Origin of the sequence: Streptomyces sp. NPDC002088, assembly GCF_040296605.1 — a bacterium.
GTDB lineage: Bacteria > Actinomycetota > Actinomycetes > Streptomycetales > Streptomycetaceae > Streptomyces.
The window spans coordinates 57,672-170,145 of sequence record NZ_JBEOXO010000008.1; the positions used below are offsets into that span (position 1 = coordinate 57,672).

Genomic DNA, 112,474 nt, shown 5'->3' on the forward strand with positions numbered 1-112,474 from the left:
TGCGCAGAAAGCCGACCGCATTCTGGAAAACGTCCGGCGGATTGCCGCCGGAAGCCTGGGTCTGGAACTTCTCCCAGAACGCCGCGTAGTCGGTGAATTCGGGCTTGATCTTGATCTTCGGGTACTTCTTCTCGAAGAGCGCGATCGTCTTCTTGATGGCGATGGCGCGCGGCTCGCCACCCCACCACGCGTAACGGAGTGTCACCGTCCCGTCGGACGACGTGCCGCTGTCGCCCCCGCAGCCCGTCGTGGCGGCCAGCCCCAGCGTGGCCGCCGAGGCCCCGGCCACCTTCAGGATCGTGCGCCTCTCAACATCCCTGGTTCCCACAGTCGGGCCCTCCCCGCAGCGTCGTTGCCGCCGTCATGAATCGTTTCAAGTAAGCGCTTGCTGGCACAAGTTACGGAGGGGTTGAGGGTGCGTCAATGATTCGGACAGGAATTTCTTGCGAGACGGCCGGGCCGCTCGACGGCGCGGGCCGCCGGGGGCCAGGCCCGCTTGGCCTAAAGTAGCAGGTCAGATGGGGTGAAGGTGAGGGGAGGGTGGGGCGGCGGGGGTGGTGGGCGTCCGGCTGAAAGTCGACGGCGAGCGAGGGCGCCGTACGGGCGCGGACGGATGGCATACGAGCTCGCACGGGTCGCAGAGGGGCCCGGAGAGGACCAGGGGCGATGCCCCCTGCGAGGGGCCGCCGCGGGGACTGGAGCCCCGGGAGCACGGCACTGGAGAGGATCGGCACCGACTCGAAGGCGAAGCGGTGACAGCAGGCCCACAGGCCCGCGCCGACATCACGCCGCACGCACAACGAACGGCGGCCCACCTGCACTGTCGCAGATGGGCCGCCGATTCCGGGTGGGCGATACTGGGTTCGAACCAGTGACCTCTTCGGTGTGAACGAAGCGCTCTCCCACTGAGCTAATCGCCCGGGCGCAGGAAGAACATTACCCCATGTCAGGGGGTGCCTGTGACCAGCGCCGGGCGACGCCTGGCCGGCATTCGCCCCGCATCCCGGGTCACTGATCCTTGATCTTCCAGGGCATGACGACGCCGAACTTCCAGACATAGATCCCGACGAGGACCGCCACGATCGCGAGGCCGATCACCGTCAACGTGATGTTGCGTCGCCGCACCTTGGGATCGAGCGCCTTTTGGGCCGCCTCGGTGACCTTGCGTTTGGTCCACCGAAGCACCAGCTGGGCCCACACGAACTCGGTCGCCCAGATCGCCATGCCGCCGAAGATCACGACCCAGCCCGGCCCGGGCAGCGGCAGCATGATGATGCCGGCGACCACGACCGCCAGCCCGAGCACGAAGACGCCCACCTGCCAGCTCAGATGCAGCATGCGGCGCGCCTTGATGAACTCCGGCGCCTTGGAGCCGAGCCCGTGCCCGTGCTCCCCCGCCTTCGCCTCGCCCGGCTTACCGCTCGACTTCGTCCCGTCCGATGCCACGGCACCCTCGCCCGGCTCGTTACTCCCCGTGTTCATACAACCAAACACTACCGGAGAGAAACCAGTCACCGGAATGGTCGTAGCTCGCGAACGGGTTCTCGGCCGGAAGAGTTACGTAAAGGCACGCAAAACACTCAGAGGGGTTTACAACGGCACCGTAGGTGGCATGTCGATTTCGCCGACGTGCGAATCCCCGAGCGCACACTGAGCGAAAGGCCCTGGCGCTTATGAACACCACGGTCAGCTGCGAGCTGCACCTGCGCCTCGTTGTGTCGAGCGAGTCCTCCCTGCCTGTCCCCGCAGGCCTGCGGTACGACACGGCCGACCCCTACGCCGTGCACGCCACCTTCCACACCGGAGCCGAGGAGACCGTCGAGTGGGTGTTCGCCCGCGACCTCCTCGCCGAGGGGCTTCACCGTCCCACGGGCACCGGCGACGTCCGCGTCTGGCCGTCGCGCAGTCACGGTCAGGGCGTCGTGTGCATCGCCCTGAGCTCTCCGGAGGGCGAGGCCCTGCTCGAGGCCCCGGCGCGGGCCTTGGAGTCGTTTCTGAAGCGGACTGATGCGGCGGTGCCGCCCGGCACCGAGCACAGGCACTTCGATCTGGATCAGGAACTCTCACACATCCTGGCGGAGAGCTAGGTCGAGGCCGTCACAGAGCCGCCCGGCGCCGTCCAACTCGGGGAGACGGCTCGGGCCACGACGCCCGCATCCCGTATGCGCCGACGCCGTCACCGTGGGTCCCCCCACGGTGACGGCGTCGGGGTGCGCGCGTCGCCGTGCGTGCGCAGGCCGTGACCGACGGTCTCCCTGGCGGCCGGCGCAGGCGGCCGGGAACACCGGCCAGGCCTGGGCCGTTCCATCGGCGAGCGCGTGCCGGGTGCGCGGCCGCCGCAGGGGGCGTGGGAGCCACTACCATCGGCCAGCATCGGCGGGCGCCCGCCCGACCCCCAGGCCAGGGAGCGAAACGTGCTGATCACCCACGACACCCGGTGTGCCCTCGATGCCGTGGTGGATCTGGTGAACACCGCACCGGAGGACGAGACGACCCCGGACGCGCTGGCGGACGTCCCGGCCCTCGCGGATTTCGTACGAAAGCACCAGATCAGCGATGTCGGGGTGCTGTCGGAGTTCGATCTGTCGGCGGTGCGCAGGATCCGCGGGCGGTTCGCCGGGATCTTCGCGGCCCCGGACGCGCGGACGGCTGCCGGAATGATCAACGAGCTGGTCGCGGCCGCGGGCACCACGCCCCGGCTCACGAACCACGACGGCTACGACTGGCACGTGCACTACTTCGCCCCTGGCGCCTCCGTCGCCGACCACCTGGCGGCCGACTGCGGGATGGCGCTGGCGTTCTTCGTGGTGGCCGGGGAGGAGGAGCGGCTTCGGCGCTGTGAGGCACCGGACTGCCGGCGTGCCTTCGTCGACCAGTCCCGCAACCGTTCCCGGCGGTACTGCGACAGCCGTACCTGTGGCAACCGACTGCATGTGGCCGCGTACCGGGCACGACGCAAGGAAGCGGCGGGCTGAGGTCCGTCGAGACGCCGCTCTGGAGGTGCGACGCGGTCCCCGGCGGGTGGCGCCGGGGAACGCGGGTACGGCTCACAGCATCAGCAGGTCGTGCAACGAAGCCATGAGCAGCAGACACCCGATCACCGCAAGGAAGATCATCAGCGGTGGCTGGGAAAGGGCGAAGAGGCATCCGCGCGGCTCTTCCTTCGGCGGCGCGGCATCGCTCTGTGTCGTGTCCAGCATCTCGCGGCGATGATGACGCAGCCGACCCCACTCACGCGATCAACACGCCCGTAAAGAGCGGGAGTTCGCCGGATTCCGTGAAGTCCGGTTCAGGGCATGATCATGCAGTGGGCAGAGCGTGATCGTTTTCGGACCGGCGCGGACCTTCTGTGTCGTTTCAGCCCGCGGGCGGCTCGTCACACGCCGTGCCTCTTCCGTGTCATATGCCGTGCTTCTTCAGGATGGCCTCGATGTCGCTGAAGTCGTCCGCGGAGCCCTTGCGGGGCGTCGTCACGGGCCGGGCGGCCGGGCGGGTGCCCGGTCCCAGTGAGGGCGCCGAGGCCGCCGGCGCCACCGCCTCGCGCTCTGCCGACTGGGCCTCCTTGCGCTGCTTGCGGCCGCCGCCGCGGCGGCGTTCCACGGCGCGCGTGGTCGCGAACAGCGCCCAGGCCGCGCCGAGCACACCGAAGCCCGCCCAGGCCGTGGGACTGAAGGCGGTGTCGGCGACCCAGCCGACGACACCCGTCATCACCAGGCCGAGGGGAATGAGGGAGTAGGCGGCGATACGGGCGGCAGCGAGGAATCGCTTGCGGTAGGCCGTGACCACCGCGATGCCCAGGCCTGCCGCGGAGACGGCGGAACAGACGGTCTCGGCAATCATCCGGTCCTCCAGGCAGAACTCGGTCGGGCAGGGGGCACTTCGTCCCCTCCATCCTGCACCTCCCGGGCCCCGCCGGGCCATGCTCCGGCCCGACATCAGGGACATCTCCGGGTCGGCTCCTGCGCAGGTACCGGTCGCGGCCGCGACCGGCCCCGGACAGTCCCGGACGGCCCGGACGGCCCGGACGGCCCGGACGGCCCCGACAGCCCGGACGGCCCCGACAGCCCGGATAGTCCCGACAGCCCGGACAGCCCGGACAGTCCCGGTTGGGGTGGCCGCCGCCGGACTGGGAGACTGAAGGCATGAGCGACTCCTCCCCCGAACGTCCCGCCGCCCCCGCTGCCGTACTCGACGTGTGGTGCGAACTGCAGTGCCCGGACTGCCACAGCGCACTCGACGACCTCCGCGCCCTTCGCGAGCGCTACGGCGACCGGCTGGAGCTGCGGCTGCGGCACTTCCCGCTGGAGAAGCACAAGCACGCCTTCGCCGCGGCACAGGCCGCCGAGGAGGCCGTGGAGCAAGGGCGGGGGTGGCCGTACGTGGAGGCGGTGCTGAGCCGGGTCGAGGAGCTGGACCGTAAGGGAGAACCCTTCCTGGTCGAGGTGGCCGGGGAACTCGGTCTGGACGCCGAGGAGTTCGACACCGCGCTCATCGACGGCCGCCACATCCTGATGGTCGACGCCGACCAGGCCGAGGGCAAGGCCATCGGCGTGACCGGCACTCCGACGTACGTCATCGGCGGTGAGCGCCTCGACGGCGGCAAGAGCCAGGCGGGGCTGCGCGAGCGCATCGAGGAGATCGCCGACCGGCTACTGGCCGAGCAGGGGGCCTGACCGGCTCCTAGAGCAGCGGCTTGTACAGGGAGTACCGCGTCGTCTCGTAGCCGAGTGACTCGTAGAGCCGCTCGGCCGGCGTGTTGCCCGCGAACACGTTGAGGCCGAGGACGCGTCTGCCGGCGGCGATCGCCCGGATCTCCGCCAGCAGCATGAGCGTACGGCCGTGTCCGTGTCCGCGATGGGCCGCGTCGGCCTCGACGTCGAACACGTAGGCGTTCTCCTCGCGCAGGGCCACCCACAAGGTGCCCACCCGTGTTCCCTCGTGCTCGAGCACGCTGAACAGCATGTTCTCGGTGGTGAGCCCCTGTGGCAGCAGCGTCTCGTGGTCGCGGCTCGACTTGGCGTACGCCTCGGCCTCCGGTACACCCTGCTCGATCCAGGTGCGCGCGTACACCTCCGACTCGTACCCGAGCCACGCCTCGAACTCGGCCTGGGTCATCAGGCGTCCCCGGCTGCCGGCCGGCAGGGCGGGCGGGGCGTCACCGAGCTGCTTCTGCATGCCGCGGCTGCGGAGTACGAAACCGAGCGCCTTGACGAGCCGCAGCGCGGCCTCGGCGTCGGCGGGCACGTCCGCCTCGATCTGGCGGCACCCCCAGCCGCGCGCCACCTCCTCCGCGGCGAGCGCGGCCACCGTGCCCCGGCCGCGCCGGCGGTCCGGTTCCTCGATGCGCAGGTCCAGGATGCGGGCCACCGAATCACCGAAGCTCGGGGAGGTGCCGAGGTGTATCGCGCCGACAGGACGGCTGTTCACGCACACCTGGAAGCGGCGCGAACGCGTCCCGTCGGCATTGCGCTGAAGCGGCTCGGTCGGCCGCAGGGTCGTGGTCATCAGGGGTGTTCTACCCGCCGTGGCGGACTCCGTCAGCCCATTTTCTCCGTGCTCCTACGGATCGAGGTCGTCCCCGGAGCGCTCGTCGAAGATCCGCATGGCCTTGGCGGTCACCGGGCCCGGCGCGCCGGGGAGTTCGCGCTCGTCGACGCGGTGCACGGCCTGCACGTCCCGCAACGTGGAGGTCAGGAAGACCTCCTCCGCCCGCTCCAGGACGTCCAGCGGCAGGTCGGTCTCCTTGGCGCCCGTCCACTCGACGGCCAACGCGCGCGTGATGCCCGCGAGGCAGCCCGAGGCGACCGGCGGGGTGTGGATCTCGCCGTCGAGGACGACGAAGACGTTGGATCCCGTGCCCTCGCAGAGCTGTCCGACCGTGTTGGGGAACAGCGCCTCGGACGCACCGTGCTGACGGGCGCGGGCCAGGGCGACGACGTTCTCGGCGTACGAGGTGGTCTTCAGACCGGTGAGCGCGCCGCGTTCGTTGCGGGTCCAGGGGACCGTGATCACGGCGGTGGAGTCGGCGCGACGGGCGGTCTCGCCGAGTGCGACGACGAGAGTCGGGCCGTGCTCGCCGCGGTCGGACCCCAGGGGGCCGTGGCCGCCGGTGTACGTGATGCGCAGCCGGCCGAGCGGCATCGGGTTGGCCTCGATGACGGCGGCGCAGGCGCGGCGGACCTCGTCGAGGTCGGGGTCGGGCAGGCCCAGGCCACGCGCGGAACGGGTCAGCCGGTCGAGGTGCCGGGTCAGCGCGAACGGCTTGCCGTCCACCGCCTTCACCGTCTCGAAGATTCCGTCGCCCACGGTCAGTCCGTGGTCGAAGACGGACACGCGGGCGGACTCGATGTCCTGCAGCCCGCCGTCGAGCCAGATCTTCACGTCAGTGCCTCTCCCTCTCCACTCACCTCGTACGCTCCCGACGCTACCGCGAGCAGCCGGGACGCCTTCAGTTCGGTCTCCCGCCACTCCCCCTCGGGGTCGGAACCCCAGGTGATGCCGGCGCCGGTGCCGAAGTGCAGGACGTCCTCGGCGCGGTCGATCCAGAAGGTGCGGATGCCGACGGCCAGCTCACCCTCGCCGCGGTCGGCGTCGACCCAGCCGATGCCGCCGCAGTACGGGCCGCGCGGCGCCGTCTCCAGGGCGGAGATGATCCGCAGGGCGCTGGCCTTGGGGGCGCCGGTGACCGAGCCGGGCGGGAAGGTGGCGGCGAGCAGCTCCGGCCAGCCGGTGCCGGAACGCAGCTCGCCGCGGACCGTGGACACGAGATGGACCAGACCGGGGTGTTTCTCGACGGCGCACAGGTCGGGGACGGTGACGCTGCCGGTGGCGCAGACGCGCCCGATGTCGTTGCGGACCAGGTCCACGATCATCACGTTCTCGGCGTAGTCCTTGTCCAGGAGGTCCGCCTCGGTGCGGCCGGTGCCCTTGATCGGGCCGGACTCGACCACGCGGCCGGCGCGGCGCAGGAACAGCTCGGGCGAGGCCGTGGCGATCTCCACGCCGTGCCGAGGCAGCCGAATCGTTCCTGCATACGGCGCCGGGTTGCCGCGGGCGAGCAACGCGGTGAGGGCGGCCACGTCGGCGTCCGGCGCGACACGCGCGGACAGCACGCGGCAGAGGTTCGCCTGGTACACCTCGCCGGCCGCGATGTGCTCGCGGATGCGGCGGACGGCGGCCGTGTACGCGGCGCGGTCGAGGGAGGATGTCCAGTCGGCGACCGCCGGTCCGTGCCACTCCCCCGGCACCGGGGCGGGCACCGGCTCCTCCCGCACGTCCGCGAAGCGGGCACAGGTCAGACGCCCCTCGAAGTCCGCGCAGACGGCCCAGAAACCGGTGGAGTCGAGAGCCGCGGGGTCGCTGGTGACATCGAGCAGCCCGGTGGCGACGCGGTCGCCGAAGCGGGCGAGGGGAGGGAAGTCGAGCACGTTGTCGAGTCTAGGTGGGTGGCCTGCGGGTGGCCCGGCCGTGCCCTCGCGGGGGGCCCGAGCAGGTCCACAGGCGGACGCAGGGCAGCACGCTGCACAAACGCGTTTTTGTGCTGGCCCGGGAATCCGCTAGAGTTCAACACGTCGCCGGGACGCGCAAGCGGACCGAAACGACAGGCGGACGTAGCTCAGTTGGTAGAGCGCAACCTTGCCAAGGTTGAGGTCGCGAGTTCGAGCCTCGTCGTCCGCTCGAAGGAACTAGGGGTCTTCCCGATCCCCTACACTCCTGGTGGAGTGGCCGAGAGGCGAGGCAACGGCCTGCAAAGCCGTCTACACGGGTTCAAATCCCGTCTCCACCTCCAAGGACGATTAGCTCAGCGGGAGAGCGCTTCCCTGACACGGAAGAGGTCACTGGTTCAATCCCAGTATCGTCCACTGGCCCGCAAGGGTCCTGGTCCGCAAGGATCCCCGCGCGATTAGCTCAGCGGGAGAGCGCTTCCCTGACACGGAAGAGGTCACTGGTTCAATCCCAGTATCGCGCACGCAGTGCCCATGATCGGCTCTCCGGAGTCATCGTGGTCCCGAGGACGATTAGCTCAGCGGGAGAGCGCTTCCCTGACACGGAAGAGGTCACTGGTTCAATCCCAGTATCGTCCACACACACCGAAGCCCCCGGCCGTCTCGTACGGCCGGGGGCTTCGTCGTCTCAGGACGAGAACAGCATGTGGCCGAAGCTCTTGTGGCGGTGGTGGCCGCCGTAGTGCCCACCGTGCTGGCCGCCGCCGTGCTGGGCACCCCAGGCGGGCGCCTGCGGCGCGGCGGGGTACGCCTGCGGAGCGGGCGGCGGCGGGGCGGGCTGGGTCCACTGGGACTCCAGGCGGGTCAGCGCCTCCAGCTCGCCGTAGTCGAGGAAGATCCCTCGGCAGCCACTGCACTGCTCTATCTGGACACCGTTGCGGTTGTACGTGTGCATCGGCGCATGGCACTTCGGACACTGCATGGTCGGCTCAACTCCTCGCCGGTCGATCCTGCTTCGCGTTTCGCCAGGACAGACTCTGTCCGGCTGCGGTCGGTTGCACCCTACTTCGCGAAGTCGCCGGCCAACTCCGGGGGGATCGGACGCATTCGGGCACATGCGTCGACAAGGGACAACTCCACCTCGTCCAGCGAGCGGTCCGCGGCGATCGCCTTGACGACGGCCCGGGCGGCGCTCTGCGCGGTGAGGGCGCGGGCCGCGACGTCCAGGGCGGGCCACGGATCGCCGGCCGCGGGGACGGCGGGGCCACCCGCCGCGCGGTAGGCGGTCAGGAAGCGGGTCCACTCGTCGGGCGGGAGCAGTCCGCAGGCGTACCAGGCCGCCGGGCGGGCCAGGTCCCAGGCCGGAACGCCCACACCGAGGTCGTCGACGTCGATCAGCTTCCAGGGGCCGTCCGGGACCGGGTGGCGTACGAGCTGGCCGAGGTGGAGGTCGCCGTGGCAGAGGGTGGTGCCGTCGGGCATGGGGGCCTCGGCGCGGGCCCAGGCGGGGAGGGTGGCCCAGGCGTGAAGGACCGGGGGTACGGCCGGGTGCGGGGTGCCCGCGGCACGGAGGAGGGCGATGGCGCGGGCCGCTTTGACGGGGCCGCGCATCGGGGGCAGCCCGGGCGGGGCGGGACTCCGGTGGAGGCGGGCGAGGAGGGTGGCGGCTGCTTCCCAGGGCGCGGCGTCGGGGTCGTCCGGGTCCACGGGGACGCCGTACGGCCAGAGAGTCACGAGCCGGCCGTCGACCGGCGTCGAGCTCGGGTCCAGGGGAGGCAGCAGGACGTCCGGCAGGCCGGCGGCGACGGTGAGGCGGAGGGCCAGTTCGGTGGGGGCGGTGTCCGGGGCGTGGGCCTTGGCGACGGTGTCGGCGTGGCGGACGACGGTGGCGTCGGGGCGGTCGGCGAGGGTCACTGGGGCGCCGCAGGCGCAGGGGGTGCCGTTTGGGTGGGCCGCTGTTCCGACCTTCGCGGTCAGGGTGGGTAGCAGCGGGTTCGTGGTCACGGAGCTCCCCTGGGGGCGGGCGGGTTTGGGCGTGAGCCTACGTGGGTGCGGTGGGCCGGGGGTGCTGGGTGCGCGGGGTTGGGGCCGGGGGTGAGTCGCGCAACCCGGCGCTTGCGGAGTGCCGCCCTTCTGCGGGACGGGCGCCGCCCCGAGCGGCACGACTGCCCGCAGCTCCCCGGTCGGCACGAAAGAAAAACAATGCCGGCGCAGCTCCCCAGCTGCGCCGGCATTTTTTGCCGTCCGCCGCACCCCCGTCCCCACGGGGTTTCATGGGTGGATGTCCCCACCCGGACCGCTCTTCCGGGCCTGGGGTCGCCGCTCAGCGCCCCAGCATCACTCCCACGGACGACGCCTGTGTGGCCACTGTCTCCCAGCCGTCGAAGACGAGGAGGAGAAGGGCCGCCAGGGGAAGGGCCATGAGTGTCGCCACCAGGGGGTGGCGGCGGCCCGTACGGCGGGGGCGCCTGGTGCGTCCCTGGGTGCGGGTCAGTGCCCGCGGTGCCGTGTAGGCCATGGTCCCTCTCCTGACCGTCTCAGTTGTCATTGGCAGCGGCGGGTGTCTGACCTCGGGGGACGAGTGCTGCACCCGCCGCTTGACTTCAAATCTAGGCGGACGGCGCCCGTCGGGCGTCATGCCCTCGTACCGATTGGCGGGCCTCCCCGAGGATGAGCCGTGACCTGCGGAGTACTCCCCTGGGTGGAGACGAGGTCCTAGGTCTCGGGGTCCTCCCGGAGGGGCCGTCCGGTGTGCCCCGGCTTTTCTGAGCTGTCCTCACGGGGTACCGGCTGTTCGACCAGAGCCAGGACCCGGTTCGCCATGAACCGGGCGGTGCGGACAACCGAGCCGTTGCGGGTGACCTCGCTCACTTCCACCACGCCCCGGCGCACCGCCGTCTCCACCCGGCGGCCCGCTCTGCTCGCCACCACCTCGTACGTCCGTGTCGTGTCGCCGGCGTCCACGACTATCTCCACGCGGTCACCCTTCACGGGCTCAATCCCCCTTCTGTGACGGGTGGTTGGGGGCACGGGCAGCACAAGGCCGTACTGTCGGCACGCTCCCTGACCACTCTTCAATTCTCCCACCCGGCACTGACAATCCATCGGGCCGAGAGGGCGCGGCCTCTGCGCGCGGGCGGCTGTGAAAACGTAAGCTGTGCCACGTCACACGGACCGGGCAGCGGGGATGAACATGGCGATGATGCGCCTGAGGCGCGAGGACCCGCGCGTCGTCGGCTCGTTCAGGCTTCACAGACGCCTCGGCGCGGGCGGGATGGGCGTTGTCTACCTGGGCTCCGACAAGAAGGGGCAGCGGGTCGCGCTCAAGGTGATCCGGCCGGATCTGGCGGAGGATCAGGAGTTTCGCTCACGGTTCGCGCGTGAGGTCTCGGCGGCGCGACGGATTCGCGGCGGGTGCACGGCGCGACTGGTCGCGGCGGACCTGGACGCGGATCGTCCCTGGTTCGCCACGCAGTACGTGCCCGGGCCCTCCCTGCACGACAAGGTCGCCGACGAGGGGCCGCTGGGTGCGGCCGAGGCCGCCGCGATCGGCGCCGCCCTGTCGGAGGGCCTGGTCGCCGTGCACGAGGCCGGGGTCGTGCACCGGGACCTGAAGCCGTCCAACATCCTGCTGTCCCCGAAGGGGCCGCGGATCATCGACTTCGGCATCGCCTGGGCGACCGGTGCCTCCACGCTCACACACGTCGGCACCGCGGTCGGCTCCCCCGGCTTCCTCGCCCCGGAGCAGGTGCGCGGAGCCGCCGTCACCCCGGCGACGGACGTGTTCTCGCTGGGTGCCACGCTCGCGTACGCCTCCACGGCCGACTCACCCTTCGGACACGGCAGTTCCGAGGTGATGTTGTACCGCGTGGTGCACGAGGAGGCGCATCTGCACGCCGTGCCCGATGCGCTGGCTCCGCTGGTGCGCGCGTGCCTCGCGAAGGACCCCGAGGATCGGCCCAGCACGCTCGAACTGTCGCTGCGACTCAAGGAGATCGCGGCCCGAGAGGCCCAGGGGATGGCCGACGGGCGCCCGCCCGCGCCGCGTTCGGCCGAGGCGGACCGGCCCACCGGGCGGCTCGCCGAGCCCAGTTACCCGGAACAGCAGCGCGCTGCCGGACGGCGACCGCCGAGGCAGCCGGGCGCGCAGGGGACTCCGCCGCCCCGGGGAGCCGCCCCCTCGCGCGGTCCGGCTCCGACCGTCAGGGGCGGCGGCACCCCGTCCCGCGGCGGCAGTGCCTCGCGGAGCGGCAGCACGTCGTCCCGGCCCGGAGCGCGGCCCACCCCGGCCTCGCGCAACACGCCCCGGTCCGGCAGCAGCAGCCGTACGGGGGGACGCAGCGGTGCGGGTCGTCCCGCCCCCAGGACCACCGGGACCGGCCGCCGGCCGGCCAATCCACGCCTGCTCCGTCAGCGGCTGTTCGTGTTCATCGTGGTGACGCTGCTCGTCGCGCTCGGCATCGGCGTGGTGCAGGGCTGCCAGGGATCGGCGCGCGGGCTCGGGGGCGGCGGTGACGTCGTACGGCGGTCGACGACGAAGCCACAGCCGCGGGAGCCGTTGGGCGGGCAACCGATGAAGCAGCGGTACGAGTCGACCCTCCGGGCGGACAGCCCGGAGTGACGCGGGCGGCCCCGGGGGGTCAGGACTGCGGGCGGCCCGTCGCCACCGCGTAGAACGCCACCGCGGCCGCCGCCCCCACATTGAGGGAGTCGACGCCGTGGGCCATGGGGATGCGGACCCATTCGTCGGCGGCGACCAGGGCCTGGGTGGACAGGCCGTCGCCCTCCGCGCCGAGCATCAGGGCCACCCGGTCCATCTTGTGCGGTGCGGCCTGGTCGAGGGATTTGGCCTTCTCGTCGGGGGTGAGCGCGAGGAGCGTGAAGCCCGCCTCGCGGACCGAGTCGAGGCCCTTGGGCCAGGTGTCGAGACGGGCGTACGGGACGGAGAAGACCGCGCCCATCGAGACCTTGACGGAGCGGCGGTAGAGGGGGTCGGCGCAGTCCGGGGAGAGCAGGACGGCGTCCATGCCGAGGGCGGCCGCCGAGCGGAAGATCGCGCCGATGTTGGTGTGGTCGTTGACTGCCTCCATGACCGCCACCCGGCGGGCGGACCGCAGGAGTTCGGCCGCCGTCGGCAGTGGTTTGCGCTGCATGGAGGCGAGCGCGCCGCGGTGCACGTGGTAGCCGGTGACCTGTTCGGCGAGCTCCGGGCTGACCGCGTAGACGGGGGCCGGGAGCTCGTCGATGACGTCGCGCATGACGTCGACCCACTTGGCGGACAGCAGCATCGAGCGCATCTCGTACCCGGCGTCCTTGGCCCGGCGGATGACCTTCTCGCCCTCGGCGATGAACAGGCCCTCGGCGGGCTCGCGCTTGCGGCGCAGCTCGACGTCGGTCAGGCCCGTGTAGTCGCGCAGGCGCGGGTCGGCGGGGTCCTCAACGGTGATGAGATCGGCCACAGGGTGATACTGCCTTGTCCTGGGTGTGGTGCCAACGGCTCGGAACGGGTTGTGTTACCCGGGGTTACGCGGATGTCCGCGGGCCTACGGCGACGACTTCGCCGATGACGATGACGGCCGGGGGCTTCACGTCCTCGGCGCGTGCGGTCTCGGCGACGGTCGCGAGGGTCGCGTCGACGCGCCGCTGGGCCGCCGTCGTACCCTCCTGGACCAGGGCGACGGGCGTGTCCGGCGACTTGCCGTGCGCGACGAGCGTCTCGGCGATCTTCCCGATCTTGTCGACGCCCATGAGGACGACGAGCGTGCCGGTCAGCTTCGCGAGCGACGGCCAGTCGGCCAGGGAGCGCTCGTCGTCAGGGGCGACATGGCCGCTGACCACCGTGAACTCGTGTGCGACACCGCGGTGGGTGACCGGGATGCCGGCCGCGCCCGGCACCGAGATGGAGCTGGAGATGCCCGGCACGACCGTGCACGTGATGCCGGCCTCGGCGAGCGCCTGGAGCTCCTCCATGCCACGCCCGAAGACGTACGGGTCGCCGCCCTTCAGCCGGACCACGGACTTGCCCTGCTTGGCGTGCTCGATCAGCGCGTTGTTGATGGCCTCCTGGGCCATGTAGCGCCCGTACGGGATCTTCGCCGCGTCGATCACCTCGACGTGCGGCGGGAGTTCGGCCAGCAGGTCGCGCGGGCCGAGGCGGTCGGCGATGACGACGTCCGCCTCGGCGAGCAGACGGCGGCCGCGGACCGTGATCAGGTCCGGGTCGCCGGGGCCGCCGCCGACGAGGGAGACGCCCGGGGTACGGGTGCGGTGGTGCGGGGCGACGAGGGTGCCGTCGCGCAGGCCCTCCACGACCGCGTCGCGGATGGCGGCGGTGTGCCGGGGGTCGCGGCCGCGCGCGTCCGTGGTGAGTACGGCCACCGTGACACCCTCGCTGTGGCCGGTGGCCGGGGTCCAGGCGGTCGCCGCGTCGGCGTCGTCGGAGCGGACGCACCAGACGCGGTGCGTCTCCGCCTCGGCGGAGGCCCGCGTGTTCGCCTCGGGGTCGCTGGTGGCGATCAGGGCGTACCAGGCGTCCGCGAGGTCGCCGTCGGCGTAGGGGCGCTTCTCCCAGGTGATCTCGCCCGCGTCCGCCATGGCCTCGACGGAGGGGGTCGCCTCGGGGGACACCAGGAGGATGTCCGCGCCCGCCGCGATCAGCGCCGGGAGGCGGCGCTGGGCGACCTGCCCGCCACCGAGGACGACCACTCGGCGACCGGTGAGACGGAGGCCTACGGGGTAGGCGGGGTGTTCGGCCATGAGGGGCGGCTCCTCGTCCTGGCGGTGCGATGGGCGCTACGGCTCTGGAGCGGCCCTGACGTGCGGATTTTAGACGTGGGTTCAGCGTACGGCGGGGGCGGGGGGCAGGCGACGGAACGCCTGGCCACCCCACCCCCGTCCTTGTTCTCGGCTACTTCTCGGTGACGCGTCCTTGGCTACTTCTCGGTGACGCCCGCCGAGTCGAACGTCGCCACCTCGTGCATCGCTCGCGCCGTGCTCTGCACCAGCGGGAGCGCCAGGAGGGCGCCCGTACCCTCGCCGAGGCGCAGGTCGAGGTCGACCAGGGGGCGCAGGCCCAGCTTGTTGAGGGCCGCCACATGACCCGGCTCGGCGCTGCGGTGGCCCGCGATGCAGGCCGCGAGGACCTCGGGGGCGATCGCCCGGGCGACCAGGGCGGCGGCGCCCGCGCTGACGCCGTCCAGGATCACCGGGGTGCGCAGGGAGGCGCCGCCCAGGAGAAGGCCGACCATCGCCGCGTGTTCGAAGCCGCCGACCGCCGCGAGGACGCCGATGGGGTCGGCCGGATCCGGCTGGTGGAGTTCCAGGGCGCGGCGGACGACCTCGGTCTTGCGGGCCAGGGTCTCGTCGTTGATGCCGGTGCCGCGGCCGGTGACCTCGGCGGGGTCGACGCCCGTGAAGACCGAGATGAGCGCGGCCGACGCCGTGGTGTTGGCGATGCCCATCTCACCCGTGAGCAGTGCCTTGTTGCCGGCCGCCACCAGGTCGCGGGCGGTCTCGATGCCCACCTCGATGGCCTGCTTGGCCTCCTCGCGGGTCATCGCGGGGCCGGTGGTCATGTCGGACGTGCCCGCGCGGACCTTGCGCGGCAGCAGGCCCGGCGTGGCCGGGAGGTCGGCGGCGACGCCCACGTCGACGATGCAGACCTCGGCGCCCACCTGGCCCGCGAAGGCGTTGCAGACCGCTCCGCCGCCCAGGAAGTTGGCCACCATCTGGGCCGTGACCTCCTGCGGCCAGGGGGTCACGCCCTGGGCGTGCACGCCGTGGTCGCCCGCGAAGATCGCGACGGCCGCGGGCTCCGGGATCGGCGGCGGGCACTGCCGGGACAGGCCGGACAGCTGCGCGGAAATGATCTCCAGCATGCCGAGCGCGCCCGCCGGCTTCGTCATGCGCTTCTGCCGCTCCCAGGCCTCGCCGAGCGCCTTGGCGTCCAGCGGGCGGATACCGGCGACGGTCTCGGCGAGCAGGTCGTGCGGGTCCTCGCCGGGCAGCGCGCGGCGGCCGTACGTCTCCTCGTGCACGACCCACGACAGCGGACGGCGCTTGGACCAGCCGGCCTGCATCAGCTCGGGCTCGTCCGGGAACTCGTCGACGTAGCCCACGCACAGGTAGGCGATGACCTCGAGGTGCTCGGGCAGGCCGAGGGCGCGGACCATCTCGCGCTCGTCGAAGAAGCTGACCCAGCCGACGCCGAGGCCCTCGGCGCGGGCGGCGAGCCAGAGGTTCTCCACCGCGAGCGCGGCGGAGTACGGGGCCATCTGCGGCTGGGTGTGCCGGCCGAGGGTGTGGCGGCCGCCGCGGGTGGGGTCGGCGGTGACGACGATGTTCACCGGCGTGTCGAGGATCGCCTCGATCTTCAGTTCCTTGAACTGCTTCGCCCGCCCCTTGGGCAGCGACTTGGCGTACGCCTCGCGCTGGCGCATGGCCAGTTCGTGCATCGTGCGGCGCGTCTCGGCCGAACGGATGACGACGAAGTCCCAGGGTTGCGAGTGACCCACGGACGGGGCCGTGTGGGCCGCCTCCAGGACGCGCAGCAGCACCTCGTGCGGGATCGGGTCGCTGCGGAAGCCGTTGCGGATGTCACGGCGCTCGCGCATCACCCTCAGAACGGCCTCGCGCTCGGCGTCGTCGTAGCCGGGGGCCGCCGGGCCGGTGGACTCTCGTGCTTCTTCCACTGCGGCCGCGCTCTCTTCTTCCTGGTCTTCCTGTTCGGCGGCCCTGGTGTCCAGGTCCTCCGCTTGTTGTACGACGTCGAGGCCGGGCTCCGGGTCCGGGGTGGCCGGGACGGGAGCGGGGTCGGCCTCTCGCGGGGCGGGGACCATCGCGACGGGTTCCGGTGCGTGCGCTTCCGGTGCGTGGGGTGCCTGCGGTTCCGGTGCCTGCGGTTCCGGTGCCGGCGCGGGGAGGACGATGGGGTGCGGCGGAGTCGGGGCGAGGTGCGGGGTGGTCGGCACCTGGCCCTCGACCGGCACGAACTCGCCCATGGGCCGGTCCGGCTGTGGCTCCAGGGGGATCGCGCCGGATACGTCCGCGGCCGGAGGCTGGACCTCGTCCTGGGCGTCGGCGGCCACGGGGACCGGCCGGGCCGGGGGCTGCGCCTCCTGCGGCGCCTCCTCCGGCCGCGTGGCCTGGTCGGCGTCCGCGGGCTCAGGCGACGGCTCGGCAGGGACGGCGACGTCCTCGGCGGGAGCCAGGGTGTCGTCCGCGGGCTGCGGAGGCTGCGCGGCGTCCAAGGCCGACGGCACGGGCGCGAACGCCATGGCCTCCGGCACGGGGGCGGGCTCGGCCGTTTCGGGAGCCTGAGCGGGCCAAGGCGCGGCGGCTTCGGGGGCGGCCGGTTCCTGGACCTGCGGGGCCTCGGGCCCTGCGTATTCGGGTGCTACGGCCTCGGCGACCTGGGCGCTCTGAGGGACAGCCACCGCTTCGGTGCCCTGCGGGTTCCCCGGCGTGACCTCGGCCGGTGCGGCGGGCGCGGGTTCGGCCTGCCCGGTCTCGGGCGCGTGCACCTGCGCCTGCGCCTGCGCCTGCGCCGACGGAGCGACAGCCTCCGGAGCCTGGTCGGCAACCGGTACGTCGGACGGCACGGGAGCCTGCACTGCGGCATGGAGAGCCTGCGCGGCGTCCGCCACTACGGCGGCACCGGTGGCCTGCTCATCCTCTACGGCCACTGCGGCACCGGGAGCCTGCCCCGCGTCTACGACCACTGCGGTACCGAGCACCTGCGCAGCGTCTACGGCGACCACGGCACCAGCGTCCTGCGCGGCGTCCGAGACGGGCTCGGGGCCTGGGACGAGGGCGGCATCCGCAGCGGGAACCGCCCCGGGGGCCTGGTCTGCGTCCGCGACCGGTTCGGGGCCGGGGACCTGGCCGGCCTCCGCGGCCGCTACCGGGCTGGGGACCTGACCGGTCTCCGTCACGGCTGCAGGACCGGGGACCTGACCGGTCTCCGTCACCGCACCAAGACCAGGGACCTGACCGGTCTCCGTCACCGCACCAGGACCGGGGACCTGACCGGCTTCCATCCACACTTCGGGCCCTTGAACCTGACCGGCCTCCACGACCGCTTCAGGCCCCTGAACCCGACCGGACCCGGACTCCCCAGCCGCCTCAGGGCCAGGAACCTGGCCGGCGCCCGCAGCCGCCGCTGCCGCCGCAGCGCCAAGAGCATGCCCCCCGTCCTCAGCGGAACCAGCCCCGGGGTCGTGCACGGCCGCGGGCACCTCCCCCGCACCCTCGCTGTACACCGCGCCCACGGGCTCCGCCACCTCTGCGGCGAACGCGGGCGCGGCGACCGGGCCGGACGGTGCGGGGGCGGCCGCATAGCCGCCCTCCTGCGCCTGCTGCGGCACCTGGGCCGTCGTGGCGACCGCCTCCGTGGCGATGCGGGCCATGACGGCCTGGGCGGCGCCGACCGGCTCGGGCTGCTGCTCCATGGCCGGAGCAACCGTTTCCGCAGGGGTCGCCCCGAGGCCCACCGGCGGCTGCGCCGCGGTCTGGGCGCCCCAGGGCGCGGCGCCCTGCGGAGGCGTCTCGCGCAGCTGCTGGACGTCGAGGTATTCGGGGCCGGTGGTCGGCGGGCCCGACTGCCGTACGGGCGCGCCCGCGGGGCCGCGGTCGGCGAGGGAGCGGACCGGGCTGGCGGAAGCGTCGGGGATCGGCGGGCCGAGGTGCAGGGGTCTGCGAGGCTGGGACGGCGTCGAAGGGGGCGTCGGGTTGGGCAGGCGGACGCCGCTGAGGTCGACCGAGCCGCTGTCGCGGCCGGCCAGCTCGTGCGGGCCCGGTTCGTGGACGGCCTCGACGACCGGTTCCGGCACCGGCGGAGCCACCTCGTTGCCCCAAGCGCTCTGGGCGCCCGGCAGCAGCAACAGGTCTTCGTCCTCGGCGGTGGTTTCGGAGAGGTAGGTGTACGCACCCGGCGCGGGAACGCCCGGCTGCTCCACCATGCCTGCGTTCTCCGGCAGCCCCTCGCCCGGGATCTGGCCGGTGTCGGTCATGCGTACCCCTCGCCCATCGGTTAGTGCCTCTACGACCAGCTCACCGGGAACGGCGCACCGACCGCCCCCGCAGTGAAGAACGAGCGTGCATGCCCAGCGGCACGAACGAGCCGACCGTAAAAGGCGACAAAGCCACTAGGTGGCATTGTCCCGGCCGTTCCGCCGTCGCGACAGGTTGATCCGCGACAGCCCGCTGTGGACTGCGCCACGTTGCGCGTCCTCCGGTTCTGCCGTACCACACTCGCCCCAAAACGGGCGGGTTTTCCGGACATTGACGAACGAAGTTCCGGGCCACCGGGTGAGGTACAACGATCGGCCAGCCTACCGCGCGCAGTACGACAACAGGATCACGGGGCGCGGTCAGGCAAAGCCCGCCCGTCGCCCGACCACCACCACTCAACGAGGCGCTTCGCGCCGCAGCAATTCCCCTGTGAGCAGGAACGCGACACTCCGCTCCGTCTCCGTCCAGGCCCGGGTGTCGAGTTCGACGGACTGGAGAAGGGCGCACTCGACGTGGTAGCCGTGCTCCGTCAGGTCCCGGCCGATGACTTCGGCCGCGTCGCGGTTCGCCGCGTGCGTGACGATGCGTTGCGGGCGGCGGTCGGCGACCGCGGAGACCACGGCCGCTCCCCCGCCGGCGACACGGACGACGTCCGGTTCGGGGAGGCGCTCCAGGACGTGCGGGGCGGTGCCGTGGACGATCTGGAGCTGGACGCCATGGCGGCGCGCGGCGGCGTCGGTGCGGCCGCAGGCCAGCAGGTCCCGGTCGACGGCGATCACGGCGGCGCCGGCCCGGGCGGCCTCGGTGGCGAAGGCGCCGCTGCCACAGCCGATGTCCCACACGAGGTCGCCGACCCGCGGGCCGAGCCGGGCGAGTTGGGTGGCCCGGAGCAGATCCGTCTCGCCCTCGCCGAGCGGCCCGTCGTAGGCCTCGGGGGGCAACGTCCAGCCGCGCGGTCCGGCGGCCGGGTCGCGGCCGGCGATCCAGCCGCCGCCGTGGCTCGCGCTCACGGGTCCGCCGAGGACGATGACGACGTTCGGGTCGCGCCAGGTGTGGTCGGCGGCCTTGTCGGAGGTGACGACGGAAACCTGTTCGCGTTCGGTGCCGAGCTCCTCGCAGATCACGAAGGTGCGGTGGACGCCCTCCAGGAGGAGGCCGAGTTCCGCGGGGCCGGCGCCGGGTGAGGTGAGGACCGCGACCTTGGTGTGGGCGCGGCACACATTCACCGCGCGTCGCAGGGTGCGGCGGTGTGCGACGACCACGTGGGCGTCGTCCCAGGGCATCCCCGCCCGGGCGAACGCTGCGGCCACGGAGGAGACGGCGGGGACGACCTCGACCTCGAGCCCGAAGTCGGGCGCGCGCAGGGTCCGTACGACACCGAAGAAACCGGGGTCGCCGTCGGCGAGCACGACCGCGGTGCCGCGGTGGCCGGCGATACGGCGGGCGGCGAGGTCGACGCTGCCCAGCCGGATGCGTTCGGCGGCGGGCGGGACCTCCGGCAGCGCCAGGTGGTGGGCGGCGCCGGCCACCAGTGTGGCGGCACCCAGGGCCGCGCGTGCCGCGGTGGTCAGCGGCGAGCCGTCCCAGCCGATCACCGTGACCCGGTCGGCCATCGTCGTCAGTCTCCAGAGGTCTCGCGCAGGTCGTCAGGGGGACAGCCCGCAGGGGGCTCCGTGAGGGTACCTGGTGGAGGGGGGCCGGTTCAGTTCCAGTCGGTGTAGGCGGTGTACGACGTGAAACTGCCGCTGTCGGACAGCTGCTCCCCCGCGCCCTCCAGGTCCTCGGGCAGCAGACTCCAGACGATGAAGTCGGTGCGCACGTCGACCCAGGTGCCGTCCTCGGCGCGGGTGCGCGCTATACAGGCGTTGCGCAGGACGCCCTCGCTGATGCAGCCGATCTTCTGGGCGACCTGCTGCGAGGCCGTGTTGTCGGCCGCCGTGCGCAGCTCGAGGCGCTCGAACTTCTGGTCCGTGAAGAGCCATTGGGCGGTGGCGAGCGCCGCCTCGGACGCGTAGCCCTCGCCACGTGCCCAGGAGGCGACGATGTACGACAGCTCGGTGGACCGGACGTGCCAGTTGGTCTTGCCCAGCTGGATGATGCCGACCAGGCGCTGGGTGAGGAACTCGGTGACGGCGAGGTCGAGGCCCCGTCCCGCGACGCGCTCGGTGGGGGCGTACTCGGTGATCCAGGTGCGGGCGCGCTCCTGCGTGAAGGGCTGGGACACGCTCGTCCAGGCCGCGATCTGCTCGTCGTTCATCATCTCGGCCAGGGCGGGGATGTCGTCCTCGTCGAGGGGACGCAGCACCAACCGCTCCGTGCTGATGGAGATGTTGGGGAAGGTGCTCGTCATGCGCCGCTCCGTAACCTTCGAGTCGTCAGGTCCTGCTGAACTGCCCAGCATGCAGCATGAAGGCACGGAACCGCACGACGGGGTCGACTCCTGTCGAGGAGCGGACCCCGTGGTGCGGCGACCCCGTTCTAGGACGAGGCGACGACCGAGCCGTCGTACTTGTCCTCGATGAACTTCTTGACCTCGGCGGAGGTGAGGAGCTTGGTGAGCTTCTGGACCCGCGGGTCCTTCTCGTTGCCCTTCTTGACAGCGAGGACGTTGACGTACGGGTTGTTCTTCGCGGACTCCAGGACGAGGGCTTCCTTGGCGGGCTTGAGACCGGCGGAGAGCGCGTAGTTGCCGTTGACGACCGCGGCGTCGACGTCGTCCAGGGAGCGGACGGTCTGGGCGGCCTCGACCTCGGTGAACTTCAGACCCTTGGAGTTCTTGGCGATGTCCTGCGGGGTCTCCTGGCCCTTGCCGCCGTCCTTGAAGGTGATGAGCCCGTTGGCGGCGAGGAGCTTGAGGGCGCGGGACTCGTTGTCGGCGTCGTTCGGGACGGCGATGGTCGCACCGTTCTTGAGGGCGTCGAAGCTCTTCACCTTGTGGGAGTAGAGGCCGAGCGGCTCGAGGTGGACGTCGGCGACGGAGACGAGGTGGGTGCCGCGCTTGGCGTTGAAGTCGTCGAGGTAGGGCTGGCTCTGGAAGTAGTTGGCGTCCACCGAGCCGTCCTCGGTCGCCGTGTTCGGCGTGATGTAGTCGGTGACCTCCTTGACCTGGAGGTCGAGTCCGGCCTTCTTCGCGAGGTTGTCCTTGATGTAGTCGAGGATCTCGGCGTGCGGGGTGGGGCTCGCGGCGACGACCAGCGGTCCGCTGTAGTCGGCGGAGGAGGAAGCGGAGCCCTTGTCCGAGCCGCACGCGGAGAGCCCGAGGGTGAGGGCTCCGGCGGCGAGGACGGCGGTGGTGATCTTGGCGGTGTTACGCACGAAAAGTGCCTTTCCTGATGGGTGGTGCGACCCCGTCATGGGTGACCGGGGAGTTCGGGTGTGGGGGGGTTCAGGCGACCTTGCCGACCTCGGCGGCCGCGGGCTCCTTGGCCTTGAGCAGGCGGAGCCGGGGCGCGGGGCCGGACTGGCCGCCACGCCGGTGCAGGGAGCGGGCCGCGTAGTCGCCGGCGAACTGGATGACCGCGATGACGACGGCGAGGATCGCCACGGTGATCCACATCAGCTCGGTCTCGAAGCGCTGGTAGCCGTAACGGATGGCGATGTCGCCGAGGCCGCCGGCGCCGACCGTGCCGGCCATCGCGGAGTAGCCGATGAGGGCGACGATCGTGGTCGTGGTGCTGGAGATCAGCGAGGGCAGCGACTCCGGTACGAGGACCTTGCGGACGACGGTCCAGGTGTTGCCGCCCATCGCCTGTACGGCCTCGACGAGGCCGCCGTCCACTTCGCGGACGGCCGTCTCGACCAGGCGCGCGAAGAACGGGATCGCGCCGATGGCGAGCGGCACGATGGCGGCCTCGCGGCCGAGGGTCGTCCCCGTGATCGTGCGCGTGAAGTTCATCAGCGCGACCATGAGGATGATGAACGGCATCGAGCGGGCGATGTTCACGACCTGCCCGATGACCTTGTTGGCGACGACGTTCTGGAGCAGTCCGCCCCGGTCCGTGAGGACGAGGAGGACGCCGAGCGGGAGGCCGCCGACGACGGCGATGAGCGTGGACCAGCCGACCATGTAGAGCGTGTCCCAACACGCCTGGGACAGCAGGGGCTGCATCTCGGACCAGGTCACTTGGCACCGTCCTTCACCAGGGCGGGCGCCTGGGCCCGGTTGTCGACCACGTCGATCTGGAGTCCCTGTTCGCGCAGGAAGCCGATGGGCACGACGTTGTCCTCGTAGCGGCCGGGCAGTTCGATGCGCATCCGGCCGACCTGGAGGCCGCCGACGGTGTCGATGGCCGCGCCGAGGATCGATATGTCGATGTTGTAGGTGCGCGAGAGCTGGGAGATGACCGGCTGAGTGGCGCTCTCGCCGTGGAAGGTGACGTCGACGACGGTGCGGTCGGCGCCGGTGGCCTCGCCGGCGACGGGGAAGAGGGCGGCGGCCAGTTCGGAGCCCGGGGTGGCCAGCAGCTCGCTGACCGTGCCGGACTCGACGATGCGGCCGTTCTCCATGAGGGCGGCCGAGTCGCAGACCGACTTCACGACGTCCATCTCGTGGGTGATGAGCAGGACGGTCAGGCCCAGCTGCTGGTTCAGGTCACGCAGCAGCTGGAGGATCGAGCGGGTGGTCTCCGGGTCGAGGGCGCTGGTGGCCTCGTCGGAGAGCAGCACCTTCGGGTCGCCGGCGAGGGCGCGGGCGATGCCGACGCGCTGCTTCTGACCACCGGAGAGCTGGGCCGGGTAGGCCTTGGCCTTGTCGGCGAGGCCGACGAGGTCGAGGAGTTCCAGCGCCTTGCGGGAGCGGTCCTTCCCCGACTTGCCGAGGATTTCCAGCGGCAGCTCGACGTTGTCCTGGACCGTCCGCGAGGACAGCAGGTTGAAGTGCTGGAAGACCATGCCGATGCGGCTGCGTGCCTGGCGGAGCTCCTTGCCGGCGCGGGGTCCGCGTCCGGCCAGGGCCGTGAGGTCCTGGCCGGCGACGGTGACCGTGCCCGCGGTGGGGCGCTCCAGCAGGTTCACGCAGCGGATGAGCGAGGACTTGCCGGCGCCGGACTGGCCGATGACGCCGTACACCTCACCCTCGCGGACGTGAAGATCGACGCCGTCGAGGGCGGTGACCTCGCGGCCGCGGGAGCGGTTAGCCCGATAGATCTTCGTCAGGCCCGATGTGGTGATCACTGGGGTTTCCGTCACTGTCGAGTGCGCGGGCGTGGATGTGCCCGGGCACGGGTGCATTCGTTCAGGGACGCGGCACGGTTCTCGCGGTGGCGATGGAACTGGGGAGAACATGTGCGCGGGGCGGCGTCAGTCACGTACGACACACGTCGTACGGACATGCCACGGCGTCTCGCTTCGGGGCGCGAGGCTCGAGGTGGTGCAGGGGCCCTCTAGAAAGCGCACATTCGACACATACAACGAGCACCGGGCGTCATGGTCGCCTCGGTCGCAAGGGTGCGGCTGCTCGTCGTGGTCATGCGACCAGTAAACCAGACGTACGGTCCTGACAGGCCGCCGCTGTCCGCATTCCGGACAGCGGCGGGCAGGTGTCAGCGGCGGACGGAGATCTCCACGCCCCCCTCGGTGACCAGCACCGACAGGGCCGAAAGGTCCTTCACCACCAGGTCCGCGTCGAGCTCGTGGGCCTGGTGGGTTGTGGCCAACGCCACGGTGGTCATTCCGGCGGCGCGGCCTGCCCGGAGGCCGGCGGGGGCGTCCTCGAAGACGACGCAGTGGGCCGGGTCGACACCCAGGCGGCGGGCGGCGAGCAGGTAGGGCTCGGGGTCGGGCTTGCCGCGCGTGATGTCGTCGGCGGCGATGAGTGTCTTCGGCAGGATGCCGACGGCACCGAGCCGGGCCTCGGCGAGCCGCAGGGTGGCGGAGGTCACGACGGCCCACCGGTCGGCGGGCAGGGAGTCGAGGAGGTCCCTGGTCCCGGGCAGCAGCTCCACACCACCGTCCGGCACGTCCTCCACCTCCAGCAGCTCGATCCGCGCGACGGCCTGCGCAACGACATCGGCGGGCAGCAGGTCGGCGGCTATCTCCACGGCGGGCCGCCCGTGCAGCGCGACCCCGGCGAAGTCCTCGGCGGTGATCCCGTACTCCCGGGCCCACTGAGTCCAGCAGCGCCGCACGGAGGCGAGGGAGGAGACGAGGGTGCCGTCGTTGTCGAACAGGAGGGCTTGCGCGTGGATCGTCATGGTCTAGACCCTACGGCGCCGTCGGAGGCTGTCGGACAAGAGGTCAGACCCCGGCCCGGGGGCCGGCGACGGGCCGCTTCGGACCGGATGACTGGTCGGGGGTGGCCTGTACGGGGCGACCTGGGAGCTGCCGCACCTGATGGAGACGGGGCCGGATCCGTGATTGCGGCCGGGGCCGGACGCGGCGGGCCTTTTGGGGCGTAATAGGGTCGCTCCATGCTTGATGCCCTGACGCTGGTGACCGGTGTCGCCGCGCTGCTGCTTGCCGCCTGGTGCGGGTGGGCGGCCTATCGTGACCAGCCGACGAAGGACTGGCACTTCATCGGGATGGCCGTGGTCTCGCTACTGGCCGTGGTTCAGCTGGTGGTCGGGATCGTGCAGTTGGCACGGGGCGAGAAGGCGGAGCAGGGTACGGCGATCTTCGTGGCGTATCTGCTGGGCGCGTTCGCGTGCATCCCGGCCGCGGGGTTCATGTCGCTGGCCGAGCGGACGCGCTGGGGTTCGGTGACGGTCGCGGCCGGCGGTGTCGTCCTCGCCGTCCTCGAAGTGCGGCTCTTTGACATCTGGGGAGGCTGAGATGACCGCGGTGAACGAGAAGCCGGCCCGGCTCATCAGCGGGCCGGGCATTCTGCTGGTCTGGCTGTACGGCGTGATGGTCGTCGGCGCGGTGTCGCGGTCCGTCTACCAGATCGCCACCGAGTTCGACCGGGCGCCGCTCGCCTACTCGCTGTCGGCGGTGGCGGGTGTGGTGTACGGCTTCATCACGTACTCGCTGGTGCGCGGCGGGGAGACGGCCCGCAGGGCGGCGCTGGTGTGCTGCGCCGCCGAGCTCGCGGGCGTCCTGATCGTCGGTACGTGGACCCTGGTCGATCCCTCGGCCTTCCCGGACGCGACGGTGTGGTCGAAGTACGGCATGGGGTACGTCTTCATCCCTGTGCTGCTGCCGCTGTCGGCGCTGTACTGGCTCCGCAAGGCGCGTATCCAGCGGTAGGCGTCCGGGACACGTCTAGGCCGTCGTCGCGTACGTTCCCGCCGGCTTCTCCAGGATGATCATCGGTACGCCGTCGTCGCCCTTGGACGTGCCCACTGTCTCGTAGCCCACGCGGCGGTACAGGCGCAGGTTGCCCTCGCTGCGGTGGCCGGTGAACAGGCGGAACTTCTTGGCGCCACGCTCCTCGGCGAGGGCCGACTCGGCCGCGCGGAGCAGGCGGGCGCCGATGCCGTGGCCCTGGAGGCGGGGGTGGACGCAGAGCTTGCCGATGGAGGCCGCGCCGTCCTCGGTGATCCGGCCGCGCACCGAGCCGATGACCTCGTCACCGAGGCGCGCCACGAAGACGCAGTCGGAGGCGACCTCCGCACGGACCGAGTCGAGGCTCTGGACGAGCGGGTCGATGCGGTAGTTGCCGTACAGCGCAGCCTCGCTCTGGAAGCACAGGTACTGCAGCCTGAAGATCTGCTCCACGTCCTGCTCGGTCGCCACCGAGATGGTCACGCTCATGCCCATGTGCGCACGCCTCCCGCTCACCTGATCGCCTGTTGTTCCTCACTCCTATCCCCGCGCTCCGCGGGCCGCAACCTCCGGCGCGAGCAAACGACGCAGACATCCCAGACATTTGGAACGTTCCGGTCCCAGACTGCCCTGTGAGATACCCAACTCCCCCGCGATCTCCCGGTATGTGAGGTCCTCCGGCGACAGCAGAGCCTCCATCAGACGGGGGCAGCGGCCGGGTAGCCGGCGCACCGCGTCGCGCAGGGCGCGGTGGCGGGCGGCACGGAGGGCCAGTTGTTCGGGGCCGCGGTCGTCATCGGCGACGGGCTCGGTGTCGTACGGCCGCTCAAGGCGGGTCGTGCGGCGGGTGCGGCGCGCCTCGGAGCGGACCGCCCTGCGCAGCCACCCCTGCGGGTCGTTCGGCGGTGCGTCGGCGGCGAGGCGTTCCAGGAGGCGGACCCAGACCGCCTGTTCCAGGTCCCCCGCCTCGGTCCCCAGGCCGTGCGCCTCGGCGGAGGCCTCGGCGGCGAGCAGCGGACGCAGGGCGGTGAGCATGTCGTGCTTCATGTGCGGCACGACGCGGCCGCCGGGGCGTCGGGTTGCCCGGGCGGCCGACTGTCACTCCAACGGGGAATCAGCCGTTGACGAAGTCCGCGCGGGCCAGCACGCCGGTGTCGGCGTTGTCGGTGAAGACGCCGTCTATGCCGGTCGCGAAGTAGGTCTTGAAGGCGCCGAAGGCGTCACCGTAGGCGTCGGCGCCGGTGCCCTTGCGGAAGTTCGCGGGCAGGAAGGGGTTCTCGTTGCGCATGGTGTAGGGGTGCAGGATCAGGCCCACCGCGTGGGCGTCCTTGACCAGGGTGGTCGGTGTGGTGAGGTTGCCGCTCGCGTCCTTGGGGACGACCAGGTCGAGGGTCGGTCCGATGCCCTGCGCGTAGCCGGCGATCTCCCTCAGGCCCGCGGGGGCGATGAGGTCGGCGACCGTGCGCGGGTCGCCCGTCTCGACGAAGTCCCAGGGGCGGCTGTTCGCCGTGGAGAGCAGGACGACGAGCGGGTTGTCGACGAGCGTGTTCAGGCGCTGGATGCTGGTCGGCTCGAAGGACTGCAGGATGACCGGCGAGTTCCACTTGTCCTTGCCGTACTTGCGCAGCAGTTTGGCGACCCGCTCCTCCAGGCCCAGGCCCAGCTTGCGGAAGTAGGTGGGGTGCTTGGTCTCCGGGTAGATCCAGACCTGCTTGCCGCGCTTACGGGTCTGCTCGTCCTGCCAGCGGAGCACCTCTTCGAAGGTGGGGATCTCCCAGCGTCCGTTGTAGAGGATGTTGTGCGGGCGGTTGGCCGGGATGCGCTCGACGGCGCGCAGGGTCTTCAGCTCGGCGAGCGTGAAGTCCTCGGTGAACCAGCCGGTGGTGGAGACGCCGTCGAGGACCTTGGTGGTCTTCCGGCCGGCGAACTCCGGGTGGTCGGCGACGTCGGTGGTGCCGCCGATCTCCGGCTCGTGGCGGCAGACGAGGTGGCCGTCCTTGGTGGGGACCAGGTCGCCGGCCTCGACGATGTCCGCGCCCAGGTCGAGGGCGAGCTGGTACGAGCCGAAGGTGTGCTCGGGCCGGTAGCCGCTGGCGCCGCGGTGCCCGATGATCGTCGGCACGGGCAGGCTCTTCAAGCCGCGCCCCCCTTGCCCCGCGTCGGCTCTCGCCGTACCGGCGATACCCAGGACCGCTCCGCCCGCGCCGAGGACCGCCGCGCCGAGCAGCGCCCGCCGTCCGGTCCCGACCGTTTCCTCGTTCGACCCCTGCGACTCCTGTGACCCCTGCGTGGCCATGAGCGCCCTCCTGCCGTCGGCTCGTCAGTGCGCGCCGATCGTAGGGGTGTGGACATGACGAAAGGGAGGCCTTGGGTCCAACGCTCGGATGACACCGGATGGCGTATCGGCAGCATGTTGTGACGGTACGTCGGCTTCGATGCGAGCGGCCAGGGTAGGCGAGCGGTACCCGCTCGGAGCAGTCGGGCGGTGCGACCCGCGCGATGTCCGTCACATCGTCCGCGACGTCGCGTGCGCGTTACGCGGCGGCGACGGGACGACACCGCAGGTAAACGTACGTCAACAGTGCGTAAGACCTCGGTGAACCCGACGCACCCGATGTGCGCCACCCCGGGGGCCGCGAGTATCGTCCTCACCTGCACAGACTCAGCACGCTTTGCTCGGCCATCTCTCGACTCCGGAGGGTCCGTTGTCCCGCTTCGCGCTCATCAAGGCAGTGCTCGGACCGGTCATGCGCCTGATGTTCCGCCCCCGGGTGGAGGGCGTGGAGCACATCCCGGGGGACGGTCCGGTCATCCTGGCCGGCAACCACCTCACGTTCATCGACTCGATGATCCTGCCGCTCGTGAGCAAGCGGCAGGTGTTCTTCATCGGCAAGGACGAGTACGTCACCGGGAAGGGCTTCAAGGGCCGGCTGATGGCCTGGTTCTTCACCGGCGTCGGCATGATCCCGGTGGACCGGGACGGCGCGAGCGGCGGGGTCGCCGCACTGATGACCGGCAAGCGGGTCCTGGACGAGGGCAGGATCTTCGGGATCTACCCGGAGGGCACCCGCTCCCCCGACGGCCGGCTCTACCGGGGCCGTACCGGCATCGCGCGGCTGACGCTCATGACCGGTGCGCCGGTGGTGCCGTTCGCGATGATCGGCACGGACAAGTTGCAGCCGGGCGGCGCGGGCATCCCGCGACCCGGCAAGGTCACCGTCCGGTTCGGCGAGGCCATGGAGTTCTCCCGGTACGAGGGGATGGACCGGGACCGCTACGTGCTGCGGGCCGTGACCGACTCGGTGATGGCCGAGGTGATGCGGTTGTCCGGGCAGGAGTACGTGGACATGTATGCGACCAAGGCGAAGGCGGCGTAGCGCCTCCGGCGGTCGGCCGGTCGGTTTTCGGGTGCGGGTGCGTTGTGGCTGCTCGCGCCCACGCGGCGGAGCCGCGTGATGTCACAGCCCCGCGCCCCTTACTGTCCGTTGTCCAGCCGTTGACCGCGGAGCAGGAACCATGCTGCTGCCGCGGTCGCGAGCAGCACCACGGCACCCGCTCCCGCCGCCAGGCTCAGGCCCTCCACGAATGCCTCGCGGGCCGAGGACAGCAGTTGCTGCGCGGTGTCCGGGGGCAGGTGTGATGCCGCCTCCACCGCCCCGCCCAGTGACTCATGGGCCCCGGCCGGCGTGCCCGCCGGGCCCGTGAAGTCGCGGTAGACGCTCGTCATGATGGAGCCGAGTACGGCGATGCCGAGGGCCGCGCCCAGTTCGTACGCCGTCTCGGACACCGCGGACGCGGCGCCCGCCTGTTCCTTGGGCACGCTGGAGAGGATCACGTCGGCGGTGACGGTGAAGGAGAAACCGGCGCCGACGCCGACGACCAGCAGGGCGGTGCCGAGCAGCGGGTAGCCCGTCGACTGGTCGAGCAGCGTGAGCGCGGCCAGCGCGAGGCCCACGGCGGCGAGGCCGCCGGAGACCACGGCCCGCACCGAGAAGCGCCGGGCCGCGCGGCCCGCGACCAGACCGGCCGCCACCGCACCGATCGCGGCGGGCAGTTCGGCCAGACCCGCCTCGAACGGGCGCCTGCCCTGGACGAGTTGCAGGTACTGGGAGAGGAAGAACACCAGGCCGGACAGGCCCAGCACGGTCAGCAGGTCGGCGAGGACGGCGCCGCTGAAGCCACGGTTGCGGAACAGCCGCATGTCCAGCAGCGGGGTCGGCAGGGTGAGCTGGCGCCGGATGAACCAGTACAGGGCGGCCGCGCCCAGCAGGCCCGCGGCGAGCGTCTCCGGGGTGAAGCCGTGGGTGGCGGCCTCCTTGACCGCGTACACGGCAGCGATCATGCCGACCAGGGACAGCACCACGCTGATGAGGTCCCAGGGGCCGGGGTTCGGGTTGCGGGACTCCGGGAGCAGCTTGATGCCGACGAGGACGAGGACGACCATCACGGGCAGGTTGATCAGGAAGACCGAGCCCCACCAGAAGTGCTCGAGGAGGAAGCCCCCGGTGATCGGCCCGATCGCCGTGCCCGCGGAGGCGGTGGCGCCCCAGATCCCGACGGCGAGGCTGCGCTCGCGCGGGTCGTGGAAGAGGTTGCGGATCAGGGCGAGCGTGGCCGGCATCAGGGTCGCGCCCGCGACGCCGAGCAGGGCACGGGCCAGGATCATCGTCTCCGGCGTGGTCGCGTAGGCGTTCAGGACGGATATCGCGCCGAACGCCGTGGCACCGCCGAGCAGGATCCGCTTGCGGCCGATGCGGTCGCCGAGGCTGCCCATGGAGACGAGCAGGCCCGCGATGACGAAGGAGTAGACGTCACCTATCCAGAGGAGCTGGGTGCCGGAGGGCTTCAGGTCCTCGCTGATGTAGGGGGTCGCGAGGCCGAGGACGGTCGCGTCGACGGCCACCAGCAGCACGGCGAGGACGAGGACACAGAGCGCGAGCCAGCGGCCCGGGCGCTTCACCGCCTCCGTCGTGAGCGCCGGCTGCAGGGTGCTGGTCATGATTCCTCTCTTCGTGGTTCGTCTCGTCGCAGTGCGCCGCCGAGGAGCAGCTCGACGATCATGTGGGTGAAGTCCTTGGCGGCGACGCGGCCTTCCGACACCGCCCAGGCGGCGGATGCCAGCAGGCCGTACAGCGCCTCGGTGAGCCAGGCCGGGGTGAGGTCGATGCGGAACTCTCCGGCTGCCTGGCCGCGCCGGAACAGGGCCGCGATGCGGTCGTCGATCCGGGTCCAGCCCGTGTTCTGCTCCTCGCCCTCGAACAGCTGGTTCTCGGTGTAGAGGAAGGCGAGCAGTCCGGCGGCGGGTTCGATCTCGCGCACCAGACGGTGTACGGCGTCGCGGGCCGGGCCCTCGTCCAGGCGGGCCGCGTCCAGCGCTGCGTCGCACTCGGCGATGCCGAGCGACTCCAGCGCCCGGACGAGCGCATCGCGCCCGGCGAACTGGCGGTGCAGCGTGGCCCGGCTGATTCCGGCGGCCTTGGCGACCTCGTCCATGGTCGCGGTGGATTTGCGGGTCAGCAGGGCGGCTGCGCTGCGCAGCACGTGATCACGATCGACGGCCATGAGACAAGAGTAGCCCACATGAGACACCCCTGTCTCACGGTGGGCGTGCGTGCCTCACCGCGGCAGGTTCGAGAGGGGTGCTTCTCAGTGCCAGGGCAGCTGCCCGCGCCGCTCCCAGTACGTGTGCGGCTCCTCCGCGAGCGTGGCCAGCCGGGCAAGCTGGTCCTCATCGAGGTCGACGACGGCCGCGTGCAGGTTGGAGGCGAGCTGGTTGACGGTCGCGGCACCGGAGAGGACGACCCCGGCCCAGGGCTGGCGCAGGACCAGGGCGAGGGCGACCGCGTCGCAGCCGAGAGATGTTTCCGCCGCCACGTCCTTCAACGCGTCCGGCGCGTAGGGGGCCACGAGCCGTCCGTTGGCCATGCCCTCCTTGACGATCACCGTGAGTCCGGCGTCGTGCGCCTCGGCGAGGGCCGGGGCGGCCGAGGTCTCCAGGACGTTGTAGGTCGACTGGACGGTACGGAAGAGGGGCTCGCCGTCGACGGTCACCGCGAGCGCGGCACGGATGGCGTCGGCCTGGGCCGGGCCGCTGGTGGAGAAGCCGATGGTGGTGCCCTGAGCAGCTGCCTCGGCGAGCTTCGCGTGGAGCTCCTTGTCGGTGAGGGCCGGGCTGTCCGGGGTCACCGAGTGGATCTGGTAGAGGTCGAGCCGGTCACCGAGCAGGGCGGCGGTCTCGGCGCGCTGCCGTTCGTACGACTGGACGCTGTGATCCTTGACCTCATGCCGCTCGGCGTCGGTGGACCAGCCTGCGGTGTATGTGTAGCCCCACTTGCTGCCGACGACGATGTCGTCGATGTCGGGGCGTGCGTTCAGCCACTCGGCGAGGAACTCCTCGGAACGGCCGTAGGAGCGGGCGACGTCGAAGTAACGGACGCCCTGGGCGTAGGCGGCGTCGAGGAGTTCGTGAGTGCGCTCGCGCAGGGCGTCGACACTGCGAACGGACGGCAGGTCCTGTTCCCGGCCGAGGTTGATGTAACCGGGACGGCCGACGGCGGCCAGGCCGAGTCCGATGTGGGCGGTGGGAGTCGTCGCTGCGCTCAGGCGGGCGAAGGGCATCGCGGGCTCCGTTTCGGTCGGCTCCTTGCGGCTCATGACCAACGTAACCGCGATGACCCCGCTTCACGCGCACCCTGGGGCACCACGCGCGGACCCGGGAGGGGGTGTGGCGCGGGGTGCGGCACGCGCGGCGGTGACTGAAAACGTCGCGTACGGGTGGAGGTCGAGACGCGTCGCGCGTGTCCGTCCCGTGGAAGCAACGCGCGCGTGGAGCCCTAAAAGGGGCTTCACGCGCGCGTGGGTGTGGCTTCCCGTCTGCTACTCCTTGTTCTTCGCCGTGGCCCACGCATGCTGCGCCGCCACGTCGGTCTTGACCTCGGCGAGCTGGACGGCGACCGCCTCCGGGGCCGTACCGCCGCGGCCGTTGCGGGACGCGAGTGCGCCGCGGACGTTGAGGACCGACCGCACCTCGGGGGTGAGGTGGGCGGAGATCTTCGCGAACTGTTCGTCCGTCAGGCCGTCCAGTTCCTTGCCCTCGGCCTCGGCGACCTTCACGCACTCGCCGGCGACCTCGTGCGCCACACGGAACGGCACGCCCTGCTTGACCAGCCACTCGGCGATGTCGGTCGCGAGGGAGAAGCCCGCCGGGGCCAGCTCCTCCATGCGCTCGCGGTGGACGGTGAGCGTGGCGATCATGCCGGTGAAGGCCGGGAGCAGGACCTCCAGCTGGTCGCAGGAGTCGAAGACCGGCTCCTTGTCCTCCTGGAGGTCGCGGTTGTACGCGAGCGGGAGGGCCTTGAGCGTGGCCATGAGGCCGGTCAGGTTGCCGATCAGGCGGCCCGACTTGCCGCGCGCCAGCTCGGCGATGTCGGGGTTCTTCTTCTGCGGCATGATCGACGAGCCCGTCGAGAACGCGTCGTGCAGGGTGACGAAGGAGAACTCCTTCGTGTTCCAGATGATGATCTCCTCGGCGATCCGGGAGAGGTTGACCCCGATCATCGCGGTGATGAAGACGAACTCGGCGACGAAGTCGCGGGAGGCCGTGCCGTCGATGGAGTTGCCGACGCTGCCGTGCTCGAAGCCGAGGTCCTTGGCCACCGCCTCCGGGTCCAGGCCGAGGCTGCTGCCCGCGAGCGCGCCCGCGCCGTACGGCGACACGGCGGTCCGCTCGTCCCACTGGCGCAGCCGTTCGGCGTCCCGGGACAGCGGCTGGACGTGGGCGAGCACGTGGTGGGCGAAGAGCACCGGCTGGGCGTGCTGAAGGTGGGTGCGGCCGGGCATCGCCACGTCCGGGTGGGCCTCCGCCAGGCCGATCAGCGCGTCCTGGAGCTCGGCGATGAGGCCGCCGATGATCCGGGCGTGGTCACGCAGGTACATACGGAAGAGGGTCGCGACCTGGTCGTTGCGGGACCGGCCCGCGCGCAGCTTGCCGCCGAGGTCGGGGCCGAGACGCTCCAGCAGACCCCGCTCCAGGGCGGTGTGCACGTCCTCGTCGGCGACCGTGCCGACGAAGGAGCCGTCCGCCACATCCGCCTCGAGCTGGTCGAGGCCTGCCAGCATCCGGGTCAGCTCGTCGTCCGTGAGGAGTCCCGCCTTGTGCAGCACGCGCGCGTGGGCACGCGAACCGGCGATGTCGTAGGGGGCCAGTCGCCAGTCGAAGTGGACGGACGCCGACAGCTTCGCCAGGGCCTCGGCGGGACCGTCGGCGAAACGGGCGCCCCAGAGCCGTACGTCACCGCTGTTGCTGCTCACTTGCGTTGCTCCTCGAAGGTGGTGATGTGCGACCGCCTCCCCACTCGCGGAAGTCTCGCGGGATGTGAGGAGGCGGCTGTCAGGGTAGTGCGTGCGAGGTGTCTCTCGGGCCTTGTGAACGGCCTTACGCGAGATCCCGCTTCGCGGCGATCTTCGACGACAGACTGTAGATGTCGATGAAGCCCTTGGCAGCTGCCTGGTCGAACGTGTCGCCCGTGTCGTAGGTGGCCAGGTTGAAGTCGTACAGGGACGACTGCGAGCGCCGGCCGGTGACGACCGCGCGGCCGCCGTGCAGGGTCATCCGGACGTCACCGTTGACGTGCTGGTTGGCCTCGTCGATGAAGCCGTCCAGGGCGCGCTTGAGCGGGGAGAACCACTGGCCGTCGTAGACCAGTTCGCCCCAGCGCTGCTCGACCTGCCGCTTGTAGCGGGCGAGTTCGCGCTCGACGGTGACGTTCTCCAGCTCCTGGTGGGCGGTGATCAGGGCGATCGCGCCGGGGGCCTCGTACACCTCGCGGGACTTGATGCCCACGAGCCGGTCCTCGACCATGTCGATCCGGCCGATGCCCTGGGCGCCGGCGCGCTCGTTGAGCTGCTGGATGGCCTGGAGCACGGTGACGGGCTTGCCGTCGACGGCGACCGGGACACCCTCCTTGAAGGTGACGATCACCTCGTCGGCGTCACGCTGGACGGCCGGGTTCTGGGTGTACTCGTAGATGTCCTCGATCGGCGCGTTCCAGATGTCCTCGAGGAAGCCGGTCTCGACGGCACGGCCGAAGACGTTCTGGTCGATGGAGTACGGGGACTTCTTGGTGGTCGCGATCGGGAGGTTCTTCGCCTCGCAGAACGCGATGGCCTTGTCGCGGGTCATCGCGTAGTCGCGGACCGGGGCGATGCACTTGAGGTGGGGGGCGAGGGCCACGATGCCGGCCTCGAAACGGACCTGGTCGTTGCCCTTGCCGGTGCAGCCGTGGGCGACCGTGGTGGCGCCGTGCTTCTGGGCGGCGGCGACGAGGTGCTTGACGATCGTCGGCCGGGAGAGGGCGGAGACCAGCGGGTAGCGGTCCATGTAGAGGGCGTTGGCCTTGATCGCCGGGAGGCAGTACTCGTCGGCGAACTCGTCCTTGGCGTCCGCGACCTCGGCCTCGACGGCACCGCACGCGAGGGCGCGCTTGCGGATGACGTCCAGGTCCTCGCCGCCCTGGCCGACGTCCACAGCGACCGCGATGACCTCGGCGCCCGTCTCCTCGGCGATCCAGCCGATGGCGACGGAGGTGTCCAGACCGCCGGAATAGGCGAGTACGACGCGCTCGGTCACGGGCTTCTCCTCACTGTGCATTCGCTCGACATGCATGAGTATGCGGGAGTCTGCATGATTCGTCAATCCAGAGTCGGGCCGGACCGGGCGGAGGCGGACCGCGGCGCAGGCGGACCGGTCGGCCGGGACTCGGGTCCGAGGAAGTTTTTGAAGGGGCTTTGAACAACTGAAACCGCTTACCCGTACTCACGGCTGAACGCCGGCGCCGCGTCTGTAAACCCACTCCTGACCCAAGTGAGGCATCCGCATGTCCAGGGCTCTTCCGAAGTACAACAAGCGTCGCGTGGCGGTCATCGGCGGCGCCGCCGCTCTGGCGCTGACCGGAGCAGTGGTCGTGAACTCCGCCCTCGCCGGGGAGACGTCCAAGAGCAGTGGCACGACCGCCAGGACCCTCGCCGATCCCGGCACGATCACCTGCCCGGACGTGGCCTCGCAACTGCCCGCGATCCCTGCCACCGCGAAAGCCGAGGTCGACCGTAACCTCGCCCTCCTCGACACCCAGATCCAGGAAGCCAACAAGCGCCTGGTCGACACCGTGGGCCAGGGCGGCCCCAACTTCGTCCAGAACGCCATCCTCGGCCCCCTCAAGGACAAGCGCGTGGCGACCGTCAACCGCATCGCGACGGCGATCGGACGTACGGCGGCCAAGCCGACGGGACTGGACGCGCTCGCGCCGTGCACCCTCAACGCGGGCGGCGTGACGAGCACCGCGACGGCCACGCCGAGCGCGACGGCGACCCAGCAGACCAGCGGGAACACGGGCAACGCAGGCAACACCGGGAACACGGGGAACGCGGGGAACACCAACGCCGCCGGCACGATCACCTGTCCGGACGTGGCCTCGCAACTGCCCGCGATCCCTGCCACCGCGAAGGCCGAGGTCGACCGCAACCTCGCCCTCCTCGACACCCAGATCCAGGAAGCCAACAAGCGCCTGGTCGACACCGTGGGCCAGGGCGGCCCCAACTTCGTCCAGAACGCCATCCTCGGCCCCCTCAAGGACAAGCGCGCCTCGACCATCGACCGGATCGCCATCTCCATCGGCCGTACCGCCGCCAGGCCGACGGGCCTGGACTCGCTGGCCGCCTGCACGCTCAACAAGTGAGGTGACAGGCAGCTGTGGCCGCCCCGAGTGAGCGCCGGCCGGGGCGGCCATGGCGGCCACGGCGGATCACGACAGCCCGCGGCGGACTGCGACGGACCGCGAGGGACTACAGCGGATCCCGCAATTCCTTAGACAGGCGAAAGGGTTCCGCCGATAATCGTTAGACATGGGAAAGACTTACGAGCGCATCGACGGCAGGCTCCGTACGTTCATCGAGGAGCAGCCCCTCTTCTTCACCGCGACCGCCCCGCTGTCGGGTGACGGCACGGTCAATCTCTCCCCCAAGGGCCTCAAGGGCTCGTTCGCCGTGCTCGACGAACACACCGTGGCCTACCTCGACTTCGCCGGATCCAACGCCGAGACCATCGCACACCTGCGCGAGAACGGCCGGATCACCCTGATGTGGTGCGCGTTCCAGGGCCCGCCCAACATCGTGCGCGTGCACGGCCACGGGGAGCCGGTGTTCCGTGACGACCCCCGCTTCAAGGAGTTCCTCGCCCATTTCCCGGACATCGACCCGACCCTGCACGGCCTGCGCGCGATCATCGTGGTGCAGGCCGAACTCGTGCGCGACACCTGCGGGTACGCGGTGCCCTTCATGACGTACGACGAGGACCGCGACCTGCACGCCAGGCGCTTCGCCCGCGAGGACGACACCTCGCTCGCCGAGTACTTCGCGAAGAAGGACCACATCGCCACCAGCCTGGACGGCCTGCCGGGCCTGCCGTTGCCCCTGCCGCCGAGCACCCTCTGACCGGTTTGTAGATCTCTGTACCACACAGGCAAGTTGGGGTTTTTGACGGAATTACACCCTCCGCGGTTGTGGGCGCCTACGCTCGGCAAGAAGCTGTCCCAACCAGGACCAACGGAACAGATGGGGGACCCATGTTCCGATCCGCACGCGAACCCCAGAGCAAACGCCATGTCCGCGGCTCGTTCTTCGTCGTCGGGGAGGGCATCCTCGGCGAGTCGGGAACCGACACGCCCGCGGAGCCCCAGGCAGCCTCGACCGTCGCGGCCCTTCGCAAGTTCCAGTTCTCCCGACTTGGCCCCAAGGCCAAGGAGGCCCAGCGACTCGACCGGGCCGACCGGGTGGAGCTCGCCCAAGCGATGACCGACCGGAGCCGCCCGCAGCCCGACTCGGACAACCCCAAGGTGCCGGCGGGCTTCACCTACCTCGGTCAGTTCGTGGACCACGACCTGACCCTGGACGCCACGGCGGTGCAGCTGGACGAGGACGTCACGGTCCAGCAGCTGCTCCAGGGCCGCTCACCCGCCCTGGACCTGGACAGCCTCTACGGTCTCGGCCCGGGGCACCGCTTCGACCGCCGGTTCTACGAGGACGACGGAATCCGGCTGAAGACCGGCACGACCCAGGGCGTGCCCGGCGGCGACGCCGTCACCGGCACTCCCCTGACCGGCTTCGACCTGCCCCGGGTGGGCGTGGGCTCGCTGAAGTCCGAGCGGCGCCGGCCGCTGATCCCCGATCCGCGCAACGACGAGAACCTCGCCGTCGCCCAGATCCACAGCGCCTTCATCCGCTTCCACAACCGCTTCGCCACCGAGCTGGCGACCAAGGGCGTGTCCAGCGCGGTCCTCTTCGAGTCGGCACGCGAAGCCGTCGTCAAGCACTACCAGTGGGTGTTGCGCAACGACTTCCTGCCGAGGATCGTCGACGAGGCCATCCTCAAGGAGGTCTTCACCAAGGGGCGCAGGTTCTTCGAGCCGGCGCCCGGGGAGCACGACTTCCCGACGATGCCGATCGAGTTCTCCGTGGCCGCCTACCGGCTCGGTCACAGCATGGTGCGCGGCGCCTACAACTGGAACAGGGTCTTCGACAACGGCGGAGGCACACTGCCGTTCCTGTTCCGCTTCACCGGTACCAGCGGCATCCTCTCCCCGCCGCCCGCCGACGTCACGAACCCCGAGGCGGGCGACTTCGAACGGCTTCCCACCAACTGGATCGTCGACTTCCGGCGCCTGTTCGACTTCCGCGCGGGCGGCCGCGACGATCTCGGGGTGACCGCCGCACAGTTCAACGTCACCAAGCGCATCGACACCCTGCTGGTCAACCCGCTGGCCGAGCTCCCGCTCGGATCCTTCGGCGGTCGCGGACAGCCGCCGAGCGACCCCAACGAGCTGAACCTGGCGTTCCGCAACCTCACCCGGGCCACCATGACGAGCCTCTCCACGGGCCAGCAGATGGCCAAGCGACTCGACGTGAAGCCGCTGCTCCCCTCGGACTTCGACAACCGCGACGGAGCCCAGCTCAGCGACGGGCTGCGGCGGAAGCTCGTCGACCACTGCCCACTGTGGTTCTACGTCCTGCGCGAGGCCGAGGTGAACGGCGGCGGCAGGCTCACCGGCGTCGGCGGACGCATCGTCGCCGAGGTGTTCCACCGCGCCATGGAGGGAAGCCGGTACTCCCTCGTCCGTGACCCCTTCTGGCGCCCCTTCCTCACCCCGGACCCGACAAGGAGGTCCAAGGAGATCTTCGAGATGACGGACCTCCTGCTGTACGCGTTCGAAGGAAAGGCCGAACTGCTCAACCCGCTGGGTCCGTGAGCCCGGACGGCCCACCCCGGCTGCCGTCACCGCCGTCGCCGCCTACCGTCTCAGCCATGCGCCCAGGTGTCGTCGCCGTCGGTCTCGTCTCCCTGTCCCTGCTGCTGCTCGGGGCCGCCGCGCCCGGGGACGCGCCACCCCTGCCCGCCCTGCTGGCGGACACCGGCGGCGGTACACAGCTGATCACCGCTCAGGCACCGCGCCCGGACTCGACGTCGGGCACGGTGACCTGGTGGGACCTGCGGAACGGGCAGTGGGTGAAGGCCGGTTCCACGCCGGCCCGGTTCGGGGCGAAGGGGCTGGTCGACGGCGCCTCGCGCAAGCAGAGGACGAACACGACGCCGGCCGGGCTGTACGACCTGCCGTTCGGGTTCGGGATCAAGAAGGCGCCGAGCGGAACCGCCGTCGCGTACCGGCCGGTTCGGGAGAACTCCTGGTGGTGCCAGGACAACGACTCCCGCGCCTACAACCGCTGGACCGAGCCCCGCCCGTCCGACTGCCGGGCCGCCGAGTCCGAGCACCTGATCTCGTACGAGACGCAGTACGCGTACGCGCTCGTCATCGGCTTCAACTACCACAAGCCGGTGCGCGGGCGCGGCGCCGGCATCTTTCTGCATGTCAACGGGCGTGGGGCTACCGCCGGTTGTGTGTCGGTACCGAGGGACGCGATGCGGCGGATTCTCCAGTGGGCCGAGCCCGGGAAGAAGCCGCACATCGCAGTCGGGACGGCGGGCGGGGCCACCGTGATCACTCGGTACTGAGTTTCACCGTGAACGTCGTGGCACCCGGCCGGCTCTCCAGGTCCACGCTCCCCGCATGGGCCTCCACCACCGCCGCCACGATCGACAGGCCCAGCCCCGCGCCGCCGCCGGAGGCCTCTGTGCGGCGGCGGTCGGCACGACTGAAGCGTTCGAAGACGCCCGGCTGGATGTCGTCGGGGATGCCGGGGCCGTCGTCGTGGACCTTGAGGGCGACCGTCGTGGCGTCGGTCTCCAGAGACACCGTCACCTTGGTGCCAACAGGTGTGTGCAAACGCGCGTTGGCCAACAGGTTGGCCAACACCTGGTGGAGGCGGTGCGTGTCGCCGGTCACCGTGACCGGGTCCTCCGGGAGCTCCAGGGTCCAGCGGTGGTCGGGGCCGGCCGCGCGGGCGTCCGTCACCGCGTCCAGGACCAGGCGGGTCAGGTCGACCGGGAGGTGTTCGAGGGGGCGGCCGGCGTCCAGGCGGGCCAGCAGGAGCAGGTCGTCGACCATCTCGCCCATGCGGGAGGACTCGGCGGCGATGCGCTCCAGGGCACGGGTGACCTGCGGCGGTACCGGGCCGGGGTGCAGCAGGGCGAGTTCGGCGTGGCCGCGCACCGAGGCGACCGGGGTGCGCAGTTCGTGGCTGGCGTCGGCCGCGAAGCTGCGCAGCCGCTCCTCGCTGGCGTGGCGCTTGGTCAGGGCGTCCTCGACATGGCCGAGCATGCGGTTGAAGGCGGCGGCCACCCGGCCCACCTCGCTGCGCGGGTCGGACTCGGGGGCGCGCGGCGGCAGGGCCACCTCTCCGCTGGCCAGCGACAACTCGCTGACCCGGGTAGCGGTGGCCGCGACCCTGCTCAGCGGGCGCAGCGACCAGCGAACCCAGAGGGCGCCGGCGACACCGGTGGCCGCCAGGGCCAGGGCGAAGACGATCCCGGCGACCAGCTCCAGCCGACGGACGGTGGCCTGCACCGGCTCCAGGGGCAACCCGGTGATCAGTACGTCTCCGTCGAGGCCCTGGGTCGCCATGACCCGGTAATCGTCCAGAGAGGAGAGCTCGACCGTGTGCCCCCTGCCGTCGATCGGAACCGCGGCGAGCTGCTTCTCGTCCCGGGGTGCCAGGGACACGTCCAGGCTCGTCTTGGCATTGCCGGAGGGGACGACGGCCGCGTTGGTGACCGTGCCGCCGACCAGGCGGGCGCCGAACGTACCCGTGGCCTGTCTGCGGGTGTCGCCGTGCTCGCCGCCGATGGGGGTCCCCCCGGCCGAGTCCTTTCGAGACTGGGGGAGGTCGTCCGAAAGCCGGCCCTGGTGCTCCAGGCTCGCCGGGAACCGGGTCCCGACCTCGCTGAGCTGCTCATCGAGGCGGCGGGTGAGGAAGCCGTTCAGCTCGACGACGGCGGCGACGCCGACCGCGGCGCAGCTGATCGCCAGCAGCACCACCAGGCCGACGGTGAGCCGGGCGCGCAGGGTGCGCGGCCGGGGCAGGCGCCGCAGTCGCAGCCGCACTGCCGGTCGCAGTCGTGGCCTCACTGCGCCACCGGCTTGAGTACGTAGCCGGCCCCGCGCACGGTGTGGATCATCGGCTCGCGGCCCGCGTCGACCTTCTTGCGCAGGTACGAGATGTACAGCTCGACGACGTGGGCGCGGCCGCCGAAGTCGTACGACCAGACGCGGTCGAGGATCTGCGCCTTGCTGAGCACGCGCCGCGGGTTGCGCATCAGGAAGCGCAGCAGCTCGAACTCGGTGGGCGACAGCTCGATCAGCTCGCCCGCGCGGGTCACCTCACGGGCCTCCTCGTCCATGACCAGGTCGCCCACGGTCAGCCGTGGCCCGTCCTCCTGCTGGCGGGCGATGCCCGCGCGGCGCAGCAGTCCACGCACCCGGGCGACGACCTCCTCCAGGCTGAAGGGCTTGGTGACGTAGTCGTCGCCGCCCGCCGTGATGCCCGCTATGCGGTCCTCCACGGCGTCCCGGGCGGTGAGGAAGAGCACGCAGACGTCGGGTTTCACCGTATGCAGGGTGCGCAGCACGGCGAAGCCGTCGGTGTCGGGGAGCATCACGTCGAGGACGACCGCGTCGGGCATCAGTTCCCGGGCCTCGGTGACGGCCGACGCGCCGTCGCCGGCGGTGCGCACCTGCCAGCCTTCGTAGCGCAGTGCGCCGGACAGCACCTCGGCGAGGTCCGGGTCGTCGTCGACGACGAGGACGCGCAGCGGTGTGCCGTCGGGGCGGGTCAGGGCGGGGCGGCCGGAGCGGGTGGTGTTCATGGCTCCTACCAGGATCACCCCTCGGACGGGCCCCGAGTGTCTGCGGAGGCTCTGAGTTTCCTCTGAGTCCGCCGTGCGGGCCGCCCGCTCAGAGCCGACTCAGAAGTTCGGCCTGCACAGTTGCGCCCAGGACAGGCGAAAGGACGCACACATGACCACCGTGTACGAGCAACGGGCGGCGACCGCCGTGCCGCCGGCTCCCCGGCGCTCCCCCGCGGGTGGGGTGCTCGCCCTCCTGTGGGCGGGGGCCGCCGCGGTGCTCGCGCTGTGGTGGTCGGACACCGGCTCCGTGATCGGTACGGCGGGCTGGCTCACCGGCGCCGGCCGGATCGCGGGGCTGCTGTGCGGGTACGCGTGCGCGGTGCTCGTGGGCCTGATGGCGCGCGTGCCGCTGCTCGAGCGGCGCATCGGCTCCGACCGGGTGGCACGCTGGCACGCGATGGCCGGCCGTTACACGATCTGCCTGCTGGTCGCGCACATCGTGCTGATCCTCGCGGGGTACGCCGCCCAGGACCGCCGGTCGATCGTGCACGAGACGCTGACCGTGGTCCTCGACTACCCGGAGATGCTGAAGGCCACCGCGGCCACGGTCATCCTCTTCGCGGTCGGCATCACCTCGGCCCGCGCAGTGCGCCGCCGGACCAGCTACGAGTTCTGGTACTACGTCCACCTGCTCACGTACGCCGCGCTGTTCCTCGCCTTCGGCCACCAGCTGGCGCTGGGCAACGACTTCAGCGGCAACGGCGTGGCCACGACCGCCTGGTACGCGCTGTACCTCGGCGTCACGGCCCTGGTGCTCTGGTTCCGGATCCTCGCGCCGGTCCGGCTCAACCTGCGCCACCGGCTGCGGGTCGAGGCCGTGCAGCGGGAGGCGCCGGGCGTGTACTCGGTCGTCGTGCGCGGCCGACGGCTGGACGAGATGGGTGCGCAGGCGGGGCAGTTCTTCCGGTGGCGGTTCTTCGGGGAGGGCATGGGCTGGACCTCGACGCCGTACTCCCTGTCGGCGCCGCCCCGCCCGGACCTGATGCGCATCACGGTCAAGGCGCTCGGCGGCCACAGCGCGGCCGTGTCCCTGCTGCGGCCGGGCACCCGGGTGTGGGCGGAGGGGCCGTACGGAGCACTGACCGCCGACCGGCGCACCGCGCCCAAGTCGCTGCTGATCGCGGGCGGGGTCGGCATCACCCCGCTGCGGGCCCTGTTCGAGACCCTGCCCGGCGACGTCACCCTGCTGTACCGGGCGCGCACCGCCGAGGACCTCGCCCTGGGCGGGGAGTTGGAGGCCGTGGCGCGGTGGCGGGGGGCGCGGGTGCTGTACGCGCTCAACGGCCCGCGCGGGGAGCGCCCCGACCTCACGGCCGGCGCCCTGCGCGCGACCGTCCCCGACCTGTCCGGACACGACGTGTACCTGTGCGGCCCGCACGGCTTCGCCCAGGATCTGTACGGGGCGCTGCGCGCCGCCGGTGTGCCGGATCGTCGTATCCACCACGAGTCGTTCGAGCTGTGAGAGTCGCGGGAGTTGCGAGAGTAGTGAGAGTAGTGATGAGGCCGTCGTGCACGCACTGAAGAAGAACCGTCCCCTGCGCCGCATCGTGCTGGCGAGCGCCGCAACCGTCTCCGGAGTGGTGCTGCTGCTGTCGCTGAAGCCGCATGCGAGTACGGCCGTCGCCGTCGGGGCGCCCGCCACCACGCCGTCCAGCGGCTCCGGTGCCTCCGCCGGGTCCGGTTCGAGCGGGTCCACCGGCTCCACCGGTACGAAGTCCGTCACCGGCGACTCGATCCAGACCCGCTGGGGCCCCGTCCAGGTCCGGATCACCCTGAAGGACGGCAAGCTGACCGAGGTCACCGCGGTCACCTATCCCCAGGAGAACCCCCGGGACCAGGAGATCAACAGTTACGCCATCCCGGAACTGAGGCGGGAGGCGCTGGCCGCGCAGAGTGCCGAGATCGACACCGTCTCGGGGGCGACGTACACGAGTGACGGTTACCGCCAGTCACTCCAGTCCGCACTCGACTCGGCAGGAGGCTGAACACTCGCGAGCCGCGGCGCGTATCTGTGGGCCAAGGGTCAAGTCCCCACGGAGGAACCGTGACCACCACGCTCGCGGGCGGCCGTGCCGCCCGACGCCAGACGATGCGCCGCATCCGTCCGCGCCGCTCCCCGGCCGTCCCCCTGCTGCTCGCCGTGTGGGCGGGCGCGGTGGGGGTGCTGTGGCTCTGGTGGCACAACACGCCGTCGATCGCGGACGACAACAGCAAGATCCTGAACGCGGGCCGGATCACCGGCCTGCTCGCCGGATACCTGATGGCGCTCGTCGTCCTGCAGATGGCCCGGGTGCCCGCGCTGGAGCGGCGGGTGGGCTCCGACCGGGTGGCGCGCTGGCACGCGATGAGCGGCCGCTACACGCTCTGCCTGGTCGTCGCGCACGTCTTCCTCACGATGTGGGGCTACGCGCTGCAGGCCGGCAAGTCGCTCGGCGACATCGTCCAGCAGACGATCGACTCCATCAACCAGCTGCCGGACATGGGCAAGGCCGCCATCGGCACGGGTCTGCTGTTCCTCATCGGGCTGGTGTCGGTCGGCGGGATCCGCAAGCTGATGCCGTACGACACCTGGTACCACATCCACCTGATGACGTACGCGTCGGTGTTCCTGACGTTCTGGCACCAGATCACCACCGGCAACGACTTCGCCGTCGAGCCCGTCGCGAAGACCGTCTGGTACGTGCTGTACGGCTCGGTCACCGCGCTGGTGGTCTGGTACCGCATCCTCACGCCGATCCGGCTGAACCTCAGACACCGGATGCGGGTCGAGGCGGTGATCGAGGAGGCGCCCGGGATCGTGTCGGTACTGATCAGCGGGACCAAGCTGCACCGGATGGGCGCGGAGGCCGGGCAGTTCTTCCGCTGGCGGTTCCTGGCCCCGGGCATGCGGTTCAGCTCGCACCCGTACTCGCTGTCGGCGGCGCCCCGGCCGGACATGCTGCGGATCACCGTGAAGGCGATCGGCGACCACAGCGCCCGGCTGCGCGAGCTCACGCCCGGCACCCGGGTGTGGGCCGAGGGTCCGTACGGGGCGATGACGGCGTCCCGGCGCAGCCGCGGCAAGGTGCTGCTGGTCGCGGGCGGTGTCGGCATCACCCCGATGCGGGCGCTGTTCGAGACGCTGCCCGGCGCGGCCGGCGACATCACGCTGCTCTACCGGGCCAACAGCACCCAGGACCTGGCGTTGTGGGACGAGTTGGCCAAGATCGCCGCTGAGCGCGGTGCGCGGCTGATGTACGCGGTCAACAGTCCCGACGGGGAACGCCCCGACATCTCGGCCGAGAGCCTCCAGCGCAAGATCGGGGACATCGACCGCCACGACGTCTTCATGTGCGGGCCGCCCGGCTTCGCCCAGCAGGTGTACGAAGCACTGCGCGGCGCGGGGGTTCCCGCCCGCCGCATCCATCACGAGTCGTTCGAGATGTGAGCGACGGGAGTCAGGAGCGATGAAGAAGAGCCACCCCATTCGGCGTGTCGTGCTCGCCACCGCCGCCACCGTGTCCGGGATCGTGCTGCTGCTGTCGCTGAAGCCGGCGTCCGACCCGGGTTCCGCGCAGGCGGCCGGCGGCGCGGACCCCCAGCAGACGGCCGCGGCACAGGAGTCGGCCCAGGGCGGCGCGGAGGCCGCCGGTGCCGGCACGGTCACCGGAAGCGTGGCCCAGACCCAGTACGGGCCCGTCCAGGTCCGTATCACCGTCAGCGGCGGAAAGATCACCAAGGCGGAGGCCGTCCAGGCACCCAGCGGCGGCACCAGCAGCCAGAAGACCGAGCTGGCCGTACCCAAGCTCAACCAGGAGGCGGTCGCCGCGCAGAGCGCGGACATCGACGCCGTCTCCGGTGCCACGTACACCAGCACCGGCTACAAGCAGTCCCTCCAGTCGGCGCTGGACCAGGCCAAGGCCGCCGGGAGCGGGTCCGCCTCCGGGAGCAGTGGCTCGTCCGCCCCTGCCGAGCAGGCCCGTACCGTCACCGGAAGCGTGGCCCAGACCCAGTACGGCCCCGTCCAGGTCCGTATCACCGTCAGCGGCGGAAAGATCACCAAAGCGGAGGCCGTCCAGGCACCCAGCGGCGGCACCAGCAGCCAGAAGACCGAGCTGGCCGTACCCAAGCTCAACCAGGAGGCCGTGGCGGCCGGCAGCGCCGACATCGACACGGTGTCCGGGGCGACCTACACCAGCACCGGCTACAAGCAGTCCCTCCAGTCGGCGCTGGACCAGGCCGGTGGCTGAGTCGGTGGCCGAGTCGGCGGAAGCTCCCGCCCCGGTACGTCATGCGGAGGAGGTCATGGGGACCGTCTTCTCCTTCGACGTCCGGGGCGGGGAACCCGTGGCCGTGCGGGCCGCGCTCGAGGAGGTCGTCGCCGGGCTGCACCGGGCCGACGAGGTGTTCAGCACCTACCGCGAGAACAGCCAGGTCTCCCGGCTGGCCCGCGGTGAGCTGTCCGTCGGGGAGTGCGCTCCCGAGGTGGCCGAGGTGCTGGAGCTGGGCGCCGAGGCGGAGCGGGTGAGCGGGGGCTGGTTCAGCACGTCGTACGAGGGGCGTCTCGACCCGACCGGGATCGTCAAAGGCTGGGCCGCCGAACGGGCGGCGCGGCGGCTGGCGGCCGCCGCCGGGGTGACCGGGGTGAGCGTGAACGGCGGCGGGGACGTCCAGCTGTTCGGCACTCCGGGGCCGCAGCGGCCGTGGCGGGTCGGGGTGTCGGATCCGCTTCGGCCGGGCGGGCTGGCGGCGGTGATCTCCGCGGCCGGGACGGACCGGCTGGCGGTGGCCACGTCCGGCACCGCCGAGCGGGGCGCGCACATCGTGGATCCGCGTACCGGGCGCTCCGCGGTGACCGACCTGGTGGCAGTGACCGTCGTGGGGCCCTCACTGACGTGGGTCGACTGCTGGGCGACGGCCGCCTTCGCGATGGGATCGCGGGAGGCACTGGGCTGGCTGGAGGGCCTCCCGGACGTGGAGGCGCTGCTGATCACGGCCGGTGACGAGGTGCGGTGCACCGGGGGGCTCGCGGCGCGGCTGGGCTGAACGGTGTAGGAGTTTTCGCCGATACACGACCATTTTCAACTTTTTGCCCCGGAACGCCATCCAACTTCCGCCCTGAGACGTATCCCAAGTGCAGCAAGTTTCAGGAGGAACGCAATGGCTATCTTCAGCAATCTGATTCCTGCCAACCGCCGGGATCGCGACAACGACACGTCGGGCCGCGACTTCTCCGGGCACGGGCACGGGCACGGCCACGGCCACGGCCACGGCCACGGCAACCGCCACGGGCACGGTCACGGTCACGGGCACGGTCACGGCAACGGCCACGGCAACGGCCACGGCGGCTACTGACCGCACACGGAGGCTGAGCGGACCGGAGGCCGGGGGCCCTGGTCCGCTCCGCCCGTCCGCTCCGTCCGTCCGTCCGTCCGTCCACGAGGAACCCATGCCATGGTGCATGTCCTGCGGCGTCTGCTGTCGGTGGGTGAGTCGTCCGACGTGGTGGCGGCCGCGCCTCCGGTGTCTCCACGCGAGGTGTTCCGGCGGTTCTGGCCCTACACCCGTGGCGGCCGGCGCTGGTTCGTTCCCATCGTCTTCTTCAGCCTGATCGGCCCCGCCCTCGACGGCGCGGAGATCTGGCTCTTCAAGATCGTGGTGGACGATGTGCTCGTTCCCCGCGACGTCGGACCGCTGCTGTGGATCGCACCGACCTATCTGGGGCTCATCATCGGCTCCGGCGTTCTCGGGTTCGCCGACGACGTGACGTCCACCTGGGTCAGCGAACGCTTCCTGCTGACTCTTCGCTCCGATGTGTTCCGGCACGTCCAGGGCCTGTCGCTCGGATTCTTCGAACGCCGGCGGCTCGGGGACGTGCTGTCACGTGTGACGGGCGATGTCGACGCGGTCGAGACGTTCCTGCTCTCGGGAGTGGCGGACGCCCTCTACTACGTGATCCGCCTGGGCGTCTTCCTCGGTCTGCTGTTCTATCTGCAGTGGGATCTGACCCTCCTCGCCCTCGTCATCGTGCCGCTGTTCTGGGGCGTCGCCCGGCACTTCTCGGGGCTGATCAAGGAGGCGTCCCGGGAGCGCAGGCGCCGGAGCGGCTCGATCAGCGCGATCGCCGAGGAGTCGCTGGGCAACGTGGCCCTGGTGCAGGCGTACAACCGGCAGGGGTGGGAGGAGCGCCGCTTCGAGCGTGAGAACGTCGGCAAGTTCCGGGCCGCGATGGCCTCGGCGCGGATCGGCGCCGTCTATGGAGCCGTTGTCGAGTTCGTAGAGGTTTCCGGTGTCATCGCGGTCATGAGCCTGGGCACCTGGAAGCTGGCCCAGGGACAGCTCACGCTGGGCGGACTGCTGGTCTTCCTGGCGTTGATCGGGAACCTCTACAGTCCGGTCCGCAGTCTGTCCCACCTCGGCACCACCTTCTACGCGGCGTCCGCCTCGGCCGAACGGATCATCGAGTTGCTGGACCAGCGGCCGCAGGTCGTCGATGCCGCCGACGCCCGCCGGATCGGCCGGGCGCGGGGCGACGTGGAGTTCGACGGCGTCGCCTTCCGCTACCCCGGTACGTCGTCCTGGGCCCTGTCGGACGTGTCGTTCCACGTGGCCCCCGGAGAGACACTGGCGCTGGTCGGGGCCAGCGGGGCCGGCAAGTCGACGGTCGCGAAGCTGCAGCTGCGCTTCTACGACCCCGGCCTCGGAGCGGTCCGCCTCGACGGGACGGATCTGCGAGACCTGCGCCTGTCCGACGTACGGGAGAACGTCGCGGTGGTCCTGCAGGAGACGCTCGTCTTCCACGGCACCGTGCGGGACAACATCGCCTACGGCCGGCCGGAGGCGACGGAGGCGGACATCGTCGCCGCGGCGCGCGCCGCGGACGCGCACGAGTTCATCGAACTGCTCCCGGAGGGCTACGACACGATGGTCGGCCAGCGCGGCCGGACACTCTCCGGCGGGCAGCGCCAGCGCCTGGCGATCGCCCGCGCGATGATCAGGGACGCGCCCGTACTCCTCCTCGACGAACCGACCACGGGGCTCGATGTGCGGTCCGGCCGGCGGATCATGGACCCGCTGCGTCGGCTCATGGCCGGGCGGACGACCGTCGTCATCTCCCACAACCTGCTGACCGTCCGAGACGCCACGCGCATCGTGGTTCTCGACCACGGCAGGGTCGTCGAGTGCGGTGCCCACGACGACCTGCTCGAGCGCGGCGGGACGTACGCCCGGCTGCACCGGCTGAACGCCATGGCCGGTGCCGCCCCAGCCGGGTCCTCGGCTCCGGGGACGGTGCTGTCGTGAGTGTCTCGGCGGTGCCGGACGCCGCCCCGCCCCTGGCACCGGGGACAAGACCGGTCCCGGGCTACGAGGTCCTGGCGCATCTGGCGCGCACCGGCTGGCTCGACGTCTACGACGTCTGGAGCGAGGAACGACACTGCCGCTGCGTGATCAAGATGGTGCGTCCCGACCTCCGGGGCGAGCCCCGGCTGGGCGAGCGGCTGCTGCGGGAGGGCCGCTGGCTGCGCGAATTCAGCCATCCGCACCTGGTACGCGCCTACGCGACCTTCGCGTCGCCCGAGCCGCTCGTGGTCCTGGAGACCCTGACCGGTGAGACGCTGTCCCACCTCGTCCACCGGTTGCGGCGCCGGCCGTCCGCCTCCGACGTGGCGCTTCTCGGGGTGCAGCTGTGTTCCGCGATCCACTACCTCCACGGTCAGGGTCTGCTGCACCTGGACCTCAAGCCGTCGAACGTGGTGGTGGACTGCGGTCACGCGAAGGTGCTGGACCTGAGCACCGCACGGCCGCCCGGGCCGGCGCCCGCCGGGGTGGGCACGTTCTGCTGTCTCTCCCCCGAGCAGGCCCGCGGCGGACCGCTCACGGCAGCCGCCGACGTGTGGGGCATCGGCATCACCCTGTACGAGGTCGCCTGCGGTGACCTGCCGTTCGACTGCGGCGAGACCGCGGCCGAGTCCTGCGCCGGGGAGGAGGCGGACGGCAGCGGGACCCACGGCCGGGACCACTGGTATCCGCAACTGGAGCAGCACGCCCCGCCGATCGCGTCCCGGCGGCGGCTGCCGCCCGCTCTGGCCGCAGCCGTCGACGGCTGCCTCCGGGCCGACGCGCCGTCGCGGCCCACGGTCACCGAACTGGCCACCGCCCTGGAGGCCGCGCTGCCGGGCCTTCGACATCCCGCGTCCCACGACTGAGCCCGGCCGGGCACCTGGTTCAGGACTCCCTGGTCACGACCTGCCCCGTCTGGAGGCGGGCCGAGGCGAGGACGGTGCCGTCGGCGGACACCAGGCGGGCGCCGGAGACCGCCGCGAGGTCGACGGCAGCCGACCCGCCCCACTGGCCCCGCCCATCGCGCAGGTCGAAGGCGCCGACGCGGACCGTCGTGCCGTCGGAGCGCTCGAGGAGACAGGTGGCCCTGCCGCTGTACGGGGTGCCGGGGCCGGTGAGTTCGACGTCCATGAAGACCCAACCGGGGTTGCCGGGGTGCGCGTAGACCTCACCGACGGGCTCCGTGCCGCCCCCGGTCGAGGTCAGGTCTCCGACCAGCACCGGCTCGCTCTCGACGGCAGCGGGCGGCGAGGCCGTGATCTCCTCGACGACGGTGCCGATCGCCCAGCCGGCGAACCCGCAGGCGACCGCGAAGGCGACCGCGACCGAGGCGATCCGCAGCCGGGCCCGGCGGGCGCGGTCACGCATCCCCTGTCGGGCGGAACCGGACGCGCGCTCGGCCGAGCGCCCCTCGTGCGTCGCCGCGTCCTGGGCCAGGCAGCGCGCCACGCGGGTCTCGAACCCGGGGGGCGGCTCGCGGTCCGGCAGCAGGCCGATCAGCCCGTCGCCGACGAGGGTCAGCTGCTCGACGTACTCCCGGCAGGCCGCGCACCGGTCGAGATGCGCGACCGCCTCCGCCCGCTCACGGCCGGGCAGCACGCCCAGTGCCAGCTCGGCACCGATATCCCGCAGCTTCTCGCAGGTCACGTCACTGGCCATGGTCCCCTCGATTCGGAGACGCGAGTGTGTTCCGCAGCTTTCCCATCGCTGTCCTGATCCGCGTCTTGGCGGTGCCCAGCGGGATCTTCTCCCAGTCGGCGATCTGCTGGGCCGTCATTCCGTAGATGCCCGCCATCACCAGGGCACGACCCTGTTCCCGCGGCAGCTGCGCCACGGCGGCCCGCAGCCGGGACGAGGCGTCGTCGGCCAGCGCCCACTGCTCGGGGGTCTCGGTCACGACGTCGAGGAGCGCGTCGAGGTCCTCGGGCGCCACCGGCTCCGACCGCCGCGCCCGGACGGCGTCGATGGCGAGGTTGTGCGCGATGGTCGTCAGCCAGGTCGCCACCGACCCGCGGCGCGAGTCGTAGATCTGCGCATGACGCCACGCACGCTCGAATGTCTGCTGGGCGATGTCCTCGGCGAGCTGCGGATCTCCGGTGACGGCGATGGCGACACCGAAGACCGTGCGCTGGAACCTCCGTACGAAGGTGACCGCGAGCTCCGGATCACCGGTGGCCAGCCCGGACAGCAGAGCCTCGTCCGGGAGACGGTCCACAGGGAACCGGTCACTCTGCACACCTCTATATACGGCCCGCCCCCGCCAGGGGATTGCCCGGCCGCTGCGGAAGATCACATTCCCATTCTGCGCCGGTTTCCCCGGCGGCACGACCTGCCGGCAGCGCGGTCAGTGACCGTTCTGCGCCAGCCGCAGCAAGTGATCCGCCAAGGACTGCCCCCCGGTCGGATCCCTGCTGATCAGCAGCAGTGTGTCGTCACCGGCGATCGTCCCCAGGATGTCGTGCAGCTCCGCCTGGTCGATCGCCGAGGCCAGGAACTGCGCCGCCCCCGGAGGGGTGCGCAGGACCACGAGGTTGGCGGAGGCCTCCGCGGAGATCAGCAGCTCCTGGGAGAGCCGCCGCATCCGCTCCTCCTTCGCCGACTCCCCGAGCGGAGCCCGCGGGGTGCGGAAGCCGCCCTCGCTGGGGACCGCATAGATGAGGTCGCCGTCCGTGTTGCGGATCTTCACCGCGTTCAGCTCGTCCAGGTCCCGGGAGAGCGTCGCCTGCGTGACGGTCAGCCCGTCGTCGGCGAGGAGCTTCGCCAGTTGGCTCTGGGAGCGCACCGGTTGCCGGTTGAGGATGTCCACGATCCGGCGGTGGCGGGCGGTGCGGGTCTGCGGCACGGCAGGCCCCGCGTTCTGCTCGTGCTCCTGCGCCTGGCTCATCGTCGTCTCATTCCCCGGATCATCCGTCCCCCTTGGCCACGTCCAGAATGCCGGGCAGCGCCCCGAGGAACGCGTCCACGTCGTCGTCGCCGAGGTTCAGCGCCGGCATCAGCCGTACGACATCGGGTGCGGGCGCGTTCACGAGGAAGCCGGCGTCCTGGGCCGCCTGCTGCGCCTTCTGCGCGAGCGGCTCGGTGAGCACGATACCCAGGAGGAGGCCCGCGCCCCGGACATGGTCGATCAACGGGTGCCCGAGGGACTCGATTCCGTCGCGCAGCTTCTCGCTCTGGTTCTTGACGTTCTCCAGGAGGCCGTCGTTCGCGATGGTGTCCAGGACGGCGAGTCCGGCCGCGCAGGCGACGGGGTTGCCGCCGAAGGTCGTCCCGTGCTGCCCGGGCTGGAGCAGCTCCGCGGCGCGCCCGAAGGCGACGGTCGCACCCAGCGGCAGCCCGCCGCCGAGGCCCTTGGCGAGGGTGACGACGTCCGGCAGGACGCCCTCGTGGGCCTGGTACTCGAACCAGTGCCCGGTACGGCCGATGCCGGTCTGCACCTCGTCGAGGACGAGCAGCGCCCCGGTCGCGGCGGTGATCGCCCGAGCGGCCTTCAGGTAGCCGGCGGGCGGGACGACGACGCCGTTCTCGCCCTGGATGGGCTCGATGATGACGAGCGCGGTCTCCTCGGTCACCGCGGCGGCCAGCGCCTGCGCGTCGCCGTACGGCACATGCGTGACGTCACCGGGCAGCGGCAGGAACGGGCCCTGCTTGCCGGGCTGGCCGGTGAGCGCGAGGGCGCCCATCGTGCGGCCGTGGAAGCCGCCCTGGGTGGCGACCATGTGGGTCCGCCCGGTCAGCCGGCCGATCTTGAAGGCGCCCTCGTTGGCCTCGGCGCCGGAGTTGCAGAAGTACACCTTGCCGTCCCGGCCGAAGTGCTGGAGCAGCCGTTCGGCGAGGGCGACGGGCGGTTCGGCGACGAAGAGGTTGGAGACATGGCCGAGGGAGGCGATCTGCGTGCTGACGGCCTCGACGACCGCCGGGTGGGCGTGGCCGAGCGCGTTGACCGCGATACCGCCGACGAAGTCGACGTACTCCTTGCCGTCGGCGTCCCAGAGTTTGGTGCCCGCACCGCGTACGAGGGGCAGCCGCGGGGTGCCGTAGTTGTTCATGAGCGCGCCCTGCCACCGCTGGGTCAGCTCTGCGTTGGTCGCGGTGCCGGTCATGCGTCCCCCTCCTCGTCCGGCACGACCATCGTGCCGATGCCTTCGTCGGTGAAGATCTCCAGCAGGATCGAGTGCTGGACCCGGCCGTCGATGACGCGGGCGGTGGTCACGCCGTTGCGTACGGCGTGCAGACAGCCCTCCATCTTCGGCACCATGCCGGACGACAGCTCCGGCAGGAGCTTCTCCAGCTGGGAAGCGGTGAGGCGGCTGATCACCTCGTCGCTGTTCGGCCAGTCCTCGTAGAGGCCCTCGACGTCCGTGAGGACCATGAGGGTTTCGGCCCCCAGTGCCGCAGCGAGTGCCGCAGCCGCCGTATCAGCATTGACGTTGTAGACATGTCCGTCGTCCTGGCTGCGGGCGATCGACGAGACGACCGGGATGCGGCCGTCGGCGAGCAGGGCCTCGATCGCGCCCGTGTCGATCGCGGTGATCTCGCCCACCCGCCCGATGTCGACCAGCTCGCCGTTGATCTCGGGCTGGTGCTTGGTGGCGGTGATGGTGTGCGCGTCCTCGCCGGTGAGGCCGACGGCGAGCGGGCCGTGCTGGTTGAGCAGCCCGACCAGCTCGCGCTGCACCTGCCCGGCGAGCACCATGCGGACGACGTCCATGGCGTCCTCGGTGGTGACCCTGAGGCCCGCCTTGAACTCGCTGACGATGCCGTGCTTGTCGAGTGCCGCGCTGATCTGCGGGCCGCCGCCGTGCACGACGACGGGCTTGAGCCCGGCGTGGTGCAGGAACACGATGTCCTGCGCGAACGCGGCCTTCAGCTGCTCGTCGATCATGGCGTTGCCGCCGAACTTCACGACGACCGTCTTGCCGTTGTGCCGGGTCAGCCAGGGCAGTGCCTCGATGAGGATCTGGGCCTTGGGCAGGGCGGTGTGCTTACGAGTAGTGCTCATGACGAGTACGCGCTGTTCTCGTGGACGTAGTCGGCGGTGAGGTCGTTCGTCCAGATGGTGGCGGTCTCGGAGCCGGCCGCGAGGTCGGCGACGATGTGCACCTCGCGGTAGCGCATGTCGACCTTGTCACGGTCCTCGCCGACGCCGCCGTTCTTGCAGACCCAGACGCCGTTGATGGCGACGTTGAGCTGGTCGGGCTCGAAGGCGGCGCCGGTGGTGCCGATGGCGGACAGCACGCGCCCCCAGTTGGGGTCCTCACCGTGGATCGCGCACTTGAGGAGGTTGTTGCGGGCGATGGAGCGGCCCACCTCGACGGCGTCCTCCTCGGTCGCGGCGTTGATCACCTCGACCTTGATGTCCTTGCTGGCGCCCTCGGCGTCCCGGATCAGCTGCTGCCCGAGGTCGTCGCACACGGCGCGCACGGCCTCGGCGAACTCCTCCTGGTCCGGGGTGACGTCGGATGCTCCGGAGGCCAGCAACAGCACGGTGTCGTTGGTGGACATGCAGCCGTCGGAGTCGACCCGGTCGAAGGTCGTACGGGTCGCGGCCCGCAGCGCCTTGTCCAGTACGTCGCTGTCGAGGTCGGCGTCGGTGGTGAGGACGACGAGCATGGTGGCCAGACCGGGGGCGAGCATGCCCGCGCCCTTGGCCATGCCGCCCACGGTCCAGCCGTCCTTGGTGACGACGGACGTCTTGTGGACGCTGTCGGTGGTCTTGATGGCGATGGCGGCCTTCTCGCCGCCGTGCTCGCTCAGGGCCGCGGCCGCGGTCTCCACCCCCGGGAGAAGCTTGTCCATGGGCAGGAGTACGCCGATGAGACCCGTCGAGGCGACGGCGACCTCGGCCGCGTTGTGGCCGAGCACGTCCGCGACCTTCTCGGCGGTGGCGTGGGTGTCCTGGAAGCCCTTCGGCCCGGTACAGGCGTTGGCGCCACCGGAGTTGAGGACGACCGCGGAGACCTGACCGCCCTTGAGGACCTGCTCGGACCACAGCACGGGGGCGGCCTTCACACGGTTGGAGGTGAAGACGCCGGCGGCGGCGCGGCGGGGTCCGTTGTTGACCACGAGGGCCAGGTCCGGGTTGCCGTTCTCCTTGATCCCGGCGGCGATGCCCGCCGCCGTGAATCCCTTGGCTGCCGTGACGCTCACGGTGCGACTCCGATCGTGGAAAGCCCGGTGCTCTCGTCGAGTCCGAGGGCGATGTTCATGCTCTGGACGGCACCGCCCGCGGTGCCCTTGGTCAGGTTGTCGATGGCACTGATCGCGATGATGCGGCCCGCGGCCTCGTCGTACGCGACCTGCACCTGAACGGCGTTGGAACCGTAGACGGACGCCGTGGCCGGCCACTGGCCCTCGGGGAGCAGGTGGACGAAGGGTTCGTCGGCGAAGGCCTTCTCGTAGGCGGCGCGCACGGACTCGGCGGTGACGCCGGGCTTCGCCTTGGCGCTGCACGTGGCGAGGATGCCGCGGGGCATCGGTGCGAGGGTCGGCGTGAAGGAGACGGTGACCGGCTCGCCGGCGGCCGCGCCGAGGTTCTGGATCATCTCGGGGGTGTGCCGGTGGCCGCCGCCGACGCCGTACGGCGACATGGACCCCATGACCTCGCTGCCGAGCAGGTGGGGCTTGGGCGCCTTGCCCGCGCCGGAGGTGCCGGAGGCGGCGACGATCACGGCCTCGTTCTCGGCCAGGCCCGCCGCGTACGCCGGGAAGAGGGCGAGCGTGGCGGCCGTCGGGTAGCAACCGGGCACCGCGATGCGCTTGGACCCCTCCAGCGCGGCGCGGCCGCCCGGCAGTTCGGGGAGGCCGTAGGGCCAGGTCCCGGCGTGCGCGGAGCCGTAGAACCTCTCCCAGTCGGCGGCGTCCTTCAGCCGGAAGTCGGCGCCCATGTCGACGACGAGGACGTCCGGGCCGAGCTGCTCGGCGACGGCGGCGGACTGCCCGTGGGGCAGGGCGAGGAAGACGACGTCATGTCCGGCGAGCACCTCGGGGGTGGTCTCCTGGAGCACCCGGTCGGCCAGCGGCAGCAGATGCGGCTGCAGCGCGCCCAGCTTCTGGCCGGCGTTGGAATTGCCGGTCAGGGCGCCGATCTCGACCTCGGGGTGCGCGAGAAGCAGGCGCAGGACCTCACCGCCCGCGTATCCGCTCGCTCCGGCCACCGCCACACGTACCGCCATGTCACCCTCCTCCTGGATGGCATGACTATACGTTTCGCTGCACGTTTATGCAATCCCGTTCACTGGATATACCGGACGGCTGCCGATCATGACGGTAGTAGCGTCCCGTGCTTGCGGGAGGGACTGACCGCGATCAACCGGGCGGGGCAGGAGCACAACTACGAAACGGCCGAGGACGTGGCCGCGCTGCCGTTTCTGGTGCGGCCCGGGGCGGATCCGGACGTGCCGTGCTGCCGCGCCGTGTTGGAGGTGGTCTCAGCGGGGTGGGGTGGACCGGCGCCGAGGCCCGCACGCCGCCGGAGGGCAAGCCGCCACGCGTGCACCCCGAGCCGGGCGGTCTGCTCGCCTGGGGGCGGAGCCGCGCCCGCGACCTGCTGTTCTGGGACACACCGTCCGCGACGGCTGGGCCCCCCTCCCCTCCCTCCCCGGTCGAACCGCGCCTCACCGAGGCAGAGCGCCGTGTCGCCCTGGCGACCTGGCTGGGGGCGAGGACCCGGACGCCTGCGGTTGGGACGAGGAGGACGACCCGGTCGAGTGCGCCCGCTTCGAATCCTCCGGGCACGACGACCGAGGTTCACCGCTCCTTCCGAGCGGCATATGCCCGCGCCGCCCGCACCCGGTTCCCGCACTTCGTCGTGCACCAGCGCCGGGCCCTGTGCGAACGCAGGAACCAGCGGGCGCAGCCCCGCGCGGCGCACTCGGTCGGCTGCCCCGCCTCGGCACCGGTGAGCAGGTCGGCCGCATCCTCGGCGAGGAGGGACAGCGCGGCAGCGGCCTCGTGCGCCGCCACCTCCGCCATGCCCAGCGCCCGCAGGACCGGCTCACCGCCCGTGCGCTGGAAATCCTCCAGGAGGTGCCCAGCGTACGCATCGTGGGCCCCCGCGACCTCACCGACCGCGGCTCGGCCGTCTCCTTCACGGTCGACGGCATCCACCCCCACGACGTCGGCCAGATCCTCGACGACCGCGGTGTCGCGGTCCACGTCGGCCACCACTGCGCCCGCCCGATCGTGAAGCGCTACGGCATTCCGGCGACGACCCGGGCGACCTTCTACGTGCACAACACCGAGGCCGGGGTGGACGCCCTCGTCGACGGCGTCCGCGCGGCCCGGGCGTACTTCGCCAAGTGATCGCAGGCGGGCCGCCCACCGAGCAACGGGGGGCTTGTCGCGCGCACCGGATCCAGCCGATAGTGGGCCCCATGTCTTGGCTCAGACGCCGACGCTACGCCGTCCCGGGCATCGCACCGCACGAGTCCGAGGGCGGCTGGGACGGCTACCTCGGCACCAGTCTCGCCGAACGCCCGGTGGTGGCCGCGGCCCTGATGCGCGCACCGCGGCGCTTCGCCGACCTGGTCTTCGCACCCGGCGACCGGGAACAGGACCTGTCACAGGGCGAGTTCCTCGCGGGCCTGCTGGTGTCGACCGCCGACGGGCAGCGGTGGCTTATGGCGTTCTCCGAGGAGCTCATGCGCATCGTCGACTCCGGCCCCGACCTGGTCGAGGAGGATCTGCTGCTGTCGGCTCTGGAGGCGCAGCCCGGCGTGGTCGAGGCGGACCACCAGGACCGGGAGCTGCTGAACTTCCGCGTCGCGACGCCGATCACCGCCGACGAGGCGCTCGCGCTCGCCGTGGACGCGATGGCGGCCGGGCACCGGGCGCTGGCGACGCGGCTGGGCGTCGAACTGCCCGAGTGACGGTCGGGCGGGCCGGGTGTCCTCGCGGAACCCCCGGCCCGCCCTCTCGACTGCTCAGCCCGTCATGCCGCGTTGGGCAGATGGACGGTGAACGGAATGCCTTCCATCCGCAGGCACTCCAGCAGGTAGTCGGGGATGCCGAGCGCGTTGTCCCGTGCGTACGGCAGGAAGTGCCATACGACCTCGGCGAACTGTCCCGCGCGCCGCAGCTCACCGTCCGCGTGGCATTGCTGCAACTGACTGTCCTTGTAAGCAGGCAGCCCGACCTTCACCTCGTGCGCGACCTGCCCGCCGCCGGCCACGTCTTCGACGTAGTCGGGGTACCTGCCGACGCCCGTCGGTGTGCGCACGAACGTCGCGGGTGCCCGGGTCCCGGTGCGCCCCTGCGTGGCGAGCAGATCGGCGAACCAGTTTTCGCCCTGCCTGCCGCTCCACAGCCACGGCGCACGCTCGCTGAGCGCTGCCGCCCGGTGCAGCGGATCGGAGAGAGCGTCGGCGAGTTTCGCCAGGCTGCTCCGCGACCCCTTGGCGATCCGGACGATGATGTCGTCGGTGAGTCCCGCGTCGGTGAGCTTGCCGTAGTTCCCGAGCAGGATCGCCTTGAACGCGACGGTCTTGACACTGTCGGCGATCTTGTCCCACTTGGCGACGAAGCGGACCACCCCGTCGAGCCGGTGGAGGTACTTGAGCGCGAACCGTGCGGCCTTGGCCGGGATCGCTGCCGCGTCGCCGCCGTAGGGGATGATGCCGAGGATGCTCAGCCCGGCGCCCACCCAGTCGGCGTGGATGGCCGAGGCGATGGCGTCGCGCAGGTCGGCGGCGCCGCCGATGATCCAGCCGACGACCGGGATGAAGCTGAGGCCGCCGGAGCACAGGTTTCCGGCGAGCCAGGCCATGGAGTCACGGGGCGTGAACTCGCCCGCGAACATCCCGAGCAGGAAGTCGCCGACGTACGTCCACTTGCTGATCTGCTCGTCGGGGACGGCCGGGTCGAGGCCCTGGTCCTCGGCGTGAGCCAGTTCGTAGTCGTCGCGCAGCCCGTCGCCGTCAGTGTCGGCGAGGGTCGGGTCGATGAGGTATGTGTCGACCTCTGCGCCGTCCGTCAGGCCGTCGGCATCGGTGTCCGGGTTGGCCTTGTCGGTGCCGTACTCGTCGTCTTCGAGGACGTCGAGCAGGCCGTCGCCGTCGGTGTCCGTGGCGGTCGGTACGGGCTCGGTGGGGTCGGGGTCGCCGTCGCCGGGTGTGGGCGGGGGCCTGGGCTGGTCGGGTACGAGCGGGTCGGTGCCGGCGGCCACCTCGGCCCCGTCCGACACGCCGTCGCCGTCGGTGTCGGGGTCGGTGGGCGAGGTGCCGAGCTCCTGCTCCTTGAGGTTCGTCAGGCCGTCGCCGTCGATGTCCTCGTCACCGTCACGGACCGCGTCGAGGTCACTGTCCGCCTTGTTCGGCCAGGTCCAGCCGGCCAGTTCGTAGATCTCGAACTTGTCGGTGAGGCCGTCACCGTCGGAGTCCGTGAGCAGCGGACTCGCGCCGAAGCGCAGCTCGACGACGTCCACGACGCCGTCACCGTCGTGATCCCCCTCGTAGGTGATGCCGAGGCGCTGCAGGACCGCGAAGCCGTTCTCCCAGGCCTTTGCGGCGGCCACGGCGGCCGGCTCGGGGTTGGCCTTGCGGAGCATCGTGTCGACCTGGGCGAGGTCCGCCTTGGCCGCGTCGAGCAGCGCGAACGCGTCGTCGAGCCCTTCGGGTTCGGGCGCAGGCAGCGGGTCCCGGCGGAACGGGCCGATGGTGGCCTCGGCGTCCTGCACCGCGGCGTCGGCCAGCAGCCGCACCCCGGTCAGTGTCTTCACCAGCGCCGTGACATGGGCCTGCTCGGCCTCGCCGTTCGGCGGACTGGCGCCGGTGAGCCGGCTCTTGAGGTACGACTCAAGGTGCTCGAGGTTGTCGTACGCGGCTGCGCCGTCCGCGGTGGAGTTGAGACGGGCGCCGTCGAAGTAGCGGCTCTCGACGTCGGCGGCGACCGGTTCGAGGCGGGCGGCGTCCAGGCCGTCGTCGTCGACGTAGGGACGCAGCCCGTCGGTGGCCTCGGTGACATACACCTTGGCGTCGCGGCTGTAGCGGGTGGAGGGGATCTCGGCCACTGCCGTCTGCCACAGCGGGGTGTCCGCGGCGGTGGCCGGCTGCCCTGCCACGAGGGACACCTGGGCCAGGACCGCGGTCGAGACAAGAAGCGTCACCGCTTGTCGGACGGACGCGAGTCTTCGCCTGGATCTGACTCTGAACATGGTGCGATGGACCACGCCAACTCCCTTGTGGCTCTCGCCAGTCGGTGGTCTTGCACACCCGCCGGCTGCGGGCAGAAGGAGTGTATTGGCAGGGCCATGACGGAATCGAGCGTTCCTTCCGACTGCCTCCGGACACGGCCGAGCGGCGCCACCGACCCCCTGGCCGGTGACGCCGCTCGGGTACGGGCCGCGTCAGCCCCGCTTGATCCTCAGGAACGTGATCGAGTTCGCCGGGAAGGTGTACATGAACTCGTCCGCGACTCCGTCGAACGTGGACCGTACCGGAACCACCGGCGTCTCGGTCTCCGAGTTCACCGCGCTCGGGTCGGCCGTCAGCGTGGTCACCCGGGCCTTGGACGCGACCTTCGCGCCACCCAGATCGATCGCCGTACGGGCCGCCGCGGACTGGGCGTTGACGACCTTGACGATCAGGTCACCGGTCTTGGCGTCCTTCGTCACGACCTGACGGAACGGCTCGGCCGGCTTGTCGTCGGTGAAGCTGCCCCACTCCTGACCGTCGAGGTAGAGGGTCACCTGACGGCCCCGCACCTTGATGTCGACGTCGTACGCGCGGCCGGTCTCGATGGTCCCCGCCTTGGAGATCAGCGTCGACTTGCCGCCGTCCACGGCCTGCTCGACCGCGGACTGGGTGTTGTTCCAGCCGCCCAGGTTCCACCAGTAGTAGTTGCCGGTGTCCTTGACGCCGAAGGCGACGAGGAAGCCCTCCTTGCCGGACTTCTTGGTGGCCTTCACATGCAGGTCGTAGTCGTGCCAGGCGGGGTCGCCCGCCGAGACCATGGTGTTCTCCGCGGCCGCGTCGGTCTGGACGTACTGCCCGTCCTGGAGGCTCCAGCTGCCGCCACCGGTGTGGGTCCACTGGGACGCGTCACCGCTGAAGTCGTCGCTGAGCAGCGTCGTCCCGTCCGCGCCGGTCACCTTCACGTCGTCGTACGCCGCCGTCGTGGCCCACGTCGACAGGCCGACGGCACCGGAGATCGGGCCGCTCAGGGCCGGGGTCGTGGTGGCGATGCTGGGCACCACGCGGTCGCCGACGTTGGTCATGAACAGCTTCTGGACCTCGTAGTCGGCCGAGTTCCAGGAGGCGTGGTTGTTGAACCACACCATGTCCGGGCGCCACTGCACGTAGTCCTCGTTGGCGAACAGCGGGGCGTAGGAGGCGAGCTTGACGACGTCCGCGTTGCGCTCCAGGCCGGTCATGTACGCGGCTTCGGCGAGCCCGTTCTTGAAGGTGTTGCCGCCGGAGGCGTACTCGCCGAGGAAGACCTTCGGGCCGCTGCGGTCGTAGGAGTCGTAGCGGTCGTTGTTCTGCAGGAACCACTGCGGGCTGTTGTAGTAGTGCTCGTCGACCATGTCGACGTCGGCGTCCTTGTTGAGCTGCCAGGCGGTGTCGAAGGTGGTGCCGGAGTCGTCCGGGCCTGCGTTCGAAATCACCGTGATGTTCGGGTACTTGGCCGCGATGGCCGCGCGGAACTGCTTGAAGCGGGCGAAGAACTCGGTGGGCAGGTTCTCCTCGTTGCCGACCTCGATGTGGGTGAGGTGGAAGGGCTTGGGGTGGCCCATCTCGGCTCGCTTCTTGCCCCACGTCGACGTCACGGGCCCGTTGGCGAACTCGATGAGGTCGAGGGTGTCCTGGATGTGCCGCTGGAGCAGGGCGTCGTCGTCGACGGCCTTGTTCTGGCCGCAGCCGGTCACCAGGGCGGGTACGACGGGCAGCGGCATCGCGCCGATGTCCTCGGCCAGGCGGAAGTACTCGTAGTAGCCGAGTCCGTAACTCTGGTTGTAACCCCAGAAGTTGGCGTTGGTGGCGCGCTGCTCGACCGGGCCGATGGTGTCCTTCCACTGGTACGAGCGCTTGCGCTGGTAGCCGGAGGCCTCGCTGTAGTCCTGCATGGAACCGGTGTTGACGAGGCAGCCACCGGGGAAGCGCACGAAGCCCGGATGCAGGGCGGCGATCTTCTCGGCGAGGTCCTTGCGCAGGCCGTTCGACTCGTGCTTGTAGGTGTCGCGCGGGAACAGCGACACCATGTCGAGCGCGGCCGCGTCGGAGGAGGCCACGGTGAGACGGCCGTCGGAGCTGGTGCGGGTGGCGGCGAAGGTCACCTCGTACTGCGCCCAGCCGCCCTTGCGCACGGCCACCTGCCGGGCGGTGCCCAGGGTGCCGTCGGCGTCCTGCAACGACACCGTCAGCCTGGTGCCGCTCTCGGCCCGGGCCCACACCGAGAAGTCGTACTTCTTGCCCTCATCGACGCTGATTCCGGTGTTGTAGCCGGCGTTCGTGACGGACGAACCGGCCCCCAGGGAGAGGTAGTTGCGGTTGTTCGCGTTGAGCCGGCCGTCATCGTTCACGACCTGGGCCGTGCCGCCGACCGTCCAGGCGGTGAGCGGGGTGTACGACTTGTTGTCGTCGGTGGAGTACTCGAAGGACCGGTTCTGCACGAGTTCGGCGTACAGGCCGCCGTCGGCGGCGCGGTTGATGTCCTCGAAGAAGACGCCGTACATCGTGTCGTCGATCTTCGCGCCCTTGGCGGTCGGGTCGACGGTGATCGCGTAGTCGGTGACGTCCTCGGCGTGCGCGGGGGCCGGGATCACGGCCGAGGCCACCAGGAAGGCGGTGGCGGTCAGGCCGAGTCTCCAGCGGGTGCGGGTGGTGCGTGACATGAATACTCCACGGCTCTGTAGGAGTTGTTCGAAATATCAAACAGCGGTCAGCACTTCGAACGGCACGATAAAGAGGGGGCAAGATCGCGTCAATGGGGCGTGCAACGACCCGTGGGGCGGGGGCCTGCCGGACACGGACGACCTGGACGTAAGGTCGACGGCATGGATGCGCTGCTTCCCTACCTGGTCCTGCTCGGTTACCTGGCAGCGGCACTGGGGTTCTTCACCTGGCTGGCACGGCTGATACGCCGGCGCGGCACCGCCGGCGCGGGCCTGGCGGCGGCCCTGGCCTCGTACGAGGAGGCCTTCCGCGTCACGAGCCATGAGTCGCACCACGAGATCCGGGCCCAGGCGGAGCGCAAGACCCCCGCCGACTCCCCGGACGGATGGCGCCGCCGGCCGAGGAAGGGATGACGATGGGCGACTTCTGGCCCGTGCCGGACGTGCTGGCCCATCTGGCCGGGCGCTGGCGTGTGGAGCGCACCGTGCGGGACCTCGCGGGCGGCGACGAGGGTCGCTTCGAGGGCGCCACCGTCTTCGACCCGCTGGACGGAGGCGGACTGCTGCACCAGGAGGCCGGCACGTTCGTCTGGCAGGGCGTTGCCCGCCCCGCCGAGCGGACCCTGCGGTTCCTGCCGGGCGTGGCGCCCGGCACGGCGGACGTGCGGTTCGCGGACGGGCGTCCCTTCCACGACCTGGACCTGACGTCCGGGCGGTACGTGGCCGACCACCCCTGCGCCGCCGACTTCTACCGGGGCGAGTTCACCGTCCGGGACGCGAACCACTGGCGGACGGTCTGGCGCGTCGGCGGCCCCGCGAAGGACCTCGTCCTCACCACCGACTACGTCCGTGAGGGCTGAGCGGACGCGGGATCGAAGCGAAGGTTCCAGCGTCCCGCCCGGCCGGTGACGGTGGTCGTCGACAGGGGTCGGACGTCGATGTTCCAGTACGTCGAGGGCGGTGCCTTCAGGGCGTAGACCAGGGCGGCGCGGATCACGGAGGGCTCGGCCACGGCGACGATGCGGCCGCCGTCCTCGACCGGGCGGGTGTCCAGCCAGCCGCCGACCCGGGAGACGAAGGCGAGCAGCGACTCACCGCCGTGCGGGGTGGAGCGCGGGTCGGCGAGCCACGCGTCGACGGACTGCGGCTCCCGGGCCATCGCCTCGCCCAGTGTCAGCCCGCGCCAGCGGCCCATGTCGCAGTCCCGCAGGGCGAGTTGCACGAGCGGGGCGTAGCCGAGGGCGTCCCCGGTGGCGCGGCTGCGCGGGGTCGGCGAGCAGTAGCGCAGCTCCGCGGCCGCCAGCGGCAGCAGTTCGCCGGCGACGCGCTGCATCTCCTCCCAGCCCGCCTGGTCCAGTGGCCGGTCGTCCTCGAAGCGCTCGGCCAGCAGCGGGGAGCTGCGCGCTGCGGCGACGAACGTGACCCGAAGTGGCATGCGGCGATCGTGAGCCGTGCAAGTGCGCAGGTCAAGGGGTGTTACCTGGGAGTTACCCAGGGTGCGCGAAACCTTACTCGAAGGTCAGGATCTGACGGACAAGTCCCACGAAAACCTCACTCGAAGACCAGGGCCATCCACTGGTCGGGCCGCTCCAGTGCCCTGAAGCCCAGCTTCTCGTAGACCCCGTGCGCGTCGTGCGTGGCGAGCAGGATGCGGCGCAGCCCGTACGGCCGCAGCTCTTCGCGCACGGCGCCCACCATGGCCGTGCCGATCCCCTTGCCCCGCACCGACGGGTCCACGTACACGTCGCACAGCCACGCGAAGGTCGCCCGGTCGGTGATGACCCGCGCATATGCCACCTGTTCGCCCGAAACCGTGTCGTACACCCCGAAGTTGAGTGATCCGGCGATCGCCCGGTCCTGCTTCTCGCGCGGCCGGCCGATCGCCCAGTACGCGTCGGTGGACAGCCAGCGGTGCACGCGCTCGGCGTCGATGCGGTCGGGGTCGGTGGAGATCTCGTAGCCCTCGGCAAGGCTCGGCGTGTCGGTCATGCCGGGATCCTCACAAGGTCAGGCCCCTCGTGTCGAGCGATTTCCGGGGCCCGGCAGCACCTCGTCGCAGGCCGTACGCAGCCGTCGTACGCCCTCCGTGATCTCGCCGGCGCCCGCGACCGCCGCGAAGCTCAACCGGACGTGTCCGGCCGGGGGTTCGGCGCTGAAGTAGGGGCGGCCGGGGGTCAGCGCGACGCCCGCGCGCAGGGCGGCCGCGGTCAGGGCCGTCTCGTCGGTGCCGTCGGGCAGGCGCAGCCACAGGTGGTACCCGCCGGACGGGATGTGCGGCAGGGCGAGTTCGGGGAGGGTCAGCCGCAGGGCGGCGGTCATCGTGTCGCGGCGACCCCTCAACTCCGCCGAGATCGCCCGCAGATGGCGCGGCCAGGCGGGCGAGCCGACGAGTTCCAGCGCGGCCTCCTGAAGAGGCCGGGGGACGAAGAAGGTGTCGACCACCTGGATGGCGCGCAGCCGTTCCAGAACCGGGCCACGCGCGGCGAGGGCGCTGACCCGGAAGCTGGGCGAGGTGGCCTTGGTGAGCGAGCCGACATGGACGACGACGCCGTCCGGGTCGTCCGCGGCGAGCGGACCCGGCAGCTCGCCCGCGTCCTCGTGCACGAGCCGCCGTACGAAGTCGTCCTCGACGACGAACGCGCCCGCCTCGCGGGCGATGCGCAGCACCTCGCCGCGGCGGTCCGCGGCGAGCACGGCACCGGTCGGGTTCTGGAACAGCGGCTGGCAGACGAAGACCCGGGCGCCCGTCGCCCGGAACGCGTCGGCGAGCAGCTCCGGCCGCACACCGTCCGCGTCCACCGGGACGGGGACCGGGCGCAGGCCCGCCGCGCGGGCGATGGCCAGCATGCCCGGGTAGGTGGGCGACTCCACGAGCACCGGGGCGCCGGGCGGTGCCAGGGCGCGCAGCGCGGTGGTCAGCGCGGACTGGCCGCCGGCGGTGACCAGTACCTCGGCGGCCGTGACGGACCCGCCGATGCTCCGCGCGAACCACTCACGCAGCTCCGGCAGCCCTTCCATCGGCGGCCGCCCCCAGGCACCGGGGCGGCGCCCGGCGCGCGACAGCGCCGCGGCCATCGCCCGCTCGGGCTGGAGCGAGGGATGCAGATAGCCACCGTTGAACTCGATCACGCCGGGCGGCGGCGCGGCGAGCGAGACCGTGACCCCGGAGGCGTCCACGGTGCGCGGTACGAGGTCGGCGGCGCCGTCCGCGCTGAGGGCGACCTCCTGCCAGGAGGTGTCGCCGGCGGGTGCCGCGGTGGCGCGCGGCCGCGCGCGGAACGCGCCCGCGCCGGGCCGGGTGACCACCAGCCCCTCCGCGGCCAGCTGCGCGAGGGCGCGCGAGACGGTCACCGGGCTCACCCGGAACCGTTCGACGAGGGTCCTGCTCGACGGGAGCTTTTCACCTGGAGAGTAGCGGTTGAGCTCTCTCCTCAGCCGATCCGCCAGCTCACCGACACTGCTACGCTCATGCATGAGAGTACAGAGTAGCGCTACTGCGCCGACCCGGATAGCGGTCGACACCGCCTCGCCCAAGACGTTCGCGGGCCTGGCGCAGGCCGCCCTCGGTGTCGTCGCCTTCTCCCTCACCTTCCCGGCCACCGCCTGGGGCCTGGAGGGTTTCGGGCCCTGGGCCCTGGTCTCCGTGCGCAGCGTCCTCGCGGCGGTGATCGCGGGCGGTTGTCTGCTCGCCCTGCGCGTCCCGCCGCCGGCCCGCCGGCACTGGCCGGGGCTCGCGGTCGTCGCCGCGGGCGTCGTCCTCGGGTTCCCGCTGCTCACCACCCTCGCCCTGGAGACATCGACGACCGCGCACGCGGCCGTCGTGGTCGGCCTGCTCCCGCTGACGACGGCGCTGCTGTCCGCCCTGCGCGTCGGCGCCCGGCCCTCACGCGGCTTCTGGGCGGCGGCGCTGGCCGGCGCCGCCGCCGTGGTCGCCTTCACCGTGCAGCAGAGCGGGGGCGCCCTGACCTCCGCCGACCTGTATCTCTTCGCGGCGCTGCTGGTGTGCGCGGCCGGCTACACCGAGGGCGGCCGACTGGCCCGGGTGCTGCCGGGCTGGCAGGTCGTCGGCTGGGCGCTGGTGCTGTGCCTGCCGCTGACCGTGCCCGTCGCCGCCGTGGCCCTCGCCCAGCAGCCGCCGCAGCTGACCGTGCACAGCGTCGCCGGGGTGCTGTGGGTCGCGGCCGGCTCGCAGTTCCTGGGCCTGGTCGTCTGGTACCGGGGCATGGCGGCCATCGGCATCCCCAAGGCCAGCCAGTTGCAGTTGGCGCAGCCGCTGCTCACACTGGTGTGGTCGGTGCTGCTGCTCGGCGAGCACCTCACGCCGGCCGCCCCGCTGACGGCCGCCGCCGTGCTCGTCTGCATCGCCGTCACCCAGCGGGCGCGCGGCTGAGCGCGCACTGGTGAGGAGGCCCTTAGATGCGCGCATCCAAAGGCGACCAGCTTGTCCAGCACGGCAGGGTGGTCGGCCAACACGATCAGGTCTCGGAAGTCGTCGAAGTGATGGGCACGGAGGGCAACCCGCCATACCGCGTCCGCTTCCCCGACGGCCACGAAGCAGTGATGTCCCCCGGACCCGACTGCGAGGTCCGGCACCAGCAGGACAAGAAGAGGTGAGTCAGCGCGGGGGCTTCGCCGGCTGCTGGTAGTGGTCGGCGACGACCCGCGCCATCGCCCCGATCGGGTCCGCCGCCACCTCCCGGGCGGCGAAGAAGACATGCCCGCGCACCTGCGGGTGACCGGCGGCGAGGGTGAGGTGCCGGGAGAGCTCGGCCGGGTCCTGCCAGGCCGCGGGCTGCGCCGGGTCGCCCGCCTTGTACAGCGCCTCGCCCAGGTACAGCTTCGTCTTCGTGCCCCGCGCGACCTCCGCCCACCAGGGCAGCAGCTTGGCGTAGTCGGCGGCGGCCAGGCCGATGTTCCAGTAGAGCTGCGGGACGAGGTAGTCGATCCAGTGCTCGCGCACCCACCTGCGCGTGTCCGCGTACAGGTCGTCGTACGTCTGCACGCCCGCCCGGGTGTCGGAGCCGAGCGGGTCCGTGGCGGCGTTGCGCCACACCCCGAAGGGGCTGATGCCGAACTCGGCGCCGGGCCGGACCTGCCTGACCCGGGCCGCCATCTCGCGGACCAGCCGGTCGATGTTGTCGCGGCGCCAGGCGGCCCGGTTCGGGAAGTCGCCGCCGTACGCGTCGTAGGCGGCGTCGTCGTCGAAGGTCTGGCCCGCCACCGGATACGGGTAGAAGTAGTCGTCGAAGTGCACGGCGTCGACCGGGTACCTGGCGACCGCGTCGAGCATCGCGTCCTGGACGAAGGCGCGCACCTGAGGCAGGCCCGGGTTGTAGTACAGCTTCCCGCCGTACGTCACCACCCAGTCCGGGTGCCGCCGGGCCGGGTGGGAGGCGAGAAGTCTCGACGGGTCGGCATGGATGGCGATCCGGTACGGGTTGAACCAGGCGTGCAGCTTCAGCCCCCGCGCATGGGCCTCCTCGACGGCCGTGCCGAGCGGGTCCCAGCCCGGGCTCTCCCCCTGGGTGCCCGTCAGGTACTGCGACCACGGCTCGTACGGTGAGGGCCACAGCGCGTCCGCCGTCGGCCGCACCTGGAAGATCACCGTGTTGAGGCGGTTACGCACCGCCGTGTCCAGGTGCGCGATCAGCTCGGTGCGCTGCTCGGCCGCCGTCAGCCCGGGGCGGGAGGGCCAGTCGCGGTTGGCCACCGTCGCCAGCCACACGCCCCGCATCTCCGCGGCCGCACGCCGGTGCCCCGGCTCCCGCGGCCCGGGCCGCGCCGCCGCTCCCGTCGTCGTCACAGCCGTCAGCGCCGTCAGTGCCGCCAGCGAGAACGCCCGCCGGGTCGGTCGCCCCATGCCGAACCACCCCCATACGCCACGGATCCGTACCGTCACGGACCGTCTCCGCGCCAAGGATGCCGTACCCCGGCGATCGATCATCGATACTTGGCGGTAACGTGCACGACTGGAGCAGGCGTCAACCACGGCAGACCTGCCACAGCCGTAGATCAGCGCAGCGAAAGGGACGATGTGACCGACATCGAACGCGTCGGAGTGGTGGGCTGCGGCCAGATGGGAGCGGGCATCGCCGAGGTCTGCGCCCGCTCCGGTCTGAACGTCAAGGTCGCCGAGACCACGGGCGAAGCCCTGGAGTTCGGCCGTACCCGGCTGTTCACCTCCCTGGCCAAGGCCGCCGAGCGCGGCAAGATCACCGAGGAGGAGCTGGCGGCGACCCAGGCGCGTCTCAGCTTCACCACCGACCTCGGTGAGTTCGCGGACCGCGACCTGGTGATCGAGGCCGTCGTCGAGAACGAGCAGGTCAAGACCGAGATCTTCCAGGTCCTGGACCAGGTCGTGACCCGCCCGGACGCCATCCTGGCGTCCAACACCTCCTCCATCCCGCTGGTGCGGCTCGCGGTCACCACCTCGCGGCCGGACCAGGTCATCGGCATCCACTTCTTCAACCCGGCCCCCGTGCAGCAGCTCGTCGAGCTGATCCCGGCGCTGACCACCTCCGAGGGCACGCTGAGCCGGGCGCAGCTGTTCACCGAGAAGGTGCTCGGCAAGCACGCCATCCGCGCCCAGGACCGCTCCGGCTTCGTGGTCAACGCGCTGCTGATCCCGTACCTGCTCTCGGCGATCCGGATGTTCGAGTCGGGCATCGCCAGCCGCGAGGACATCGACAACGGCATGGAGCTGGGCTGCGCCCACCCGATGGGCCCGCTGAAGCTGTCCGACCTGATCGGCCTGGACACGGTCGCCTCGGTGGCCTACTCCATGTACGAGGAGTACAAGGAGCCGCTGTACGCCGCTCCCCCGCTGCTCCAGCGCATGGTCGACGCCGGCCGGCTGGGCCGGAAGTCCGGCTCGGGCTTCTACACCTACGGCTGAACCCACGGCTGACTACAGCGACGACGCCCTACGGGCCCGGCACCGGAAACGGAGCCGGGCCCGCGGCATTCACACACCGTGTGCGCGCCGGGCACGCATATGCCGCTCGCACACTCTCCCCACGCGCCCACCAGGCGAGTTGACTCTTCATGCACATGCAAGGGATGTGAGACGACTACGGAAAGGAGCGGACACGTGACCGCCGATCCCGAGCATCCCGTCGTCCATGGAGAAGTCGCAGAGTTACGGCGCCGCCTCGACGTGGCGTACGCCCGCGTCGAGGGCGGACTGGCTCTGCTCACCCATCGCACCGAAGAGACCGTCAAGGAACTCGACGAGCTGAGCACCCGGCTCGGCTCGCTGGAGCACGCGCGCTGGCCGCTGCCCTCGATCGCGGCCGTCACGGCCGTAGGAGCACTGGTCGTGGCGGTCTGGCAGGCTCTCGGCCACTAGGGCCTGCCCTGGCTACCAGGACACCGTGGGGGGATTCAGGGCGTGGTGTCCTGTCCGAGCCTGAGGTGGTGCAGGAGCAGTAACGCGGCCGCCATGTTGGCGGCCGGGACCTCACCGCGGGCGACCATGTCGGGGACCAGCTTGAGGGGGACCCATTCCCGGCGCTCCGACTCGAAGTCGTCCACGGGGTGTCCGATGTACTCACCCTCGTCGGCCCAGTAGATGTGGTGCCGGGCGTCGGTGAGGCCGTTGGACGGCTCCACGCTCATGAGGTGGCGCAGAGGCCCCGGCCGCCAGCCGGTCTCCTCCTCGAGCTCCCTGGCGGCCGCGCTTGCGATGTCCTCGCCGTCCTCGACGACGCCCGCCGCGAGTTCCCACCCCCAGCTGTCGGTGATGAAACGGTGGCGCCACAGAAGGAGGACCTCATTGGCCTCGTTCACCACCGTGGCCACGGCGACGGGCCGCAGCCGTATGAGGAAGTGGTCGAGGTGCCGGCCGTCCGGCAGCTCGACATCTGCGAGATTGACGCTGAACCAGCGGTTTTCATACACAGTTTGTTCGTTCTGCTTCGTCCACTGCACGGTTCTGCCACCTTCCGCCGAGTAAGTGGCAATATCGCAGCACGAGCGGTCTGACAGCAGGCGCACAGCGAGCCGCTCCCGGCGCAGCGGTAGGCGCAGCGTTCCGTACCCGCGGGATTTTCGGGGAATCTACAGCGGTACGCGCAGTGCACCGTCGATGAGTTCGGCGGCCTCGGCCGTGCCGGCCACGCCGCTGCGCACCAGGTGCTCACGTACCGCGCGCAGTCTGTCGCGCAGGCGCTGGGACTCCATTCCGCGGGCCTGTTCGGTCATCTGCACCGCCGTGGCCACCGCCTTGTCGGCGTTGCCCTGGCGGAGTTCGATCGTGCTGAGCATCGCGAGCCGGTGCACCCGGCCCCGGTCGTGGGCGGGGTTGTCCACGGCGGCCGCCGCGTGCTCCCGGGCGGCGGCCAGCTCGCCGAGGCTGAGCAGGGCCTCCGCCACCTGGACGTTGACGAGACCCGGCTGGACATAGCCGGTTTCGTCGGGTTCGTATCCGCGCCGGATGCGTTCGGCGGCCGCCTCGGCACGCCGGATGCAGGACAGGGCGCTCGTACCGTCGCCCAGGTGTGCGTACGCCTTGGCCTGCATCGCGTACAGATCCGAGGCGAGCGCGGGGGTGATGTGCCGTCCGGCGGCGCGCAACGCGGCCTCGGCGAAGGCGACGGCCTGGCGGTACTCCCGCATGAACAGCGACTGGTTGACGAGCAGCGCGATGACATAGGCGCCAAGTCCCTGGTCCCCGCTGGCTTTCGCGAGTCTGAGGGCCTGGTGGAAGTAGCGCTGGGCCAAGCCGTGCGCGTCGGAGTCGTACGCGCAGATGCCGACGATCGCCACCAACCCGCCGGTTGCCCGGTGGAGTTGGCGGCCGGTGGCGTCGGTGTAGCTGCCGCGCAGCAGCGGGGCCGCCTCGGCGTTGAGGAAGCCGACGATGCGGCTGCGGGTCGCTATGCCGCCGGCCTTGCGGTACAGCTGCTCGTAGTGGGCGCGGGCGGCGCGCAGCATCTCGATGTCGCCCGGGGTGACCCGGTGTCTGCCGCCGCGGGAGACGTCCACGTCCTCGGGCGGGTTCTCCCACTCCCATACGGGCATCACGGCGGGCGTGCCGGTGACGGCGGGGGCGCCGAGGACGTGCGGGCGCTGCTGTTCGTCGGAGCGCCACAGGGCGGTGGCCCGCTCCACGAAGCCGGAGAGCGAGGTGCCGTGCGGGGCCGACGGCTCGCCGGGGACGCCGAGGCCGATGTCGTCGAGGGTGACCGGCCGGTGCAGCCGGCCGGCGAGCACCTCGCAGATCAGGTCGGGCACCTGGCCGCGCGGCCGCTGGCCCTTCAGCCACCGTGCCACGGCGGTGTGTTCGTACCGAAGTGCCAGGCCGCGGACCCGCCCCGCCTGGTTGACGTGCGCGGCCAGCCCGGCGTGCGAAATACCCGCCTCGTCCAGGATCGCGTCGAGCAGAGTGTTGGGCTGCATGGGTGCCCCCCGGTGGCTCGGTGCCGACAGAGTAGTGGGTCCCGCTTCACACGGGGTGTGAACGGAGTGCGCGAATCCGTGCTGTGCGCGCGCTGTTGCGGAGAGTCCCCGCCCGGTTGACTGAAATGCCTCGCAAGAGGCCGGCCGGGCCGCCGGCTCCCCCTCATACAGTGCGGCGGCCCGCTTCCGCGCCGTCCGCCCCGCTGCCTGCCCGACACTCCGTGGCGGGGCGGACGGCGAACGGCGCTGCGCTGTGCCTGTGCTGGTAACGCCGGGGACTACAGGTGGTTCGTCGGCTGCGGGCTCGTGGGGGCTGGTCGCGCCCGCGCGGCGGAGCCGCATGTGCCACTGTCCCGCGCCCCTTCAGGGGCACGTTCCCGCACGCGTTCGTTGCGCAGTACGAGTAAGGCCACGTCGTCGGCCGGCCGGCCGCCGGTGTGGCGGTGGAGGGCGGTGAAGACGGTGCGCAGGATGGTCTGGGGTGTGACCGGGTCGTCGCCGACCGCCGCGGCGATCGCCGTCGGCAGGGAGAAGAAGCGGCCGTGGCAGTCCCTCGCGTCCTCCGCCCCGTCCGTGTGCAGGACGAGTGACTCGCCCGGAAGCAGACGTCCTACGCGCACGGCGGGCAGTTCATGCGGGAGTGGGAACGGCCCGAGGGGAGGGAGGGGGTCGGCTCGGGCCAGGGGCTCGACCCTGGTGCCGCTCAGCAGGTACGGCCACGGATGACCGCAGTTGAGGGCGTGGACCTCGCCGTCTTGGCCGATCTCCAGCAGCAGGACGGTGACGAACTCCTCGGCGACCGGGGTGTCGGGCGGCGGGCCGGCCGAGGGGTGCTCGGCGCGGGCGCGTTCGCGCAGATGCCGGGCGAGCGCGCGCTCCAGGCGGTGCAGCACGTTGCCGAGTTCGGCCTCGTCGTGCACGGCCTCGCGGAAGCTGCCGAGGACGGCGGCGACGGTGCCGATCGCCGCGAGCCCGTGCCCGCGGACGTCGCCCATCACCACCCGTACGCCGTGTTCGGTGGCGATGGCCTCGTAGAGGTCGCCGCCGACCGAGGCGCCGCGGTCCGCGGAGAGCTGGGCGGCGGCGACGCCCAACCCGTCGATGCGCGGGGGCAACGGCCGCAGTAGCACGCTCTGGGCGGCGCCCGCGACCCGGCGGGCCTGTCTGAGCTCGCGCAGCAGTGTCGCCCGGAGGTGGAGGACCAGCCCCGTGCCGACGGCGAAGAAGACCGCGCTGCTGGCGACCCGCGCGCCGAACCCGGTCTGCTGGGCGAGCGGACAGGCCAGTTTGTACGTGATCGCCATGGCGCCCCACACCGTGGGCATCCCCAGGAAGAGGGCTCGGCGCAGCGGCCTGATGCGGATCATGTCGATGGCCCCCCCATCTCGGCCGTGACGGTACAGACCGGCCGGCCCCGAAAGGCCGGTCCGATTCTGTCGACCGCATGACGCGCGAGGCCAGGCCGCTGGAGGATCTCACCCGATTGAGTGAGGCGGCCGATGGGGGGACGCCCCTATAGGGGCGCGTGACCATGACATATGCGGCTCCGCCGCGCGGGCGCGACCAGCCACGGACGACCCGCAGCCGACGCACTTACCCGGCGGAACCAACTCAGCAGCGGAACTAACTGCGCAGCACCGCTCCCGTGCGCTCAGCGGCCAGCGCAACCGCCGCGTCGCGGGCGGCGGACGCCTCGTCGACCGTCAGCGTGCGGTCCCCGGCGCGGAACCGCAGCGCGTACGCGAGGGACTTCTTGCCCTCGCCGAGCTGCTCGTCGTTCTCGTAGACGTCGAACAGCCGGATGGCCTCCAGCAGTTCGCCGGCGCCGTCGCGCAGCGCGGCCTCGACGTCCGCGTGCGGGACCGACTTGCCGACGACCAGAGCGACGTCCTGCGTGGCGACCGGGAAGGTGGAGATCCTGGGCGCCTGCGGGGTGTCGTTGCCGACCGCCTCCAGAGCGTCCAGGTTCAGCTCCGCCGCGCTGGTGCGGGCGGGCAGACCCAGGGCCTTGACGACGCGCGGGTGCAGTTCGCCCGCGTGGCCGACGATCTTCTCCGCACCGTCCGCGGCGACGACGGCCAGCTCCGCGCAGCGGCCCGGGTGCCATGGCCCCTGCTTGCCGTTGCGGACGACCAGCACGGCGCCGACCTCACGGGCGACGGTCCGGGCGGCCTCGACCGCGTCGGCCCAGTCGGCCGGGCGGCCCTTGCCCCACCAGCCGGCCTGCTCGCGGGCGCCCGCGAGGACGACGGCGACATGGCGCGGCTGCTCGGGCAGCGCCGCGTCGAGCGTCGCGATCTCCTCGTCGGTGGGACGCCGGTCGACGGGCAGGGCGACGGCGACCCGCTGCTCCTCACGCGGGTGGAAGACCAGCCCGGTCTCGAAGAGTGCCAGGTCGTGCGAGCCGCGGCCGTCGTTGCGGCGCAGCGCGCCGAGCAGGCCCGGCAGCAGCGACGTACGCAGCGCGGGCTCCTCGTCGTTGAGCGGGTTGATCAGCTTCACGACCCGGCGGACCGGGTCGTCGGCGTCGAGACCGAACTGGTCGAAGACCTGCTCGCTGATGAACGGGTAGTTCGGCGCCTCGACGTAGCCCGCTCCGGCCAGCGCCCGGCCGACGCGGCGGTGCAGCCGCTGCCGGTCGGTCAGGCCACGGCCCGACGGGGGCTTGGGCAGCGTGGAGGGCAGGTTCTCGTAGCCCTCCAGGCGGATGACCTCTTCGGCCAGGTCGTTGGGCTCGGTCAGGTCGGGCCGCCAGGACGGCACGGTGACGATGAGTTCGTCCTGCCCGTACACGTCGCAGCCGATCTCCTGGAGACGGCGTACGACGGTCTCGCGGCCGTAGTCCACGCCCGCGACCTTGTCCGGGTGGCTGGCCGGGACGGAGATGGTGCGGGGCGCGGACGGCGCGATGACCTCGGTGACGCCCGCGTCGGCCGTACCACCGGCCAGCAGCACCAGCAGGTCCACCGTGCGCTGGGCGGCGGCGGACGCGGCCTGCGGGTCGACGCCGCGCTCGAAGCGCTTGGACGCCTCGGAGGACAGCTTGTGGCGGCGGGCCGTACGGGCGATCGCGACCTGGTCGAAGTGCGCGGCCTCGATGACCACGTCCGTCGACACGTTCTCGACGTCGTCGTGGTCGGCGATCTCCGTGTTCGCGCCACCCATGACGCCGGCGAGCCCGATCGGGCCACGGTCGTCCGTGATCACCAGGTCCTCGGCGTGCAGCTTTCGCTCGACGCCGTCGAGGGTGACGATCTTCTCGCCCTCCTCGGCCCGGCGCACGCCGATGGTGCCCTGGACGAGCGAGCGGTCGTACGCATGCAGCGGCTGGCCGAGCTCCATCATCACGTAGTTCGTGACGTCGACGGCGAGCGAGATCGGGCGCATGCCGACCTTCTGCAGGCGGCGCTGCAACCAGATCGGGGAGCGTGCCTCGGGGCTCAGGCCGGTGACGGTGCGCGCGGTGAAGCGGTCGCAGTTGACGGGGTCGGAGACCTTCACGGGGTAGCCGAACGCGTTCGGGCCCGGGACGTCGAGCAGCGCCGGGTCGCGCAGCGGCAGGCCGTAGGCGATGGCGGTCTCGCGGGCGACGCCGCGGATCGACAGGCAGTCGCCGCGGTTGGCGGTGACGGCGATGTCGAGGACCTCGTCGACCAGCTCGAGCAGCTCGATGGCGTCCTTGCCGACCTCGGTCTCCGGCGGCAGCACGATGATGCCGTGGCTGCCGTCGGCGCCCATGCCCAGCTCGTCGCCGGAGCAGATCATGCCGTGGGAGGTCTTGCCGTACGTCTTGCGCGCGGCGATCGCGAAGTTGCCCGGCAGCACGGCGCCCGGCAGCACCACGACGACCTTGTCGCCGACGGCGAAGTTGCGGGCGCCGCAGACGATCTCCTGGGGCTCGCCGGTGCCGTTGGCCTGGCCGACGTCGACCGTGCAGAAGCGGATCGGCTTCTTGAAGCCCTCCAGCTCCTCGATGGTCAGCACTTGGCCGACGACGAGCGGGCCCTTGAGGTCGGCGCCGAGGTGCTCGACGGTCTCGACCTCCAGACCGGCCGAAATCAGCTTGTCCTGGACGTCACGCCCGGTTTCGGTCGCCGGCAGGTCGACGTACTCCCGCAGCCAAGAAAGCGGGACCCGCATCAGATCTCCATCCCGAACGGCCGGGTGAACCGGACGTCACCCTCGACCATGTCTCGCATGTCTTCGACGTTGTGGCGGAACATCAGCATCCGTTCGATGCCGAACCCGAAGGCGAAGCCGCTGTACTTCTCCGGGTCGACGCCGCAGGCGGTCAGCACCTTGGGGTTGACCATGCCGCAGCCGCCGAGCTCGATCCAGCCCTCGGACGAGCAGGTGCGGCAGGGCCGGTCGGGGTTGCCGACGGACTCGCCGCGGCAGACGTAGCACACCATGTCCATCTCGGCGGACGGCTCGGTGAACGGGAAGAAGTTCGGCCGCAGCCGGGTCTTCATGCCCTCGCCGAACAGCGACTGGACCATGTGGTCCAGGGTGCCCTTGAGGTCGGCCATGGTCAGGCCCTCGTCGACGGCGAGCAGCTCGACCTGGTGGAAGACCGGGGTGTGGGTCGCGTCCAGCTCGTCCGTGCGGTACACACGGCCGGGGCAGATCACGTACACCGGCAGCTCGCGCTGCAGCAGGGAGCGGATCTGCACGGGCGAGGTGTGCGTGCGCAGCACCACGCCGGACTCGGTGCCGCCCTCGGGGCCCTGCACGAAGAACGTGTCGGCCTCGCCGCGGGCCGGGTGGTCCGGGCCGATGTTGAGCGCGTCGAAGTTGAACCACTCGGCCTCGACCTGCGGGCCCTCGGCGACCTCGTAGCCCATGGCCACGAAGACGTCCTCGATGCGCTCCGAGAGCGTGGTGAGCGGGTGCCGGGCGCCGGCCGGTACGCGGTCGTGGGGCAGCGTGACGTCCACGGCCTCCTCGACCAGCACCCGGGCGTCGCGCTCGGCCTCCAGCTCGACCTGGCGGGCGCCGAGGGCCTTGTTCACGGCGCCCCGGGCCTGGCCGACCAGTTTGCCGGCGGCGGCCTTGGCGTGCGGAGGCAGGGCGCCGATCTCGCGGTTGGCGAGGGCCAGCGCCGAGGTGCCCCCGGTGTGGGCGACCTTGGCCTCCTGGAGCGCGTCGAGGGAGCCCGCTGCGGCGAAGGCGGCGAGCGCCTCGTCCCGCATACGCTCGATCTCTTCCGGTTTCAACGCCTCGACCTCGACAGGGTCGTACGACTTATTCGGTGCCGACATCTCTTCCCGTGCTTCCGATTGGCTGGCTGAAGGTCCCCGTCATCGACTCAGAGGCCCGTCTGTGGGACACAAAGGTGCCAAAGGCCGAGTCTAACGGGGTGGAGGTGTACGAATGCGCCCGCGGGCTGCTCAGGCGAGATACGCCGGGGCGCCCACGGGCAACGTAAATCGGAATTCGGCGCCGCCGCCGGGGGCGCGGCCGACCGTGATGGTGCCGCCGTGGGCCTCGACGATGCCCTTGACGATGTACAGCCCGAGGCCCGTGCCGCCGCGCTTGCTGCCCCGCCAGAAGCGGGTGAAGACGCGGTTCATGGACTCCTCCGGGATGCCGAGCCCCTCGTCGCTCACCGTGACCGATGTGGCTGTGATCTCATCGGCCTCCCCTTCGCGGGGGGACGCCGAGGGCGTGACGTCAATGGTGACGGTTCCCTCGCCGTGACGCACTGCATTTTCCAGCAGGTTGCTGAGCACCTGGTCGACCTTGTCGGGGTCGGCCCACAGGGCGGGCAGCGGCTGCTCGATGCGCAGCAGGAAGCGGTCGGCGGGCTGGCCCGCGGCGACATAAGCCTGGATGTGCCGTCCGACGGCCGCGCCGATGTCGACGGGCTGGCGGCGCAGCTCCAGCCGCCCGGAGTCGATCCGCGAGATGTCGAGCAGCTCGGCGATGAGTCGGGTGACCCGGTCGGCGTCGGCGTCGACGGTTTCCAGCATCAGCCGCTTCTGGTCGTCGGTGAACCGCTCCCACTTGGCCAGCAGGGTGGCGGTGAAGCCCTTGACGGAGGTCAGCGGCGAGCGCAGCTCGTGGGCGACGGTCGCGATGAGTTCGGCGTGGCTGCGCTCGGTGCGGCGGCGGGCCTCTGTGTCACGGAGGGTGACGACGACGCGGCGGACGGGCCCGGTCGGTTCCGTGCGGACGTACCGCGCGGACACGAGCACTTCCCGTCCGCCGGGCAGCAGCAGATTGCGCTCGGGCTGGCGCACCCTGATGGACAGCCCGCCGTACGGGTCGGTCAGCTGCCACCAGCGTCGCCCTTCCAGGTCCTCCAAGGGCAGTGCTTTCTCGAGCCGCTGCCCGAGTGCGTCCGCGGCGGCGGTGGCGGTGATGCGCTGGGCGGCGGCGTTGAAGCAGATGACGTGCCCGTGTTCGTCGGCGATCACGAGGCCGTCGGGCAGTTCGTCGGGATCGATGCCGAGTTCGGCGAGGTCACCGCAGCGGGGCGCGGGTGTGCGTCGCGCCTGCCTCGCTCCCGGTGCGCTGCTCGTGCCGACACTCATCCCCGTACCCCACCTCTCAGACGGCAGTGGGTCCCCGAGCTGGTCACCCTACTAGCTCTCGGTGACGGAGCGGCACCCTCCGGAGGCGCGCTGTGCACGGGCCGACGCATAGAGACATACGGCGGCCGCGGTGGCGAGGTTCAGGCTCTCGGCCTTTCCGTGGATCGGGACGCGCACCACGGCGTCCGCGAGCGTGCGGGTCTCCTCCGGGAGCCCCCACGCCTCGTTCCCGAACACCCACGCGGTGGGCCCGCCCATGGTGCCCTTGTCGAGCTCGTCGTCCAGGTCGTCGGTACCGGCGCCGTCGGCGGCGAGGATACGGACGCCGGCGTCCTTGAGTCCCGCCACGGCCTGCTCCACGGGTACGCCGACGGCGACCGGGAGGTGGAACAGGGAGCCGACGGAGGCACGCACGGCCTTGGGGTTGTACAGGTCGACGGAGGCATCGGTCAGGACGACCGCCTCGGCGCCGGCGGCATCGGCGCAGCGAAGCACTGTCCCGGCGTTGCCGGGGTCACGGACGTTGGCGAGGACGGCGACGAGCCGGGGGCGGGCGCCGAGGATCTCCTCGAAGGGGGTGTCGAGGAACCGGCAGATCCCGACGAGTCCCTGCGGGGTGACGGTCGTCGAGATGTCCTCGATGACCTGCTCGTCGGCGAGGTGGATCCGGGCGCCGCCGGTACGGGCCTGGCCGACGATGTCGGCGTACCGCTCCGCGGCCTCGACGGTGGCGAACACCTCGACGAGCGTGGGCAGGCCACCGGCCTCGTGCCCCGCGGCCTCCCGCACTGCCTGCGGCCCCTCCGCGAGGAACAGCCGCTCCTTCCCCCGGAAGTTCCGCTTGGCGAGCCGCCGCGCGGCGGAGACGCGGGGTGAGCGGGGGGAGATCAGCTCGGGGGCGGCGGGAGGCATGGGGTTCACCTTCGGAAGTTCAGGGGTTCTTGTTCGCTCCGCTACAGCAGCCGCACAGACAGAGTCGGACCCGCAGGCTTCTTCAGCCTGCGGGTCCGATCACGTCACGTCCGGCTCAAGCCAGCGCAGCGTCACGCAGCCTTCGGCGCGTTCACGTCCGCCGGCAGCGCCTTCTGGGCGACCTCGACGAGCGCGGCGAACGCACCGGCGTCGTTGACGGCCAGCTCGGCCAGGATCTTGCGGTCGACCTCGACGTTCGCGGCCTTCAGACCCTGGATGAAGCGGTTGTACGTGATGCCGTTGGCGCGGGCAGCGGCGTTGATGCGCTGGATCCACAGCTGGCGGAAGTCACCCTTGCGCTTCTTGCGGTCGTTGTAGTTGTAGACCAGCGAGTGGGTGACCTGCTCCTTGGCCTTGCGGTACAGGCGCGAGCGCTGACCGCGGTAGCCGGAGGCCGCCTCGAGGATCGCCCGGCGCTTCTTGTGGGCGTTGACTGCCCGCTTGACGCGTGCCACTTTTTAACTCCTTGTAGCGGGGCCGTGGTTGGACTCACACGGCCCGGAATCGATTGGGTCCCGGTCCAGACGTACGACGCTCAGTGGCGCCCGTACGTCACTTGCCGAGAAGCTTCTTGATCTTCGCGGCGTCGCCCGGGGCCATCTCGGCGTTGCCGGTGAGGCGACGCGTCACACGGGACGACTTGTGCTCGAGCAGGTGGCGCTTGCCGGCGCGCTCACGGAGCACCTTGCCGGAGCCGGTGATCTTGAAGCGCTTGCTGGCACCGCTGTGCGACTTGTTCTTCGGCATAGCGCCGTTCTCTCCTCGTCGGTGGCGCTCCGGTGCCCGGTCGTTAAACCGGGCACGGTGGAGCGTCGCTTGTTTCGGTTACATCCTGGGACTCACGTCCCGGGGATCACGCCTCGGCGTGCTCCTCGGCGGGCGCCTCGGTCTCGACGTCGGCCTCGACATCGGTCTCGAGCTCGGCGTCGGTGTCAGCAGGGTTCTGCGAGCGACCGGGGTTGGCCTTCGCTTCCGCCTTGCGGGCTTCCTGCGCCTGCCGGGCCTCGGCCATCGCCTCGGTCTTCTTCTTGTGCGGACCGAGGACCATGATCATGTTGCGGCCGTCCTGCTTCGGGTTCGACTCGACGAACCCGAGGTCCTGGACATCCTCCGCGAGACGCTGCAGCAGTCGGTAGCCCAGCTCGGGGCGGGACTGCTCGCGACCACGGAACATGATCGTGATCTTGACCTTGTCGCCCTGCTTGAGGAACCGGACGACGTGACCCTTCTTGGTGTCATAGTCGTGCGGGTCGATCTTCGGCCGGAGCTTCATCTCCTTGATGACCGTGTGCGCCTGGTTCTTGCGCGCCTCACGGGCCTTCATGGCCGACTCGTACTTGAACTTCCCGTAGTCCATGAGCTTGCACACGGGCGGACGGGCGTTCGCCGCGACCTCGACCAGGTCCAGGTCGTACTCCTGCGCAAGCTCCAGTGCCTTGGCCAGCGGGACAATGCCCACCTGCTCGCCACTGGGACCGACAAGTCGCACCTCGGGAACGCGAATCCGGTCGTTGATGCGGGGCTCGGCGCTGATGGATCCTCCTCGGTAGCACCACACGGCGGTCTGGCGGACAGCCGCGTAACGTCTCTGTTCGTTAGACCTAACCGCGCCGAAGCACAAAAAATGCCCCGGACGATCACAGGCGGGGCTCCTCGAACTACCGGAACACCGCCGCGGTGAACGCGGGGCGCACTATCGGGCGGACCGCCGTCACAATGGATGGCGCCGCCTGACCGGTGACCCGCCGCCCCGGAGGACGGTCAGGTGGGAGTTCGAAGCCTCCACTTGTAGGTCGGGCCCGTCTGCCATAGGCATGCGTGTCCGACCGGTCGTTACACAAGGTTAGCAGCAACGGCCAGGAACGGCTAATTGAGGCCAAGTAGGGCCGCGTCCCGCCCGGCACCTATCGTGTGGGGCATGAGTGAGACCTCCCCCTCGGACACCCCCGAGACCCCCGGCACGACCGACTTCGACGCCATGACCCGCGACATCGCCGAGGTCCCCGCGGTCGAGGTGATCGTGACGGTCGCCGTCAACCTGATGAGCGCCGCCGCCGTGAAGCTCGGTCTGACCGAGGAGGGCGACAAGTACAAGGACCTGGACGAGGCCCGCAAGCTGGTGCACGCCCTCGGCGGTCTGCTGGACGCGAGCGCGACCGAGATCAGCTCGTTCCACGCGGCGCCGCTGCGCGACGGCCTGAAGTCGCTGCAGCTGGCGTTCCGCGAGGCGTCGATCGTCCCGGACGAGCCGGGGCAGGGCCCCGGCGAGAAGTACACCGGACCGATCTACGGCTAGTTCGGCTGCTTCGGCCGACAGCCGGGATACGGCAACTTCATCCACGTACGTACAGGGGCTCGCCCGGTGGCGTCGTCCCGGCCGGCAGCAGTGCCAGGTCGAGGCCGCGCACCAGGCGGGCCCTCAGTGTCTCGTCGGCGGCCAGCCGCCGGGCGACCGCCCGGGCGGCCTCGGCCGGGGGCGCGGCCGGGTCCAGTACGAGGGCGAGGGTGCCGTCGGCCGGCCCGGGCCCGAGGTGGGCGCGCAGTACGGCGGGCTCGGCGGCCACCACGGCGCGTACCGCCTCGACGACGGCCGGGTCGGCGATCGGGTCGGTCGTCGTACGGCCCTCGGCGAGCGCCAGCAGCGCCGGTCCCGTCAGCTCGTACGGCACCGGACCGGCCAGGTCCAGCACGACCGTGTCCGCCTTCTCGTGCGCCGCGGCCTGGAGGGCCTGGTGCAGGGGTACGGCCACGGGGCGGGCCTGGGGATCCCAGCGGGCCAGCGAGTCGGTGGACGTGAAGGCCGGGAGGGCGGTGCGGTGGCCCGCCTTCAGGGTCGGTACGGCCATGTCGCTGGTCTTCTCGCGGCGCAGCCCGTTCTCGTCCTCCTCCACCTCGCCGAGCACGGCGACGACGGGGACGAGCAGCCGGGCACCCTTGAGCGCCTCCAGGACGGGCGCCACGGCGGTGCGGTCCTCGGCCCAGGCGGCCAGCGCGGCGCTCAGCCGGGGGTCGGCGGAGCCGTCGTCGTCGGAGAAGCCAGGGTCGGGAATGTTCTTGTTCGCCACGGTCACCGACCCTATAGGGGGGATGCTGTTGCGCTTGTGCGGCCCCGGAAACCAGACGGACACAAGATTCACGGATTTCTCATATTTCCCTGACGAAGCTCTTACTTTCGTCTAACGGCCCGCACAGTCGCCGCCCCGAGCATCGCGGGCATGGAGTCCTCCAGAGCCCGCCAACGCCGCCGCGCTCGTCCGTCACGGCGCCGCCCCCTTCTTTACACCGCACTCGTCTCGGTCGCCATCGTCGGCGGTACGGCCGCGGGCACCGTGTACGTCAAGGCGAAGGCGCACTCGGGGACGAGCGCCGTATCGTCGTCGGCATCGCCGTCGGCCACGTCCTCGCCCTCGGCGGACGGGGAGGCATCGGTGGAACCCGTGGCGGAGCCGGCGGTGGACCGCGAACAGTTGCTGGCCGACGCGCTGGCGTCGGTGACCGTGCCGGACGGCGCGAAGGTGTCGGCGGCGGTGCTGGACCTGGAGTCCGGGGAGAGCGCCACGTACGGCGGCGCCGCCTTCGACACGGCAAGCATCGTCAAGGTCGACATCCTGGCGACACTGCTGCTCCAGGCGCAGGACGCGGGCCGGCATCTCACCACCGCGGAGAAGACGTACGCCACAGCGATGATCGAGAACAGCGACAACACCTCCGCGTCGGCGCTGTGGCGGATCATCGGCAAGGCGGCCGGGCTCGACGCCGCGAACGAGCGTTTCGGGCTGACGGACACCGCGGGCGGCGACGACATGCTGTGGGGGCTGACCCAGACCACGGCCGCCGACCAGCTCACGCTGCTCCAGCAGGTCTTCGGCGACGACTCGGAGCTGAGCGAGGCCTCGCAGACGTACATCCAGGGGCTGATGAAGCAGATAGAGGCCGACCAGCACTGGGGTGTGTCGGCCGCGGCCGACGGCTCCGAGTGGGCGCTGAAGAACGGCTGGTTGGCGCGCAGCACGACCGGGCTGTGGGACGTCAACAGCATCGGGCGTGTGACGGTCGACGGCCACGACTACCTGGTGACCGTCCTGTCCAACGGCAACGTGACACAGGCGAAGGGCATCTCGCTGGTCGAGGCGGCGGCGCGGGCGGCGCTCTCGGCGTTCACGGGCGGCGACGGTACGTCGGCCTCGGCGTCTGCCTCTGCCTCTGCCTCCGACTAGGACCCGTCCGGCCGGGCGGTCCGGCGCCTGAGCGCTCCGCTGGAAGCGCGGTGACGAACCCGCGGGCCGGTGGCGGCTGGTCGCGCCCACGCGGCGGAGCCGCACATCGACACAGCCCCGCGCCCCTCACGGGGCCCGCTACCGCACCGGACTTCGACAAGGCCGCTCAGAAGCCGTCGTGGTGCCGCGACTCGCGGCGGCCCCGCCACATCACGACCGCGACGACCAGCAGCACTCCCCCGGTACTGCCCGCCAGCGGGCCCGCCCAGCTCGACGCGTCGTCGTCCGCCCCGGCGGTGTCCGGTCCCGGGCCGAAGTACTTCTCGCCGTACGACGCGGCCCGCAGGCCCTCCGGATCGAGGCGGGCGGCGGCCTTGAGGGCGGCGGCCGGATCGATGAAACCGAAGCCGCGGGAGTCGTCGCGGCCGCTGCTGGGGGCGTCGCGGGCGGTGTCCTCGAGGAGTTTCTTGATCTGGGCCGGGGTCAGGCCCGGGTGGGCCGCCTTGATGAGGGCCACCGCGCCGGAGACGAAGGCGGAGGCGGCGCTCGTGCCCCAGCCCTGGTAGTACTTGTGGTCCGGGTCGGCGATGACGACGTCGACGCCGGGGGCGCTGACGGTGGCATACCAGCGGCGGGTGGAGAAGGACGCGCGGGTGCCGTAGCGGTCGACGGCGGTCGCGGCGATGACGCCCGGGTAGGCGGCCGGGTAGGAGATGTGGTCGCCCTTCTCGCCGCCGTTGCCGGCCGAGGCGACGACGACGGCGCCCTTCTTGAGGGCGTACTGGACGGCCTCGTCCTCGCTGGGCTCCGGGTGCGCGGAGGCGGAGTCGTCGCCGAGGGAGAGGTTGATGACGTCGGCGCCGTGGTCGGCGGCCCAGCGGATGCCCTCGGCGAGGGCGTTGCCCCGGGTGCTGCGGGCCTTGGCCCGGGAGGGGTCGCCGTCCTCGAGGATGACGCGGACGGGGAGGATCTTGGCCTCGGGGGCGATGCCCATGACGCCGTCGGCGTCGCCGGCGCCGTGTCCGTGGCCGGCGATGATCCCGGCCATCGCGGTGCCGTGCCGGGCCCAGGTGGGGTCGCCGGGCCCGGCCCCGAAGCCGACCAGGTCCTTGCCGGTCAGGACGTTGCCGGTGAGGTCGGGGTGGTCGTCCTCGACGCCGGTGTCGAGGACGGCGACGGTGATGCCCCTGCCCTTCGTGGTCTGCCAGGCCTGCTGGGTGTGCATGGCGTCCAGGGCCCACTGCTGGGCGCGGATGCCGTCGGCGTGCGCGGGGGTGGCCGGCACGAGGGCGAGGGAGGCGGCGAGGAGGCAGCTCACGAGCCCGGCGCGATGTGTCGTACGGCTGCTCATGAGGACGCCTTCGTGGCCGCGCCGGCGGTCTCGCGGAAGGCGCGTTCGATGCGGTCGGCGAGACCCTGGGCCTCGTTGCCGAGACCAGCCTGTGCGGGGGCCGTGGTGGCGCCGGACTGCATGGCGTCCGCCGCGGGCTGGGGCGCGTCGACGGTGCGGCCGTCGGCCCAGCCGGAGACGGCGAAGACGACGACGGGGGCGTCCGTGAGTACGGAGATGGTCCACGAGGCGCGCTGTTTGTCGCCGAAGGCGGCGGCCATGGTGTCCTTCGCGGCGTACGGGCGGGGCATGAGGTCGGTGCGGCGGTCGAGGCCCTCCTTCTGGAACCGGGTGTCCAGGGCGCTCATGGCGGCCGCGTCGGCCTTGGTGAAGAGCAGGCCGACGGTGGTGACGTAGCTCCGGGTCGCGTCCGTGTAGGTGGCGCGCAGCAGGCGCTGGCAGCCGGCGGGGGCGAGTGCCTTGCGCAGGAGCGGGTCGAAGGCGTTCTGGCAGCCGCTGTCCGGGGCGACGGCGATCCGCGTCCAGGTCCGGTCGGCGCCGCCCGGACCGGCTCCCGTCCCCAGCACGGTGGGCGGGAACAGTTGGTCGACGGGGATGCTGTGCCACAGGTCGGCGGCCGCCGTGAAGGTGTCCCGAGCCTTGTCGTCCCCGGAACCGCCGGTCAGCCAACTGCCCGTCACGGCACCACCGATGAGCCCGAGCCCGAGCACCAGACAGACGCCGACGGCGGCGGTACGGAGCCGCGGCCGCGCACCGATCGGCCGTGGCCGCACCCGCTCGTCGTACCCTTCCGGCTCCCCGAACGTCACGACGGGCCGATCCGCACCGAGCGTTCCACCCGGCGTCATGGCACTCCAGGAGAACGCCGGGTCCGGTACCAGGGGGGCGGGAGCAACGGGGGCACCTGCGGCGCGGGGCGGCGCGCTAGGCGACGGCACGGCGGAACCGGCGGGAGCGGGGGGCGTCCGCACGTCGCGCACGGCTCCGGCGGCACCGGCCCGGTCCCGCTCGGATCCACCCTGGGGGACGGCACCGGGCCGGGACGACAGGGGACCGGACTGCGGCGGTGACACGCCAGGGGGTACGGCTCCGGAACCGGGGCGGCTGAAGGCGTCGGCGAACGTGGGGCCGGGGCGGGTGTCCGGGCGGGGCGGGACGGCCCTGGAACCAGGGCCGCTGAAGCCGCCGGCAGAGGAGGCGCCGGGCCGACCGTCCGGACGCGGCGGGACGACCCCGGAAGCAGGCCGGTTGGAGGCATCGGCCGACGAGCCACCGGGCCGAGCGTCCGGACGTGGCGGCACAGCCACGGAATCAGGGCGCCGGAAGGGCTCCGCGGGCGTGGAGGTGCCAGGGCGAGCCTCCGGACGCGGCGGGACGGCGGTGGTGCCGGGACGGCTCGGCAGTGCTGTGGGTGTGGAACCCCGGTTGGTGTCCGGCTCGGGCTGGGGGGCCGGGGGAATCGGGCGGAGGCGGGCAGTCGTCTCCGACGGCGCCTCAAACGGTGCGCCGGTGCGCCTCGGCTGCGCCATGGGCCGGTGGCCGGGCCGCGGCGGCACACCGCCCGACGCGACGGCACCGGTGCCGTCGCGCTGCGGCTCACGGCCGGCACCCTGCGTCGTGGCCTCGTGCCAAGCCTCACGGCCGGCGCCCGGGCCCGTACCGTCGCGCCCTGCCTCACGGCCCGCGCTCACGGACGCGCTCCCGCGCCGAGCCGCAGGACCCGCACCCTCAGCCGTGCCGTCACGCCGCGCCTCACGGCCCGTGGCGGACGGGGCGTCCGGGAAACGGGCCGAGCCGGCCGGCGGGGTGTCCGGGAAACGGGCCGATGCTGCCGGTGGAGGCGAAGTCGTGGGGTCACCGAGTCGTGAGGGGGCGGACCGAAAGCTCGGGAAGCGCACCCCGGTCTGCGAGGAACCGGACACGGAAGGACCCGCCCCGGTCGCGTCGCCACCGTGTGTGCCCGGCGCCCCGGAGTCCGACCGCGCGGAAGCCGACGGGCCACGCATAGCGCCCGACGAAGCGCCGAAGCCCTCGGACGCATCGCCCGACGACGCCCCCGACCCCCTCCCAGGACCCTCTGACGCACTGCCCGGCAAAGCCCCCGACCGCGCCCCGGGACCCTCCGATGCGCCGGCTGACGAGGCGTTGCCCGGGGTCGTGTCGGGCTCGGGCGGTGTGCCCTCGTTCACCGGATCGCCGGAGGGGGGCGTCGTGGGGCGTGGGGGGATGGGAGCGCGGCGCGCTTCCGTGCTCATGCACCCCCCGTTTCCTCGTACCCGGGCCGTCGTTCTCGTGCGCGGGCCGCTTTCGTGCTCGCGCCCCGGTCTGCCCGGTACGGATTCGTTCGCCTCGGGCACGCATACCCGCACGGAGGGACCGCCATCCCGGCGCGGACCTGCGACCGGAGTCGATCCTCTGTGCGTGCGCGTCACTCTACGGCTTGTTCAGGGGCGAACGGGAACCAGTCCACGACGCCGGGGCATCTGCCCGGAACGTCCCCCTACCCTGCGGTAATCCTGTCTGGCAGGCTTCGTTCATGACTGCGCGCGCCGCCGACCGGGCCCGTTACGACCGGGCCACCGCCCATCTCGACGCCCCCCTCGCGATCGTGGACCTGGACGCCTTCGACGCCAACGCGGACGACCTCGTCCGCCGGGCCGGCGGCAAGCCGATTCGGGTCGCCAGCAAGTCCGTTCGCTGCCAGGCCCTGCTCGAACGCGTCCTCGCGAAGGACGGCTTCGCGGGCATCATGTCCTTCACCCTCGCCGAGTCCCTGTGGCTGGCGCGCTCCGGATTCGACGACATCCTGCTCGCCTACCCCTCCGCCGATCGCACCGCATTCGCCGAACTGACCGGCGATCCCAAGCTGGCCTCCGCCGTGACCGTGATGGTCGACGACCCCGCCCAGCTCGACCTGATCGACGCCGCGCGCTCCGGCGGGAGCGAAGTCGTGCGCGTCTGCCTGGAGTTGGACACCGCCCTGAAGCTGTTCGGCGGCCGGGTGCGGGTCGGGGCCCGCCGTTCCCCGCTGCACTCCCCCGCGCAGGTCGCCGACATGGCCCGCGCGGTGACCCGGCGGCCGGGGTTCAAGGTCGTCGGGATCATGGCGTACGAGGGTCACGTCGCCGGTGTCGGGGACGCGGTCGCCGGTCGGCCGCTGCGCTCCCGTGCCGTACGGCTGATGCAGGCGGCCGCCCGCCGGGAGCTGGCCGAGCGGCGCGCCGAGGTCGTGCGCGCGGTCCGGGCCGTCGTACCCGGCCTGGAGTACGTCAACGGCGGTGGCACCGGCAGCGTGCAGCACACGGCGGCCGAGGACGCGGTCACCGAGATCGCGGCCGGCTCCGGGCTGTACGTACCGCGGCTGTTCGACAACTACACGTCCTTCAGGGGGCGTCCGGCCGCCCTCTTCGCCCAGCCGGTGGTGCGGCGGCCGGGGGTCGGGGTCGTGACCGTCCTGGGCGGCGGCTACCCCGCCTCGGGCGCCGCGGGGCCGGACCGGCTGCCGGTGCCGTATCTGCCGGAGGGGCTGCGCTACGACCCCCAGGAGGGGCCCGGCGAGGTGCAGACCCCGCTGCTCGGCTCCCCCGCCGACGACCTGCTGGTCGGCGACAAGGTGTGGTTCCGGCACGCGAAGGCCGGTGAGCTGTGCGAGCGGTTCGACGTGCTGCATCTGATCGAGGGGGACGCGGTGACGGCGACCGCGCCGACATACCGCGGCGAGGGCCACACCTTCCTGTAGATCGGCTTCCCGCACGGATCAGTTGGCTCAGTACACGGTGTCCCGCTGGTCGGGGACGACCGAGCCGTCGTCCCGCAGGAGGGGCCGCCCGCTTCCGTCGGGTGCGGTGTAGGCGGTCGTCGAGCACGGGTACGGGTCCGGCCTGCGCGGGAGCGGGCCGAGGAACATCGGGGTGACCAGCCAGCGGCCGTCGGCGTCGTCGTACGCGCGGCACATCAGCTCGGGTTTGTTGCGGTTGACGACGAGGTGCGCGCCGGTCGCGTCGCCGACGAAGGTGACGTCGGTGTCGGCGTCGCCGCCCGCGATCGCCGGCCGCTGCGGCCACGGCTGCCTGCGCCAGGCGGCGGCGCCCTGGACGCCGTAGACCTCCTGGTTGAGCCGGCAGCGTTTGCCGTCGATGTACGGGATGGCCTCGCCGCGGGTGGCGGGGATGCCGCCGCAGCCCTCGTTTCGGGTGGTCATACGGCCGTGGCGGTCGAGGACCGAGCGGATCGCGAGGGTGTGCGCGGGGTCGACGCCGATGCCCCGGGACCAGACCTCGGTGATCGGTTCGGAGCCCGCCGAGACGATGTAGACGTCGAATCCGGCCCGTTGGAGCGTGCGGACGAGGTCACGCTGCTGGTCGTAGTAGCGGACGTAGGCCGGGACCGTGTGGGTGCCGAGGGTGCGGGTCGCGCCGACGGGGGCCGCGAGGGCCTCGCGGCGGGCGGCTCGGGCGTACGCGGAGAGTTGGGCGGGGGTGTGTCCGGCGAAGAGCTGGGGCACCCAGGCGTACTGCGGGACGGTGCGGCGGTGGTTCCAGGTGCCGGCGAAGGCCGGGGCGCCGGTCATGGTCGTACCGTGCTCGCGGATCTCGAGGATCTCGTCGGTGCAGCGGGGCTGGGCGGCGGTCGGCAGGGCTGCGCCCTCCGGGACGCCGGTGCCGCAGGCTTCGGTCAGGGCCCGGTCGGCGGCGGGTGTGAGCCACTGGCTGGTGTCCGTCCAGCGGGCCGGGCGCAGGATCCTGTCGTGACGCAGGGCCCAGGAGAGGGTGGCGTCGGTGACGTCGTTCTTGGTGATCGTGTTGTCCCAGTCGAAGGCGGCGACCGGGCGGGCGGGGACGTCTTCGGTGCTTCCTTCGGTACCGCCTTCGGGCCCGGCACAGGCGCCGCGTTCGTCGATCACCCGCTGGAGGCGGTCGCGGGCGTCGCCGTACCAGGGGGCGGTGAGACGGGGGCAGCGCGGGTGGGAGGTCGCCGCGCCGGGGGCGGTGGGTGCGGCCGCCAGGGTGGCGGCCGCGGCCAGGGTCCACGCGAGAAGGTGTCGCATACGCGTGGACCGTACCGTTTCGCCCCCTACAGGGGCGTGACGTACGCGCCCGAGATTCCGCCGTCCACCAGGAAGTCGCTGGCGTTCACGAAGGAGGAGTCGTCGCTGGCCAGGAAGGCGACGGCGGCGGCGATCTCCTCGGCCTCGGCGAACCGGCCGACCGGGATGTGCACGAGGCGGCGGGCGGCCCGCTCCGGGTCCTTGGCGAACAGCTCTTGGAGGAGCGGGGTGTTGACCGGCCCGGGGCAGAGGGCGTTGACGCGGATGCCCTCCCGCGCGAACTGCACGCCCAGTTCGCGGGACATGGCCAGGACGCCGCCCTTGGAGGCCGTGTACGAGATCTGGGAGGTGGCGGCGCCCATACGGGCCACGAAGGACGCCGTGTTGATGATGGAGCCCTTGCCCTGGCGCCGCATGTACGGGATCGCGGCCTTGCAGCACAGGTAGACGGAGGTGAGGTTGACCTCCTGGACGCGCTTCCACGCCTCCAGCCCGGTATCCAGGATGGAGTCGTCGTCCGGCGGGGAGATACCGGCGTTGTTGAAGGCGATGTCGACGCTGCCGTAGGTGTCGTAGGCCGTCTTGAACAAGGCCTCGACCTGCTCGGGGTCGGTGACGTCGACCTTCACGAAGATCCCGCCGACCTCCTCGGCGGCCGCCTTGCCGCGGGCGTCGTCGACATCACCGCAGACGACGTGGGCGCCCTCGGAGGCGAGCCGGCGGGCGGTGGCGAGGCCGATGCCGCTGCCGGCTCCGGTGATGACGGCGGTACGGCCGACCAGCCGACGGCAGCCTGGGGTCTGGGGGGAACCCCCAGAGGATGTAACAGTCTCCTGAGCCTGAGTCACAGTGCGGGGCCCTCCGTGCTGATGAAGACGTTCTTGGTTTCGGTGAAGGCGGTCAGGGCGTCGGGGCCGAGCTCGCGGCCGATGCCGGACTGCTTGAAGCCGCCGAAGGGGGTCCAGTAGCGGACGCTGGAGTGGGAGTTGACGGACAGGTTGCCGGCGCGGACGGCACCCGAGACGCGCAGGGCGCGGCCGACGTCCCGGGTCCAGATGGAGCCGGCCAGGCCGTAGTCGGTGGCGTTGGCCAGCGCCACGGCCTCCGCCTCGTCCTCGAAGGGCAGGACGACGGCGACCGGGCCGAAGACCTCCTCGACGGCCACGCGCGCGTGCGGGTCGACGCCGGTGAGGACGGTGGGCGGGAACCAGAAGCCGGGGCCCTCGGGGGCTTTGCCGCGAATGCCGGGCGCGGCCGCGTCGACGTACGAACGCACCCGCTCCAGCTGCACCTTGGAGATCAGCGGGCCCATCTGCGTGTTCTCGTCGGCCGGGTCGCCGACGAGGACGGACTCGACGGCGGGGGCGAGGAGGTCGAGGAAGCGGTCGTAGGCGCTGCGCTGGACGAGGATGCGGGTGCGGGCGCAGCAGTCCTGGCCGGAGTTGTCGAGGAAGGACATGGGGGCGGCGGCCGCGGCGGCTTCGAGGCCGGCGTCGGCGAAGACGATGTTCGGACTCTTGCCGCCGAGTTCGAGGGTGACGCGCTTGAGGAGGGCCGAGCCCTTCGCCAACACCTGTTTGCCTACGACCGTTGACCCAGTGAACACGATCTTCGCGACGCCGGGGTGCTCGACGAGCGCGTTACCGGCGACCGGGCCGCGCCCGGGCAGCACCTGGAAGAGACCCTCCGGCAGCCCGGCGGCCAGGGCGAGTTCGGCGAGGCGCAGGGCTGTCAGCGGCGTCGTCTCGGCGGGCTTGAGGATCACCGCGTTGCCCGCCGCGAGCGCCGGAGCCGTGCCCCAGGCCGCGATGGGCATGGGGAAGTTCCAGGGCGCGATGACGCCGACGACGCCGAGCGGTTCGAGGATCGTCACGTCGAGGCCGCCGGCCACCGGGATCTGCCGTCCCGTCAGCCGCTCCACTCCTCCGGCGGCGTAGTCGAGCAGGTCGCGGACGTTGCCCGCCTCCCAGCGGGCGTTGCCGACGGTGTGGCCGGCCTCCCGGACCTCCAGCTGCGCCAGTTCCTCGACATGTTCGTCGACGGTGGCCGCGAACCGGCGCAGCAGCCGGGCGCGGTCGCCGGGCGCGAGGGCGGCCCATCGCGCCTGTGCCCGGGCGGCGCGTACGACGGCCGCGTCCACGTCGGCCGCGGTGGCGGCCGGGACGGTTGCGACGACCTCCTCGGTGGCGGGATTCAGTACCCGAAGCTCGTGCTCGTGGGACTGCTCGTGGGACTGCTCGTAGGACACGAAGGGCCTCACATGCGTTCGAAGGAGCGGCGCAGCTCCCAGTCGGTGACCGCGGCGTCGAAGGCCTCCAGCTCGACGCGGGCCATGTTGCGGTAGTGCGCGACGACCTCGTCGCCGAAGGCGGCCTTGGCGATCGGGCTGTTCTCCCAGAGCTCGGCGGCCTCGCGCAGTGTGGTGGGAACGTGCTCGAACCCGGCGGTGTAGGCGTTGCCCGTACACGCCTCGGGCAGCTCCAGCTTCTGCTCGATGCCGTACAGCCCGGCCGCGACCAGCCCGGCGACGGCGAGATGCGGGTTGACGTCACCGCCGGGAAGCCGGTTCTCGAACCGCATCGAGCGGCCGTGGCCGACCACGCGCAGCGCGCAGGTGCGGTTGTCGTGGCCCCAGGCGACGGCGGTCGGCGCGAAGGAGCCCGGCTGGAAGCGCTTGTAGGAGTTGATGTTGGGGGCGTAGAGCAGCGAGAAGTCGCGGAGCGCGGCGAGCTGCCCGGCGAGGAAGTACCGCATGACGTCGGACATGCCGCCCGGCTCCTCGGCGGAGCCCGCCATGGCGTTCGCGCCGTCCGCGTCCGCGAGCGAGAGGTGGATGTGGCACGAGTTGCCCTCGCGCTCGTTGTACTTCGCCATGAAGGTCAGCGAGACGCCCTCCTGAGCGGCGATCTCCTTGGCGCCGGTCTTGTAGACGGCGTGCTGGTCGCAGGTGACCAGGGCCTCGTCGTAGCGGAACGCGATCTCGTGCTGGCCGGGATTGCACTCACCCTTGGCGGACTCCACGGTGAGGCCGGCACCGGCCATCTCGTTGCGGATGCGGCGCAGCAGGGGCTCGATACGGCCGGTGCCGAGCACCGAGTAGTCGATGTTGTACTGGTTGGCCGGGGTCAGCCCCCGGTAGTTGGCGTCCCAGGCCTGCTCATAGGTGTCCTTGAAGACGATGAACTCGAGTTCGGTGCCGACCTGGGCGGTGAACCCGTGCTCGGCGAGCCGTTCCAGCTGGCGGCGCAGGATCTGCCGGGGCGCGGCGACCACGGGGGACCGGTCGTCCCAGGCGAGGTCGGCGATCACCATGGCCGTACCGGCGTTCCAGGGCACGCGGCGGAGGGTGGACAGGTCCGGGTGCATGGCGAAGTCGCCGTAGCCACGTTCCCAGGAGGACATGGCGTAGCCGTCGACGGTGTTCATCTCGGTGTCGACGGCGAGGAGGTAGTTGCACCCCTCGGTGCCGTGCTCCAGCACCTCGTCGAGGAAGAACCGTGCGGCGAACCGCTTGCCCTGGAGGCGCCCTTGCATGTCGGGGAAGGCCAGGACGACAGTGTCGATCTCACCGCTCACGACGAGGGCGTGCAGCTCCTCGACACTCAGCGGCGGCGTGCGGTCTGCCACGGGGGGGCCTCCTTCGCCTTCTTCGGGCCGGGAGCCATAAGGTATTGCGGAGAACCATTGCTTGGGAAGGGAGTGCGGCCGGGTGTCGCAGGACATGGGCCCGGGCAGGCAGCCATCGGGCGGGCCGGCCGACGGTCTCACGCCGGTGCTGCGGCCGGTGCGGGCGGGCAACGGCTTCGAGGAGGCGCTGGAGCAGATCCTCCAGGTCGTACGGCTGGGCCTGGTGCCCGGCGGCGAGCGACTGCCGGCCGAGCGGGAGCTGGCGGAGCGGCTCGGGATAAGCCGGGTGACGCTGCGCGAAGTGCTGAAGGTGCTCCAGGACCAGGGCCTGGTGGAGTCCCGTAGGGGCCGGTACGGCGGAACGTTCGTGCTGCCGCGCACGGACGCCGGCGGCGAGGACGAGCTGCGGCGCCGGATCGCCGAGGTCGACATCGAGGACGTGCTGCGCTTCAGGGAGGTGCTGGAGGTGGGCGCGGCGGGGCTGTGCGCGGCGCACGGGCTGACGGACGAGCAGGCGGCCCGGCTGCGCGAGGCGCTGGCCCGCACGCACGACGCGCCGCTCGCGGACTACCGCCGCCTGGACACGCTGCTCCACCTCACGCTGGCCGAGCTGTGCGGCTCCCCGTCACTCACCGCCCAGTACGCGGCCGTCCGGGCGACGGTGAACGACCTGCTGGACTGCATCCCGCTCCTCGTGCGCAACCTGGAGCACTCGCAGCGCCAGCACATCGCGCTGGTCGAGGCGGTGCTGGACGGGGACACGGACGGGGCGCGGGAGATGATGCGGGAGCACTGCGCAGGGACGGCGGCGCTGCTGCGGGGGTTCCTCGCGTGAGGGCCGGCCGGCGGACGTCGGGCTCCCCCTTGCCTCGCACGGGCGGTCTCGGCAAAGGTATGAGGTCAATCCATTGCACGGTGTGGGAGGGCGCATGGCGCGCAGGCCGCTGATCGGCGTCAGTACGTATCTGGAGCCCGGGGCGCGCTGGGGCGCGTGGGAGCTGGAGGCGGCGCTGCTGCCGGCCGGGTACCCGCGGCTCGTGCAACAGGCCGGCGGCCTTGCCGCGATGCTGCCGCCGGACGCGCCGGAACACGCCGCGGCGACCGTGGCGCGCCTCGACGGGTTGGTGATCGCGGGCGGCCCGGACGTCGAACCGGTCCGCTACGGAGCCGAGCCCGACCCCCGCACCGGCCCGCCGGCCCGCGCCCGGGACGCCTGGGAGCTCGCCCTGATCGAGGGGGCGCTCGCCGCGCACGTCCCGCTGCTGGGCATCTGCCGGGGCATGCAACTGCTGAACGTCGCCCTCGGCGGCACGCTCGTCCAGCACGTCGACGGGCACGCGGACGTGGTCGGCGTCTTCGGCCGGCACCCGGTCAAGCCGGTCCCGGGCACGCTGTACGCCGGTGTCGTACCGGAGGAAACGGCCGTACCGACGTTTCACCACCAGGCCGTCGACCGCCTCGGCACCGGCCTGGCCCCGTCGGCCCACGCGGCGGACGGCACGGTCGAGGCGATCGAGCTGCCTGCCACGGCGGGGTGGGTACTGGGCGTGCAGTGGCACCCGGAGATGGGCGAGGACCTGCGGGTGATGCGGGCCCTGGTCACAGCCGCGTCCTGAGCCATTCCACGGCGGCCTCCCCCTGGGCCCGCTGAAAAGGGCGGAGGGTGGGCAGGCCGGGCGGCGGGGGCCGCAGCGCGTGTTCGAGGAAGTAGCCGGCGAGGCCGGCGAGGGCGGCGGTGACCGCGCCGGGGTCCGCGTCACGGCCCACCGGATGCGCGGTGAACACCTCCTGCGGATCCGGTCCGCCCTGCGCGCGCACGCACGGCAGCATCACGAGCAGGTCGAACCAGGGCGCGGCCCGCACGGCGTGCGGCCAGTCGACGAACACGACACCTCCGTCGGCGGTCAGCAGCATGTTGTCCGCCCGCAGGTCGGCGTGGGCGAGGGTGTCGCCGGAGACGGACTCGGGCCACGGGGCGGCGAGTTCGGCCAGGTCGGCCAGGTGGGCGACGCTCCAGTCGTCGAGTCGCCCGCGTACGTCGCCGGCCGCGCCGTCGCACAGTCGCCGCCAGCCGTCGAAGGCGTCACCGAGTTTCTCGGCAGCGGGCGGGGCGTCGAGGGGGGATGGGGTGAGGGTACGGCTGAGGTCCGCCACCGCGTCGAGCACGCGTCGCAACTCGGCCGGCCGCCACGGGACGTGGGGCTGGCGCCCCGCCACCTCCTCGAAGACCAGCGCGACCCAGGTGCCGTCGTCGTACGTGCCGAGGAGGCGGGGGGCGGGGACGGCGGGCGGGAGCGCGGCGGCGTTGCGCGCCTCCGTGCGGTGCAGGGCCGGGCTGTCGGGGTTGGTGTCCGCGCTGACCGCCTTGACGAAGGCACGGCGGCCGTCGGCGGTACGGAGGCGGGCGGCCGCGCCCGGGGAGAATCCGCCGGGCTCGGTGACGGCGTGGAGTACGGGCGCCCCGATGATGCGCGCGACGGCGTCGTGGACCCTCGCGGGGAGGGCTTCCCAGGGGGTGCGGGCGCCTGCGGCGGGCGGGGCGGTGGGGGGCATGCGGACCATGGTGGGGGCGGGTGGTTGCGGTTCGCCAAGGGTTTTCGTCCCCGCCGGTTTTCGCCCCCGCCGCCCCTACCCGTCCCATCCCGGGGCGCTGCCCCGGCCCCCGCTCCTCGAACGCCGGAGGGGCTGGATTCTCACCGACCGGAGCCCGAGAAAACCTAACCCCGCGTCAGCGAGAGCAACTCCCTCGCCGGGCCCACCGGCCGGTGTCCCGTGGGCCACACCGCCCGCAGGTCCCGTCGCAGTGAAACGCCCTCCACGGGGATGCTGACCAGGCGGCGCATCGCCAGTTCCTCCCCCACCGCCAGTTCGCTCAGCACAGCCGGGCCGGCGCCGCTGACCGCCGCCGCTTTCACCGCCGTGGTCGAGGACAGTTCGATCAGGGGGCGGGCCAGGCCCCCCAGGGCCACATCCAGGACCTGCCGGGTGCCCGAGCCCTCCTCCCGGAGGATCAGCGGCGTCGCGGCCAGCTCCTCGGCCGCCAGAGGGCGCCGGCGGCGGGCCCAGGGGTGGCGGGGAGCCGTCACCACGATCAGCCGGTCGTGGGCGATGACCGCGGAGTCCAGGCCGGTCGGCACCGACAGGCCCTCCACGAAGCCCAGGTCCGCCTCGTCCGAGAGCAGCCGTTCCGCCACCGCCGCCGAGTTCCCGGCCAGGAGCGACACCGCCGTGTCGGGGCGCTGGGCGCGCAGGGCGAGCAGCCAGCCCGGCAGCAGGTACTCGGCGATCGTCATGCTCGCCGCCACCCGCAGCCGGGAGTCACGGCGGTCGCGCAGCGCCTGCGCCCCCGCGTCGAAGGCCTCCGCCGCCTCGACCACGCGCCGCGCCCAGTCCGTCACCAGCGCCCCGGTGTCCGTGAGCCGGGAGCCGCGCGGTGAGCGGTCCACCAGGGCCACGCCCAGCTGGCGTTCCATCGAGCGGATCCGGCTGCTGGCGGCGGGCTGGGTGATGCCGAGTTCCCGCGCCGCCCCGCCGAGGCTGCCCAGCCGCGCCACGGCGAGCAGCAGCTCCAGCGCGCCGAGATCCGGGACCCGGTGCGCGATCGAACCGCCCGGCGCCCGCGTGCCGCCCTGCCCACTCGCGTCGCTCATAAGCCCACCTTATGCCCCCATAGAGACATAGTCCCTGGTCGCGGGCCTCGACCGGCGAAAAGGTGAGTCCATGGTCACCGCAGCCCAGCCCCTCCCCTATCCGGCGGTCCCCTCCCCGGAACTCCGCTGTCCGGCAGTCCGCCACCTCGGCCCCAACTGGTACGCCTCGGTCATGGGAACCGCCATCGTCGCCACGGCGGGAGCGGGGCTGCCCCTCCACCTCCCCGGCCTGCGCACCGCCTGCACGGCCGTCTGGGCCCTGTCCCTCGCCCTGCTGGTGACCCTGCTGACCGCCCGGGCCCTGCACTGGACCCACCACCGCGACCAGGCCCGCGCCCACCTCCTCGACCCGGCGGCGGCCCCGTTCTACGGCTGCCTGGCCATGGCGCTGTCGGCCGTCGGCGGCGGTGCCGTCACCGTCGGCCGGGACTCGATCGGGACCGGGCCGGCGGTCGCCCTCGACGCCATTCTCTTCACCGCCGGCACCACCGTCGGCCTGGCGGCAGCCATCGCCGTGCCGTACCTCATGGCCGTACGCCACCGGATCGAGCCGGGGCAGGCGACGCCCGTGTGGCTGCTGCCGGTCGTCGCGCCCATGGTGTCCGCCGCCCTCGGGCCGCTCCTGGTGCCGCATCTGCCGGCGGGGCAGCCTCGGGAGACGCTGCTCCTGGCGTGCTTCGCGTTGTTCGGGCTCAGCCTGCTCGCGACGCTGCTCATGCTGCCGCTGGTCTTCGCCCGGCTGCTCACCGGCGGCCCGCTGCCCCTCGCCCTCACCCCGACCCTGTTCCTGGTGCTGGGCCCGCTCGGCCAGTCCACGACCGCCGTGGCGAACGTCGCGGACGCCGCTCCGGGTGTCGTGCCCGCCCCGTACGAGCAGGGCTTCGCCACCCTCGCCGTCCTCTACGGCGTCCCCGTCATGGGCTTCGCGCTGCTCTGGCTCTGCTTCGCCACCGCCCACGTCTTTCGGGCCAGGAGGCACGGGATGGGCTTCGCGATGACCTGGTGGGCGTTCACCTTCCCGGTCGGCACCTGTGTCACGGGTGCCGAGGCGCTGGCCCGGCACACCGGGCTGGTCGCCTTCGACGGGCTCGCGGTGGGGCTGTACGCCGTGCTCCTCGGCGCCTGGGTCACCGTCGCCGCGCACACCGTCCGCGGTCTGGTCAGCGGTGAGCTGCTCGCAGCGCCGCGCCCAGTACCCGGGGCGCCTCGGCCAGCGAGGGGCCGTACCACGTCAGGTGCCGTCCGCTGACGAGCGCGCAGGGCAGGCCGGGGAAGGCCTCCGGGCCGTCGTCGGCGGTGAAGCGGTAGGGCTCGTCCGGGAGTACGACGACGTCCGGCTCCGCCGCGCGCAGCTCCTCCAGGGGGATGCGCGGGTAGCGCTCCGCATGGGACGCGTACACGTGGCCGACGCCCAGGCGGGCCAGCACGTCGCCGGCGAAGGTGTCGCGGCCCAGGACCATCCAGGGGCGGCGCCAGACCGGTACGACAGCGGTCCTACGGCTCTCCGGTAACGGCAGCGCCGCCCACGCCGCCTCCGCCTCGTCCAGCCACCGCGGCCGCCCCCGCGCCCCGCACGCCCGCAGCACCCGGTCCAGTTCCCGGAAGGCCTGCGGCACGTCCCGTACCTCGGTCACCAGCACCTCGACGCCCGCCGTACGCAGCGCCGCCAGATCGGGGGCGCGGTTCTCCTCCTCGTTGGCGACCACCAGGTCGGGAGCGAGCGCGAGAATGCGCTCGGCCTTCGGGTTCTTCGTACCGCCGACGCGGACCACGTCGAGGTCCGCCGGGTGGGTGCACCAGTCCGTGGCACCGACCAGGGCGCCGGGGACCGACACGGCCACCGCCTCCGTCAGGGACGGCACCAGCGAGACGACCCGCACCGTCTACCTCCGCCGGCCGCGGACCGCCTCGATGTGCTCCGCCACCGCGACCACGACCACGCGTGTGTCCGGGACGGTCGCCCGCCACCGGTGGCGCACCCCGCCGGTCAGGTACAGCGTGTCGCCGCGGCCGAGGCGGTACGCGCGCCCCTCCGCCTCGATCTCCACAGCGCCGTCGGCGACGTACATCAACTGGTCGTTGCGGTACTGGAACTCACGGCCCGCCTCATGGTCGCCGGTGAACTCCGAGGCGTGCATCTGATGGTGACCGCGCACCAGGGACCGGGCCCGGGGTTCGGTCCCCGGCTCGGTGTCCTCGGCGCGGACGACGTCGACGCTGCACGCCGGGTCGGCGGCGGCGAGGAGTTCGACGGCGGTGGTGCGCAGGGCGTCGGCGACCTTCTCCAGGGAGCTTCTGCTGGGCCGCGCCCGGTCGTTCTCGACCTGGCTCAGGAAGGGGACCGACAGGCCGCTGCGCTCCGCCACGACGGCAAGGGTGAGGTCCAGCGCGCGACGGCGGCGCCGCACGGCCGCGCCCACCCGCGGGGGCTGCTCTTTGTGGTCGCCCATCGCTCCGGCTCCCTCCTTCGCTCGTCGGTCGGCTGCCCGTGTGCCAGGGTCCGCACGCACTCCTTCTGATGAGTTCTCTGCACCCTACGCATGTTCGGCAAACCGTTTCAGGCACCCGTCAACATCGACGAAACACTGCGTCGGGTCGGACCTCACAGTTCTCGCCAGTGGGGCAGCTGCGGGGCCGGACGCCCTCGGGATCGGTGGCGAGCGTGTCCGAGGGGCCGAAGAAGGCCCGGCTGCCGCCGGGGGATGCGGACAGTCAGCAGGTCGGCACGTCCGGTCGCGGGCTCGTAGGCGTACGTCCGCAGGGTGCCGAGTCCTCGCGCACGGACTGACCCTCGATCAGCACGAGCGTGGTGCCGTTCAGTTGAACGCCTGAGCGGTTCCCGATGTTCCCGGCCGCCCCCAGGCCCGAACTGCCTGGTCGAGGCGGTGGTCGGGGCTCGCGTGGCGGGTCGGTGGCCTGGCGCTGTGTGGTTGTCCGGATCCTTTTCGTAGGAGGGAGCCGTCCGCCGCGCGCACATCGTGCCGAGCGTACGGACGCACCTCGGCCTGCGGACATGACCCGAGGGGTGGGCCTGACCACACGCTGTCAGGACGCGTGGTCAGGCCCACCCCTCGGGTGGCGGTCGGCGCAGCGACTACTGCTGCGGTGTCATGCGGTCGACGATGTCCGGGTGCTCCTTCAGCCAGGCCGCGACCGCTTCCTCCTCGTGGCCCTGGCCGCGTTCCTTGATCTCGCTCTCCAGGCTGCCGAGCTCGTCCTCGCTCATCTTGAAGTTCTTGATCCACTTCGTGAGCTGCGGGTACTGCTCCGGGAACTTCTCGTTGGAGATGGTACGGATCGTGTTGCCCTCGCCGAAGAGCTTCTTGTCGTCCTTCAGCTTGGTCAGGCCGTACTCGCTGTACGCCCAGTGCGGCGACCACAGGACGACCGCGACGGGCTCCTTCTTGGCGTAGGCGCGCTTGAGCTCGGCGAGCATCGCCGGTGTGGAGCCGTCGACGACCTTGTACTCCTTGTCCAGGCCGTAGCCCGGCAGGACCTTCGTCTTGAGCAGGTTCATCTCGCCGGTGCCCGGCTCGATGCCGATGATCTTCCCGTCGAAGGTCGACGCCTTGCCCTTGAGGTCCTCCAGGGACTTCACGTCCTTGACGTAGGAGGGCACAGCGATCTCCAGCGAGGTCGGCTGGTACCAGGTACCCAGGTCCTTGAGTCTGTCCTTGCTCTTGTCCCAGTAGTTCTTCTGGGCGTAGGGCAGCCAGGCGTCGAAGTTGAGGTCGAGGTCGCCGGAGGCGAGGCCGGTGTAGACCGGGCCGACGTCCATCTGCTTGAGGTTCAGCTGGTAGCCGCGCCGCTCCAGGACGTTCTTCCAGAGGTAGGTGACGGCGACGTCCTCGTCCCACGGGAACCAGGCGACGTCCACGGCGCGCTTGGCCTCGGCCGGGGTGGCGCCGGAGCCGCTCTGCACGGGAGCCAGCTTGTCGACGACTCCCGGGTTGTCCTTCAGCCAGGCGCGTACGGCGTCCTGCTGCTTGCCCTTGCCCGCCTTGTTGATCTCGGCCTCGAGGCTGGTGAGCTGCTTCTCGTTCAGCTTGAAGTTCTTCAGCCACTTGCCGACGACCGGGTTGTCGTCCGCGAAGCCCTTGCGGGCCAGCGTGTGCACGCCGTCGCCCTCGCCCCAGGCTCCCTTGGGGTCCTTCAGCTTCTTGAGGTCGTAGTCGTTGTACGCCCAGTGCGGCGACCAGAGCGTGACGACGATCGGTTCCTTCTTGCTGTAGGCGCGCTTGAGCTCGGCCAGCATCGCGGGCGTGGAGCTGTCGACGACCTTGTACTCCTTGTCCAGGCCGTACTCCTTGAGGACCTTGCTCTTGAGCAGGGCCATCTCGCCGGCGCTGGACTCGATGCCGGTGATCTTCCCGCCGAAGGTCGACGCCTTGCCCTTGAGGTCGTCCAGGGAGTCGACGTCCTTCATGTACGAGGGGACGCTCAGCTCCAGGGAGGTCTTGTCGTACCAGGCGCCGAGGTCGTCGAGCTGGTCGCCGTACTTCTTCCAGTACTGCGCGTGCGTGGTGGGCAGCCAGGAGTCGGTCTCGAAGTCGACGCTGCCCTGGGCGAGGGAGGTGTAGAGCGGCCCGGCGTCGTACTGCTTGGCGTCCACCTGGAAGCCGCGCTGTTCGAGGATCTCCTTCCACAGGTAGGTGGAGGCGACGCCCTCGTCCCAGGGGATGTAACCCATGGTGATCTTCTTGCCCTGGCCGACGTCCTTGCCGTCGGCGACGGCCGCGGAGCCGCCGTCGCCGCTGCCGAAGATCCCCATGCCGCCCGCCACCAGGCCGAGGATCACGACACCGACCACGGCGACCTGCGGGTGGGGCCGGTAGGACCAGATCTTCAGGCCCTGGGCCGCACGGGCCTTGGCGGCGGCGCGGCGGCCGAGCGGGGAGACCTGGGTGCCGAGGGCGCTGGTCATCCGGTCGAGGTAGATCGCGAGGATCACGATCGCGACGCCTGCTTCGGAGCCCAGGCCGACGTTGAGCTGGCCGATGGCCTCGTTGACGTCGCCGCCGAGACCGCCGGTGCCGACCATGCCGGCGATCGCGGCCATGGACAGGCCGAGCATGATCACCTGGTTGACGCCCGCCATCACCGTGGGCAATGCCAGCGGCAGCTGGACGCGCAGCAGGGTGTTGCGGGGCGTGGTGCCGAACGCCTCGGCGGCTTCGACCAACTCCTTGTCGACCTGCCGGATGCCCAGCTCGGTCATGCGCACACCCGGGGCGAGCGCGAAGATCAGGGTGGCGACGATGCCCGCGGAGGCGCCGGTGCCGAAGAAGAGGATCGCCGGGATGAGGTAGATCATCGCGGGCAGCGTCTGCATGAAGTCCAGGACCGGCCGGACCAGCCCGCTGACCCGGTTGGAGCGTGCTGCCCAGATGCCCACCGGCACCGAGATCACCAGCGCGATGATCGTGGCGACGAGGACGAGCGACAGCGTGACCATCGCGTCGTCCCACAGCTCGAGGGAGTCGATGAAGGCGAACCCCACGAAGGTGAGGACACCAGCGAGGGTGCCGCGCAGCCAGAAGGCCAGCACGGCGAGGATGCCGGCGAGCAGCAGCGGCTGCGGGGCCTGCAGGACGGCGTCGATGCCGTCGTAGGTGCCGGTGAAGACGGTCTTGAGGAAGTCGAAGAGCCAGGACACATGGCCGAGCAGCCAGTCGACCGCGTCGTTGACCCAGTCGCCGAGCGGGATCCTAGGCACGGGCCACCACCTTCTCGCCGCCCTTGTCGCCCTTGTCGCGCGGGGAGTCGCAGGTGCCGGGGGCGGCGGCCGGCTCGTCGCCGAGGAAACCGATGAGGCGCTGTCGTGGGACGACCCCGACGAGTGCGCGTTTCGCGTCGAGCACCGCGACCGGGTGCGACACCCGTGCGCTGATCGCGCACAGATCGGTGAACGGCGTCTCGGGCGTGGCGGTCTCGCAGTCGCAGTCGGCCTCGTCGCCGCGCACGTCACGGTCCATGACCGCGCCGGCCGTCAGCACCCGGGAGCGGTCGACATCCTGGGTGAAGGAGGCGACATAGTCGTTGGCGGGACGCATCAGGATGTCCTGCGCGGTGCCGATCTGCACGATCCGGCCGTCGCGCATCATCGCGACACGGTCGCCCAGGCGCATGGCCTCGTTGAGGTCGTGGGTGATGAAGACGATCGTCTTCTTCAGGGTCTTCTGCAGCTCGAGCAGCTGGTCCTGCATGTCGCGGCGGATCAGCGGGTCGAGGGCGCTGAAGGACTCGTCCATGAGCAGCAGGTCGGCGTCGGTGGCGAGCGCGCGGGCAAGGCCGACGCGCTGCTGCATGCCGCCCGACAGCTCGTCGGGCCAGGACTTCTCCCAGCCGGCCAGGCCACACAGGGCGAGCGCCTCGTCGGCGCGGCGTACGCGCTCGGCGCGGGGCACGCCCTGCACTTCCAGACCGTAGGCGGCGTTGTCGCGGACGCTGCGGTGCGGGAAGAGCGCGAAGTGCTGGAAGACCATGCTGATCTTCTTCGAGCGGACCTCGCGCAGTCCGCGGTCCCCGAGTGCGGTCAGGTCCTGGCCGCCGAAGCGGACATGCCCGGCCGTCGGCTCCAGCAGGCCGTTGAGCATGCGCAGCAACGTGGACTTTCCGGACCCGGACAGGCCCATGACGACGAAGATCTCGCCCGGCTCCACGGTGAAGGAGGCGTCGATCACGGCGGCTGTGGTGCCGTCGGCGCGCAGCTCCTCCCGGTCGGCTCCCTGGCGCAGTCTCTCGACTGCCTGGTCCGGTCGTCTGCCGAACACCTTGTAGAGGTTTTCGGCCTCAAGCCTGGCTGACACGCATGCCTCTTCTTCTCGGGGACAGGGAAAGGGGCGGTGGCCGACCGCAAACATTGAATGTGCAACCGGCGTCGCTCCGAAGCCGCGCCTGCCCCCGAACAAACCGGCCAAACGCATCAGTGGCCCAGTTCACAGCTCGTTTACACCCGCTCACATCCGCCACGCGCACGATCCTTGTCGCCCTGACGAGTGGCTGTCGGTGCCGTACGGCATGATGCGAGCGTGACCGGACGACTGATGCTCCTCGACACCGCCTCGCTGTACTTCCGCGCCTACTTCGGCGTGCCGGACTCCGTGCGGGCACCGGACGGCACGCCGGTGAACGCCGTGCGCGGGTTGCTGGAGTTCATCGACCGGCTGGCCAAGGACCACCACCCGGAGCACCTGGTGGCCTGCATGGACGCGGACTGGCGGCCGCGGTGGCGGGTCGACCTGATCCCGTCGTACAAGGCGCACCGTGTCGCCGAGGAGCACGAGGCCGGCCCGGACGAGGAGGAGGTGCCGGACACCCTGTCGCCCCAGGTGCCGGTCATCGAGGAGGTCCTGGACGCACTCGGCATCGCCCGCGTGGGCGTCGCGGGGTACGAGGCGGACGACGTGATCGGCACGTTCACCGCGCGCGCGAAGGGCCCGGTCGACATCGTCACCGGCGACCGCGACCTGTACCAGCTCGTGGACGACGCGCGCGGGGTGCGCGTGCTGTACCCCCTCAAGGGCGTGGGCACGCTGCAGCTGACCGACGAGGCGTGGCTGCGCGAGAAGTATGGGGTGGACGGGCCGGGGTACGCGGATCTGGCGCTGCTGCGCGGCGACCCGAGCGACGGCCTGCCGGGCGTGCCCGGTATCGGCGAGAAGACGGCGGCCAAGCTGCTGGCCGAGTTCGGCGACCTGACCGGGATCATGGCGGCCGTGGACGACCCGAAGGCGAAGCTCACGCCGTCGCAGCGCAAGCGGCTCGACGAGGCGCGGCCGTACGTGGCGGTCGCGCCGAAGGTCGTCCGGGTCGCCGACGACGTCCCGCTGCCCGACGTCGACACGGCACTGCCGCGTCACCCGCGCGACGCGGCGGCACTGGAGGAGCTGGCGGTGCGCTGGGGACTGGGAGGGTCACTGCAGCGGCTGCTCACCACACTGGGCGCGTAATCATTGTTCTCGTTTCAGGAAATGACATCTCTACCGGCGGAAAGCCATGCTCTGCGCGAGGGGTTCATGAACCTCTCATCAAGGGGGAGTTAACTGAGGCAAGAGATGCTAACTTAGGTAAACCTAAGCTTGGGAACACTGGGAGGCCGTCATGGCAGAACGTCCGGCACGGAAACCGCGGAAGCCCCACTCCGCGCAGGTCGTCCGCACCGAACGGCTGACCCCGCACATGCAGCGCGTGGTACTCGGCGGCGAGGGTCTGGCCGCCTTCACCGCGGGAACCTGCACCGACCACTATGTGAAGCTGCTGTTCCCGGCCGAGGGCGCGACCTACCCGGAACCCTTCGACATGGAGCGGATCCGGGCCGAGTTCCCGCGCGAGCAGTGGCCGGTGACCCGGACCTACACCGTGCGCGCCTGGGACCCCGAGAACCACGAGCTGACCCTGGACTTCGTCATCCACGGCGACGAGGGCCTCGCCGGGCCGTGGGCGATGCGCGTCCAGCCGGGCGAGACCGTCCGCTTCATGGGCCCCGGCGGCGCCTACGCCCCCGACGCCGGCGCCGACTGGCACCTGCTGGCCGGTGACGAGAGCGCGCTGCCCGCGATCGCGGCCGCACTGGAGGCGCTGCCCGAGGGCGCGGTGGCCCACGCCTTCGTGGAGGTCGCGGGACCCGAGGAGGAGCAGAAGGTCGACTCCGATGTGGAGGTCGTCTGGCTGCACCGCGGTGACCGGCCCATCGGCGAGAAGCTTCTCGAGGCGGTCCGGGGCCTGGACTTCCCCGAGGGCCGCGTCCACGCCTTCGTGCACGGCGAGGCCGGCTTCGTGAAGGAGCTGCGCCGGCTGCTGCGGGTGGAGCGGGAATTCCCGCGCGAGGACCTGTCGATCTCCGGCTACTGGCGGCTCGGCCACAACGAGGACGGCTGGCAGGCCTCCAAGCGGGAGTGGAACGCACGCGTGGAGGCGGAGCAGGAGGGCGCGGCGCCGACTGCGTGACACGTGCGCGGGGGCGGCACTTCGTCGAGGTGCCGCCCCCGCGTGACTTCACGGTGTGCTCACACCGACCGCTGGTACGACCGGAACGTCCGGATCGACAGCCACACCGCCGCCACCGCGAGCGCCAGCAGCGCACCGCCGCGGCTCAGCACGTCACCCCAGTCGGGGTTCTCGGACAGTGCCGAACGGCCCGCGACCATCGCCCAGTCGAGCGGGTTGAAATCGGCGATGTGCCGCATCCAGGAGGGCATCTGGGACGGCGCCATGAAGGCACTCGAGAGGAACGTCAGCGGCAGCAGCAGGAAGGTGTTGATGCCGATGATCGACTCCCGTTCGCGCACCAGCATGCCCAGCGCGTTGGACAGCGCCCCGAAGACCGTGCCGAGCAGCACGGCGGCGAGGACCAGGATCATGATGCCGCCGATGCCACCCGGGTAGTCGGCACCGCCCAGCCGGCCGAGCAGCACGATGACGACCGACTGGAACGCGGTGACCAGCCCGTTGTTGACGACGTTCCCGTTCATCAGCGCGGCCCGGCTGACCGGCGTGGTCAGGAACCGGTTGAGGGTGCCCCGCTGGATCTCGTCGAGGGTCGTCATCCCCGCCCACATGTTGGAGCTGAGGGCGCTCATGACGACCACGCCGGGGACGAGGTAGTCGAGGTACGAGGTGGTACCGAAGCCGCCCAGCTCGACGACCTTCTTGAAGAGGCTGCCGAACAGGAACAGCCAGATCACCGGCTGGATCAGGGTGATGATCGCGTACGCCGGCTGGCGGGCGAACACCATGAGTTGGCGCTGGGTCATGTACCAGGTCTGGGAGACGGCCGTGCTCATCGCGCACCTCCGGCGAGGACGAGGTTCTCGGTGGCTTCGGCGTCGGCCTCGGAGTATCGGCGGCCCGCGTAGCGGAGGTAGACGTCGTCGAGGGAGGGCCGGGCGACGGTCGCGGCCGCTACACCGACCCCGGCGCGTTCGAGAGCCCCGAGCAGTGCGGGTACGGCGGCTGCTCCGTCGTCGGCGCGGACGCTGACGCGGCGCCCGTCGACCAGCACCTCGTGCATGCCGGGCAGTCCGCCGAGGGCGCCCTCGAGGAGGGTACGGCCGGCCTCACCGACCGCTTCCCGCAGCTCCAGGTGGACGGCGTCGCCGCGCAGTTCGCCCTTGAGGGAGTCCGGCGTGCCCTCGACGACGACCCGGCCGCGGTCGACGATGGCGATGCGCTCGGCGAGCCGGTCGGCCTCCTCGAGGTAGTGCGTGGTGAGCAGGATGGTCAGACCCTCCTCACCGGCGAGCCGGTCGATCTCGTCCCACATCGCCGTGCGGGCCTCGGGATCCAGGCCGGTGGTGGGCTCGTCGAGGAAAAGCACTTCGGGCCGGTGCACCAGGCCGAGGGCGACGTCGAGACGGCGCCGCATACCGCCGGAGTAGCCCTTGACCTGGCGCCGGGCGGCGTCGGCGAGGCTGAAGCGGTCGAGCAGCTCGTCCACGCGCGCACTGAGTGCGGCGCCCTTCAACCCGTAGAGCCTGCCCTGGAGTTGGAGGTTCTCGCGGCCCGTGGCGACCGGGTCGGCGCCGGAGCTCTGGGCGACCACGCCGATCGCGCGGCGCACCCGGTCCGGGTGGCGCAGCACGTCGTGCCCGGCGACGGTCGCCGAGCCCGAGTCGGGGCGGGCCAGGGTGGTGAGGATCTTGACGGTGGTGGACTTGCCGGCGCCGTTGGGCCCGAGGAGCCCGAAGACGGTGCCCGGTTCGACGGTGACGTCCATGCCGCGCAGGGCGGTGACATCACCGGCGTAGGTCTTGATCAGCTGGCGCGCCTCCACTGCGGGCGCACGGGTACTACTCATGACGACAGCTCCCCATGAATAAGCGGATGTACAGCGATACGTCTGATCCGCATGAAGAGCACCGGGCTATCCTGGGTGTGCCGCACCTCGATCGCCTGGAGCTGCCTCACGGCGGATTCAGTTCGGGGTTCGAGACCCCGGCGGAGCTGCTGCAACAGCTCGGTCGGGGTCTTTCTCTCAGGTGAATTCCGGTGGCAGCTCCCCCGTTTCATGGAAGTGGCGCCACCCGTCGACGCCCGGCAGCGAGCCCTTCTCGATCTCCTCCAGGAGACCGCGGACCCAGTCCGCCTGCGCCTCGACCATGTGCAACTGGTACTCGAGCTCGACGAGGAAGAGCCGCGGGAGCGACTCACAGAGCTTCTCCAGCGCCGCGCGCCCACTGGCCGCCTGCACGTCCAGGTTCTGCACCCGTTCCTTCAGCAGCCGCACCACCTCGTCCGGATGCAGCGCACCGCACAGCGACAGCGCGGTCTCGAAGATCGGGAACTCCTTGACCGGAACGGCCAGCAGATCGGAGAGCCAACCGGTCATCTCCTCGCGCCCGGCCTCGGTGAGGCCGTAGACCGTGCGCTCGGGGCGGTTGCCCTGGCGCTCGACCTCGGTGACCTCCACGAAGCCGTGCTTCTCGAGGTTCTGCACCACCGTGTACAGCGAGCCGTAGTTGATCTTCATGCTGACGTCCTTGCCCTGGCGGCGCAGGGTCTGGGCGATCTCGTACGGATGCATCGGCTTCTGCCAAAGGGTCACCATCACGGCGAGCGCCAGCGGGTTGCCGAGCTTGCGGCGCTTTGCCATCCCGACCACCTCGCCTCCGAATATCCGCGGCCGAACATATCGCGACTGAACATATCGCGATTGAGCGGCGAGCGTCAATAGACACGATGTATCGCGTTTCTGTGCGCGCGGCAAGGGCGTGAGGACTTGGGCCCGTCGCGGACATGCCGGCGTGACGCGCGCGAAACAGCCCGTCCCTAATTTCTGTCGCCTGACAGGAATTCCGCACCACTCTCCGCTCCCCGCGCCGAAGGCAGGTGCCGCCGTGACGACAACCGCCCCCTCCGACGTTCGCCCCGACCCACCCCACTCCCCCGACGACCACTCCCTCGCCGAGTTCGGCTACCGCCAGGAACTGCACCGCAGCCTCGGCCGGTACGCGTCGTTCGCGGCCGGGTTCTCCTTCATCTCCGTCCTGACGACCGTCTTCCAGTTCTTCGCCTTCGGGTACGCGTTCGGCGGCCCCGTCTTCTTCTGGGCCTGGCCGGCGGTGCTGGTCGGACAGCTGCTGGTGGCCGCCTGCTTCGCCGAACTGGCCGCCCGCTACCCGATCTCGGGCGCCATCTATCAGTGGTCCTCACGCCTGGCGAACGCCTCCTTCGGCTGGTTCGCCGGCTGGATCATGGTGATCGGGCAGATCGTGGTGGTCGCGGCGGCGGCGCTGGCCCTCCAGATGGTGCTGCCGGCGATCTGGTCCGGCTTCCAGCTGATCGGCGACGACCCGGCACCGACCTCCGCGGACGGCGCGGCCAACGCAGCGCTGCTCGGCGTGGTCCTCCTGGCCCTGACGACCCTGGTGAACGTCCTGGACAACCGCGTGATGTCCGTGGTCAACCGCGTCGGTGTGACCGCCGAGATCATCGGCGCGGTCCTCATCGTCGTCCTTCTGCTCACCCACTCCGAGCGCTCCCCCGGCATCACCTTCCACACCGAAGGCGCCGCCCAGGACGGCCTGTTCGGCGCGCTGCTCGTGGGCTCGTTCACGGCGGCGTACGTGATGATCGGCTTCGACAGTGCGGGCGAGATGAGCGAGGAGACGCACAACCCCCGGCGCACCGCACCCCGTACGATCCTCACCGCACTCGGCGCGGCCGGCCTGCTGGGCGGGCTGATCGTGCTGGGCGGCCTGCTCGCGGCGCCCAGCCTCACCGACGGACACCTGGCGGTGGACGGCCTCAGCTACGTCCTCACCAGCAGCCTGGGCGACGGGGTCGGCAAGCTCCTGCTGGCCGACGTGGTGGTGGCGATCGCGGTGGCGACCCTGGCGATCCAGACCGCGGCCTGCCGCATGCTGTTCTCGATGGCCCGCGACGGCCAACTGCCCTTCTCCCGCCGCCTGGCGAAGGTCAACCCGCGCACCGGCATGCCCAGCGCCCCCGCCCTGGTCGTCGGCGTCCTCGCCGCGGCCCTGCTGCTGCTGAACTTCGCCTCCCCGGAGGCGTTCCTGGCCATCGGCACCACCTGCATCGTGATGCTCTACCTGGCCTACGCGATGGTCACCGGCCCGCTGCTGGTACGGCGCCTGCGCGGCGAGTTCACCACCGAAGGCACCGACGAGACGGGCACCCCGCTGTTCTCCCTGGGCCGCTGGGGCGTCCCCGTCAACGCGCTCGCCCTCCTGTACGGCCTGCTCATGACGGTCAACCTCGCCTGGCCGCGGGCGGCGGTGTACGACCCGGCGGGCGGACACTGGTACTTCCAGTGGTTCACGGTGCTGTTCCTGGCGGTGGCACTCGCGGCGGGCGTGGCCTACCGGACGTACCGCAAACGGGCGGCGGCCGGGGCCGTGGTACCGGAGACAGCGGTCGCCTGAGTCAGTCGCCCTGTACGCGTGCGTGCAGGTGCATGTCGTGCCAGCCGTCTCGGTGGAGGCCCGCGCTGCGTTTGGTGCCCTCCAGGGCGAAGCCGGTCTTGGCGGCGACTCGGCAGGACGCCTCGTTGGCGGTGGCGTGGGTGAGTTCCAGACGGTGGAAACCGATCCCGTCGAGGGCCCAGGCGGCCAGGGTCGCCGTGGCCCGCGCGGCCACCCCCTGGCCCCGGGCCGCCGGCACGGTCCAGTAGGCGACCTCGGCCACGCCGTCGGCGAGCACGATGTCGCGCAGCGCCACCCGGCCGAGCAGCCGGCCGGTGGTCTCGTCGGCGACGGCCCACTGGGCGTCACGCTCCCCCGTCCAGGCCTGCCGCCACTCCTCGATCCAGCCGCCGACCTCGTCCTCGGAGTCGGCGGCGCGGACGTGCCACTGATGCATGGCCGGGTCCTGGAAGGCACGGTGGACCGCGGGCGCGTCCTCGGTGCACCAGGGCCGCAGGACCAGGCCGTCGCCGGTGAGGAGGCTGGGCTGAGGTGCGCGGGAGAGGGTGCCTGCGGGCAGGACGTCGGTCGTCAGGAAGGGCATGGTCCGTATCGTGCCCAGCGGACCGCGGGCGGGCCCAGTACTTTTCCGGCGCCGCGCGCCGCGCCGATGCCGTGTGCCGCGCCAGCGCCCTGTGCCGCGCCGGTGCCCCAGCGGGCCGCGGGCGGGCCCAGTACTTTTCCGGCGCCGCGCGCCGCGCCGGTGCCCTGCGCCGCCTCGTAGGCTGGGCGGCGATGAGACGCCGAACCCCGCCACCGCCCTCCCCGCTGCCCCAGCGCCACGGGGTGGACCCGGTGCGGGTGCGGCTGCCCGCCGAGGGGGCGTGGGACACGGTGCGCGCGTACCTGGTGGAGCGGATGTCGGGGGCGGCGGCGGGCGTGGTCGCCGGGATGTTCGACGCGGGACTGATCGTCGGGGCGGACGGGCGGGCCGTGCCACCGGAGGCGGCGTACGCGCCGGGGACCTACGTGTGGTTCCACCGGGAGCTGCCCGCCGAGGTGCCGGTGCCCTTCCCGTTGGAGGTCGTGTACCGCGACGCGCACATCGTCGTCGCCGACAAACCACACTTCCTGGCCACGACACCGCGCGGCAGCCA

General features: G+C 71.5%; 108 protein-coding genes and 6 tRNA genes (2 of these 114 only partly in view). 42 read left to right on the forward strand and 72 right to left on the reverse strand.

The genetic code is table 11. From position 1 onward, the window contains the following. The 3 genes from ABT114_RS18755 to ABT114_RS18765 form a co-directional block, all read right to left on the reverse strand. Positions 1-328 carry the 5' portion of an ABC transporter substrate-binding protein gene (locus ABT114_RS18755; protein ID WP_351143864.1) on the reverse strand. 959 nt of this gene lie to the left of the window's left edge, so the window shows 328 of its 1,287 coding nt (coding positions 1-328); it begins with the start codon at positions 326-328; its stop codon lies beyond the left edge, outside the window. 520 nt (positions 329-848) lie between these two features. Further along, positions 849-920 (reverse strand) — tRNA-Val (locus tag ABT114_RS18760). A gap of 88 nt (positions 921-1,008) precedes the next feature. Next, the gene (locus ABT114_RS18765; RefSeq protein WP_351143866.1) at positions 1,009-1,482 is read right to left on the reverse strand and encodes a TIGR02611 family protein; all 474 of its coding nucleotides are present in this window, start codon (positions 1,480-1,482) and stop codon (positions 1,009-1,011) included. A gap of 191 nt (positions 1,483-1,673) precedes the next feature. Here ABT114_RS18765 and ABT114_RS18770 point away from each other — a divergent pair, with 191 nt between their 5' ends. Together ABT114_RS18770 and ABT114_RS18775 are read left to right on the forward strand one after the other, a co-directional pair. After that, positions 1,674-2,087, forward strand: coding sequence for an SsgA family sporulation/cell division regulator (locus tag ABT114_RS18770; protein ID WP_004002642.1), 414 nt, complete (start codon positions 1,674-1,676; stop codon positions 2,085-2,087). A gap of 327 nt (positions 2,088-2,414) precedes the next feature. After that, entirely contained in the window at positions 2,415-2,975 is a 561-nt protein-coding gene (locus ABT114_RS18775; protein ID WP_351143868.1) for a CGNR zinc finger domain-containing protein, read from the forward strand. A 72-nt stretch (positions 2,976-3,047) separates the two neighbouring features. Here ABT114_RS18775 and ABT114_RS18780 read toward each other — a convergent pair whose 3' ends face one another. Both ABT114_RS18780 and ABT114_RS18785 read right to left on the reverse strand, forming a co-directional pair. Beyond that, on the reverse strand, positions 3,048-3,200 hold the full coding sequence (locus tag ABT114_RS18780) for a hypothetical protein (protein WP_351143870.1): 153 nt from the start codon (positions 3,198-3,200) through the stop codon (positions 3,048-3,050). A 199-nt stretch (positions 3,201-3,399) separates the two neighbouring features. Next, positions 3,400-3,840: a hypothetical protein gene (locus tag ABT114_RS18785; RefSeq protein WP_351143873.1), complete on the reverse strand. Its 441-nt coding sequence runs from the start codon at positions 3,838-3,840 to the stop codon at positions 3,400-3,402. A 302-nt stretch (positions 3,841-4,142) separates the two neighbouring features. Between ABT114_RS18785 and ABT114_RS18790 the strand changes: the two genes are divergently transcribed. Next, positions 4,143-4,673 (forward strand): DsbA family protein, encoded by a 531-nt coding sequence (locus tag ABT114_RS18790; RefSeq protein WP_351143875.1) that lies wholly within the window; start codon positions 4,143-4,145, stop codon positions 4,671-4,673. Between the two features lie 7 nt (positions 4,674-4,680). On the opposite strand, the gene ABT114_RS18795 is transcribed toward ABT114_RS18790, so the two are convergent. The 3 genes from ABT114_RS18795 to ABT114_RS18805 are packed head-to-tail and all read right to left on the reverse strand — an operon-like array spanning position 4,681 to position 7,427. Next, positions 4,681-5,505, reverse strand: coding sequence for a GNAT family N-acetyltransferase (locus tag ABT114_RS18795; RefSeq protein WP_351143877.1), 825 nt, complete (start codon positions 5,503-5,505; stop codon positions 4,681-4,683). Between the two features lie 54 nt (positions 5,506-5,559). Next, positions 5,560-6,381 (reverse strand): aminotransferase class IV, encoded by an 822-nt coding sequence (locus ABT114_RS18800; protein WP_351143879.1) that lies wholly within the window; start codon positions 6,379-6,381, stop codon positions 5,560-5,562. Beyond that, positions 6,378-7,427: a chorismate-binding protein gene (locus ABT114_RS18805; protein ID WP_351143881.1), complete on the reverse strand. Its 1,050-nt coding sequence runs from the start codon at positions 7,425-7,427 to the stop codon at positions 6,378-6,380. Before ABT114_RS18805 ends, ABT114_RS18800 begins: the two co-directional genes overlap by 4 nt. A 177-nt stretch (positions 7,428-7,604) precedes the next feature. On the opposite strand from ABT114_RS18805, the gene ABT114_RS18810 reads away from it, so the two are divergent. From ABT114_RS18810 to ABT114_RS18830, 5 genes are all read left to right on the forward strand, one after another. Continuing rightward, positions 7,605-7,677 (forward strand) — tRNA-Gly (locus ABT114_RS18810). 38 nt (positions 7,678-7,715) lie between these two features. Beyond that, a tRNA-Cys gene (locus ABT114_RS18815) sits at positions 7,716-7,789 on the forward strand. A 1-nt stretch (position 7,790) separates the two neighbouring features. Further along, positions 7,791-7,862 (forward strand) — tRNA-Val (locus ABT114_RS18820). 35 nt (positions 7,863-7,897) lie between these two features. Beyond that, positions 7,898-7,969: transfer RNA gene (locus tag ABT114_RS18825), tRNA-Val, on the forward strand. Between the two features lie 43 nt (positions 7,970-8,012). Continuing rightward, positions 8,013-8,084: transfer RNA gene (locus ABT114_RS18830), tRNA-Val, on the forward strand. Positions 8,085-8,133: 49 nt separating this feature from the next. Here the strand turns inward: ABT114_RS18830 and ABT114_RS18835 are convergent. The 4 genes from ABT114_RS18835 to ABT114_RS18850 form a co-directional block, all read right to left on the reverse strand. After that, positions 8,134-8,427, reverse strand: a complete 294-nt coding sequence (locus ABT114_RS18835) for a TFIIB-type zinc ribbon-containing protein (RefSeq protein WP_351143883.1) — start codon at positions 8,425-8,427, stop codon at positions 8,134-8,136. Between the two features lie 80 nt (positions 8,428-8,507). Continuing rightward, positions 8,508-9,449 carry a phosphotransferase family protein gene (locus ABT114_RS18840; protein WP_351143885.1) on the reverse strand — a complete coding sequence of 314 codons (942 nt, stop codon included), beginning with the start codon at positions 9,447-9,449 and terminating at the stop codon, positions 8,508-8,510. Positions 9,450-9,768: 319 nt separating this feature from the next. After that, positions 9,769-9,963, reverse strand: a complete 195-nt coding sequence (locus tag ABT114_RS18845; protein ID WP_351143887.1) for a hypothetical protein — start codon at positions 9,961-9,963, stop codon at positions 9,769-9,771. A 197-nt stretch (positions 9,964-10,160) separates the two neighbouring features. Then, positions 10,161-10,436, reverse strand: coding sequence for a DUF8836 family protein (locus ABT114_RS18850; protein WP_189309651.1), 276 nt, complete (start codon positions 10,434-10,436; stop codon positions 10,161-10,163). A gap of 196 nt (positions 10,437-10,632) precedes the next feature. On the opposite strand from ABT114_RS18850, the gene ABT114_RS18855 reads away from it, so the two are divergent. Further along, the gene (locus tag ABT114_RS18855; protein ID WP_351144219.1) at positions 10,633-12,066 is read left to right on the forward strand and encodes a serine/threonine-protein kinase; all 1,434 of its coding nucleotides are present in this window, start codon (positions 10,633-10,635) and stop codon (positions 12,064-12,066) included. Between the two features lie 19 nt (positions 12,067-12,085). On the opposite strand, the gene ABT114_RS18860 is transcribed toward ABT114_RS18855, so the two are convergent. The 9 genes from ABT114_RS18860 to ABT114_RS18900 form a co-directional block, all read right to left on the reverse strand. Continuing rightward, positions 12,086-12,904 (reverse strand): TrmH family RNA methyltransferase, encoded by an 819-nt coding sequence (locus ABT114_RS18860; protein WP_351143889.1) that lies wholly within the window; start codon positions 12,902-12,904, stop codon positions 12,086-12,088. Between the two features lie 64 nt (positions 12,905-12,968). Further along, the gene (gene cobA, locus ABT114_RS18865; protein ID WP_351143891.1) at positions 12,969-14,201 is read right to left on the reverse strand and encodes a uroporphyrinogen-III C-methyltransferase; all 1,233 of its coding nucleotides are present in this window, start codon (positions 14,199-14,201) and stop codon (positions 12,969-12,971) included. 176 nt (positions 14,202-14,377) lie between these two features. Next, a complete protein-coding gene (gene cobT, locus ABT114_RS18870) occupies positions 14,378-18,454 on the reverse strand; it encodes a nicotinate-nucleotide--dimethylbenzimidazole phosphoribosyltransferase (protein ID WP_351143893.1) in 4,077 nt (1,358 codons plus the stop codon). 396 nt (positions 18,455-18,850) lie between these two features. Continuing rightward, entirely contained in the window at positions 18,851-20,068 is a 1,218-nt protein-coding gene (cbiE, locus tag ABT114_RS18875; RefSeq protein WP_351143895.1) for a precorrin-6y C5,15-methyltransferase (decarboxylating) subunit CbiE, read from the reverse strand. Positions 20,069-20,157: 89 nt separating this feature from the next. Then, complete coding sequence (locus tag ABT114_RS18880) at positions 20,158-20,805, reverse strand: GNAT family N-acetyltransferase (protein ID WP_351143897.1); 648 nt, start codon at positions 20,803-20,805, stop codon at positions 20,158-20,160. A 128-nt stretch (positions 20,806-20,933) separates the two neighbouring features. Then, complete coding sequence (locus ABT114_RS18885) at positions 20,934-21,770, reverse strand: MetQ/NlpA family ABC transporter substrate-binding protein (RefSeq protein ID WP_351143899.1); 837 nt, start codon at positions 21,768-21,770, stop codon at positions 20,934-20,936. Positions 21,771-21,840: 70 nt separating this feature from the next. Further along, on the reverse strand, positions 21,841-22,578 hold the full coding sequence (locus ABT114_RS18890) for a methionine ABC transporter permease (RefSeq protein ID WP_351143901.1): 738 nt from the start codon (positions 22,576-22,578) through the stop codon (positions 21,841-21,843). Beyond that, on the reverse strand, positions 22,575-23,627 hold the full coding sequence (locus ABT114_RS18895; RefSeq protein WP_351143903.1) for a methionine ABC transporter ATP-binding protein: 1,053 nt from the start codon (positions 23,625-23,627) through the stop codon (positions 22,575-22,577). The genes ABT114_RS18890 and ABT114_RS18895 overlap by 4 nt, the downstream gene beginning before the upstream one ends. A gap of 368 nt (positions 23,628-23,995) precedes the next feature. Continuing rightward, positions 23,996-24,646 (reverse strand): HAD family hydrolase, encoded by a 651-nt coding sequence (locus ABT114_RS18900; protein ID WP_351143905.1) that lies wholly within the window; start codon positions 24,644-24,646, stop codon positions 23,996-23,998. 216 nt (positions 24,647-24,862) lie between these two features. Here ABT114_RS18900 and ABT114_RS18905 point away from each other — a divergent pair, with 216 nt between their 5' ends. Together ABT114_RS18905 and ABT114_RS18910 are read left to right on the forward strand one after the other, a co-directional pair. Next, the gene (locus ABT114_RS18905) at positions 24,863-25,222 is read left to right on the forward strand and encodes a hypothetical protein (protein ID WP_351143907.1); all 360 of its coding nucleotides are present in this window, start codon (positions 24,863-24,865) and stop codon (positions 25,220-25,222) included. A gap of 1 nt (position 25,223) precedes the next feature. Then, positions 25,224-25,637, forward strand: coding sequence for a hypothetical protein (locus tag ABT114_RS18910; protein WP_351143909.1), 414 nt, complete (start codon positions 25,224-25,226; stop codon positions 25,635-25,637). A gap of 15 nt (positions 25,638-25,652) precedes the next feature. On the opposite strand, the gene ABT114_RS18915 is transcribed toward ABT114_RS18910, so the two are convergent. The 3 genes from ABT114_RS18915 to ABT114_RS18925 form a co-directional block, all read right to left on the reverse strand. Further along, positions 25,653-26,150 (reverse strand): GNAT family N-acetyltransferase, encoded by a 498-nt coding sequence (locus tag ABT114_RS18915; RefSeq protein WP_351143911.1) that lies wholly within the window; start codon positions 26,148-26,150, stop codon positions 25,653-25,655. Positions 26,151-26,195: 45 nt separating this feature from the next. Beyond that, on the reverse strand, positions 26,196-26,702 hold the full coding sequence (locus ABT114_RS18920; RefSeq protein ID WP_351143913.1) for an RNA polymerase sigma factor: 507 nt from the start codon (positions 26,700-26,702) through the stop codon (positions 26,196-26,198). A 67-nt stretch (positions 26,703-26,769) separates the two neighbouring features. Beyond that, complete coding sequence (locus tag ABT114_RS18925) at positions 26,770-27,951, reverse strand: glycerophosphodiester phosphodiesterase (protein ID WP_351143915.1); 1,182 nt, start codon at positions 27,949-27,951, stop codon at positions 26,770-26,772. 409 nt (positions 27,952-28,360) lie between these two features. Here ABT114_RS18925 and ABT114_RS18930 point away from each other — a divergent pair, with 409 nt between their 5' ends. After that, positions 28,361-29,032, forward strand: coding sequence for a lysophospholipid acyltransferase family protein (locus ABT114_RS18930; RefSeq protein ID WP_351143917.1), 672 nt, complete (start codon positions 28,361-28,363; stop codon positions 29,030-29,032). A 98-nt stretch (positions 29,033-29,130) separates the two neighbouring features. Here ABT114_RS18930 and ABT114_RS18935 read toward each other — a convergent pair whose 3' ends face one another. The 5 genes from ABT114_RS18935 to ABT114_RS18955 form a co-directional block, all read right to left on the reverse strand. Further along, the gene (locus ABT114_RS18935) at positions 29,131-30,654 is read right to left on the reverse strand and encodes an MFS transporter (protein ID WP_351143920.1); all 1,524 of its coding nucleotides are present in this window, start codon (positions 30,652-30,654) and stop codon (positions 29,131-29,133) included. Continuing rightward, positions 30,651-31,217, reverse strand: a complete 567-nt coding sequence (locus ABT114_RS18940) for a TetR/AcrR family transcriptional regulator (protein WP_351143922.1) — start codon at positions 31,215-31,217, stop codon at positions 30,651-30,653. Before ABT114_RS18940 ends, ABT114_RS18935 begins: the two co-directional genes overlap by 4 nt. A gap of 84 nt (positions 31,218-31,301) precedes the next feature. Continuing rightward, positions 31,302-32,273 (reverse strand): aldo/keto reductase, encoded by a 972-nt coding sequence (locus ABT114_RS18945; RefSeq protein ID WP_351144220.1) that lies wholly within the window; start codon positions 32,271-32,273, stop codon positions 31,302-31,304. Positions 32,274-32,531: 258 nt separating this feature from the next. Beyond that, positions 32,532-33,965 (reverse strand): argininosuccinate lyase, encoded by a 1,434-nt coding sequence (gene argH / locus ABT114_RS18950; protein WP_351143924.1) that lies wholly within the window; start codon positions 33,963-33,965, stop codon positions 32,532-32,534. A gap of 124 nt (positions 33,966-34,089) precedes the next feature. After that, the gene (locus ABT114_RS18955) at positions 34,090-35,283 is read right to left on the reverse strand and encodes an argininosuccinate synthase (RefSeq protein WP_351143926.1); all 1,194 of its coding nucleotides are present in this window, start codon (positions 35,281-35,283) and stop codon (positions 34,090-34,092) included. Positions 35,284-35,530: 247 nt separating this feature from the next. Between ABT114_RS18955 and ABT114_RS18960 the strand changes: the two genes are divergently transcribed. From ABT114_RS18960 to ABT114_RS18975, 4 genes are all read left to right on the forward strand, one after another. Beyond that, entirely contained in the window at positions 35,531-36,388 is an 858-nt protein-coding gene (locus tag ABT114_RS18960) for a hypothetical protein (protein WP_351143928.1), read from the forward strand. A gap of 166 nt (positions 36,389-36,554) precedes the next feature. Further along, the gene (locus ABT114_RS18965) at positions 36,555-37,142 is read left to right on the forward strand and encodes a pyridoxamine 5'-phosphate oxidase family protein (RefSeq protein ID WP_351143930.1); all 588 of its coding nucleotides are present in this window, start codon (positions 36,555-36,557) and stop codon (positions 37,140-37,142) included. Between the two features lie 131 nt (positions 37,143-37,273). After that, entirely contained in the window at positions 37,274-38,953 is a 1,680-nt protein-coding gene (locus tag ABT114_RS18970) for a peroxidase family protein (protein ID WP_351143932.1), read from the forward strand. A 56-nt stretch (positions 38,954-39,009) separates the two neighbouring features. Next, complete coding sequence (locus tag ABT114_RS18975; protein WP_351143934.1) at positions 39,010-39,714, forward strand: L,D-transpeptidase family protein; 705 nt, start codon at positions 39,010-39,012, stop codon at positions 39,712-39,714. Here the strand turns inward: ABT114_RS18975 and ABT114_RS18980 are convergent. Then, positions 39,701-41,203: a sensor histidine kinase gene (locus tag ABT114_RS18980; RefSeq protein WP_351143936.1), complete on the reverse strand. Its 1,503-nt coding sequence runs from the start codon at positions 41,201-41,203 to the stop codon at positions 39,701-39,703. The two genes, ABT114_RS18975 and ABT114_RS18980, sit on opposite strands and share 14 nt — an antisense overlap. 20 nt (positions 41,204-41,223) lie before the next feature. Beyond that, positions 41,224-41,964, reverse strand: coding sequence for a response regulator transcription factor (locus tag ABT114_RS18985; RefSeq protein WP_351143938.1), 741 nt, complete (start codon positions 41,962-41,964; stop codon positions 41,224-41,226). A gap of 151 nt (positions 41,965-42,115) precedes the next feature. Here ABT114_RS18985 and ABT114_RS18990 point away from each other — a divergent pair, with 151 nt between their 5' ends. The 8 genes from ABT114_RS18990 to ABT114_RS19025 all read left to right on the forward strand — a co-directional run bounded on the left by ABT114_RS18990 (position 42,116) and on the right by ABT114_RS19025 (position 50,192). Next, the gene (locus tag ABT114_RS18990) at positions 42,116-43,468 is read left to right on the forward strand and encodes a ferredoxin reductase family protein (RefSeq protein ID WP_351143941.1); all 1,353 of its coding nucleotides are present in this window, start codon (positions 42,116-42,118) and stop codon (positions 43,466-43,468) included. A 46-nt stretch (positions 43,469-43,514) separates the two neighbouring features. Then, complete coding sequence (locus ABT114_RS18995) at positions 43,515-43,991, forward strand: FMN-binding protein (protein WP_351143944.1); 477 nt, start codon at positions 43,515-43,517, stop codon at positions 43,989-43,991. Between the two features lie 59 nt (positions 43,992-44,050). After that, positions 44,051-45,433 carry a ferredoxin reductase family protein gene (locus tag ABT114_RS19000; protein ID WP_351143946.1) on the forward strand — a complete coding sequence of 461 codons (1,383 nt, stop codon included), beginning with the start codon at positions 44,051-44,053 and terminating at the stop codon, positions 45,431-45,433. A 19-nt stretch (positions 45,434-45,452) separates the two neighbouring features. After that, positions 45,453-46,235, forward strand: a complete 783-nt coding sequence (locus ABT114_RS19005) for an FMN-binding protein (RefSeq protein WP_351143948.1) — start codon at positions 45,453-45,455, stop codon at positions 46,233-46,235. Beyond that, positions 46,228-47,031 (forward strand): FAD:protein FMN transferase, encoded by an 804-nt coding sequence (locus tag ABT114_RS19010; protein WP_351143950.1) that lies wholly within the window; start codon positions 46,228-46,230, stop codon positions 47,029-47,031. Before ABT114_RS19005 ends, ABT114_RS19010 begins: the two co-directional genes overlap by 8 nt. A 114-nt stretch (positions 47,032-47,145) precedes the next feature. After that, positions 47,146-47,340 carry a hypothetical protein gene (locus ABT114_RS19015; protein WP_351143952.1) on the forward strand — a complete coding sequence of 65 codons (195 nt, stop codon included), beginning with the start codon at positions 47,146-47,148 and terminating at the stop codon, positions 47,338-47,340. Positions 47,341-47,439: 99 nt separating this feature from the next. Then, complete coding sequence (locus ABT114_RS19020; RefSeq protein WP_351143954.1) at positions 47,440-49,287, forward strand: ABC transporter ATP-binding protein; 1,848 nt, start codon at positions 47,440-47,442, stop codon at positions 49,285-49,287. Next, positions 49,284-50,192 (forward strand): serine/threonine-protein kinase, encoded by a 909-nt coding sequence (locus tag ABT114_RS19025; RefSeq protein ID WP_351143955.1) that lies wholly within the window; start codon positions 49,284-49,286, stop codon positions 50,190-50,192. Before ABT114_RS19020 ends, ABT114_RS19025 begins: the two co-directional genes overlap by 4 nt. Before the next feature lie 19 nt (positions 50,193-50,211). Here the strand turns inward: ABT114_RS19025 and ABT114_RS19030 are convergent, their stop codons facing one another. The 8 genes from ABT114_RS19030 to ABT114_RS19065 form a co-directional block, all read right to left on the reverse strand. Continuing rightward, positions 50,212-50,985 (reverse strand): zf-HC2 domain-containing protein, encoded by a 774-nt coding sequence (locus tag ABT114_RS19030; RefSeq protein ID WP_351143956.1) that lies wholly within the window; start codon positions 50,983-50,985, stop codon positions 50,212-50,214. Beyond that, a complete protein-coding gene (locus ABT114_RS19035; protein WP_351143957.1) occupies positions 50,975-51,562 on the reverse strand; it encodes an RNA polymerase sigma factor in 588 nt (195 codons plus the stop codon). Before ABT114_RS19035 ends, ABT114_RS19030 begins: the two co-directional genes overlap by 11 nt. A 108-nt stretch (positions 51,563-51,670) precedes the next feature. Next, on the reverse strand, positions 51,671-52,210 hold the full coding sequence (locus ABT114_RS19040) for an arginine repressor (RefSeq protein ID WP_351143958.1): 540 nt from the start codon (positions 52,208-52,210) through the stop codon (positions 51,671-51,673). Between the two features lie 19 nt (positions 52,211-52,229). Further along, complete coding sequence (locus ABT114_RS19045) at positions 52,230-53,426, reverse strand: acetylornithine transaminase (RefSeq protein ID WP_351143959.1); 1,197 nt, start codon at positions 53,424-53,426, stop codon at positions 52,230-52,232. After that, the gene (gene argB / locus ABT114_RS19050) at positions 53,423-54,325 is read right to left on the reverse strand and encodes an acetylglutamate kinase (protein ID WP_351143960.1); all 903 of its coding nucleotides are present in this window, start codon (positions 54,323-54,325) and stop codon (positions 53,423-53,425) included. Before argB ends, ABT114_RS19045 begins: the two co-directional genes overlap by 4 nt. Beyond that, positions 54,322-55,473, reverse strand: coding sequence for a bifunctional glutamate N-acetyltransferase/amino-acid acetyltransferase ArgJ (gene argJ, locus ABT114_RS19055; protein ID WP_351143961.1), 1,152 nt, complete (start codon positions 55,471-55,473; stop codon positions 54,322-54,324). Before argJ ends, argB begins: the two co-directional genes overlap by 4 nt. After that, complete coding sequence (gene argC, locus ABT114_RS19060; RefSeq protein ID WP_351143962.1) at positions 55,470-56,498, reverse strand: N-acetyl-gamma-glutamyl-phosphate reductase; 1,029 nt, start codon at positions 56,496-56,498, stop codon at positions 55,470-55,472. Before argC ends, argJ begins: the two co-directional genes overlap by 4 nt. A 574-nt stretch (positions 56,499-57,072) precedes the next feature. Further along, positions 57,073-57,297 carry a CGNR zinc finger domain-containing protein gene (locus ABT114_RS19065; RefSeq protein WP_351143963.1) on the reverse strand — a complete coding sequence of 75 codons (225 nt, stop codon included), beginning with the start codon at positions 57,295-57,297 and terminating at the stop codon, positions 57,073-57,075. Between ABT114_RS19065 and ABT114_RS19070 the strand changes: the two genes are divergently transcribed. Together ABT114_RS19070 and ABT114_RS19075 are read left to right on the forward strand one after the other, a co-directional pair. Then, positions 57,241-57,627 (forward strand): aminotransferase class V-fold PLP-dependent enzyme, encoded by a 387-nt coding sequence (locus ABT114_RS19070; RefSeq protein ID WP_351144221.1) that lies wholly within the window; start codon positions 57,241-57,243, stop codon positions 57,625-57,627. The two genes, ABT114_RS19065 and ABT114_RS19070, sit on opposite strands and share 57 nt — an antisense overlap. A 71-nt stretch (positions 57,628-57,698) precedes the next feature. Next, on the forward strand, positions 57,699-58,193 hold the full coding sequence (locus ABT114_RS19075) for a hypothetical protein (protein ID WP_351143964.1): 495 nt from the start codon (positions 57,699-57,701) through the stop codon (positions 58,191-58,193). Between the two features lie 62 nt (positions 58,194-58,255). Here ABT114_RS19075 and ABT114_RS19080 read toward each other — a convergent pair whose 3' ends face one another. After that, positions 58,256-60,382: a hypothetical protein gene (locus ABT114_RS19080; RefSeq protein WP_351143965.1), complete on the reverse strand. Its 2,127-nt coding sequence runs from the start codon at positions 60,380-60,382 to the stop codon at positions 58,256-58,258. Positions 60,383-60,667: 285 nt separating this feature from the next. Further along, positions 60,668-63,154: an alpha-L-arabinofuranosidase family protein gene (locus ABT114_RS19085; protein ID WP_351143966.1), complete on the reverse strand. Its 2,487-nt coding sequence runs from the start codon at positions 63,152-63,154 to the stop codon at positions 60,668-60,670. A gap of 162 nt (positions 63,155-63,316) precedes the next feature. On the opposite strand from ABT114_RS19085, the gene ABT114_RS19090 reads away from it, so the two are divergent. Both ABT114_RS19090 and ABT114_RS19095 read left to right on the forward strand, forming a co-directional pair. Then, a complete protein-coding gene (locus tag ABT114_RS19090) occupies positions 63,317-63,568 on the forward strand; it encodes a hypothetical protein (protein WP_351143967.1) in 252 nt (83 codons plus the stop codon). 2 nt (positions 63,569-63,570) lie between these two features. Then, positions 63,571-64,014: a DUF6314 family protein gene (locus ABT114_RS19095; protein ID WP_351143968.1), complete on the forward strand. Its 444-nt coding sequence runs from the start codon at positions 63,571-63,573 to the stop codon at positions 64,012-64,014. Here the strand turns inward: ABT114_RS19095 and ABT114_RS19100 are convergent. From ABT114_RS19100 to ABT114_RS19110, 3 genes are all read right to left on the reverse strand, one after another. Further along, positions 63,996-64,589, reverse strand: coding sequence for a histidine phosphatase family protein (locus ABT114_RS19100; protein WP_351143969.1), 594 nt, complete (start codon positions 64,587-64,589; stop codon positions 63,996-63,998). The genes ABT114_RS19095 and ABT114_RS19100 overlap by 19 nt on opposite strands. A gap of 116 nt (positions 64,590-64,705) precedes the next feature. After that, positions 64,706-65,143 (reverse strand): GNAT family N-acetyltransferase, encoded by a 438-nt coding sequence (locus ABT114_RS19105; RefSeq protein WP_351143970.1) that lies wholly within the window; start codon positions 65,141-65,143, stop codon positions 64,706-64,708. A gap of 18 nt (positions 65,144-65,161) precedes the next feature. After that, entirely contained in the window at positions 65,162-66,628 is a 1,467-nt protein-coding gene (locus tag ABT114_RS19110) for an aminotransferase-like domain-containing protein (RefSeq protein WP_351143971.1), read from the reverse strand. Between ABT114_RS19110 and ABT114_RS19115 the strand changes: the two genes are divergently transcribed. Next, positions 66,627-67,544 carry a DMT family transporter gene (locus tag ABT114_RS19115; protein ID WP_351143972.1) on the forward strand — a complete coding sequence of 306 codons (918 nt, stop codon included), beginning with the start codon at positions 66,627-66,629 and terminating at the stop codon, positions 67,542-67,544. The two genes, ABT114_RS19110 and ABT114_RS19115, sit on opposite strands and share 2 nt — an antisense overlap. Before the next feature lie 26 nt (positions 67,545-67,570). Continuing rightward, positions 67,571-67,768 (forward strand): DUF1918 domain-containing protein, encoded by a 198-nt coding sequence (locus ABT114_RS19120; protein WP_351143973.1) that lies wholly within the window; start codon positions 67,571-67,573, stop codon positions 67,766-67,768. A gap of 1 nt (position 67,769) precedes the next feature. Here ABT114_RS19120 and ABT114_RS19125 read toward each other — a convergent pair whose 3' ends face one another. Next, positions 67,770-69,014 carry a glycoside hydrolase family 10-like protein gene (locus tag ABT114_RS19125; protein ID WP_351143974.1) on the reverse strand — a complete coding sequence of 415 codons (1,245 nt, stop codon included), beginning with the start codon at positions 69,012-69,014 and terminating at the stop codon, positions 67,770-67,772. A 174-nt stretch (positions 69,015-69,188) separates the two neighbouring features. On the opposite strand from ABT114_RS19125, the gene ABT114_RS19130 reads away from it, so the two are divergent. Then, on the forward strand, positions 69,189-70,049 hold the full coding sequence (locus ABT114_RS19130) for a 3-hydroxybutyryl-CoA dehydrogenase (RefSeq protein WP_351143975.1): 861 nt from the start codon (positions 69,189-69,191) through the stop codon (positions 70,047-70,049). 195 nt (positions 70,050-70,244) lie between these two features. Beyond that, positions 70,245-70,502 carry a hypothetical protein gene (locus ABT114_RS19135; RefSeq protein ID WP_351143976.1) on the forward strand — a complete coding sequence of 86 codons (258 nt, stop codon included), beginning with the start codon at positions 70,245-70,247 and terminating at the stop codon, positions 70,500-70,502. Between the two features lie 35 nt (positions 70,503-70,537). Here the strand turns inward: ABT114_RS19135 and ABT114_RS19140 are convergent, their stop codons facing one another. The 10 genes from ABT114_RS19140 to infC form a co-directional block, all read right to left on the reverse strand. Then, positions 70,538-71,083 (reverse strand): NUDIX hydrolase, encoded by a 546-nt coding sequence (locus ABT114_RS19140; RefSeq protein WP_351143977.1) that lies wholly within the window; start codon positions 71,081-71,083, stop codon positions 70,538-70,540. A 129-nt stretch (positions 71,084-71,212) separates the two neighbouring features. Beyond that, positions 71,213-72,553 (reverse strand): NsdA family TPR-like regulatory protein, encoded by a 1,341-nt coding sequence (locus ABT114_RS19145; protein WP_351143978.1) that lies wholly within the window; start codon positions 72,551-72,553, stop codon positions 71,213-71,215. Between the two features lie 278 nt (positions 72,554-72,831). After that, a complete protein-coding gene (locus ABT114_RS19150) occupies positions 72,832-73,920 on the reverse strand; it encodes a PP2C family protein-serine/threonine phosphatase (protein ID WP_351143979.1) in 1,089 nt (362 codons plus the stop codon). A 256-nt stretch (positions 73,921-74,176) separates the two neighbouring features. After that, entirely contained in the window at positions 74,177-76,693 is a 2,517-nt protein-coding gene (pheT, locus tag ABT114_RS19155) for a phenylalanine--tRNA ligase subunit beta (protein ID WP_351143980.1), read from the reverse strand. Then, complete coding sequence (gene pheS, locus ABT114_RS19160; protein WP_351143981.1) at positions 76,693-77,814, reverse strand: phenylalanine--tRNA ligase subunit alpha; 1,122 nt, start codon at positions 77,812-77,814, stop codon at positions 76,693-76,695. The genes pheT and pheS overlap by 1 nt, the downstream gene beginning before the upstream one ends. A gap of 129 nt (positions 77,815-77,943) precedes the next feature. Continuing rightward, complete coding sequence (locus ABT114_RS19165) at positions 77,944-79,089, reverse strand: sensor histidine kinase (protein ID WP_351143982.1); 1,146 nt, start codon at positions 79,087-79,089, stop codon at positions 77,944-77,946. A gap of 51 nt (positions 79,090-79,140) precedes the next feature. Beyond that, positions 79,141-80,001 carry a TrmH family RNA methyltransferase gene (locus tag ABT114_RS19170; protein WP_351143983.1) on the reverse strand — a complete coding sequence of 287 codons (861 nt, stop codon included), beginning with the start codon at positions 79,999-80,001 and terminating at the stop codon, positions 79,141-79,143. 131 nt (positions 80,002-80,132) lie between these two features. Further along, positions 80,133-80,516 (reverse strand): 50S ribosomal protein L20, encoded by a 384-nt coding sequence (gene rplT, locus ABT114_RS19175; protein ID WP_018549117.1) that lies wholly within the window; start codon positions 80,514-80,516, stop codon positions 80,133-80,135. A gap of 97 nt (positions 80,517-80,613) precedes the next feature. Then, complete coding sequence (gene rpmI, locus ABT114_RS19180) at positions 80,614-80,808, reverse strand: 50S ribosomal protein L35 (RefSeq protein ID WP_003977225.1); 195 nt, start codon at positions 80,806-80,808, stop codon at positions 80,614-80,616. Between the two features lie 106 nt (positions 80,809-80,914). Continuing rightward, positions 80,915-81,619: a translation initiation factor IF-3 gene (infC, locus tag ABT114_RS19185; RefSeq protein WP_351143984.1), complete on the reverse strand. Its 705-nt coding sequence runs from the start codon at positions 81,617-81,619 to the stop codon at positions 80,915-80,917. Positions 81,620-81,979: 360 nt separating this feature from the next. On the opposite strand from infC, the gene ABT114_RS19190 reads away from it, so the two are divergent. Next, positions 81,980-82,357, forward strand: a complete 378-nt coding sequence (locus ABT114_RS19190) for a DUF1844 domain-containing protein (protein WP_351143985.1) — start codon at positions 81,980-81,982, stop codon at positions 82,355-82,357. Between the two features lie 37 nt (positions 82,358-82,394). On the opposite strand, the gene ABT114_RS19195 is transcribed toward ABT114_RS19190, so the two are convergent. Next, a complete protein-coding gene (locus ABT114_RS19195; RefSeq protein WP_351143986.1) occupies positions 82,395-83,126 on the reverse strand; it encodes an SseB family protein in 732 nt (243 codons plus the stop codon). 150 nt (positions 83,127-83,276) lie between these two features. Between ABT114_RS19195 and ABT114_RS19200 the strand changes: the two genes are divergently transcribed. Next, a complete protein-coding gene (locus ABT114_RS19200; protein ID WP_351143987.1) occupies positions 83,277-84,278 on the forward strand; it encodes a serine hydrolase in 1,002 nt (333 codons plus the stop codon). A 166-nt stretch (positions 84,279-84,444) separates the two neighbouring features. On the opposite strand, the gene mycP is transcribed toward ABT114_RS19200, so the two are convergent. Next, on the reverse strand, positions 84,445-85,629 hold the full coding sequence (mycP, locus tag ABT114_RS19205) for a type VII secretion-associated serine protease mycosin (RefSeq protein ID WP_351143988.1): 1,185 nt from the start codon (positions 85,627-85,629) through the stop codon (positions 84,445-84,447). Then, positions 85,626-86,438: a hypothetical protein gene (locus ABT114_RS19210; protein ID WP_351143989.1), complete on the reverse strand. Its 813-nt coding sequence runs from the start codon at positions 86,436-86,438 to the stop codon at positions 85,626-85,628. The genes mycP and ABT114_RS19210 overlap by 4 nt, the downstream gene beginning before the upstream one ends. Before the next feature lie 1,727 nt (positions 86,439-88,165). Here ABT114_RS19210 and ABT114_RS19215 point away from each other — a divergent pair. Next, positions 88,166-89,368, forward strand: a complete 1,203-nt coding sequence (locus ABT114_RS19215) for an amino acid deaminase/aldolase (RefSeq protein ID WP_351143990.1) — start codon at positions 88,166-88,168, stop codon at positions 89,366-89,368. 27 nt (positions 89,369-89,395) lie between these two features. Here ABT114_RS19215 and ABT114_RS19220 read toward each other — a convergent pair whose 3' ends face one another. Genes ABT114_RS19220 through ABT114_RS19235 form a run of 4 tightly spaced genes read right to left on the reverse strand, consistent with a single transcriptional unit; the run spans position 89,396 to position 94,303 of the window. Further along, positions 89,396-90,676, reverse strand: a complete 1,281-nt coding sequence (locus ABT114_RS19220; protein ID WP_351143991.1) for a haloacid dehalogenase-like hydrolase — start codon at positions 90,674-90,676, stop codon at positions 89,396-89,398. 26 nt (positions 90,677-90,702) lie between these two features. Beyond that, a complete protein-coding gene (locus tag ABT114_RS19225; RefSeq protein ID WP_351143992.1) occupies positions 90,703-91,524 on the reverse strand; it encodes a 3-oxoacyl-ACP reductase in 822 nt (273 codons plus the stop codon). Continuing rightward, on the reverse strand, positions 91,521-92,924 hold the full coding sequence (locus ABT114_RS19230) for an aldehyde dehydrogenase family protein (protein WP_351143993.1): 1,404 nt from the start codon (positions 92,922-92,924) through the stop codon (positions 91,521-91,523). The genes ABT114_RS19225 and ABT114_RS19230 overlap by 4 nt, the downstream gene beginning before the upstream one ends. A gap of 8 nt (positions 92,925-92,932) precedes the next feature. Next, positions 92,933-94,303 (reverse strand): glutamine synthetase family protein, encoded by a 1,371-nt coding sequence (locus ABT114_RS19235; protein ID WP_351143994.1) that lies wholly within the window; start codon positions 94,301-94,303, stop codon positions 92,933-92,935. Positions 94,304-94,397: 94 nt separating this feature from the next. Here ABT114_RS19235 and ABT114_RS19240 point away from each other — a divergent pair, with 94 nt between their 5' ends. Beyond that, positions 94,398-95,138 carry a FadR/GntR family transcriptional regulator gene (locus tag ABT114_RS19240; RefSeq protein ID WP_351144222.1) on the forward strand — a complete coding sequence of 247 codons (741 nt, stop codon included), beginning with the start codon at positions 94,398-94,400 and terminating at the stop codon, positions 95,136-95,138. Between the two features lie 94 nt (positions 95,139-95,232). Next, positions 95,233-95,919, forward strand: coding sequence for a gamma-glutamyl-gamma-aminobutyrate hydrolase family protein (locus ABT114_RS19245; RefSeq protein WP_351143995.1), 687 nt, complete (start codon positions 95,233-95,235; stop codon positions 95,917-95,919). Here ABT114_RS19245 and ABT114_RS19250 read toward each other — a convergent pair. Next, positions 95,903-96,856 (reverse strand): phosphotransferase, encoded by a 954-nt coding sequence (locus ABT114_RS19250; RefSeq protein WP_351143996.1) that lies wholly within the window; start codon positions 96,854-96,856, stop codon positions 95,903-95,905. The two genes, ABT114_RS19245 and ABT114_RS19250, sit on opposite strands and share 17 nt — an antisense overlap. A 164-nt stretch (positions 96,857-97,020) precedes the next feature. Further along, positions 97,021-97,953 carry a LysR family transcriptional regulator gene (locus ABT114_RS19255; RefSeq protein ID WP_351143997.1) on the reverse strand — a complete coding sequence of 311 codons (933 nt, stop codon included), beginning with the start codon at positions 97,951-97,953 and terminating at the stop codon, positions 97,021-97,023. Positions 97,954-98,023: 70 nt separating this feature from the next. Here ABT114_RS19255 and ABT114_RS19260 point away from each other — a divergent pair, with 70 nt between their 5' ends. Beyond that, positions 98,024-99,202, forward strand: coding sequence for a TDT family transporter (locus ABT114_RS19260; RefSeq protein ID WP_351143998.1), 1,179 nt, complete (start codon positions 98,024-98,026; stop codon positions 99,200-99,202). On the opposite strand, the gene ABT114_RS19265 is transcribed toward ABT114_RS19260, so the two are convergent. The 4 genes from ABT114_RS19265 to ABT114_RS19280 form a co-directional block, all read right to left on the reverse strand. Then, positions 99,114-99,833 (reverse strand): helical backbone metal receptor, encoded by a 720-nt coding sequence (locus tag ABT114_RS19265; RefSeq protein WP_351143999.1) that lies wholly within the window; start codon positions 99,831-99,833, stop codon positions 99,114-99,116. The genes ABT114_RS19260 and ABT114_RS19265 overlap by 89 nt on opposite strands. Before the next feature lie 3 nt (positions 99,834-99,836). Then, positions 99,837-100,403: a helix-turn-helix domain-containing protein gene (locus ABT114_RS19270; RefSeq protein ID WP_351144000.1), complete on the reverse strand. Its 567-nt coding sequence runs from the start codon at positions 100,401-100,403 to the stop codon at positions 99,837-99,839. Positions 100,404-101,047: 644 nt separating this feature from the next. Further along, positions 101,048-103,669, reverse strand: coding sequence for an ABC transporter permease/substrate binding protein (locus tag ABT114_RS19275; RefSeq protein ID WP_351144001.1), 2,622 nt, complete (start codon positions 103,667-103,669; stop codon positions 101,048-101,050). Continuing rightward, a complete protein-coding gene (locus ABT114_RS19280; protein WP_351144002.1) occupies positions 103,662-104,762 on the reverse strand; it encodes a quaternary amine ABC transporter ATP-binding protein in 1,101 nt (366 codons plus the stop codon). Before ABT114_RS19280 ends, ABT114_RS19275 begins: the two co-directional genes overlap by 8 nt. Positions 104,763-104,984: 222 nt before the next feature. On the opposite strand from ABT114_RS19280, the gene ABT114_RS19285 reads away from it, so the two are divergent. Then, entirely contained in the window at positions 104,985-105,905 is a 921-nt protein-coding gene (locus ABT114_RS19285) for a 5'-3' exonuclease (protein WP_502988343.1), read from the forward strand. Positions 105,906-106,056: 151 nt separating this feature from the next. Continuing rightward, entirely contained in the window at positions 106,057-106,902 is an 846-nt protein-coding gene (locus tag ABT114_RS19290; protein WP_351144003.1) for a siderophore-interacting protein, read from the forward strand. A gap of 59 nt (positions 106,903-106,961) precedes the next feature. Here the strand turns inward: ABT114_RS19290 and ABT114_RS19295 are convergent, their stop codons facing one another. From ABT114_RS19295 to ABT114_RS19305, 3 genes are all read right to left on the reverse strand, one after another. After that, positions 106,962-107,738 carry an ABC transporter permease gene (locus tag ABT114_RS19295; protein ID WP_351144004.1) on the reverse strand — a complete coding sequence of 259 codons (777 nt, stop codon included), beginning with the start codon at positions 107,736-107,738 and terminating at the stop codon, positions 106,962-106,964. Beyond that, positions 107,735-108,751, reverse strand: a complete 1,017-nt coding sequence (locus ABT114_RS19300) for an ATP-binding cassette domain-containing protein (RefSeq protein ID WP_351144005.1) — start codon at positions 108,749-108,751, stop codon at positions 107,735-107,737. The genes ABT114_RS19295 and ABT114_RS19300 overlap by 4 nt, the downstream gene beginning before the upstream one ends. 177 nt (positions 108,752-108,928) lie before the next feature. Further along, positions 108,929-109,546 carry a PadR family transcriptional regulator gene (locus ABT114_RS19305; protein ID WP_351144006.1) on the reverse strand — a complete coding sequence of 206 codons (618 nt, stop codon included), beginning with the start codon at positions 109,544-109,546 and terminating at the stop codon, positions 108,929-108,931. 244 nt (positions 109,547-109,790) lie between these two features. On the opposite strand from ABT114_RS19305, the gene ABT114_RS19310 reads away from it, so the two are divergent. Next, complete coding sequence (locus ABT114_RS19310) at positions 109,791-111,338, forward strand: amino acid permease (protein ID WP_351144007.1); 1,548 nt, start codon at positions 109,791-109,793, stop codon at positions 111,336-111,338. A gap of 1 nt (position 111,339) precedes the next feature. On the opposite strand, the gene ABT114_RS19315 is transcribed toward ABT114_RS19310, so the two are convergent. Continuing rightward, the gene (locus tag ABT114_RS19315; RefSeq protein WP_351144008.1) at positions 111,340-111,921 is read right to left on the reverse strand and encodes a GNAT family N-acetyltransferase; all 582 of its coding nucleotides are present in this window, start codon (positions 111,919-111,921) and stop codon (positions 111,340-111,342) included. 191 nt (positions 111,922-112,112) lie between these two features. Between ABT114_RS19315 and ABT114_RS19320 the strand changes: the two genes are divergently transcribed. Beyond that, a protein-coding gene (locus ABT114_RS19320; protein ID WP_351144009.1) for an RluA family pseudouridine synthase crosses the window boundary here: on the forward strand, positions 112,113-112,474 show its beginning. 610 nt of this gene lie beyond the right edge of the window; only the first 362 of its 972 coding nucleotides appear in the window; the start codon lies at positions 112,113-112,115; its stop codon lies beyond the right edge, outside the window.

Coding starts and splice junctions, on each gene's coding strand:
- ABT114_RS18965 (WP_351143930.1), top strand. CDS start 36,555: ATGGGAAAGACTTACGAGCGCATCGACGGCAGGCTCCGTACGTTCATC.
- ABT114_RS19125 (WP_351143974.1), bottom strand. CDS start 69,014: ATGGGGCGACCGACCCGGCGGGCGTTCTCGCTGGCGGCACTGACGGCG.
- ABT114_RS19215 (WP_351143990.1), top strand. CDS start 88,166: ATGACTGCGCGCGCCGCCGACCGGGCCCGTTACGACCGGGCCACCGCC.
- ABT114_RS19115 (WP_351143972.1), top strand. CDS start 66,627: ATGAGAGTACAGAGTAGCGCTACTGCGCCGACCCGGATAGCGGTCGAC.
- ABT114_RS19260 (WP_351143998.1), top strand. CDS start 98,024: ATGGTCACCGCAGCCCAGCCCCTCCCCTATCCGGCGGTCCCCTCCCCG.
- ABT114_RS19090 (WP_351143967.1), top strand. CDS start 63,317: ATGGATGCGCTGCTTCCCTACCTGGTCCTGCTCGGTTACCTGGCAGCG.
- ABT114_RS19005 (WP_351143948.1), top strand. CDS start 45,453: ATGAAGAAGAGCCACCCCATTCGGCGTGTCGTGCTCGCCACCGCCGCC.
- ABT114_RS18990 (WP_351143941.1), top strand. CDS start 42,116: ATGACCACCGTGTACGAGCAACGGGCGGCGACCGCCGTGCCGCCGGCT.
- ABT114_RS19075 (WP_351143964.1), top strand. CDS start 57,699: ATGTCTTGGCTCAGACGCCGACGCTACGCCGTCCCGGGCATCGCACCG.
- ABT114_RS19015 (WP_351143952.1), top strand. CDS start 47,146: ATGGCTATCTTCAGCAATCTGATTCCTGCCAACCGCCGGGATCGCGAC.
- ABT114_RS19095 (WP_351143968.1), top strand. CDS start 63,571: ATGGGCGACTTCTGGCCCGTGCCGGACGTGCTGGCCCATCTGGCCGGG.
- ABT114_RS19305 (WP_351144006.1), bottom strand. CDS start 109,546: ATGGCAAAGCGCCGCAAGCTCGGCAACCCGCTGGCGCTCGCCGTGATG.
- ABT114_RS18975 (WP_351143934.1), top strand. CDS start 39,010: ATGCGCCCAGGTGTCGTCGCCGTCGGTCTCGTCTCCCTGTCCCTGCTG.
- cbiE (WP_351143895.1), bottom strand. CDS start 20,068: ATGGCCGACCGGGTCACGGTGATCGGCTGGGACGGCTCGCCGCTGACC.
- argC (WP_351143962.1), bottom strand. CDS start 56,498: ATGGCGGTACGTGTGGCGGTGGCCGGAGCGAGCGGATACGCGGGCGGT.
- pheS (WP_351143981.1), bottom strand. CDS start 77,814: ATGTCGGCACCGAATAAGTCGTACGACCCTGTCGAGGTCGAGGCGTTG.
- ABT114_RS19045 (WP_351143959.1), bottom strand. CDS start 53,426: ATGACCGGCACCGCGACCAACGCAGAGCTGACCCAGCGGTGGCAGGGC.
- cobA (WP_351143891.1), bottom strand. CDS start 14,201: ATGGCCGAACACCCCGCCTACCCCGTAGGCCTCCGTCTCACCGGTCGC.
- ABT114_RS19165 (WP_351143982.1), bottom strand. CDS start 79,089: ATGAGTGTCGGCACGAGCAGCGCACCGGGAGCGAGGCAGGCGCGACGC.
- ABT114_RS19200 (WP_351143987.1), top strand. CDS start 83,277: ATGGAGTCCTCCAGAGCCCGCCAACGCCGCCGCGCTCGTCCGTCACGG.
- pheT (WP_351143980.1), bottom strand. CDS start 76,693: ATGCGGGTCCCGCTTTCTTGGCTGCGGGAGTACGTCGACCTGCCGGCG.
- ABT114_RS19270 (WP_351144000.1), bottom strand. CDS start 100,403: ATGGGCGACCACAAAGAGCAGCCCCCGCGGGTGGGCGCGGCCGTGCGG.
- ABT114_RS19240 (WP_351144222.1), top strand. CDS start 94,398: ATGGGCCCGGGCAGGCAGCCATCGGGCGGGCCGGCCGACGGTCTCACG.
- ABT114_RS19245 (WP_351143995.1), top strand. CDS start 95,233: ATGGCGCGCAGGCCGCTGATCGGCGTCAGTACGTATCTGGAGCCCGGG.
- ABT114_RS19040 (WP_351143958.1), bottom strand. CDS start 52,210: ATGAGCCAGGCGCAGGAGCACGAGCAGAACGCGGGGCCTGCCGTGCCG.
- ABT114_RS19110 (WP_351143971.1), bottom strand. CDS start 66,628: ATGCATGAGCGTAGCAGTGTCGGTGAGCTGGCGGATCGGCTGAGGAGA.
- ABT114_RS19190 (WP_351143985.1), top strand. CDS start 81,980: ATGAGTGAGACCTCCCCCTCGGACACCCCCGAGACCCCCGGCACGACC.
- ABT114_RS19300 (WP_351144005.1), bottom strand. CDS start 108,751: ATGAGTAGTACCCGTGCGCCCGCAGTGGAGGCGCGCCAGCTGATCAAG.
- ABT114_RS18900 (WP_351143905.1), bottom strand. CDS start 24,646: ATGACGATCCACGCGCAAGCCCTCCTGTTCGACAACGACGGCACCCTC.
- ABT114_RS19020 (WP_351143954.1), top strand. CDS start 47,440: ATGGTGCATGTCCTGCGGCGTCTGCTGTCGGTGGGTGAGTCGTCCGAC.
- ABT114_RS19315 (WP_351144008.1), bottom strand. CDS start 111,921: ATGCCCTTCCTGACGACCGACGTCCTGCCCGCAGGCACCCTCTCCCGC.
- ABT114_RS18910 (WP_351143909.1), top strand. CDS start 25,224: ATGACCGCGGTGAACGAGAAGCCGGCCCGGCTCATCAGCGGGCCGGGC.
- ABT114_RS18985 (WP_351143938.1), bottom strand. CDS start 41,964: ATGAACACCACCCGCTCCGGCCGCCCCGCCCTGACCCGCCCCGACGGC.
- ABT114_RS18780 (WP_351143870.1), bottom strand. CDS start 3,200: ATGCTGGACACGACACAGAGCGATGCCGCGCCGCCGAAGGAAGAGCCG.
- ABT114_RS19250 (WP_351143996.1), bottom strand. CDS start 96,856: ATGCCCCCCACCGCCCCGCCCGCCGCAGGCGCCCGCACCCCCTGGGAA.
- ABT114_RS18970 (WP_351143932.1), top strand. CDS start 37,274: ATGTTCCGATCCGCACGCGAACCCCAGAGCAAACGCCATGTCCGCGGC.
- ABT114_RS19105 (WP_351143970.1), bottom strand. CDS start 65,143: ATGACCGACACGCCGAGCCTTGCCGAGGGCTACGAGATCTCCACCGAC.
- ABT114_RS18765 (WP_351143866.1), bottom strand. CDS start 1,482: ATGAACACGGGGAGTAACGAGCCGGGCGAGGGTGCCGTGGCATCGGAC.
- ABT114_RS18785 (WP_351143873.1), bottom strand. CDS start 3,840: ATGATTGCCGAGACCGTCTGTTCCGCCGTCTCCGCGGCAGGCCTGGGC.
- ABT114_RS18915 (WP_351143911.1), bottom strand. CDS start 26,150: ATGGGCATGAGCGTGACCATCTCGGTGGCGACCGAGCAGGACGTGGAG.
- mycP (WP_351143988.1), bottom strand. CDS start 85,629: ATGAGCAGCCGTACGACACATCGCGCCGGGCTCGTGAGCTGCCTCCTC.
- ABT114_RS19065 (WP_351143963.1), bottom strand. CDS start 57,297: ATGGCGGAGGTGGCGGCGCACGAGGCCGCTGCCGCGCTGTCCCTCCTC.
- ABT114_RS19170 (WP_351143983.1), bottom strand. CDS start 80,001: ATGCCTCCCGCCGCCCCCGAGCTGATCTCCCCCCGCTCACCCCGCGTC.
- ABT114_RS19085 (WP_351143966.1), bottom strand. CDS start 63,154: ATGTCACGCACCACCCGCACCCGCTGGAGACTCGGCCTGACCGCCACC.
- ABT114_RS18940 (WP_351143922.1), bottom strand. CDS start 31,217: ATGGCCGTCGATCGTGATCACGTGCTGCGCAGCGCAGCCGCCCTGCTG.
- ABT114_RS18795 (WP_351143877.1), bottom strand. CDS start 5,505: ATGACCACGACCCTGCGGCCGACCGAGCCGCTTCAGCGCAATGCCGAC.
- ABT114_RS19030 (WP_351143956.1), bottom strand. CDS start 50,985: ATGGCCAGTGACGTGACCTGCGAGAAGCTGCGGGATATCGGTGCCGAG.
- argB (WP_351143960.1), bottom strand. CDS start 54,325: ATGAGCACTACTCGTAAGCACACCGCCCTGCCCAAGGCCCAGATCCTC.
- rpmI (WP_003977225.1), bottom strand. CDS start 80,808: ATGCCGAAGAACAAGTCGCACAGCGGTGCCAGCAAGCGCTTCAAGATC.
- ABT114_RS18960 (WP_351143928.1), top strand. CDS start 35,531: ATGTCCAGGGCTCTTCCGAAGTACAACAAGCGTCGCGTGGCGGTCATC.
- ABT114_RS18935 (WP_351143920.1), bottom strand. CDS start 30,654: ATGACCAGCACCCTGCAGCCGGCGCTCACGACGGAGGCGGTGAAGCGC.
- ABT114_RS19220 (WP_351143991.1), bottom strand. CDS start 90,676: ATGCGACACCTTCTCGCGTGGACCCTGGCCGCGGCCGCCACCCTGGCG.
- cobT (WP_351143893.1), bottom strand. CDS start 18,454: ATGACCGACACCGGCCAGATCCCGGGCGAGGGGCTGCCGGAGAACGCA.
- ABT114_RS18945 (WP_351144220.1), bottom strand. CDS start 32,273: ATGCCCTTCGCCCGCCTGAGCGCAGCGACGACTCCCACCGCCCACATC.
- ABT114_RS19150 (WP_351143979.1), bottom strand. CDS start 73,920: ATGATCCGCATCAGGCCGCTGCGCCGAGCCCTCTTCCTGGGGATGCCC.
- ABT114_RS18905 (WP_351143907.1), top strand. CDS start 24,863: ATGCTTGATGCCCTGACGCTGGTGACCGGTGTCGCCGCGCTGCTGCTT.
- ABT114_RS19295 (WP_351144004.1), bottom strand. CDS start 107,738: ATGAGCACGGCCGTCTCCCAGACCTGGTACATGACCCAGCGCCAACTC.
- ABT114_RS18770 (WP_004002642.1), top strand. CDS start 1,674: ATGAACACCACGGTCAGCTGCGAGCTGCACCTGCGCCTCGTTGTGTCG.
- ABT114_RS18855 (WP_351144219.1), top strand. CDS start 10,633: ATGAACATGGCGATGATGCGCCTGAGGCGCGAGGACCCGCGCGTCGTC.
- ABT114_RS18925 (WP_351143915.1), bottom strand. CDS start 27,951: ATGGCCACGCAGGGGTCACAGGAGTCGCAGGGGTCGAACGAGGAAACG.
- ABT114_RS18845 (WP_351143887.1), bottom strand. CDS start 9,963: ATGGCCTACACGGCACCGCGGGCACTGACCCGCACCCAGGGACGCACC.
- ABT114_RS19100 (WP_351143969.1), bottom strand. CDS start 64,589: ATGCCACTTCGGGTCACGTTCGTCGCCGCAGCGCGCAGCTCCCCGCTG.
- ABT114_RS18880 (WP_351143897.1), bottom strand. CDS start 20,805: ATGACGAGCACCTTCCCCAACATCTCCATCAGCACGGAGCGGTTGGTG.
- ABT114_RS19120 (WP_351143973.1), top strand. CDS start 67,571: ATGCGCGCATCCAAAGGCGACCAGCTTGTCCAGCACGGCAGGGTGGTC.
- ABT114_RS19290 (WP_351144003.1), top strand. CDS start 106,057: ATGGCAGAACGTCCGGCACGGAAACCGCGGAAGCCCCACTCCGCGCAG.
- ABT114_RS18835 (WP_351143883.1), bottom strand. CDS start 8,427: ATGCAGTGTCCGAAGTGCCATGCGCCGATGCACACGTACAACCGCAAC.
- ABT114_RS19255 (WP_351143997.1), bottom strand. CDS start 97,953: ATGAGCGACGCGAGTGGGCAGGGCGGCACGCGGGCGCCGGGCGGTTCG.
- ABT114_RS18790 (WP_351143875.1), top strand. CDS start 4,143: ATGAGCGACTCCTCCCCCGAACGTCCCGCCGCCCCCGCTGCCGTACTC.
- ABT114_RS19145 (WP_351143978.1), bottom strand. CDS start 72,553: ATGCAGCCCAACACTCTGCTCGACGCGATCCTGGACGAGGCGGGTATT.
- ABT114_RS18920 (WP_351143913.1), bottom strand. CDS start 26,702: ATGAAGCACGACATGCTCACCGCCCTGCGTCCGCTGCTCGCCGCCGAG.